Here is a 115,036-nt window from a genome sequence, read left to right as displayed (position 1 = left end):
CGGATTCTGGCCGGACGCGGGCTTGCGGTTCAGCACCACGTCCTCGACCTTCTCGCGCAGCACCGGGTCGAGCTGGTCGTACACGCCGAGCTGGCCGGCGTTGACGATGCCCATCGACAGCCCGGCCTTGATCGCGTGGTAGAGGAAGACGGTGTGGATCGCCTCGCGCACCGGGTCGTTGCCGCGGAAGCTGAAGGACACGTTCGAGACCCCGCCCGAAGTCTTGGCCCAGGGCAGCTTGTGCTTGATCCAGGCCACCGCCTCGATGAAATCGACCGCGTAGTTGTCGTGCTCCTCGATGCCGGTGGCGATGGCGAAGATGTTGGCGTCGAAGATGATGTCCTCGGGCGGGAAGCCCGCGCCGCCTTCGGCCACCGGCTTGGTCAGCAGGTGGTAGGCGCGCGCGCAGATCTCGGTCTTGCGCGCGAAGGTGTCGGCCTGGCCGGCCTCGTCGAAGGCCATCACGATCACTGCCGCGCCGTAGCGGCGCGCCAGCCGCGCCTGGCGCAGGAACTCGGCCTCGCCTTCCTTCATCGAGATCGAGTTGACCACGCCCTTGCCCTGGATGCACTTCAGGCCGGTCTCGATCACCGACCACTTCGACGAGTCGAGCATGATCGGCACGCGCGAGATGTCCGGCTCGGAAGCGATGAGCTTGCAGAAGCGCTCCATCGCCGCGACCGAATCCAGCATCGCCTCGTCCATGTTGATGTCGATGACCTGGGCGCCGTTCTCGACCTGCTGGCGCGCCACCGCCAGCGCGTCGTCGAAGCGGCCTTCGAGGATCATGCGGGCGAAGGCCTTGGAGCCGGTGACGTTGGTGCGCTCGCCGACGTTGACGAACAGGCTGTCGTCGCCGACGTTGAAGGGCTCCAGGCCGGACAGGCGCAGCTTCTTCTCGACCTCGGGCATCTTGCGCGGCGGGAATTCCGCCACCACCCGGGCGATCTCGGCGATGTGCGCCGGCGTGGTGCCGCAACAGCCGCCGACGATGTTCAGCAGCCCGGCCTCGGCCCACTGGCGGATTTCGCCGGCGAGGTGCTCGGGCGTCTCGTCGTAGCCGGTCGGCGACAGCGGATTGGGCAGGCCGGCATTGGGGTGGGCCGACACATGGGTGTCGCAGACGTTGGACAGGTCCTCGACGTACTGGCGCAACTGGTCGGCGCCGAGCGCGCAGTTCAGGCCGAAGCTGATCGGCTGCGCGTGGTTCAGCGAGTTCCAGAAGGCTTCGGCGGTCTGGCCCGACAGCGTGCGGCCGGATGCATCGGTGATGGTGCCCGAGATCATCACCGGCCAGCGCTGGCCACCGCTTTTTTCAATCTCGTCGAACAGCTTTTCGACGGCGAACACCGCCGCCTTGGCGTTGAGCGTGTCGAACACCGTCTCGATCAGCAGGATGTCGGCACCGCCTTCGAGCAGGGCCTTGGCCGACTCGTAGTAGTCGTCGGCGAGCGCGTCGAAGCTGATGTTGCGGAAGCCCGGATCATTGACGTCGGGCGAGATCGACAGCGTGCGCGAAGTCGGCCCGATCACGCCGGCACAGAAGCGCGGCTTGGCCGGGTTACGCGCAGTGTATTCGTCGCACAGCCGGCGCACCAGGCGCGCGCCTTCGACGTTGAGCTCGTAGGCAAGCGATTCGAGGCCGTATTCGGCCTGCGACACGCGGGTGGCGTTGAAGGTGTTGGTCTCGATGATGTCGGCGCCGGCATCGAGATAGGCGCGGTGGATGCCGCCGACCACGTCCGGCCGCGTCAGCACCAGCAGGTCGTTGTTGCCCTTGAGGTCGCGCGGGTGGTCGAGGAAGCGCTGGCCGCGGTAGTCCGCCTCGCCCAGCGTGTGCTGCTGGATCATCGTGCCCATGGCGCCATCCAGGATCAGGATGCGCTCGGCGAGCAGTTGGCGGAGTTCGGTCCTGCGGTCGGCTTGCATCGGGTATCACCTCGGTCGTTCGACGATCGCCGGGTGACGCCTGGTACGAAAGCAGACGGCGCCACAAACCGGCAGAAGGTTTGTGAGCGCCGTTGATCGGTTGCCGAGCCTGGCCCTCGCAGAATCAGGCGGGGTCGCAGCGCTCCTCGGCAGGGGAGCGATTGTATCGGCTCACGCCAGGGCTTGCCAATAGCGGCCTGACGCGGCCTGGGTTAACACCGCCCAGCCTGGCACGGCCCGGCTACCACCAGTACGGGTGAAAGGGATGAGGCGCGAAAAACGGATGGCGGTAATAGGGGTAGCCGTAATACGGCCGGCCGTAGCCCCAATAGCCGTTGACCGCCCATCCGTCACGCGGATACACATAGGTCTGGCTGGTGCGCACCACCTTGCCGTCGATGAAATGCACGTTGAAGCGCGTGGCGACGCCCGGACCACTGTTGCGGATGTTCCAGTCCCACACTTCCTCGCCCGACAGCTTGAAGGTCTGCACCGAGCGATACTGGCCGAGCATGCGCTCGACTTCCTCCTGCGTCATGCCCTTCTGCACCCGCACCAGGTTCTCGCTTTCGAGCGCGTCCCACTGCCGCAACACCATGCCGCCCTGGTCGACCTGCACCATCAGGCAGGTATGGCCGTAGGGCTGGGTGGCGTATTCCAGCGTGGTCGTGCCATCGTCGTTCTGCCAGCGCCGGCTCGGCTCGCCCTTGGCGGCCAGCGCCTCGGCCTCGGTGGTGAAGGGACGGGGCGGCTCGAAAGTCGCGCAGCCCGCAAGCTGCAGCGCCCCTGCAAACATCAGCAGCAGCCCCATCCCGCGCAGCCAGCGCATCGGGAACGAGGTCGCAGTCCGAATAGCGGTCTGGCTCATGACAGCCTCCATTCAACGTCGATATTGCGTGTAGCGGCCCGTGCCGGTAACCCTGCTGTCGGTATTGAAGGACACGGTGAAGAACACCGGGTCGCTCGTGCCATCGGGGCCGTTGGAAATCTTCCACTCCCACACGGTTTCCCGTTTCAGGCGGAAGAACTGGCTGCGCGCCGGCTTGCCCAGCAGGCGACGCACTTCGTCGCCGCTCATGCCGTTGACCACGCGGGCGAAGTTCTGTTCGTTGAGCACCTGTTCAACGCTGCGCAGTATCTCGTCCGGACCGATCGTGATCATGAAGCACTCGGTGCCTTCGGGCTGGCGGGTGAATTCCCAGGTCACCGAGCCATCGTCGTTGCGCCACTCCATCTGCGGCGGGCCGAAACGTTCGCGCACCTCCGCCGCCGTCGATTCCCCAGGCTTGAGCTCGCGCAGATTGAAGTAATCGCAGGCAGTGATGCCGATTGCCGACAGCACGGCGCACAGCCAGGCAAGCAAGCGTTTCATGTCATCGATTCCTCAAGGGTTTGCCCGGCCTGCCGACGACAGGCCACTGGGCTAGAATCTGCCATCCACCATGGATTTGCAACGCCCTTGCAATGACTCTTTGCAAACTATGCACCTTCCGGAGACGCACATGAAGAAGACTCTGCTCGCACTTGCCCTGGTCGGCGCCGGCTTTGCCGCCCAGGCGCAGACCGTCGTCAAGATCGGCCACGCCGGCCCGCTGACCGGCCCGATCGCCCACTTCGGCAAGGACGGCGAGAACGGCGCCCGCCTTGCGCTCGAAGACGCCAACGCCAAAGGCCTGGTCATCGGCGGCCAGACCGTCAAGTTCGAACTCCTCAGCGAAGACGACCAGGGCGACCCGCGCACCGCCACCACCGCGGCACAGCGCCTGACCGACGCCGGCGTCAAGGGCGTGGTCGGCCACACCACCTCGGGCGCCTCGATTCCCGCTTCGCGCGTGTATGAGCAGGCCGGCGTGCCGGTGATCACGCCGTCGTCGACCAGCCCCAAGCTCACCCAGCAGAACTACAAGGTCACCTACCGCGTCATCGCCAACGACCTGCAGCAGGGCGAAGCCATGGCCAAGTACGCGATCGAGACGCTGAAGGTAAAGAAATTCGCCGTCATCGACGATCGCACCGCCTACGGCCAGGGCCTCGCCGACTCCTTCGCCGAAAGCATCAAGAAGCTCGGCGGCGAAATCGTCGGCCGCGAGTTCACCAACGACAAGGCCACCGACTTCACCGCCATCCTCACCAAGATCAAGGCCCGTTCGCCCGAGGCCATCTTCTACGGCGGCATGGATTCGCAAGGCGCGCCGATGCTGCGCCAGTTGCGCCAGCTCGGCATCCCCGCCACCTTCCTCGGCGGCGACGGCAACTGCACCAGCGAAATGCTCAAGCTCGCCGGCGACGCCATGAACGAGAAGGTCTTCTGCACCCAGGCCGGCATCCCACTGACGCAGATGCCCAGCGGCGAAGAGTTCCTGTCCCGCTTCAGGCAGCGCTTCAACGCCGACGTGCTGGTCTACGCCCCCTACGCCTACGACGCCGCCACCGCGCTGATCGAAGGCATGAAGGCCGCCGACTCGACCGATCCGGCGAAATACCTGCCCGCCCTGCAAAAGATCGACTTCCAGGGCGTCACCGGCCACATCGCCTTCGACGCCAAGGGCGACATCAAGGAAGGCGGCGTCAGCCTCTACAACTACGCCAACGGCAAGTGGGAGCCGGTGCAGTAAGCGGCACCATCATGGAAACCGGCGGGGGCGTGAATCCACGCCCCCGCCGCCGTTTACAGCCTGCACAAGCGCCCCGGGCAGGCATCTGCGCAATGCTTGCCAAATGTCAAGATTGTCAAACGGCTTCCGGCCTAGAGTGTGACCAGGTTCTCATCACAACATCAATACGGGAGCGAGACATGACAAACCGCGACATCTCCTTCATCGTCAAGGACCAGAATCCCTTGATGCTGCGCCCGACCGACACCGTGCAGACCGCCTGTCAGCGCATGTGCGAGCGTAACGTGGGCGCAGTGCTGGTCACCGACGCAAACACCCGGCTGGAAGGCATCTTCACCGGCCGCGACGCGGTGCAGGCAATCGCCCGCGGCGGTAATCCAGCCGATGTGCCATTAGCCGAAGTTATGACCGCCAAGCCGGATACCATCACCCCGGATCTCAAGGCGATCGATGCGCTGCACATGATGTGCGACGGCGGCTACCGCCACCTGCCGGTCACCGCGGACGGCAAGGTCGTCGGCATCGTGTCGCGCAGCGACTTCAAGGGGCTGGAGCTTGATCAGTTCGAGGACCAGCAGAGCTTGTGGGAGTGCATTTGCTGAGCGGAGCGGGCCGCATCATCCGGCCCTGACCCGACATCGAACGGGTCACCGCATCGACGCCCGGGCAGGCATGCGCCGGGCGTTTTCGTGTCCCGCGGGCAGCCGCCCGGGTTCAGGCACCGTGGGCGATGGCGCGTTCGAGCGCGGCGGGCAGACCACTGGACGGTTTCGATGGCGGCAGCGAGAAGGAGCCGCTGCTGGCCTTGCGCGGCTGCAGCGTGACCAGGGCTTCGGCCACCTTGATGCTGGCGGCGACGCTTTCCACCAGCGGCACGCTGACGCGATCGTGTACGCGCGACGCCAGCCCGGCCAGCGGCGCGCCGGCGAGGATCACCACCTCGGCGCCGTCTTCATCTGCCGCCCGTTGCGCCAGTGCCACCAGCAGGTCTTCGTTCTCCTGCTGCACGCGGCCGACGTCGGCAACCTTGGCGTCGAGCATGCGGATGCTGGCGAGCCGCCCCTGCAGGCCCTGCCATTCCACGCATTCGCGGTACCACGGCTCCAGCCGGCTGGAGAAGGAAACGATGGAGAAGCGCCGTCCCAGCGGCAGCGCCATCAGCATCGCCGCTTCGGCCAGTCCGACCACCGGCACGTCGAACAGCTCGCGCGCGCCGCCGAGGCCGGGGTCGCCAAAGGCGGCAACCACGACTGCGTCATAGCTGCCGGCGCGTTCGGCCATCACTTCCAGCACCACGCGGCCGCCGATGATGGCTTCGGCGCGGGTGGCGATGTAGGGCACGCCATAGGACGCGGTGACGAAACTCAGCTCGGTGCCGGGCGCGGCCGCTGGGCGGGCGACGGCTTCGATCTTGTCGGTGACGCTTTGCGAGGTATTGGGATTGATGACGAGCAAGCGCATGGAAGGGTCTCCGAAAAAAGGGTCGGCTGGAACGGGACGGGTGGCGCACCACCCGTGATCAGATCACGTCGATCGCGACACGGCCGACGTCCGCATAGCGGGCGCACAGGCGGTCGCCGGCGCGCGCGGGGTACAGGCCAGTCCAGGTGCCGGTGGTGACGAGGTCGCCGGCCTGCAGCGTGCTGCCGTACTGCCGCTGTGCGTGCCGGTTGAGCCAGGGCAGCAAATGGAGCGGGTCGCCGAGCGGATGGCCGCCGCGCTGGCGTTTGTATTCGGCGCCGTTGAGGGTGACGACGACTTCCCCCGCGCCATCGCTGTCGCGCCAGCCGCCGTCGCGCCGTTCGCCGATGATCAGGCAGTGGTTGTTCTGCAGGTCGGCCAAATAGAAGGTGGCTGGCAGGTTTTCGCCGATGGCGCGGATGTCGCATATCTCGATCGCGGCGAACACCGTGCCGATGGCCGCGCTCACCGCCGCGGCATCGGCGTCCGGCGGCAGGGGCCGGGCAAGCTGCACCACCAGCTCCACTTCCACGCCGATCAATGTATGGGCGCGCGTGGCTGCAAAGCGGAAAGGCAGGCCGCCGGTGTGCAGGATGGCGCCGTCGGCAATCGGAGACGAGGTCGGTTGCGCGCTGCGGCTGCCGGCGCCGATCTTCCACGCCCGCGGACGGCCATCGGCGAACCAGCCCAGCGCGCTGCCCGTCTGCTGCTGCACCAGATAGGCGGTGGTGTCGTCCGCCGGCGCCAGCGCACGCGCCCGGGCCTCGGTGAGCGGCGCGCCGCTGAGCCAGGCGGTGATCAGCGCTTCGCTGAGCGGATGTGTGCTCATGTGTTCTTGCCCCGCGTCTTCGGACGCGCAGGGGCCGGCAGGCCGCAGGGCTGGAACTGCCCCTGGCCGGGGCGGCCGAGGAATTCGCCGTCGCGCCACACCGTCCGGCCGCGCACCAGGGTCAATGCCGGCCAGGCGGTGACCGCGATGCCTTCGTATGGCGTGTAATCGACGGCATGGTGCAGTTCGGCGTTGCGGATCGGGCGCGGCGCGTGAGTGTCCCAGATCACGAGGTCGGCATCACTGCCGACGGCGATGGAGCCCTTGCGCGGGTACAGGCCGTAGGTCTTGGCGACGTTGGTGGCGGTGAGCGCGACGAACTGGCAGATGTCCAGCCGGCCGCTCTGCACGCCGTGCGAGAACAACAGCGGCAGCCGGGTTTCGACGCCGGGGATGCCGTTGGGGATCTTGTCGAAACTGGCCTTGGCGCCGGCGGCCTGCTTGCCCTGCGGATCGTCGATGGAAAAAGGTGCGTGGTCCGACGAGAACACCTGAAACACGCCATTTTCCAGACCGTCCCAGATCGCTTCCTGGTTGCCCTTGTCGCGCGGCGGCGGGCTGCAGATGCACATGCTGCCGCGGCGGTGTGCGGCTTCGCTGTCATCGATGCCGAGATCCTCGGCGGACAGGAACAGGTATTGCGGGCAGGTTTCGCCGTAGATGCGCATGCCGCGCCCCTGCGCCCAGCGGATCTGTTCCATCGCCTCGCGGCCGGAAACGTGCACGATCAGGATCGGCACGTCGACGAGCTGGGCGTAACTGATGGCGCGATGGGTGGCCTCGCGCTCCACCAGCATCGGCCGCGCTTCGGCATGGTAGCGCGGTGCGCTGCGGCCGGCCGCGAGCAGGCGCTCGGTCAGCCAGGCGATGCAGTCTGCATTCTCGGCGTGCATCATCACCATCGCGCCGTGCTCGCGCGCGACCGCCAGCACGTCGATGATCTGGCGGTCGTCGAGCTTCAGGTCGTCGTAGGTCATGTAGATCTTGAACGAGCTGTAGCCTTCGCGGATCAGCGCCGGCAGCTCCTCGGCCAGCACCTGCGGCGTGGGGTCGGAAACGATCAGGTGGAAGGCATAGTCCACACTGGCCTTGCCGTCGGCGCGGCGGTGATAGTCGTCGACCGCCTCGCGCAGGCTGTGGCCGCGCTGCTGGCAGGCGAACGGAATGATGGTGGTGGTGCCGCCGCAGGCGGCCGAGCGCGTACCGGTGAGAAAGTCGTCCGCCATGCGGGTACCGTCGCCGGTGGGCTGGTCGAAGTGGCAATGGCCGTCGATGCCGCCCGGCAGCACCCAGCGGCCGGCGGCGTCGATTTCCTCGCGGCCGGCGGCCAGCGCCCGGCCCAGCGCCGCGATGCGGCCGTCGCGGATGCCGATGTCGGCTTCGAAGACATCGGCGGCGGTAGCGCAGCGCGCGTTGCGGATGACCAGATCGAAAACACTCATGAAGTTCTCCTGCAGATCCTGCATGCGGAATCCGGCCGCATGCTCAGTAGCCCAGCGCGCGCGGCAGCGCGGTGACCAGCGGCGGGAAGGCGATGCACAGCGCCAGCAGCAGGAACTGCAGGCCGATCAGCGGCAGCACCGATACGGTGAGCTGGTTGATGGGCACGCGCGCCGCGCTGCTGACGACGAACAGCAGCACGCCGACCGGCGGCGTCAGCATGCCGATGATCAGGTTGAGCACGAACAGGAAACCGAAGTACAGCGGGTCGATGCCGTAGGCGGTGGCGATCGGCGCAAGCAGCGGCACCAGCATGATGTAGGCGGCGTTCGACTCCAGGAACATGCCGGCGACCACCAGCAGCACCATCACCAGCAGGATGAACACCATCGGCTCCGAGGTCAGGCCCTGGACGAATTCCGCCAGCATCATCGGCAGCATGTCGATGGTGAGCAGATAAGTCACCGCCGAGGCGAAGGCGATCAGCGCGCCGACGATGCCGGTGGTGATCGCGGCGCGGAACATGATGTGCGGCAGGTCGCGCAGGCTGATGCGGCGGGTGATGAACAAGCCGATCAGCAAGGCATACACGACGGCGACCGCCGAGCCCTCGGTGGCGGTGAACACCCCGGCGACGATGCCGCCGATGACGACGAAGGGCATCGCCACGACGAACAGCGACGAGCGCAGGGTGGTGAGGAAGCGGCGCAGGTCGAAGGCCTCGCCGGTGGCCGGATAGCCCTTGCGCCGCGCGTAGTACGAGGCGTAGAGCATCAGCATCACGATCAGCAGCAGCCCCGGCACCACGCCGGCCATGAACAGCGCGCCGACCGAGATGATCGGCCCCGCCATGTAGCAATACACGATCATCGCGGCGCTGGGCGGCAGGATCGCGCCCAGGTTGGCCGAGGCCGCGATCAGCGCCGCGCCGAAGCGCTTGTCGTAATGCTTGGCCATGGTCGGCATCATGGTGCTGGTGAGCGCGGTGGCGTCGGCCACCGCGGTGCCCGACACCGCCGCCAGCGACGCCGACGACAGGATGGTGACGTGCGCCAGCCCGCCGCGCACGCGGCCGACCACGGCATTGGCCAGCGCGATCAGACGCTCCATGATGCCGCCGGCCACCATCAGTTCACCGGCCACCATGAAGCAGGGAATGGCGAGCAGCGGAAAGGAGTTCAGCGCGTACATCATGCGCTGCGGGAACACCGCCCACTCCACGTCGCCGGCGCTCATGCCGGCAAAGGCGGCGATGCCCAGCGCGAACGCCAGCGGCATGCCCAGCAGCGCCAGCAGGAAGAAGCCGGTAATGGCAACGGTGGTCATGCGGCTTCCTCCACGGGAGCGGCGGGCCTGGCGCTGCGTAGCAGCTGGTCGAACAGGTGCAGCGCGGAATGCGCGCAGCCGACGGTGACGGCCAGATAGAACCAGCCGGTGGACAGGTCGAGCGTGGGCATCATCTGGTCCCAGGTATCGCGTGCGGCCAGCGCCGCCTGCACCGCGACAACCGACATCAGCAGGCCGCTGACGAGGCGCACCACCGGTTGCAGCGCGCGCTGCAGCCATGCCGGAAAGCGCCGCGCGACCACGTCGATGCCGACGTGCGCGGAGAGCTTCACGCCATGGGCAATGGCCATGAACACCGACCAGACGAAGGTCAGGCGCGAGACCTCTTCCGCCCAGTCGAGCGAATATGAAAACGCATAGCGCAGCAGCACCTGGGTGGAGACCACCCCGATCATCACGATCATGCAGCTGACGATGGCCCAGCGCGATACCGCATCCAGGCCGTCGAGCGCCTGTTTCAGGGCTTGGCTCATGGCGGACTCTCCTGTCGGGGCGGGGCGCTCAGCGCGTCGCGTTCAGCACGGCATCGACCAGTTCGGCGCCGGCCTTGGCCTTGACGGTATCGACGATGCCGGCGGTGGCCTGCTTCATCGCCTCGCGGAACTCCGGCGTCACCGCGTCGAACTGCACGCCGCGCGCCTGCAGATCGGCCAGCGCCTTGGCGTCTTCGCTGGCGGCGTTGGCGCGTTGCGAGGCGACGGCATTGCCGATCGCGTCGATCACCACCTGGCGCAGTTCCGGCGACAGGCCGTCCAGCTTCTTCTTGTTGGCGGCGACGACGACGAAATCGAAGAAATGGCCGGTGTCCGACACATACTTCTGCACCTGGTTGAAGTTGCGGTCGCGGGTGACGGCATAGGGGTTCTCCTGGCCGTCGAGCACCCCTTGCTGCAGCGCCGAGTACACCTCCTTGATGTCCATCGTGACCGGGTTGGCGCCCATCGCGCGGAAGGTGCTCAGGTGCGTTTCGTCCGGCTGCAGGCGGATCTTCAGGCCCTTGAGGTCGGCCAGGCTCTTCACCGGACGCACGTTGTTGGTCAGATGGCGCGAACCCAGCTCCATGTAGCCGAGCGCGGCAAAACCCTTGTCGGCCAGTTTGGCGGATATCTGCTCGCCCACCGGACCATCGATGACGCCGAAAGCCTGTTCGCGGCTCTCGAACCGGAACGGCAGCGACAGCACCGACAGTTCCGGCACCGTGCGCGACAGGTAGGCGGTGGAAATCCAGGTCAGGAACACCGCGCCGGAGCGCACCTGGTCGACGTTCTCCTGCGCACCGCCCAGTTGCATCGCCGGAAACACGGCGACCTTCAATTCGCCCTTGCTGTTCTTTTCCACTTCGGCCTTGAACTGCTCCATCGCCACCGAACTGGTATGGTCGTTGGGGAAGTTGCCGACGATGCGCAAGGTTTGGGCAGCCGACGCGATGCCGGCACCGATCAGCCCGGTGGTGGCGATGGCGGTGCACAGCAAGGTGCGGGAGAACATCTTCTTCAGCATGGCAAGACTCCTTGAGGAGGGAGAAGGCATGTCCAATATAGGGCATGTTCAACGGATTGCATACAAAAATAAAAACAACTTTTCGTGCACTTCTTTAAGCAAAACTCTTGCCAGATTCACGCCCGCATCTGGCGCAGACATAAAAAAACCCGGCGAGGCCGGGTTGATCTCCCATGTCCGCCACGGCGTGACGCGCAGCCGCCGGCACTCGCGGAAATCACGACAGCATTTCCGTCCATGGGATGGACTGCTTGGCCTTTTGCGCCAGTTGCAGTTCACGCTCGATGTGATCGAGGTGCGCCAGCATGATGCGGATCGCATCGTCGGTGCGCTTCTCCTCGATCGCCCTGACGATTTCCGCATGCTCGTGGTCAGGGCAAGTGGCGGTCTTGGGACTGTCGTACAGCGCGATGATCAGGCAGGTAAACGGACACAGCTCATTCATCAGCTTGCTGATGAAGGCGTTGCCGGCCAGCTCCGCCAGCAGCATGTGGAATTCACCGGTCAGCTTGATCAGCGCGCGGCGCTCGCCGTGGCTGCGCATGGCGTCCTCGGCCGCCAGGTGCTCATGCAGCCGGCGTAGATCGTCCGCACTGGCGCGCGCAATCACGCTACGGATGATCTCCGGCTCCAGCAGGCGCCGGGTGGCAAACAGGTCGCGCGCTTCCTGCACGCTGGGGCGGGTGACGAAGGCGCCGCGGTTGGGATGCAGACGCACCAGGCCATCCTTCGACAAGGTGGTCAGCGCCTGACGGATCTTGGTGCGGCTGACGCCGAAAGCGGTGGCCAGTTTTTCTTCCGCGAGCTTGCCGCCGGGGGGCAGGCGGTGCTCCATGATGGCCGCCGTGATGTGCTCGGCGATATCGGCGACATCCGGTTTGGGCGTGTCTGGCACGGCAAGATCCTGAAGTGAACAGTCGATATTGTACCCAGCCACCATCATGCGATAACACAATTTTTGCACCAAAAATTGTATTCAATAGCCTCATCTTTGTGCATTTCGAGGTTCGATGCACCATGGCAAGGCGCGAAGATGGTGCGCAGGAGCCTCGCCAGCCAGCAACGAATCGGCTTGCCAGCGCCAATTCCTGCACCCTGGACGTCCGCCAGGCCACTCTATACTCCATGGCGATGCGAACCGCATCTTCCAGCCGCTGAATCCGGAATGAATGAAATATCGTCCTCGGACCTCAAGACCATCCTGCACTCCAAGCGCGCCAATCTCTACTACCTGGAGCACTGCCGGGTACTGGTGAACGGCGGCCGCGTCGAATACGTCACCGACGAAGGCAAGCGTTCGCTGTACTGGAACATTCCGATCGCCAACACCACGACCTTGCTGCTCGGTACCGGCACCTCCATCACCCAGGCCGCCATGCGCGAGCTTGCCAAGGCCGGCGTACTGGTCGGCTTCTGCGGCGGTGGTGGCACGCCGCTCTTTGCCGCCAGCGAAGTCGAATGGCTCTCGCCGCAAAGCGAGTATCGCCCCACCGAATACCTGCAACGCTGGGTGAAGTTCTGGTTCGACGACGGCAAGCGCCTGGACGCGGCCAAGGCCTTCCAGTCGGCCCGCCTGCAACGCATCCGCGAGTCCTGGCTGGACAGCCGCAGCCTGCGTGACGCCGGATTCGAGGTAGATGCCAGCGCCCTAACGCGAGCACTCGATGCTTCCTACGAGGCGATTCAAACCTCCCCCGACAACACCTTCCTGCTCACCGAGGAAGCGCGCCTGAGCAAACACCTGTTTGCCCTCGCCGCGCGCGCGGTGAACTACGGTGATTTCACCCGCGCCAAGAACGGCTCCGGCAGCGATCCGGCCAACCGCTTCCTCGATCACGGCAACTACCTGGCCTATGGCCTCGGCGCCAGCGCCGCCTGGGTACTCGGCATTCCCCACGGCCTGGCCGTGCTGCACGGCAAGACCCGGCGCGGCGGGCTGGTGTTCGACATCGCCGACCTGGTCAAGGATGCGACCATCCTGCCCCAGGCTTTCATCAGCGCAGTCCGCGGCGACGAGGAGCAGGAGTTCCGCCAGGCCTGCATCGAAAACCTGACTCGCAGCGAATCCCTCGATTTCATGATCGACACCCTCAAGTCGGTGGCCGAGCGGGTCGGCGCATGAATGTCCTGCTCATCAGCCAGTGCGACAAACGCGCCCTGACCGAAAGCCGGCGCATCCTCGACCAGTTCGCCGAACGCCGCGGCGACCGTACCTGGCAGACGCCGATCACCCAGGCCGGCCTGGACACCCTGCGCAAGCTGTTGCGCAAGACCGCGCGCAAGAACACCGCCGTCGCTTGCCACTGGATTCGCGGCAAGGATCACAGCGAACTGCTGTGGATCGTCGGCGATGCCAGCCGCTTCAACACGCAGGGTGCGGTACCCACCAACGGCACCCGCCGCAATGTACTGCGCGCGGATGATGAAAACGACTGGCACAGTGGTGAGGACATCAAGCTGCTGGCGCAGATGGCCGGTCTTCTGCACGATCTGGGCAAGGCCAGCGTGGCATTCCAGCAGCGCTTGCGGCGGCAGACTCTGGAAAAGAATCTCTACCGTCACGAATGGGTCTCCCTGCGCCTGTTCCTCGCTTTCGTCGGCAAGGACGACGATGCCATCTGGCTGAAGCGCCTGACCGAACCCGATGCCGACGATGACGCAAGTTGGTTGGCCGCCGACCGCTACCACCGGGACGGGCTGGATGACTCAGCTTCACCGCCTTTCAAGAATCTCCCGCCACTGGCTGCCGCCATTGCCTGGCTGGTACTGACCCACCACCGCCTGCCGGTGATCCCGGTGCAGGACATCAAGACCGGCCTTCAGGACTGGCTGGGCAGGAAATCCCCGTCTTTCAATCCCGCACAACTGCCGACCCTGCTCGACAGCGTTGGCCACGACTGGAACGAAATACGGCAAAACGCCAGTGCAGCCGATATCGTCCCCTACTGGCAATTCGACCACGACCTGCCCGTCCTGCTGCCCAAATGGCGGGCACAGGCGGCAAAACTGGCCATTCGTCTGCTCGCACTACACAGCAAGGCTGACAAGCGCGACTGGCTGGACAACCCTTACGTCATGCATCTGGCGCGCCTGAGCCTGATGCTGGCCGACCACCATTACTCCAGCCTGGCAAGGGATTCCAACGAACGTGTGCGCGGCGACGTGCCTGGGCCACTGTATGCAAATACCGACAAGACCGGACAACTGAAGCAGCCGCTGGACGAGCATCTGCTGGGCGTAGCCCGACTGGCCGGCAGCATCAGTCACGGGCTACCCGGCTTCGAACGACATCTGCCGCGACTTGCCCGCCACCGAGGGCTGAAGAAGCGCAGCGCCAGCGAACGCTTCCGCTGGCAGGACAAGGCTGCCGATGCTGCTGGCGGCCTGCGCGAGCAAGCTGCCGGGCATGGCGCCTTCATCGTCAACATGGCCTCCACCGGCTGCGGCAAGACTCTGGCCAATGCCCGAATCCTCCATGCCCTGGCCGATCCGCAGCACGGGATACGCACCACCTTCGCCCTTGGCCTGCGCACCCTGACCTTGCAGACCGGGCGCAGTTACCGCGAAGACCTGCATCTGGATGAGGATGAACTGGCCATTCGCGTCGGCGGCAGTGCCAGCCGGGCACTCTTCGAGTATTACCAGGCCCAGGCCGAGAACAGCGGCTCAGCGTCGATCCAGCAATTGCTCGAAGAAGACAGCCATGTCCTCTACGAAGGCCAGCCGGCAGAACATCCCCTGCTGACCAGGGCAATGCATGACGAAACCGTGCGCTCCCTGCTCGCGGCCCCGATGCTGGTCTGTACTATCGACCACCTGATGCCCGCCACCGAAGCTCAACGCGCCGGACGCCAGATCGCGCCGATGCTGCGTTTGATGAGCAGCGATCTGGTGATCGACGAGTTGGACGATTTCGGCCTCGCTGACCTGCCGGCATTGACCCGTCTTGTCTACTGGGCAGGCCTGCTTGGCAGCCGGGTGCTGCTATCGTCTGCGACCTTGCCCCCGTCGCTGGTCGACGGCCTGTTCCAGGCTTACCGCGCCGGACGCATCCACTATCGGCGCAACCGCGGCCCGGACGGAGAACCATCTCGCGCTCCAGACATTGCCTGCCTATGGACGGATGAGTTCGGCGTGCATACGGCCTCTTGTGATGACGCACAGGCCCATGCACTCGCGCACCAAGATCTCGTACAGCGCCGTGTAGCGGCGCTCGAGCGCGCCATCAAGCGGGATGGCCCGAGGCGCTGCGGCGAGCTGTTGCCACTGCGTATCGAGGCAACGCAGGAACATGCCATACGCCGCGCCTTTGCCGAGGAACTGCAGGCCGCCATCCTCGTGGCGCACGACCGCCATGCTGAAATCTGCCCGCACAGTGGCAAACGCGTCAGCTTCGGACTGGTTCGCATGGCCAACATCGAGCCTTTGTTCGACGTTGCACAGGAACTGTTGCGCCTGGGCGCAACAGAGGATTACCGCATCCATCTGTGCGTCTATCACGCACGCTTTCCGATGCTGCAACGTTCGGCAATCGAACATCGGCTTGACGCCTGCTTCGACCGCCGCGACCCTGCCGCGGTCTATCAGCGGGAAGACGTCCGCAAAGCCATCGACACTTTCCCGGAGCGCAACCATCTCTTCGTCGTCCTATCTTCGCCCGTCTGTGAAGTCGGCCGCGACTGGGATGCGGACTGGGCGGTGGCCGAGCCCTCGTCGATGCGAGCACTCATCCAGCTTGCCGGCCGCGTCCAGCGCCACCGAAACCAGCCCTGCCAGACGCCCAACATCCTGGTCTTCGACACCAATCTGCGTCACTTTTCCGCAGATCGAGGCACTGATGGCTACCCGCGCGCAGCCTTCATACGCCCCGGCTTCGAAGACGAGCACGGCCTGGCCGGCGCGCCGTTCCGCCTCTCCAGCCATCGCCTCGGCACCCTGCTGCGCGAAGACGAGTACCGGACGATCACCGCCCGCCCGCGCATCCAGCTGCGCTCCCGGCAGGACTGGCAGCCCAAGCGCAGTCTGGTCGACCTGGAACATGCCCGGCTTTTCGCGCAAATGCAGCCCAAGCCGCGAGAGTCACAAGTCCGGCCAGCCCAGCGAGGCGTCAAGCCACAGGAATTCGACTTGGATGCGGCTTGCGCTTGGCAATTTCCTCGCGCCGCGCTGACCTGGGCGCTACCGCAGCAGCAACCATTCCGCGACGACACGAACCGCGACTACGAATTGCTGTTCCTGCCTGACGAGGATGAAGAGCACCTGGAACTCCACCTCATTCACGAGGAAGCACGCCACGGCAAACCGGCGATCTATACCAGCGCCGAAAGCCGCATCGAGCACCTGCAACTCGACTTCGGCCCGCGCATCGGCGCCTGGGGTGAGGACGACCTGATGGCGCTGCTGCGCGAACAGGCTGAAGCACAAGGCATGTCGTTGCGGCGTTGCGCAGAGCGCTTCACCACGGTGAGCGTGCCAAGCAGCACACAAGGGTGGAGATATCACCCCGTTCTGGGATTTGGAAAGCGAAAATAAGCAGACAGAAGGCGATGTCCCCCAACTAGCGCTGCCTATACGGCAGTGAAGGCGAAAGGGACGGACGCGGAATTCGTTGTTCCTTTTTAAGCTGCTTATACGGCAGTAAAGGCCCGCTCCGAAGGCGCAGACGAAGGCAACAATTTCTAAGCTGCCTATACGGCAGTGAAGAAGGCGCGTAAGGCCATCGAGGCCCAGATCAATTTCTAAGCTGTCTATTCGGCAGTGAAGTTGTACTCGTTGTCTGCATCGGCGTAGGTGAGTTTCTAAGCTGCCTATACGGTAGCGCAGAAATCAAATAATACGGTGTGCATGGACGTTACAAACCGATTGATGAGGAATTCTCCACATGACCGAACCTAGCCCACGCGCGCAAGCTTTCCAGCAAGCTATCACCACCTTCATCACCGATCGCCGAGATGCCAAGCTCAAAGGCCTGAGCAACGAAGCCACAGCCCAGATCGCCGCCAAATACGACTATCAAGAATGGCTGGCCGATGCTGCACGACGGGTCACGCAAATCCAGGCAGTCACCCATGTGCTTAAGGCCACTCACCCAGATGCCCGCGGCACCAGCCTGCACATCACCCCTGACAACCTGCCCCGGCATGAAGAAATCGGCACCCATCTATTGGGCAACGACTATATCGACGACATCGTCGGCAACGCTGCCGCGCTGGACGTATACAAGTTCCTCAAACTGGAAGTCGATGGTCACCGTCTGCTCGACTGGTTTCAGGCTGACGATGCCGATCTGCTGCGCGCCCTTCACGAAGACGAAGCAACCGCTCGGCAATGGGCGGACGCTTTCAAAGGACTGATCCGCCCACCTGGTGCTCCCGCATCTCATAGCCTGGCCAAACAGATATATTGGTGCGTCTCCGGCGAGCCGGCCGACAACAACGGCTTCCATCTGCTGCAACCATTGTTTTCCAGCAGCCTCGCCCATGCCGTGCATCAGGAAATCAACGACGCACGCTTCGGTGAAACCAACAAAGCCGCCCGCCAGGCCCAACGCGAGAAGAAGGCGCATGACATTTCCTATCGCGACTACCGCAATCTGGCCACCCGCAAGCTCGGCGGCACGAAGCCTCAGAATGTAAGCCAACTGAATAGTGAACGCGGCGGACTCAACTATTTGCTGGCCTCGCTGCCGCCTCGTTGGGATCAGGATCGGCCCCAGCAATTTCTGTTTATCGAATCGGCTCTGGCACGCTTCCGCCGCTTTGAAGGCGTCACTGAATTGTTGGATGCCTTGCTGGCACTGCTGAAAGACAATCCCGCGCCAACCATGCACACCCGCATCAAGCGCGAACGCATCGAACGTGCCCTGGGCCAATCCCTGGCCGCCTTCGGGCTCGCCAGCCGGCAACTGTTCCAGCCGGGTTGGACACGCGATGCGGACTGCCACCTGCCGCTGTGCGAGCAACTCTGGCTCGATCCCGAACGCGCCGAACTGCCGCTCCGTGAAGAAGCCGAGTGCAGGACAGAAGATGAGGAATTCAACGCAGCGCTGGAATGGAAGGACTGGCCGGACGAAATCGCACACCGCTTCGGCAACTGGCTCAACGCCATCCTGCTGCAACATGACCTGCCCGTAGGAGATGCCGAGCACGCCCATTGGGCGCGTCAGGCGCTCATCGACGCGGAATGGCCCGCCCCGATGCAACGTCGCGCGGTCACCGGCACAACGAATCAGGAGGCGGCTCATGGCTGAATGCCCTCACTTCGAGCATCTGCTGGTGTTGCCACGCCTGCGGGTACAGAACGCCAATGCCATATCCAGCCCGCTTACCCACGGCTTTCCGTCCATCACTGCATTTCTCGGGTTGATGTGGGCACTGGAACGCAAGAGCCAGACAGCCGGGCTGGATTTGCAGTTCAATGCAGTTGGTGTAGTTGCCCACTCGCACCAGGAGCAAGTAACGGATAGCGGTTTTGTCCACGGCTTCCGCCTGACTCGCAATCCACTCGACAAGGACGGCGGCAGCGCTGCCATCGTCGAAGAAGGCCGTATCCATCTCGACATCAGCCTGGTCTTCGCCGTACAGAGCCAGGCATTGCTCGACACTCAGGCAGCACCCGCAATCGCCGCTCAGGTGCACGATCTGCTGGCGGCGATGCGCATCGCCGGCGGCAGCGTGATCCAATCGCATGCAACTCGCAGCCGGCAGCGCCCCTATGTCGTGTCCCTGACCGGGGATGCCGAGGGCAGAGAAAAGCTGTTCAACCAGCTCAAGCTGCGTCTACTGCCCGGCTTCTCCCTTGTGGAACGCAACGACTTGCTGGAACAGCGCCACCAGGATTTGCGGGCGCAGCATCCAGACGCCACACGCCTGGACGCCTGGTTGTCTCTGTCACGCATCAACTGGCACTGGCAGGAAGGCAGCGGCCAATGGCAGCACGACCGCAAGGGGCTCGGCTGGATCATTCCGATCCCGCTCGGCTACGGTGCCCTTGGCGAATTGCAACCCGCTGGCAGTGTGACCAACGCCCGAGACCGCGATACCCCTTTCCGCTTCGTCGAAAGCCTTTATGGCATCGGCCAGTGGATCAGTCCGCACCGCCTGCACAACGCTCAACAACTGCTCTGGTATGCCGACAGCCAGCCCGATGGCGGGCTGTACCGCTGCCGCAACGACTACCAGCCGACACCGGTTCACGAATTCGACTTCGATTGATTGTTCATAAGGAATTGCATCATGGCCAATACACCCCTCAAGACCGCCTCCGTCCTCGCCTTCGAACGCAAGCTCGACCCGTCCGATGCCCTGTTCTTTGCCGGTAATTGGGCCACCCGCGATGCCTCGGATAAATGGCAGCCCGTGAAGATCCGCGAAAAATCGGTGCGCGGCACCATCTCCAACCGCCTCAAGACCAAGGATCAAGACCCCGCCAAGCTCGACGCCGCGATCGAAAGCCCCAATCTGCAAACGGTGGACGTTGCTGCACTGCCACTGGATGCCGATACTCTGAAGGTTCAATTCACCCTGCGCGTGCTCGGAGGCGCTGGCGAACCTTCCGCCTGCAACGACGCCGACTATCGCAACAAGCTCATCGCTACGGTGCATGGCTACGTCCAGCAGCACGGCTTCGTTGAACTGGCTCACCGTTACGCCGCCAACCTCGCCAATGGCCGCTTCCTGTGGCGCAATCGCATCGGTGCGGAGCAAGTTGAAGTGCGAATGGCACACCTCCAGGATGGCCTAGCAGCAACCGAATGGCAATTTCAAGCGCTCGACCACGCAATGCGTACCCTCACTGCGCCATCGGCTGAGGCCGATGATGTCGCTACGCTTGCCAAGTTGATCGAGTCCGGCCTCGCCGGAGCTGCGCATGTGCTGCTGCAAATTACTGCCTTCGTGCGTCTCGGAGCCGGTCAGGAGGTTTTCCCCTCGCAGGAATTGATCCTTGATCGTGGCCGCGGCGATAAAAGCAAGACGCTGTACGCCGTCGGTGAGAAGGGCAAGGAGATCGCTGCCATCCATTCGCAGAAAATCGGCAATGCACTGCGCACCATTGACACCTGGTATCCCAACGCCGACGAGAACGGTCCCATCGCCGTCGAGCCCTACGGCTCGGTCACCACACAAGGCAAGGCCTATCGACAACCGAAGGAAAAGCAGGACTTTTACAGTCTATTCGATGGCTGGGTTGTCAAAGATAAAGTCCCGGCATCGGAGCAACAGCACTTCGTCATCGCAACACTGATTCGCGGCGGCGTGTTCGGTGACGCAGACAAGGGGTGAAACATGGATCACTACCTCGACCTCACCCTGCTGCCTGATCCGGAGTTCCCCGCCTCTCAACTGATGAGCGCCTTGTTCGCCAAGCTGCATCGCGGCCTGCACGACCTGCACCGCAACGATGTGGGCATCAGCTTTCCGGACGTCGAAAAAGCCGGAAGTGGCCTCGGCTCCCGCCTGCGTCTGCACGGCAATGCCGAGGTGCTGAATCAGTTGATGGCGCTGAACTGGCTAACCGGAATGCGCGATCATCTGAACATCGGTGCAACAGTTCCCACGCCGCAGCAGACCAAGCACCGTTGTGTGAGCCGCGTACAGGTCGACAGCAATCCCGAACGGCTGCGCCGCCGACTGATGAAGCGCCACAATCTCGACGCGGCAGCAGCCCAGGCACGAATTCCGGACAGTGCCGCCCAACGTAGCGACCTTCCCTTCGTCAACCTCCGGAGCAACAGTAGCGGCGAGCACTTCCGCCTGTTCATCCGCCACAGTCCTCTGCAAGACTCCGCTCAACCAGGCGCCTTCAGCGCCTACGGTCTGAGTGCCACCACCACCGTGCCGTGGTTCTGACCCTTTTTTTGGCCAAACTGTGTAGGCCTTTAAAAATCAATAACTTACACAGCCTGACAAAGAAAGGGTTAAAAACACTCGGATCAATTTTTCTCTTTAAAAAATAGCAACTTATCAGGAAAATCAGCTACTTCACTGCCGTATAGGCAGCTTAGAAAAAATGGGCGCTTATTCCTGCTGCAGACCTCTGCTTCACTGCCGTATAGGCAGCTTAGAAAGATGCGGAAAAGATCGATTACATGGCCGATTTCTTCACTGCCGTATAGGCAGCTTAGAAATCGATCGCCTTCTTGACCAGCTCGAACAGCCACTTCACTGCCGTATAGGCAGCTTAGAAAAGCAGGAACGACTCACCGTGCAGCAACTTATGCTTCACTGCCGTATAGGCAGCTTAGAAACAGCGGACAAGGTGACGGGCGAACTGATCGAGCTTCACTGCCGTATAGGCAGCTTAGAAAAGCGTCCTGCCGCCCATCGTAAGCGAACCGGCCTTCACTGCCGTATAGGCAGCTTAGAAATGCGTAGCAGGTCGGGGTGGTTCATCTGACTGCTTCACTGCCGTATAGGCAGCTTAGAAAAGGACGGCGCGGACGTGGTACCGGCGCGTCGCCTTCACTGCCGTATAGGCAGCTTAGAAATGTCGCCCATCGGCCTGGCCGCGATCGGCGCCCTTCACTGCCGTATAGGCAGCTTAGAAATGCATGGTCGAACCACCCCCGCGCGACTTCGACTTCACTGCCGTATAGGCAGCTTAGAAAAGCTCACGACCGTCTTGCCGGAATCGGCAAGGCTTCACTGCCGTATAGGCAGCTTAGAAAATCCCACCCGGAGATCTTCGTCATGGCGAGTTCTTCACTGCCGTATAGGCAGCTTAGAAATTGACGGAATGACGGGCCAGGCCGACAACAAACTTCACTGCCGTATAGGCAGCTTAGAAAAATGTGATCGGGGTCGGAACTTCTATCACCAGCTTCACTGCCGTATAGGCAGCTTAGAAAATTCACGATCACGGATGATGCGAACTTCCCGTCTTCACTGCCGTATAGGCAGCTTAGAAAACATCGGATGCACGTCCCGTAGGTCTTGCCCCCTTCACTGCCGTATAGGCAGCTTAGAAATGGCCCGCCAGCAGCGGGCCGCACCGCTTGGACTTCACTGCCGTATAGGCAGCTTAGAAAGCTTCACCGTCCTACCGCACTCCCTTCGTTCGTCTTCACTGCCGTATAGGCAGCTTAGAAATGCTACGCAGGCGACCCGTAAAGGGTCGGTCCCTTCACTGCCGTATAGGCAGCTTAGAAATTGTACAGCCGATAGCTGTAGTTGCCTTCCTTCTTCACTGCCGTATAGGCAGCTTAGAAAAGTCACACGGGCGACGACATCAACACGGAGAACTTCACTGCCGTATAGGCAGCTTAGAAAGCCGAGCACGCGCGCGCCGCTGCCCGCTGCATCTTCACTGCCGTATAGGCAGCTTAGAAATTCCTGATACGCATGGCTTTGATCATGATGCCCTTCACTGCCGTATAGGCAGCTTAGAAAAGCCCTCAGGCCGAGGGCGTCACGATCGCCGACTTCACTGCCGTATAGGCAGCTTAGAAATGAACGAGCTCGCCATCATCATCGGCGCCATCCTTCACTGCCGTATAGGCAGCTTAGAAATCATCGTCGCCGATGACAAGGTTGCCATGATCCTTCACTGCCGTATAGGCAGCTTAGAAAAAAAACCAAAGCCCGGACGCGATCGGAGCCCACTTCACTGCCGTATAGGCAGCTTAGAAAGCCGCGGGCGAAGCCGGCGTTTTGCTGGCTGTCTTCACTGCCGTATAGGCAGCTTAGAAATGTTGCCGCCTGCTTTCTACTCGCAAACCTAACTTCACTGCCGTATAGGCAGCTTAGAAAGCTTGACGATATCGAGTGTGAAGAGCGTTTTGCTTCACTGCCGTATAGGCAGCTTAGAAAGGCGTGAAAAGCTCGGGTAACGACACCTACGACTTCACTGCCGTATAGGCAGCTTAGAAATGAGCCGCTCGATTGCGGACCTCACGGCAGTGCTTCACTGCCGTATAGGCAGCTTAGAAAGTAACTCGTCGGGGCAGGTAATCGGGACCGAACTTCACTGCCGTATAGGCAGCTTAGAAATGAAGAACGCACTATGCCCGACCAACCTCGACCTTCACTGCCGTATAGGCAGCTTAGAAATTTTGCCTTGTCGTTGAGGGCGAGAGCATGCGCTTCACTGCCGTATAGGCAGCTTAGAAAGCATTGGTCGCGGTGTCGTTCAGCGTGGGGCTCTTCACTGCCGTATAGGCAGCTTAGAAAATGATGCCGCATATACGTCCGATGCGGGCAACCTTCACTGCCGTATAGGCAGCTTAGAAAGCTGTTAGCCGACGCGGCCCGGCCAGCGGCAACTTCACTGCCGTATAGGCAGCTTAGAAATTGCCCAGCCCGTCGAGCTTCGAGAAGACCACCTTCACTGCCGTATAGGCAGCTTAGAAATTCTGGGCCGATCCGATCAACGCGATGGATGTCTTCACTGCCGTATAGGCAGCTTAGAAATTCACCCTCGATCTCGTCGCGGAAGAAAGCCTCTTCACTGCCGTATAGGCAGCTTAGAAACATAAGCGAAACATTCCGCCTCGGCTGTATTTCTTCACTGCCGTATAGGCAGCTTAGAAATGTCGGTTGCGGCGGCGGCATCGTCATGCCGGCTTCACTGCCGTATAGGCAGCTTAGAAAAAGCCCGCTACACCGCGGACCGCCACGGCAAGCTTCACTGCCGTATAGGCAGCTTAGAAAACGCCCGAGGACATCCGGCGTGCGGCAGGCGGCTTCACTGCCGTATAGGCAGCTTAGAAACTTGACCTCCGCCAGGTCGTTACTCGTGGTGTCTTCACTGCCGTATAGGCAGCTTAGAAATCATAGGCGCGGCTATAGCGAGATCCTGAAGACTTCACTGCCGTATAGGCAGCTTAGAAAAATGGATTCCGGCCAACTCCAAGGCACCAGATCTTCACTGCCGTATAGGCAGCTTAGAAAGCATCAACATCGTCGGCGTGAAGGAACAGGCCCTTCACTGCCGTATGGGCAGCTTAGAAAACATAGGTGCCAATACGGCATGAGTAGACAGACATCACTACCGTATAGGCAGCCCAGAAAAACACCACGCCACAGCCGGCTTGGCGCCCCTGCACTGTCGCACAGACTAGCCACAGCTTATTGATTAACAAAAGCCACACCATCTTCGGCAACTCGAGCAATCTGCAGCCGACGCTTTACCAGACTCCAACACGCCAGCACCACCAGACACTCATCCTCCCCTTCCAGCATGCACTCGATCCGGGCAATCCACCATCTGGCACGATTTGTGCATCGCACCATCCATATCCGATGCACCAAAAGGCTTGCACGACTCGAGTTTTGCCTTTCTCCGCACAAGGCACTGGCATTTGCCGCTGCATTGCAGCACCGGGAGATGGCGCAAGGCCTCACGACGGAGCATATCTGCGCCCCGTTTTTGTGCAGAATACGCAAACTTTTGCCACATGGCGGACGTGCGCAGCAGTGGCAGGGGGACAGGGGCCGGGCAGGGTTCGGCCTCGACGAGGGGAGACAAGGCCTCGCGGATGCATCGGACAACATCATCAGTCATCACTTGGGCTCGCAGGAGATCAAACATGAAGCAAACCATCGTCGCACTCGCAGTCATGAGCATTGGCCTGAGCGCTGCCCATGCGCAGCAGGTCGTCAAGCTCGGCAATGCCGCGCCGCTGACCGGCACCATCTCGCACCTGGGCAAGGATCTGGAGAACGGCACCCGGATGGCGATCGAGACGGTCAATGCGCAGGGCGGCGCCGACATCGGCGGGCAGAAGGTCAAGTTCGAACTGGTCGGCGAGGATGACCAGGCCGACCCGCGCACCGGTACCACGGTGGCCCAGCGCCTGGTGGATGCGGGCGTGAAGGGGGTGGTCGGCCATCTGAACTCCGGCACGTCGATTCCAGCTTCGCGCATCTATGACCAGGGCGGTGTGCCGCAGGTGTCGCCGGCTTCGACCAATCCCAAGCTGACGCTGCAGAACTACAAGGGCGTGTTCCGCACCATCGCCAACGACGTGCAACAGGGCGGCGCGCTGGGCGATTTCGCGGTGAAGACGCTGGGCGCGGCCAAGGTGGCGATCATCGACGACCGCACTGCCTACGGCCAGGGCCTGGCGGACGAGACCGACAAGGCGGTGAAGGCGGCCGGCGCCCAGGTGGTGGCACGTGAGTTCACCACCGACAAGGCGACCGAGTTCAACGCCATCCTGACCAAGATCCGCGCCGCCAACCCGGACGTGATCTTCTTCGGCGGCATGGATGCCCAAGCCGGGCCGATGCTACGCCAGATCAAGCAGCTCGGCATCAACGCCAAGTTCATGACCGGCGACGGCGGCTGCAGCCCCGAGATGATCAAGCTGGCGGGCGATGCGATCAGCTCGACCACGTATTGCTCGATGGCCGGCCTGCCGATCGAGAAGATGCCGGGCGGCGCCAAGTTCCGCGAGGACTACCAGAAGCGCTTCGGCGGCAACGTGCAGGTCTATGCGCCCTATGCCTACGATGCGGCGATGGCGATCATCAAGGCGATGGAGCGCGCGGGTTCGGTCGAGCCGGCCAAGTACCTGCCCGAGCTGAAGGCCACCAACTTCGACGGCGTGACCGGCAATGTTTCCTTCGACGACAACGGCGACCTGAAGGAAGGCGCGGTCACCGTCTACCAGTTCAAGGACGGCGACTGGGTCGCACTCTGAGCGACGGCCTGCCCCCGCGCACCGCCGTGCGGGGGCAGGATCATTCAATCCTTCCTGAAAGCGCTACCCGTCGACAATGGAAACCCTCATCCAGCAACTGATCAACGGCCTGGTGATCGGCAGCGTCTATGCGCTGATCGCCCTGGGCTACACGATGGTCTATGGCATCCTCGGCCTCATCAACTTCGCCCACGGCGACGTGCTGATGGTCGGTGCGCTGACCGCCCTGCAGACCATGATGTTCCTGATGGGCGTCGCGCCCGGCATGTCGCCGATCTACATGCTGACCATCGCACTGATGGTGGCGATACCGGTCTGTATGACCCTGGGTTTCCTGATGGAGCGGCTCGCCTACCGGCGCTTGCGCAACGCCCCGCGGCTGGCGCCGCTGATCACCGCGATCGGCATGTCCTTCCTGCTGCAGACGATCGCGATGATCATCTGGGGCCGCAACTACCACACCTTCCCGCAGCTCATCTCGACCACGCCGCTGCAGCCGATCGAGGGCGTGTTCATCACCCCGGTGCAGGTCATCATCATCGTCGCTTCGGCCGCGATCATGATCGGGCTGTCGCTGCTGGTGACCCGCACCCGCATCGGCCGCGCGATGCGCGCCACCGCCGAGAACCATCGCGTCGCCAGCCTGATGGGGGTCGACACCAACGCCATCATCGCCTTCACCTTCGTCGTCGGCGCGGCGCTGGCCGCCGTGGCGGGGGTGATGTACGCCAGCAACTACGGCATCGCCCACTACGGCATGGGCTTCATGCCGGGCCTCAAGGCCTTCACCGCCGCGGTGCTGGGCGGCATCGGCAACCTGGGCGGCGCGATGCTCGGCGGCATCATGCTGGGCCTGGTCGAATCCTTCGGCGCGGGCTACATCGAACACCTCACCTTCGGTTTCCTGAACTCGTCCTACCAGGACATCTTCGCCTTCATCATCCTGGGCCTGGTGCTGATCTTCAAGCCCACCGGCCTGCTCGGCGAACGCGTGTCGGACCGCGCATAAGGGAAGCCCACGACCATGAACGAACTCGTTTCCGCCGTGCCCTGGCTGGGCAAGCGCAACCCGATGGCGGCGCGCTGGCTCATCATCATCATCGCCCTGGTCGCGCCGATCATCGCCTGGCAGTTCGGCCGCAGCTGGGTGCGCATCCTCGACTTCGCCCTGCTGTACATGATGCTGGCGCTGGGCCTGAACCTGGTGGTGGGCTTCGCCGGCCTGCTCGACCTGGGCTACATCGCCTTCTACGCGGTGGGCGCCTACACCTTCGCCTTCCTCGCCTCGCCGCACTTCGACATACACATGCCGTTCTGGCTGGTATTGCCGCTGGGGGCGGCCTTCGCCGCGCTGGCGGGAATCATGCTGGGCTTCCCGGTACTCCGATTACGAGGAGACTATTTAGCGATCGTGACCCTGGGCTTCGGCGAGATCATCCGCATCTTCATGCTCAACCTGAACTACCCGGTCAACATCACCAACGGGCCGCAGGGCATCAACATGCTCGACCCGATCAACCTGTTCGGCTGGGATCTGTCGCGCAATCTGCAGGTCACCGAGACCTTCTCGATCAATTCGCTGTTCCTGTACTACTACTTCTTTCTGCTGTGCGTGGCCGGCTCGATCGTGTTCATCCAGCGCCTGCAGATCTCGCGCGTCGGCCGCGCCTGGGCGGCGATGCGCGATGACGAGCTGGCGGCCAAGGCAATCGGCATCAACACCCGCAACATGAAGCTGCTGGCCTTCTCGCTCGGCGCCACCTTCGGCGGCGTCGCGGGCGCGCTGTTCGGCGCCTTCCAGGGCTTCGTCAGCCCCGAGAGCTTCAGCCTGATGGAGTCCATCGCGGTGCTGACGATGGTGGTGTTCGGCGGCATGGGCAACATCGCCGGCGCCATCGTCGGCGCCTTCGTGCTGGCGATGCTGCCCGAGATCCTGCGCGACATCGCCATTCCGCTGCAGCAGACGCTGTTCGGCACTGTGATCCTCGACCCCGAGGTGCTGCGCATGCTGCTGCTGTCGCTGGCGATGATCCTGATGATGCTGCTGCGCCCCACCGGCATGATCCCGGCCCGCGCGCGCTACGCCCACCCCGAGAACATGAAGCGGGAGGGTGCGCTGTGATCACGCTGCTCGAAGCCCGCAACATCGGCAAGCGTTTCGGCGGCCTGCAGGCGCTGACCGACGTCTCGCTGACGATCAACAAGGGCGAGGTCTACGGCCTGATCGGCCCCAACGGCGCCGGCAAGACCACCTTCTTCAACGTGCTGACCGGCGCCTACACGCCGGACGGCGGCGAGTTCGTCTTCAACGGCAGCGAGTTGCCGGTCGGCAAGCCGCACAAGATCGTCGGCCGCGGCATCGCCCGCACCTTCCAGAACATCCGCCTGTTCCGCGACCTGACCGCGCTCGAGAACGTCATGGCCGGCCACCACATCCGCACCAAGGCGGGCGTGTGGGGCATCCTGACGCAGAACCGCCACACCCGCGAGGAAGAGCGCCTGACCACCGAGCGCGCTTACGAGCTGCTCGACTATGTCGGCATCGGCCGCTTCGCAGAAGTGGTATCGAAGAACCTGTCCTACGGCGACCAGCGCCGGCTGGAGATCGCCCGTGCGCTGGCCACCGAGCCGCAACTGCTGGCGCTGGACGAACCCGCCGCGGGCATGAACGCCACCGAAACCGCCCAGCTCAAGCTGCTGATCGAGCAGATCCGCCACGACGGCGTCACCGTGATGCTGATCGAACACGATGTGAAACTGGTGATGGGCCTGTGCGACCGCGTCGCGGTGCTGGATTTCGGCAAGAAGATCGCCGAGGACGTCCCCTTCGAGGTGCAGAAGAACGAAGCGGTCATCGCCGCCTACCTGGGCGGAGGCAAGCATGCACACTAATCCCACGTCTCCGCTGCTGCAGTTGCAGAACCTGCAGATCGCCTACGGCGGCATCCAGGCAGTGAAGGGCATCGACCTCGACCTGTGGGCCGGCGAACTCGTCTGCCTGATCGGCGCCAACGGCGCCGGCAAGACCACCACGCTCAACGCCATCGCCGGCGTGCTGCCGATCGCAGGCGGCAGCATCATGTACCAGGGCGACAAGCTCAACGCCGTGCCGGCCCACCGGCGCCTGCGCCGCGGCGTCGCGCTGGTGCCGGAAGGGCGCGGCATCTTCACCCGCCTGACGGTGGAAGAGAACCTGCGCATGGGCGCCTACACGCGCAAGGACAAGGCCGGCATCGAGGCCGACCTGGAGCGCGTCTACACCATGCTGCCGCGCGTCAAGGAGCGCCTGCACCAGGTCGCCGGCACGCTGTCGGGCGGCGAGCAGCAGATGGTCGCGATCGGCCGCGCGCTGCTGTCCCGCCCCAGGCTGCTGCTGCTGGACGAGCCTTCGATGGGGCTGGCGCCGCTGGTGGTGGAGAAGATCTTCGAGGTCGTGCAGTCGGTCGCCCGCGACGGCGTCACCATCCTGCTGGTCGAGCAGAACGCCAACCTGGCGCTGGAATTCGCCCAGCGCGGCTACGTGATGGAGTCGGGCAAGGTCACCCTCACCGGCTCCGGCAGCGAGCTGCTGGCCGACCCGAAGGTGCGCGAAGCCTATCTGGGCGAGATCGCCTGAGGCCGGGGGCGTCCATGGCTGGGCGGGCGCCGCTGCGCTGAGAGCCCCTGACCGGGCGTCCCTGGTCGGGAGTTCCTTCGCGAGCCTCCCTCTTCCTTCCAGGGAAAGGGGAAAGTCATACCGTTCCCATGCGGCCTGCCCTGCCCGGAGCGCTTCCGCCGTTCGTACATTCGTTGTTCAGAATATAATCCTGCACTCCAGGAGAACGACGCATGAAGCAGATCACCCCCAAAGAAGCGCATGCCTTCCTGCAGGCGAACCCGGAAGCGCTGCTGATCGACGTGCGCAGCGAAATCGAATACCTGTTCGTCGGGCATCCGGTCGGCGCGATCCACGTATCGTGGAACGACGGCCCCGAATGGGAGGTGAATCCGCATTTCGTCGGCGAAGTGCGCAAGCTGGCCGGCAACGGCGGCGGCCGTCCGATCCTGCTGATCTGCCGTTCGGGCAATCGCTCGGAAACGGCCGGCGAGGCCTTGCTCGAGGCCGGCTTCGAAGACGTCTACAACGTGCAGCACGGCTTCGAAGGCGAACTCGATGAACATCATCACCGCAACTCGGTGAGCGGCTGGCGCTTCGACGGCCTGCCGTGGGAGCAGTGCTGAGGGGCGGGCCGGCCCGCGCTCAGCGCCCATCCAGGCTGCGGCGGTACTGGATCGCCTCGGCCATCTGCGCCGCACCGGGCCGTGCGGCACCTGCCATGTCCGCCAGCGTGCGCGCCACGCGCAGGACGCGGTGATAGGCCCGCGCGGAAAAATCCAGCCGGCTCATCGCCTGCTTCAGCAAGGCCGCACCGTCCTGGTCCGGCATGCAGAAACGCTCCACGCCGCGGCTGTCGAGCCGGGCATTGACCACGCCCTGACGCTCGATCTGCACCGCCCTCGCCTGCTCGACCCGCGCCCGCACTTCCATCGACGATGGCCCGGGCGCAGCCGAAGCGAGCTCTTCGTGCTCCAGCACCGGCACTTCCACCACCAGGTCGATGCGGTCGAGCAGCGGCCCCGACAGGCGCCCGCGGTAGCGTGCGATCTGCTCCGGCGTGCATCGGCAGGCCTTGCGCGGATGGCCCAGAAAGCCGCAGGGACAGGGGTTCATCGCCGCCACCAGCTGGAAGCGCGCGGGAAACTCCGCCCGCCGCCGCGCCCGCGATACGCTGATGCAGCCGCTTTCCAGTGGCTCGCGCAGGGATTCGAGTACACGGCGGTCGAACTCGGGCAGTTCGTCCAGGTACAAGACGCCATTGTGGGCGAGGGAAATCTCGCCTGGACGCGGCGTTGTGCCACCGCCGACCAGCGCCGCCGCCGAAGCGGAATGATGCGGTGCGCGCATCGGCCGCTGCGCCCAGCGCGCGGCGTCGAAGCGGCCTTCCAGCGAACTCACCGCCGCCGTTTCCAGCGCCTCGGCTTCGGACATCGGCGGCAGCAGGCCGGGCAGGCGCTGCGCCAGCATCGATTTGCCGGTACCCGGCGGCCCGAACAGCAGCAGCGCATGGGCACCGGCTGCGGCCACTTCCAGCGCGCGGCGCGCCTGTAGCTGGCCGCGCACGTCGGCCAGGTCCGATCCCCGGACAGGCTGCAGCAACGGGCTGCTGCACGGCTGCGGCGCCAGCGCGGTGTGGCCGTTCAGATGAGCCGCCACCGCGCACAGGCTGCCCGCCGGCAGCACCGTCGTCTCCCGTGCCAGCACCGCTTCCGCGGCGTTGGCCGGCGCCACCACCAGCGCATGTCCCCCGCGTCCGGCCGCCAGCGCCACCGCCAGTACGCCGCGCACCGCGCGCAACTCGCCGTTCAGCGACAGCTCACCGCAGAACTCCAGGCCGTCGAGCAGCTTGCCGGACACCTGGCCGGAGGCAACGAGGATGCCCACCGCGATAGCCAGGTCGAAGCGGCCGCCTTCCTTGGGCAGGTCGGCCGGCGCCAGGTTGACGGTGATCCGCCGCTGGGGGAACTCAAACTGCGAAGTCTGCAGCGCGGCGCGCACGCGGTCGCGCGCCTCGCGCACTTCGGTATCGGGCAGGCCGACGAGGCTGAAGGCAGGCAGGCCATTGGCCAGATGCACCTCGACCGTGACCTCGGGGGCATCGAGGCCGTCGAGCGCGCGGCTGCGCACGAGCGCGAGAGACATGCGGTTCTCCGGACTGGACGGATCGCCAGTCTAGCGGGAACGCATCGATGACAAAAGATTAAGCCGGCATCATCCAGGAGATGGCGGCCGGGGGCGACGCTCAGGCCGGCTTGTCGCCCTCGCCGGCGCGCGCACGTTCCAGCTCGGCGACGCGGGCTTCGAGTTCGGCGAGCTTCTGGCGCGCGTGCGCCAGCACTTCGCGCTGGACTTCGAATTCCTCGCGCGTGACCAGATCGAGCTTGCCGAAGGCGCTGCCGAGCATGGCCTTGACGTTCTTTTCGATGTCGCGGGCAGGGCTGTTGGCTGCCAGTTCGGAGAGCTTGGCGCCGATTTCGTCGAGGAAGCGCGGAGTAGACATGAGCGTGTATCGATGGCCGGTGATGGATGGTGAAAGTCTAGCACGCCCGCCCGATCGGCCACCGGCGCACCGTGCTGGCTCAAATGCACCACTTTGGTGCGTCACGCACCAAGTTGCGCCCGATTCCTTTGCGCGGCGCAACAAAAACACCCGGCAACACAGCGCCCTCCAGGCCGAAACCCGCATGAATCCTGGTGTTCCGGGGACTGGCACGGGGCCTGCTAAAGACTGTTCGTCGGAAATCCAACTTCCTCTGCCAGGAGAGCACCATGCACAAGACGCTTGCTGTATCCGCCCTCATCGCCGCGCTTCCATGTGCCGGCATCGCCCATGCCGAGGACAGCCCCTTCTCGGCCAACGTGAGCATCGTCTCGGACTACGCCTACCGCGGCATCAGCCAGACCGACGAGCGCCCGGCGCTGCAGGGCGGCTTCGACTACACGCATTCGAGCGGCTTCTATGCCGGCGTGTGGGCCACCAACGTGTCCTGGATCAACGACGCCGAGGTCAGCAAGTCGTCCGGCAACAGCCTGGAAATCGACTTCTACGCCGGCTACGCGGGCGAAGCCGGCCCGATCGGCTACGACGTCGGCCTGCTGCAGTACTACTACCCCGGCAGCTACGGCTCGGTGTGGAAGGCGGAAACCGGCATGACCAAACCGAACACGCTGGAAGGCTACCTCGGCCTGTCGTGGGAGTTCCTGTCCTTCAAGTATTCCTACGCCTTCACCGACCTGTTCGGCCTGCGCGACTCCGAAGGCAGCCAGTACTACGACCTCGGCGCCGAATTCGAGCTCGGCGCCGGCTTCAAGCTCGACCTGCACTACGGCTACAACGACATCAAGGGCGGCGACGACTATGACGATTGGAAGCTCGGCGTCACCAAAGAATTCGGCGGCTTCGACTTCGGCCTGCACTACGTCGATTCCGACATCAAGCACTCCGACCTCGCCGACGAGCGCTTCATCCTGTCGGTCAGCAAGTCCTTCTGACCGGCCAGCCCGCAGAACTGGAGAAAAACCATGAAATTCATCGCAGCCATCATCAAGCCCTTCAAGCTCGACGAAGTGCGCGAAGCCCTGTCCGCCATCGGCGTGCAAGGCATCACCGTCACCGAGGTCAAGGGCTTCGGCCGCCAGAAGGGCCACACCGAGCTCTATCGCGGCGCCGAATACGTCGTCGATTTCCTGCCCAAGGTGAAGATCGAGGCCGCCGTGGCCGACGACATCCTCGAACAGGTCATCGAGGCCATCGAAAAGTCCGCCGCCACCGGCAAGATCGGCGACGGCAAGATCTTCGTCTTCGATCTGGAACAGGCCATCCGCATCCGTACCGGCGAAACCGGCCCGGACGCGCTGTAAGGGAGCACATCAAAATGAAAAAGCTGTTCGCACTCCTGCCGGCCCTGTTCGCCGCCGGCAGCGCCTTCGCCCAGGACGCCGCCGAAGCGGCCCCGGCACTCAGCGCCGGCGACACCGCCTGGATGCTGACCTCGACGATGCTCGTCATCCTGATGGTCATCCCCGGCCTCGCACTGTTCTACGGCGGCCTCGGCCGCGCCAAGAACATGCTGTCGGTGCTGATGCAGGTCTTCATGATCTTCTCGACGATCACCATCCTGTGGGCCATCTACGGCTACAGCCTCGCTTTCGGCGGTGAAGGCACTTTCTACGGCGACTTCAGCAAGCTGTTCCTGAGCGGCATCACGCCGGACACCATGTCCTCGGCGCTGAGCACCATTCCGGAATACGTCTTCATCTCCTTCCAATCGACCTTCGCCGCCATCACCTGCGCGCTGATCGTCGGTGCCTTCGCCGAGCGCATCAAGTTCTCGGCGGTGATGATCTTCAGCGTGCTGTGGTTCACCTTCAGCTACATCCCGGTTGCGCACATGGTGTGGGGCGGCGGCCTGCTGGCCCAGGACGGCGCGCTCGACTTCGCCGGCGGCACCGTGGTGCACATCAACGCCGCCGTGGCCGGCCTGGTGGGCGCCTACATGGTGGGAAAGCGCATCGGCTTCGGCCGTGAATCGATGGCACCGCACAGCCTGACCCTGACCATGGTCGGTGCCTCGCTGCTGTGGGTGGGCTGGTTCGGCTTCAACGCCGGCTCGGCCGGTGCCGCCGACGGCATCGCCGGCCTCGCCTTCATCAACACCATCCTCGCCACCGGCGCCGCGACCGTGTCGTGGATCACCGGCGAAGCGGTGCTGAAGGGCAAACCCTCGATGCTGGGCGCCGCCTCGGGCGCAGTCGCCGGCCTGGTCGCCGTGACCCCCGCCGCCGGCTTCATCGGCCCGATGGGCTCGATCGTCCTCGGCCTGATCGCCGGCCTGGCCTGCCTGTGGGGCGTGGGTGGCCTGAAGCGCATGCTGCGGGTGGATGACGCCTTCGACGTCTTCGGCGTCCATGGCATCGGCGGCATCGTCGGCGCCATCCTCACCGGCGTGCTGGCAGCCCCCGGCCTGGGCGGCACCGGCGACGCGGACTTCTCGATCGCCTCGCAACTGTGGATCCAGACCTACGGCGTGATCATCACCATCGTCTGGAGCGGTGTCGTCTCGCTGATCGCCTACAAGCTCATCGACGTGATGGTCGGCCTGCGCGTGTCGGAAGAGGAAGAGCGCGAAGGCCTGGACATCAGCGCACACGGCGAATCCGCCTACCGCATGTAACACCACCGCTGTCACCTGCGAAGCCGGCCCCTCCCCTGGCTTCGATCTCCACCGGCGCCCTGCGAGGGGCGCCGTTTTTCATCGTCCATGCTGCCGGAGTCGCCTCGGCTCCGGCAGCGCCTGCCGACGCAAGCTATTTCGATGGCTTGCGCGACCATGTGCGAAAGGCCGCCAAACCCGCTACCCGGGCATGAAGCGCAAACCCGTCGTCCCGCGCGAACAGGCCAACCGGGATGTGGACGACGCAGTTGCCTGCTACCTGAGCGAAGCCACCGAGACCGTGGCGCTCGGCTTTGTCGACGCGCTGGGGCATGCCTACCGGCTCATTCCACCGTCACGTTCAGCGCCACGTCGATGTTGCCGCGCACCGCATTGGAATAAGGGCAGGTCTTGTGCGCCTGTTGGGCCAGTTCTTCGGCCGTGGCCTGATCTACGCCGCCCAGGCGCACAGTCAAGGCGGCGCTCAGGAAGAACGATTTGTCTTCTGCCTGGTGCAGGCTGATCTGGTTCTCCACTTCCGAGTGCGCCAGGGTGATCTTGCGGCTTCGGGCGATATGCTTGAGTGCCGAGTGGAAGCAGGCGGCATAGCCGGCAGCGAAAAGCTGTTCCGGGTTGGTCCTGTTGCCGGCGCCGCCCAACGATTCGGGATGAACGAGATCGAGGTCGAGCAAACCATCTTCACTGCGGACGTGGCCGTTTCGGGCGTCGCCCGTGGAAAGCGCAGAGGTGGTGTAGAGCGCGTTGGACATCATGTTTCCTCTGTTGGTTGAAAGCGGGACCGTCTCGCTGGATCGAGGAGCCACCGTTCATAGACCGATCAAAGTGCGTAGTCCAGTCCGATCTTGCCGAAGTGCCTCCCCGCCTGCTGCAGACGGAAAGCATCGGCGATGTCGCGCAGGGCGAAGTTGCGGTCGATCATCGGGCGGATACCAGTCGCATCGAGGGCGCGCACCAGTTCCATCTGGTGTTGGCGGCTACCTACACCGATGCCGGTGACGCGCTGCTGGCGCGCCATCAGTTCGATGGTGGGCACCACGCCGGCAAAGCCGGTGAGCATGCCGATCAGCGCGATGTGCCCGCCGATGCGGGTTGCCTTTATCGATTGCGCCAGCGTCCCGGGGCCACCGACCTCAACGGCCAGATCGACACCGCGCCCGGCGGTGATCTCCAGCACCCGTTCGGCCCATTCCGGCTGCTCGTGGTAGTTGATGAGATGATCTGCGCCCAGTTGGCGGGCCCGTTCGAGTTTTTCGTCCGAGGAAGAGGCCAGCAGCACCGTCGCACTCGCCGCTTTGGCGAGTTGCAGGGCGAATATGGAAACCCCACCGGTGCCCAGCAGCAGCACAGTGTCGCCAGGCTTGATGCTGCCTTCAACCACCAGCGCCCGCCAGGCGGTCAGGCCGGCGGTGGTCAACGTGGCCGCCTCGACATGGCTGTAACCCTTGGGTGCATGCGTAAAGGCGGTAGCAGGGCGCACTGTCACTTCGACGGCATAGCCGTCGATGCCGTCCCCCGGCGTGTGTGCGAACCCGGCAAACTGCGGTTCGCCGGCCAGCCAGGGCGGGAAGAAAGTGGAAACTACCCGGTCGCCCACGGCGAACTCGCTGACCCCGGTACCAATAGCCTCAACCACACCGGCGCCGTCGGACAGCGGAATGCGGCCATCGGCGACCGGAAGTTGCCCCAGCACCACCGCCAGGTCATGGGCGTTGAGCGAACTGGCGTGCAAGCGCACGCGGATTTCTCCGGGTCCGGGCGCGCCGGGATCGGCCAGTTCAACCTGCTCGAAGTGCTCCAGGCCAAAGGGGCTGCGCAAACGAATGGATTTCATACTTGGGGAGCCTCTCTTTCATAAGAACCGGAAATTTGACTTGCGGTTTGCGCTGCACTCTAATCCTGTTCATTCCAATCAGTAAGTACGCACCTTGGGGTTAGTATGAAAAGCCACCCTAGCGCTAGCCCGCTTTCCGACCTTTCTGCCCAAACCTCGGATGACGGGACATTGACCTCGCGCGTTCGGCGCGGAGATCTCTTCATTGGCCCCGGAAACTGCGAATCGCGCGAAATTTTTTCCCACATCACCAGCCTGTGGGGCGTTTTGTGTCTGATCGCATTGCGCGATGGCACTTTGCGCTTCAGCGCACTGCGTCGAAAGGCCGGCGGGGTCAGCGAGAAAATGTTAGCGCAGACGCTGCAGCGCCTGGAAGCGGACGGATTGATCCGCCGGACCTCCTATCCGGTTGTCCCACCGCACGTCGAGTACGACCTAACCCCCCTAGGGGAGGAAGCGGCCGCGCATGTCGCCGCACTTGCGGATTGGCTTGAAATCAATCTTCCCCGTATCAGGCAGGCTTCCAGCCGCCGTACGCACCCGCCCAGGGTCTAGATCAAGCGGCCTTGAGTCCATCCAGCAATCGATCCAGCCAAATAAGCGCCTCGGTCAAATCCCCGGAATGGTCGCGCACCGGCACGCGCGATTTCTTACTGGCCTGGAGTTTTTCGATGACCAGCGCGTTCGTGAAGCTCTGCGTCTTGCCTGGACCATAGAATTCAGGAGCCCGGCCAATGAGTACAGGAATCTCCCCCCGCGCTATCTCTTCAAACACCTCGGACACAATGACCGCACGCACCCTGCCCTTGCGACCAACCGGAGCGAAGGGCGTTTCCTAACTGCGCTTCCCACAACTCCGTGTCCGGCGACAGGCCGGCCGTGAAGTAGACGGATGCTGCTTGCCGGGCGGAATTACCCGCCCGTTCCGGGGCACGGCGCAAGCAGCCAGAGGTCAGAGACGGCTGCCAGGACGCAAGCGCGCGGGGCGCACGCAGCCCTTGACGGCGAGCATGCAGGCCAGTAAGGGCCGGAGTTGCACCGCCGGGCGCAGCAAAAAAGGGCCGAAGCCCCCTCGGTCAGATCAGGCCACATTCGGCGAAGGACATGGCGCTACTGCCAGCAACGATGACCGCTGCCGAATTGAACCACAGCGTCTCCCAGATCGGCTCGCGCGGATACGCCGATGCACCGTCAATGGTGCCGCGGAATATCTCTGAGTATTCGATCAGCTCCCCGAGCAGGCCCGAGGCGAGCTTGCGGCGCTCGCCGGCAATCATGCGGTACAGGACGGCCTGCAGGAGTATCTTGCATGGGAAGCTGGACATCACCGTATCCCGCAGTTCGATGGTCTTGGTCTGGGATTGCGCCAACTCCACAGCGGTCTTGGTGAGTTTGATTTTTGCCTTGACGACTCCTCGGAAACCCCGGTTTCCAAGAGCCGCATGAGGCCACGAGGACAGAAACCGGATCAAGCTTCGGAAAGCACCGGCATATGTTGAATTCGCCTGAATTTTTGATAAGCCTGCTTTAGCGGACTTCGGCGTTGTCCAGCGAGCTACCGGGCTGGAGTCATGCCGGAATAAAAATACCCGCTTTTTCGCGGGTATAGTTTTCGATTTCCTGCTTCGATCGTCGATCGCGTTCTTCGCGGCGCTTGTTCTTGTGAACCGCATGCCCGCAGTCATTGAACAGGATCGGAATCAGGGCATTCCGAGGCTTCAGGCGCTTCTGCTTCTTCATTTCTCCATGCTCCAGGCAAGATGACCGGTTCATGCCTTGGTCACCATCGTCCCGAGCAAGTTCGCGGCGCAATGCTCAGCGGAACACGATCGTCTTGTTCCCATGCACCAGCACCCGGTCTTCCAGGTGGTAGCGCAGACCGCGTGCCAGCACGGTCTTTTCGATGTCCTTGCCGTAGCGGACCATATCCTCGACGGCGTCGGAGTGGTCGATGCGGATCACGTCCTGCTCGATGATCGGCCCCTGGTCCAGGTCGGCGGTGACGTAGTGGCAGGTGGCGCCGATCAGTTTGACACCCTTGTCGTAGGCCTGGTGGTAAGGCTTGGCGCCGACGAAGCTGGGCAGGAAGCTGTGATGGATGTTGATGATGCGGCCCGGGTAGGCGGCACACAGGTCCGGCGACAGGATCTGCATGTAGCGGGCCAGCACCATGGTGTCGCCGCGCACTTCCTCGAACAGGCGCTGCACTTCGGCGTAGGCGGCGGCCTTGTTGTCGGACGTGACCGGCACATGATGGAAGGGAATGCCGTGCCATTCGACGACGCCGCGGAAGGTGTCGTGGTTGGAGATCACGCAGGGAATCTCGATGTCCAGTTCCTTCGACTGCCAGCGCGCTAGCAGGTCGTACAGGCAGTGCTCCTGCTTCGAGACCAGGATCACGACCCGCTTCTTGACCGCGCTGTCGGTGATCTTCCACTCCATCTGCAGCTCTTCGGCGATCGGGCGGAAGCGCTCGCGGAACTCGCTCAGCATGAAGGGCAGCGAATCGGCGCGGATCTCGATGCGCATGAAGTAGCGGCCGCGGTTGGCGGCGTCCAGCGCCGGTTCGGCATGCAGCGCAGTTTCGAGAATCCAGCCCTTGTGTTCGGCGATGAAACTCGACACCTTGGCGACGATCCCGGTGCGGTCGGGGCAGGAGGCGGACAGGGTATAGAAACGTTCGCGGTGCATGGTCGGGTACTGCAGAAAAGAAGTTGAAAGGCGCCGGCTCGGAGAACGGCGGCGCAGCGGGCACGCCGGGCGCCCGCCGAACGATGCGTGCGAACCTCAGCCCGCGCGGGCGAAAGCCTTGTCGATCTCGGCGCGCAGGCCAGCGTAGTCGCGCACCACCGGATACTGCGGGAATTCGCGCACGACGTTTTCCGGCGGGTGGAACAGAATGCCGCCGTGGGCTTCGCCCAGCATCGCGGTGTCGTTGTATGAATCACCGGCGGCGACGACCTTGAAGTTGAGTTCCTTGAAGCGCCTGACCGCCTCGCGCTTCTGGTCGGGCATGCGCAGGTGGTAGTCGACCAGAACGCCTTCGTCGTCGGCTTCGAGGCTGTGGCAGAACAGCGTCGGCAGGCCGAGCTGCTTCATCAGCGGCTTGGCGAACTCGTAGAAGGTGTCGGACAGGATCACGACCTGGTAGGTGTCGCGCAGTTCGTCCAGGAACTGCCGCGCGCCTTCCATCGGCCCCATGCTGGCGATGACTTCCTGGATGTCGGGCAGACCGAGCTTCTTCTCCGCCAGAATGCCGAGGCGGTACTTCATCAGCGTGTCGTAGTTCGGCTCGTCGCGCGTGGTGCGGCGCAGTTCGGGGATGCCGGTGCGCTCGGCGAATTCGATCCAGATTTCGGGAACCAGCACACCTTCGAGGTCTAGACAGACGATACGCACCGTACGCTCCTGCGGGCAAGATTTTGGCAAAACGGCGATTCTAGCATCCGTGCCCCACGCCAAAGAGCCGCCCCTTCGCACACATGCGGCGGAGCGTGCGCAACTTCTCGCCTTCGAACCGGTGCCTCTGGCCTATGTCGACGACAAGTCCGATACTCCCGGCAAACTGCACCCCCTTTCCATATGCTCAAACTCATCCCCATCGACAAACTGCGTCCAGGCATGTACGTCCATGACCTGAACTGCGAGTGGATGGATCACAACTTCGTACGCAGCCGCTTCACCGTCGACACCGAGAAAACCGTCGCCGAGATACGTGCACTGGGCGTGCCCGAGATCTGGATCGACACGGAGCGCGGGCTCGACGTCGCCGATGCGCCGGTACGGAAAAAGCACCAGGCCGACGAGGTGGTGCAGTCCCTCGCCACCGCTACCGCCAGCACGCCCCCTCCGCGTCCGCCCCGCCACACGCTGGAACAGGCCCGCCGCCTGCACGGCGAGGCCAACCTCATCGTGCGCAACATGATGGGCGACATCCGGCTGGGCAAGCAAATCGAGATGGAGCAGATCGAGCCGCTGGTCGCACGCATGGTCGATTCGATCTTCAGCCGGCAGGACGCCCTGCTGCCGCTGGCGCGGCTCAAGGACCACGACGAATACACTTTCCAGCACTCGGTATCGGTATGCGCGCTGATGGTCGCGTTCGCCCGCGCGCTCGACCAGCCGCGCGAGATCATCCGCGAGATCGCCATCGGCGCCCTGCTGCACGACGTCGGCAAGGCCAAGGTGCCGGACGAAATCCTCAACAAGCCTGCCAAGCTCACCGACGCCGAGTTCGTCAAGATGAAGAACCACGTCGTGCAGAGCAAGATCATCCTGCAGGACACGCCCGGCATCAGCGACATCGCGCTGGACGTCGCCGCACAACACCACGAGCGCTTCGACGGCACCGGCTATCCGAACAAGCTCAAGGGCGGGGAGATCAGCCTGTACGGCCAGATGGGGGCGATCGTCGACGTCTATGACGCGCTCACCTCGAACCGCGTCTACCGCAAGGGCATGCCGCCCACCGAGGCGCTGCGCAAGCTGCTCGAATGGAGCAAGTTCCACTTCAAGCCGGAGCTGGTGCATGCCTTCATCCGCAGCGTCGGCATCTACCCCACCGGCTCGCTGGTACTGCTCGAAAGCCAGCGCCTGGCGGTCGTGCAGTCGCAGAACGAGGACCAGATGATGCAGCCGGTGGTGAAAGTCATCTTCCATACCCGCGGCCACTACCTGCCGCCCGAAACCATCGATCTGCGCCGTTCGCAGGACTGCATCGTCGCCCACGAGGACTTCGCCGCCTGGGGCATCGACCCGGCGCGCTGGCTGCCGGAATAGAGGGCGCCCCACACCGGGAACCCCGTATCCGTCGGAATGGCTTTAGCCGGGGGGCGCCGAGCTGCGAAAACGGTCGTGTTGCCGCTCCAAACGCGGCTGTCGCGCTAAAGTCGTTTGTACGTAAAACAGGGGCTCTCAGCACGACTCAGTCGGCCGGAATTCCTTCCAGCGCCTCGTGCAGTTCCAGCCAGCGCAGCTCGGCTTCCTCGATACGCTCCGCCAGCTCTGCCTGGCGTTTGTTGAGTGCAGGCACCTCGCCGGCCTGCGGTCCGGTGTATAGCGTCGGATCGGCCAGGCGCTCGTCGAGCTCGGTTTTTTCCTTGTTCCATGCCGCCAGGCGCTTGTCGATCTGCTCGATCTCCTTCGCCAGCGGCCGGCGCGCCGCCAGCCGCGCCTGGCGTTCAGCCGCGGCCTGGGCGCGGTCGGCCTTGCGCGCGGCCTTGTCGGCGGCCTGGCCGGGATCCGAGGCCGCGGCGGCAAGCTCGGCGCGGCGGCTGGCGAGCCAGTCGCGGTAGTCGTCGAGGTCGCCGTCGAAAAGCTGGATGCGACCGCCATCGACCAGCAGGAAGCGATCGCAGGTGGCGCGCAGCAGCGCGCGATCGTGCGACACCAGCACCATCGCGCCTTCGTAGTCCTGCAGCGCCATCGTCAGCGCGTGGCGCATTTCCAGGTCGAGGTGATTAGTCGGCTCGTCCAGCAGCAGCAGGTTGGGCCGCCGCCAGATGAGCAAGGCCAGCGCCAGGCGCGACTTCTCGCCGCCCGAAAACGGACCGCAGGGCGTGGTCGCCGGCGTGGAAGTGCCGCCCACACCATCTCCGCGGAAATCGAAGCCGCCGAGGTAGTCGCGCAGCTCCTGCTCTCGCGTCTGTGGGTCGAGCCGCATCATGTGCTGCAGCGCGGATTCGTCCGGGCGCAGGGTTTCGAGCTGGTGCTGGGCGAAGTAGCCGGTCGCCAAGCCCTTGCCTTCCAGCCTGCGTCCGGCGGCCAGCGGCAGTTCGCCGGCCAGCAGCTTGATCAGCGTCGATTTGCCGGCGCCGTTGCGCCCGAGCAGGCCGACGCGCTCGCCGGGGCGCAGGGTCAGCAATATCCGCTCCAGCACCATGCGCTCGCCGTAGCCGACCGCGCCGTCCTCGATCTGCAGCAAGGGATCGGGCGCCGGCGGGGCATCACGGAAGGCGAAGCTGAAGGGCGTATCGACGTGGGCGGCGGCGATGCGCTCCATCCGCTCCAGCGCCTTGATCCGGCTCTGCGCCTGGCGCGCCTTGGTGGCCTTGGCGCGGAAGCGGCGGATGTAGTCCTCCATGTGCGCGATCTCGCGCTGCTGCTTGTCGAACATCGCCTGCTGCTGCAGCAGGCGCTCGCCGCGCTGGCGCTCGAAGTCGGAATAGCCGCCGGAGTACAGCGCCAGGCGCTGCTGCTCGATGTGGGCGATGTGGGTGGTGCAGGCATCGAGGAACTCGCGGTCGTGCGAGATCAGCAGCAAGGTGCCGCGATAGTCGCGCAGCCAGGCTTCGAGCCAGATCACCGCGTCGAGGTCGAGGTGGTTGGTCGGCTCGTCCAGCAGCAGCAGGTCGGAGCGGCACATCAGCGCCTGCGCCAGGTTCAGCCGCATCCGCCAGCCGCCGGAAAAATCCGCCACCGGGCGCTCGATGTCCGACTGCAGGAAGCCCAGGCCATCAAGCAGCGCCGCTGCGCGCGAACGCGCCGCATAGCCGCCGATCTCGTGCAGCCGGGCGTGCAGTTCACCGATGCGGCCGCCGTCGTGGCTGGCTTCGGCTGCGGCCAGCTCGGCTTCGATGGCGCGCAATTCGGCGTCGCCGTCGAGCACGTAGTCTATCGCGGGCCGCGCCAGGCCGGGGGTTTCCTGCGCGACGTGGGCGATCACCCAGCCCGGCGGCATCTCGAGGTCGCCCTGGTCGGGGTGGAGCTGGTCGCGCAGCATGGCGAACAGGCTGGATTTGCCGCTGCCGTTGGCGCCGGTCAGGCCGACTTTCCAGCCGGGATGGATCTGCAGCGTGGCCCCTTCGACGAGGACCTTGGCGCCGCGTGCGAGGCGCAGATTGCGGAGACTGATCACGAAGCTGAAATGCAGCCGGACGGCCGCGAACGGAAATAAAGGCGCTATTCTACGCGCCAAGCGAATCGTCTCCGGAATCCTGCGCGCATGTCCCGCCCCAGCCTCACCCCCGCCCCTCTGAACTCGACCTCCAGACCCGCACGCACATTGCTGTCGCTGTCGGCCGCCGTCCTGCTGTCCCTGTCCAATGCCTCGCTTGCGCAAGCACCGGCCGATACCGGCGCGCCGTCGCAGACCGCCGCCGAAAATGCACGCAAGGCCGAACTCAACGCCCAGGCCAAGGCACTGCGCGACGAAGCCGAAGCCACCTTCGTCACCACCGAAGCCGGCTGCTACCAGAAATTCCTCGTCAATCGCTGCATCGACCAGGCCAGGCAGCTACGCCTCGACACCATCAAGCGTGCCCGTGCGCTCGAAGCCGAAGCCCGCCAGATCGAGCTCGCCCAGCGCCAGCGCGCCGCCGCCGAAGTCCAGGCTGCCCAGCGCGCCAACGCCCCCGCCGGCTCGGCCGCACAACCCGCTCCCGGCGTGCCGGCACCCGACGTACCGACACCTGGCGCCATGGCCACGCCGGCCCCGGCGCCGGATGGGGACGTCGGCCCGTCGCCCGAAGCCGAACGCATCCGCGCCGAGCGTGCCCGCAGCGCCGGCGAGGCCGCAAGCGGCGCACAGGCCGAACGTGCTGCGCGCGACGCGGAACTGGCAGCCAAGCGCGCCGAGGCAGAAGCCGAAGCCGCCGCCCGCGCCGCCGCGGCCGAGCGCGACCGCGCGCGCTACGAAGAGCGCATCCGCCGCTACGAAGAAGACCAGGCTACCAAGAAGAAATAACGGGCGACAGGCGGCGATCCGCCGGCCGGCACGCCGGCGACGAGTATCCGGCAGCCGGCCACCACGACACCGGCGCCCAGCCCTATCCGCCGCCTACAGCGGCCGCAGGCCGTGCGCCCAGTCGAGCGCATCTTCCAGGCGGTCGTTGCCCCAGAACAGTTCCTCGCCCACCCTGAAGCTCGGTGCACCGAACAGACCGAGTCCGGTCGCATGCTCGGTCTGCCTGCGCAAAGCCTGCTTGTTGTCGTCCGACAAGGCGCGCCCGATCACCGCATCGGCGTCCAGCCCCTGCCGCGACAGGATCTCCGCGATCACCTCGGCCTGACCGATGTCGCGGTCCTCGGCGAAGTTGGCGCTCATCACCGCGCGCGAAAACGGCGCCACCCAGCCCTCCGCCACCCCCACCAGCGCGACCCGCGCCGCCAGCAGGCTGTCGCGCGGAAAGCCGCTCGGCTTGCGGAAGGGCTGGCCGTACCTGGCCGCCAGGCGTTCCAGGTCGCGCCACATGTAGCGGCCCTTGGGCGGATAGATGTTGAACGGCGAATCGTTCCAGCCCAGCGCCATGAACACCGGCCCGAGCAGGAAGGGCTTCCATTCGACCTGCACGCCCGCCACTTCCGCCAGCGGCTCGATGCGCATCACCGACAACCAGGAATAGGTACTGGCGAACTCGTACCAGAACTCGACGACGGGACGGGACATGGCGGTTCTCCTCGACGCAAGGCCAGCCAGCACTATACCCCCGGACGGCCCGCGCCCCGCCCTGTCAGCCGGCCGACGGCCGGTTCGCCACCCAGATGCCGGCCCCCACCAGCGCCAGCGCGGCGAACACCGCCGGCGTCAGCGCCTCGCCCAGCAGCACACCGCCGGCCAGCACCCCAAGCACCGGCGTCAGGAAGGAAAACGAGGACAGCCGCGTCGCCGGATAATGCCGCACCAGCCAGAACCAGCCGACGTAGCTCGCCGATGCCACCAGCACGATCTGGAAGGCAAGGCTCGCCCACACCTCGGGCGTGGGCGCGAACACACCCGCCTCGCCCAGGCCCAGCGACAGCACCGGCAGTACCAACGCCGACACCGCCAGTTGATACAGCAGCATCTTCTCGGCCGAGCTGCGCGCAAGCGCCGTCGCCTTCACTGTCAGCGTGGTCGCGGCCCAGAGCATCGCCGCACCGACCAGCATCAGGTCACCGATCCAGGCCTGCCCGGACGGCCGCAGCAGGTTCTCGCCGAACAGCGCCAGCACTCCGGCGAAGGCCAGCGCCATCCCCGTCCATTGCGCGCGCCGCATCCGCTCGTTCGGCAGCAACCACTTCGCTCCCAGGGCGACGAAGAAGGGCGCGGTGTACAGGAAGATCACCCCGCGCGACGCAGTGGTGAATTCGAGCCCGAGGAAGATCAAGGCGAACTCGCCGGCGAACAGCACTCCCGCGAGCAGCCCCGGCCACAGCGTGCCGTCGCGCCCGAACAGCGGAATACCACGCAGCCGCGCCCAGCCGAACACCAGCACCGTCGCTCCGATCGAGCGCAGCCCGGCCTGCCATGCCGGCGAAATGCCCGCGCTGGCGATCTTGATCGCCACCTGCTGCAAGCCCCACAAGGTGCAGAACAGCAGCATCAGGCTGATGGCGAAACGGTCGAGCTGAGTCTTGGGCGGCATCGGATTCTCGGAAACAGAGGACGGCGGCAGGGGGGCGCGCAATCATACGCGCAGCACCGGGCCCCGGTTCGAGCGCAGCCCTCATGATTCGCACCTTCGATGCCCCGCTTCGCCAACATATTCTTACGGTATCCCTCAGGCCTGCTTCCCGCTTTCGGGCGAGTTTGCCCCGATAATGCCAGCCCGCCGCCTGCGAGGCGCCCCCAAGAACAACAGGAGAACTCCGATGAAGAAAACCCAAAGCAGTCTCGCCGCCCTTGCCCTGGGGCTGTCGCTGAGCGCCTGCGCGACGACGTCTGCCGACGATGCGCTGAAGCCCTGGCCGCGCGCCGCCGAAGGCTACAGCCGCCACGTCATCGAACTGCCGAAGCTGGCCGACGAAAGCGCACGCAAGGTGGAGCTGATCGCCGGCAAGACGATGGAGGTCGACTGCAATTACCACCGCATGGGCGGCCAATGGCAGGAGAAGACCGTCGAAGGCTGGGGCTACAGCTACTACGAACTGGACCGGGTCGGCCCGCCCGTCAGCACGATGATGGCCTGCCCGGACGACAGCCGCAAACAGGCATTCGTGCAGGTGGGCGGCGAACCCATGCTGGTGCGCTACAACAGCCAGTTGCCGCTGGTCATCTACGCGCCGAGCGACATCGAGGTGCGCTACCGCATCTGGTCGACCGGACCGGACAGCCTGCCCGCGCCGCAGCGCTGACGCGCAGGAGGCGGGTGCCGTACGCTCATGCCGTCGCGGCACCCCCATCTCCGCAGTGCGCGGCCTCCTCGAACAGCCATGCCCTGAACGACTGCACGATCGGGCGCTCCAGCGCCAGCGGCGGACAGACGGCAAAATAGGCGAAGGGACAGGGCATCGCCACGTCGCAGGCGACAGCCAGCTTGCCACTCTGCAGCTCGGCCTGGATCAGAAGCGGGGACGCCAGCAGCACCCCCTGCTCCGTGAGCGCAGCTTCCAGCGCCAACAGCCCGTTGCCGAAGCGCTGCTCGCGCAGCGGAGCCGACACTGCGACACCCGCATGTTCGAACCACTGCGGCCAGCCGAAGCGATCGGCCGAACGCCAGGCCGTGCCGTCGCTCAACAAGGCCTGTCCCAGCAGGACTTCAGGCTCCACGCGCGGCTTCGCCCCCGACTCGGGCGCCCACACCGGCAGCAGCGACACTTCCAGCAAACGCTGCGCTTCGAGCTCCGGATAGCTTCCATAGCCGAAACGCACGGCCAGATCGATACCCGCCCGGCGAAACTCCGCCAGCCCGGCGGGGCCGCCGCGCATCGAGTCGACCGAGCTGAGACTGGCCTGGAGGCGCACTTCCGCCTCGGGGCAACGGGCGTAGAAGCGATGCAGGCGCGGCACCAGCCATTTGGTCGCAAACATCGGCTCCGCGCATACCGTGATGAGGTTGTGCGCCTCACTGTGGGCACGGAGCTGCTCGACCGCATCCGCCAGCGCGGCGAAGCCCTCCTGCAGCGCCGGCAGAGCAAGCCTGGCCACCGACGTCAGGCTGACCCGGCGGTGATGGCGCACGAACAGCTCGACACCAAGCAGCGCCTCCAGCGCCTTGATCTGGTGGCTGATCGCCGCCGGCGTGACGTGCAGTTCTCTGGCTGCGGCAGCAAAGCTCCTCGTCCTTGCCGCAGCCTCGAAATACGACAGTGCCACCAGCGGCGGCAAGCGCCGCGTGGAGGCTGGCGCAGGCCACGACGGAACGCCGTCCTGCATCCGGCAACCCGGTGCTGCCTCCACACTCGCATCGGGTGTGGCAGGCAGCGGAGGAAATCGGCAAGCTCGTTTGGACATGGGCCGGCAGCTTACGGTGTCAGGACAGCCGCGTGAAGCGGCACTCACCGGCAGCGCGTCAGCGCTTCCATCGGGCCGGGCGCTTCTCGAAGAAGGCGTCGATGCCTTCGCAGGCATCCTCTTCCATCATGTTGCGCGCCATGACGTCGCCTGCGTAGGCATAGGCATCGTTCAGTGCCATCTGGCGCTGGCGGTAGAACATGGCCTTGCCGTAGCGGACCGCCACGGGACTTTTGGAGAGAATCTCGGCGGTTTTGCGCGCGACCGCTTCGTCCAGTTCGGCTTCGGGCACGGCTTCGTTGATCAGCCCCCAATCGGCAGCGGTCGCAGCATCGATGAAACGCGCCGTCACCAGCATGTCGAACGCACGCTTGGGCGACACGTTACGCGACAGCGCCACGGCCGGCGTGGAGCAGAACAGGCCGACGTTGATGCCCGACACCGCGAAACGCGTCGTCTCCGCGGCGATCGCCAAGTCGCAGCTGGCGACGAGCTGGCAGCCAGCAGCGGTCGCGATGCCGTGCACGCGGGCGATGACGGGTACCGGCAGCGCCTGGATGCCCTGCATCACCCGGCTGCAGCGGGCGAACAGGTCCTGGTAATACCCGAGCCGGGGCTGGCTGCGCATTTCACGCAGATCGTGCCCAGCGCAAAAGACCTTGCCGGCCCCTGCCAGCACGACGCAGCGCACCTCGTCGTCGCAGGACAGCGCATCCAGCTCACGCTGCAGGGCATCCAGCATGGCTTCGGACAGGGGGTTGAATTGCTGCGGACGGTTCAGCGTGAGCGTCACGACGCCGTCGGCGTCGCTGCGCAGCAACGGGGTATCGGTGGCATTCTGCAGTGCAGGCATGATGGCAGCTCCGGATGGGTGCGCGGCTCAGGCCGCCGGCACGACCGTCACCTTGGCCGTGATCGAATGGGCAATGAAGCAGTTCTTGTGGGCACCGGCATGCAGGCGCGCGAGCGCGGCAGCGTCCGGCTGCTTGTCGCCGCCGAAGCCGACCCGGGGCGACAGCTCGATCCGGGTCAGGCTCATGCCGACACCTTCGACTTTCTCCAGGTATCCGGTCGCCTGGTCTTCGTAGCGCTCCACGCAGTAGCCCTGGAATTCCGCGATGGCCAGGAAAGTCAGCATGTGGCAGCTCGCCAGCGCACCGAGCAGCAGTTGCTCGGGGTCGGCACAGGCCGGATCGCCCTTGTAATCGACGCCCGCCGACACATTCACGGTCTGCTGGCCGTTCAGCACGGCCACATGGTTGCGCGAATAGGTATTGCCGTCGGTGGGGTGCAGGGAGCGTTGCCAGTGGATGACAGCATGGTGCTGGGACATGGTCGACCTCCGAAGATGTGGTCCCGCGCCTGAAACGGGCGTACCGGGCATGCAAATCGTAGGCCGCCGGAAACCGCAGCGTAAAGCGACGATTTCTGTGCGTGAGACTTAGGAAAACTAAGCCTCACCGATGCGATTCACTCCAGCCCCGCCTCGTTTCCGCCATTTGCGGCGCAGCGCAGGCCAGCTTGTCGAACTGCCCTGTGAGCCCATCGATCTCGGCGAGCAGACGTTCCCGCTGGCGGTCGTTGGCGGTATTGAACACATCGGCCAGCAACGCCAGGGTCCGTTGTCGATTGTGTGCCGCCTGTTCGGGGTATTCGTCCTGCACCTCGCCGGCCGACGCATGCAGGGCCACGATGCGTTCGGCGAACAGCCGCGGCTCGCGGCGGACTTTCAAGGCCTCGAGCACACTCTGCTGCCACTGGCGGCGCTCGTCCAGCCAGCGTTCGGTGGTCGGCTGCAGCTTCCGGCTCCAGCCGGCGACCAACGCGCGCTGTTCGTCGGTGAGGCGGCCGAACCAGTTGCGCAGGCGCTTTTCCATGCGCGCGATCTGCGCCTTGCGGCGCGCCTCGGTGCTACCACCGAGGAATTCCTCGCGCGCCTCCTTGTCCCGCCGCTCGAAGGCAGCCGCCAGTTCGGCAACCTGATCGTCCGACAGGCCCGCGAGCAGCACCTTGGCGTCGTTGATCAGTTCGACGCGGAGCTCGTCCAGCCAGGCTTCGCCCTGGTCCAGGAAAGGCGCCAGATCCTGCGCCTCGATCCGTTCGCGCGCCAGCAGGCGGCGCGCATCGCGCAGTAAACCGACGTAACCCGGCAGATGCGCGCGGCAGTGCCAATCCAATCGCAGCGTCAGGCGCTGGCCCAGCACCTCGCGCTGGCCGGCGTTGAAGGTGACGTAGTCGCGCAGGTACCAGGGCACCAGCCAGTCGAGCTGGGAATAGGCGAAGCGTACGCCGCAGCCGCCGAGCACCAGTACCGCCAGCAGCGCGGCGACGAAGCCTCGTAGCGGCAAGGACTCGCATGCAGACGCCGCCGGCCGGGCTGTGCGCGCCCGCCCCAGGCGGAAACACGGCTGGCCGGGCGGCATCGCAGTGACTCAGCCGGCGCCGTCCCGGCGGGACCCGGCGTGCTGGCCGACACCTTCGCCGGAGAGCGCTTCGCTCAGCGGATCGTCGGCCTGCGCACCCTCGTTCCGGTAGGCCTCGGCGGCCAGATCGCGCACGCCGGCGGCTTCCGCCGCTGCGTGGTCGGACGCGACGGCCTCGGCGTTCTCCGCAAGCGCGTCGGCCTGCGTGGCGATGGCTTCCTCCGTAGCAGCCATGGCGTCCTGCGTCCCGGCTGCATCCGGCGCCGCGTCGCTCGGCGTTTCGGTCTCGGACGCATCGGCGCCCGACTCATCGGCGTCCGACGCAGCGGCGCCCGACGCGGTGGCGCCCACAGCTTCCACTGCAGCGGCATCTGCCACGGTAGCCATCGCCGCCGCGGCCCCCACCCCCGCCAACAGCTTGTCCGCCTCGCCGGCATCGCGGGCGGAGCCGACCAGCAGCGCATCGACACGCTGCTGGAACAGCGTGCGCGCCGAGCCGGACGACAGTTTCTCGTAGCCCGAGGACAGATGCTCGAACAGCTCCTTGTACGAACCCGCCATCGACACGAACAGCGTCGCCGTCTTGTCGAAGTGCGTCTCCACTTCCTTGCGATAGCCCTCGATCTCTTGCGCCTGGCGCTGGACCTCGGAGTTCTGCCGCTCGACTTCGGCTTCCAGCTCCCGGATGCGCTCCTTGCCGCCGCCACAGCTGCGACCGATGAAGAAGCCGATCAGCGCAGCGATGAGCACCGCGGCGATGGCAGCGAACCATGCGGTCTGTTCAGTCATTTCAATCATGTCCCCTCTCCCCTGTTGCTGTTGTAGTTCAATCGACGACGCTGGGCTCGACCGGCCCGATGAATTGCAGCCGCGCGCGCAAGGCTCGCGTCACTTCCACGCGGCCGTCCCCGGCGATGCGCAACGCGTGTTCGATGCCGAAACGGCGTGTTTGTTCGCGCCAGCCCTCGCCGGCCAGGTAGGCGGGCTTGCTCGCGGCATCGGACAAGGTGCCGGTGCCCTCATTGTCCAGATTTCTGGCGCCGACGCCGGGCGTGACCAGCACCGTCAGCGACTGCGTGCCGTGTGCCGGCTGGCCGGTGCGCGGATCGAGCAGGTGGGCATAGCGTTGACCGTCGAGCATGAAGTAGCGCTGGTAGTCCCCCGACGTGCCGACCGCCTCGCCGTCGTACAGCGGCATCGCCGCCAGCGGCGCGGATTCTCGCGGATGCTGGATGCCGATGCGCCACGGCTGGTCGCCCTTCTTGCCCAGCGCCAGCACGTTGCCGCCGATGTTGATCAGCGCGTTATCCACGCCCTGCTGCTTCAGGATGACGGCGGCGCGGTCCAGCGCATAGCCCTTGGCATAGCCGCCGAAGTCGAGCTGTACCGCCGGGTTGCGGCTCTCGACGCGCTTGCCGTCGATGACGAGGTCGGCCATGCGCGGCCGGGCGTCGATCAGCGCCTGCAATTTCGCCGGATCAGGACGTACGGGCACGAAGGTGTCGGTATGGAAGCCCCACAGCGCCACCAGCGCGCCCAGTGCGGGATCGAACAGCTCGTCGCTGGTGGCAGCGATGCGCTGGGCATCCTTCAGCATCGCCGCCAGTTCGTCGGACACCGTCGCCGCTTCGCCACGCGCGATGGCTGCGTTCAGTTCGGTGAGTTCGGACGGTTCCCAGGCATGGTAGGCACGGTGCAGGCGGTCGAACTCGCGCAGCACGGCCTGGGCCGCGGCATCGGCCGCCGCCGGGTCGTCGCCATACACGGCGACATCGACCCGGGTGCCGAAGACGAAAGCTTCGTGGTGGAAGACTTCGGCGCGCGAGCAGGCGCCCAGCAGCAGGATGCAGGCAATCAGCCCCAGGCAGCGCAGCCAGCAGGAGGAGATGCCCGGCCTCGCCCCCATCAGGCGCAGGCCCGCTCCAGCTTGTCGATGACCAGGCCGGCGACGTCGAAACCCTGCTGGGTGGCGATCTCGACCATGCAGGTGGGGCTGGTGACGTTGATCTCGGTGAGATGGCCGCCGATGACGTCGAGACCGACGATCAGCAGCCCGCGCTGCCACAGGATGGGCGCGAGGTATTCGGCGATCTCGCGTTCACGTTCGGTCAGCGGCATCGCCACGCCGCGGCCGCCGGCGGCGAGGTTGCCGCGCGTCTCGCCGGCTTGCGGAATGCGCGCCAGCGAATACGGCACGACTTCGCCGCCGATGATCAGCACCCGCTTGTCGCCGTCGGCGATCTGCGGCAGGTAGCGCTGCGCCATGATGGTGCGCGCGCCTTCCTGGGTCAGCGTCTCGATGATGACGTTGCGGTTGGGGTCGTCCTTCCTGACGCGGAAGATCTGGCTGCCGCCCATGCCGTCGAGCGGCTTCAGGATGACGTCGCCGATCTCGTCGATGAAGGCCTGGATGTCGACCGCGTCGCGCGCCACCAGCGAGGTGGCCATGAACTGCGGGAATTCGGTGATGGCGAGCTTCTCGGAATGGTCGCGGATCGCGCGCGGGTCGTTGAACACCCTTGCGCCGGCCTGCATCGCGTCTTCCAGCAGCCAAGTGGCGGTGACGTACTCGAAGTCGAACGGCGGGTCCTGGCGCATCAGCACGGCATCGAATTCCGCCAGCGACAGCGCCTGCTCCGGCTCGGCGGGCTCGTACCAGGGCTTGTCGCCGGCCAGCAGCCTGATCGGCAGCGCGCGTGCAGACACCGCGCCGTCGCGCCAGGTCAGCGCGCCGCGCTGCAAGGTCCACACCTCGTGGCCGCGCGCTGCGGCGGCGCGCATGATCGCGATGCTGGAATCCTTGTAGGCCTTCAGCCCGTCGAGCGGATCAAGGATGAAGGCGAACTTCATGCCGCCTCTCCGAGTTCCTCGAGCGGCGCGGTTTCCTCGATCTCGACCGAGGCCGCCAGCAGCGCCAGGCGCGCGACCACGCCGTAGGCGTAGAAGCGGTTGGGCGGCGCGTCCGGCCCCTGCGCGACGTCGGGCAGCGTGCAGCAGGTGTCGAAGGCCAGCGGCTTGAAGTGCATGCCCGGCGCGTTGAGGTTCTCGTCGCGGCCGCGCTCGGTATGCACGCGGTAGAAGCCGCCGACGACGTAGTGGTCCATCATGTAGACGACCGGCTCGGCGACGCCGTCCTCGACCGTCTCGAAGGTATGCACGCCTTCCTGGATGATGACCTCGTGCACCTGCAGGCCTTCCTTGACCACCGCCATCTTGTTGCGCTGGCGGCGATTCAGGCCGACCACTTCGGAAGCGTCCTTGACCGTCATCACGCCCATGCCGTAGGTGCCGGCATCGGCCTTGACGACGACGAAGGGCTCGTCGCTGACGCCGTATTCCTTGTACTTGGCGCGGATGCGGGTCAGCAGCGAATCGACCTGCGCCGCCAGGCATTCCTCGCCGGTGCGCTCCTGGAAGTTGATCTGGCCGCAGACGCCGAACTCGGGGTTGATGCGCCACGGGTCGATGCCGATCGCGGCGGCGAACTCGCGCGCCACGCGGTCGTAGCACTCGGCGTGCTTGGACTTGCGGCGCGCATGCCAGCCGGCGTGCAGCGGCGGGATCAGCCACTGCTCGTCCAGGCCCTGCAGCACCGGCGGAATCCCCGCCGACAGGTCGTTGTTCAACAGCACCGCGCAGGGGCTGAAACCGTCCAGGCCGACGCGGCTGCTGCTGCGCCGCAGCGGCTCCAGCGTCAGCGCAGTGCCGTTGGCGAGCTCGATCACGGTCGGCTCGGTGATCTCGGGCAGCAGGCTGCCGATGCGCACTTCCAGTCCGGTCAGGCGCAGAATGGACACCAGCTTGGCCACGTTCTGCAGGTAGAACTGGTTGCGGGTGTGGTTCTCGGGGATCAGCAGCAGCTTGCCGGCGTCGGGGCAGATGCGCTCGATCGCGACCTGGGCGGCCTGCACACACAGCGGCATGAAGGCGTCGTTGAGGTTGTTGAAGCCACCCGGGAACAGGTTCAGGTCGACCGGCGCGAGCTTGAAGCCCGAGTTGCGCAGGTCGGTCGAGCCGTAGAAGGGCGGCATGTGGTCCTGCCACTGGGTGCGGAACCACTTTTCGATATCGCAGGCGTTGTCGAGGAACTGGCGCTCCAGTTCGAGCAGTGGCCCGGTGAGTGCGGTGGTGAGGTGCGGAACCATGGATTATCTACCCGGAAGAAGCCGCTGCCAGACGGCCGGCGGCAAAACGATTGGCGGGGATGTTACACCATGGCCCGCAGCGCTCACGCAGCCGGCGCATGCGGCAGTGCGTCGCGGGCCCGCCGATGACGGAGCTTTGATCCCGATCAGAGCGGAGAAGGCCGCGAACTTGAGACATTGAGCGCCCGGGGCGCAGAGCCCCGCGCCCGACGCCGCCGACCGACATTCCTCGGCCTGAGGGTCGCCACGGATGGCAAGGCGGGGAAATTCGCTTACCTTTACGGGACGGGATCAACGCAGGCTCTGCAGCCGAAGTTCACACCCGCTCGAATCAAACAACAAAGGAGACGTTCCATGAAGAAGCAAACCCTGCTCGCCGCCGCCCTGCTCGCGCTCGGCGGCTTTTCCGGCGCCGCGCTGGCCGACCTGACGGTCGCCATCGCCGGGCCGATGACCGGCCAGTACGCTTCGGCCGGCGACCAGATCCGCAAGGGCGCCGAAATGGCGATCGCCGACATCAACGCCCGCGGCGGCGTACTCGGCCAGAAGCTGAAGCTGGAAGTGGGCGACGATGCCTGCGATCCGAAGCAGGCGGTATCGGTCGCCAACACCATGGTGAACAAGGGCATCGTCTACATGCACGGCCACTGGTGCTCCAGCTCGACGATTCCCGCCTCCGACGTCTATGCCGACGCCGACATCCTGGTCGCCACGGTGTCGACCAATCCGCAGGTCACCGAGCGCGGCCTGCCCAACGTCTTCCGCATCATGGGCCGCGACGACCAGCAGGGCCTGGTGGCCGGCGGCTACATCGCCGACAACTTCAAGGACCGGAAGGTCGCGGTGGTCGACGACAAGAGCGCCTACGGCAAGGGCCTGGCCGACGAGATGGCCAAGGCGATGAGCGACAAGGGCCTCAAGCCCTCGTTGCGCGAATCGATCACCGCCGGCGAGCGCGACTACTCCAGCCTGATCGCCAAGTTCAAGCAGGCCGGCGTCGACGTGATGGCCTTCGGCGGCTACCACACCGAAGTCGCACTGATCCTGCGCCAGGCCCAGGCCGCCGGCCTGCAGCTGACGGTGATGGGCGGCGACACCATGACCAATGCCGAGTTGGTCACCGCCGCCGGCCCGGCCGCCGACAACGTGCTGTTCACCTTCTCGCCCGATGCGCGCAAGAACCCCGACGCCGCGCCGGTGGTGGAGAAGTTCCGCGCCGCCAAGGTCGAGCCGGAGGGCTACGTGCTGTACGCCTATGCCGCAATGCAGTTGTTCGAGCAGGTGGCGACCGCGGCCAACAGCACCAAGTACGCCGACCTGGAAAAGGCGATGCGCGGCGGCAACTTCAAGACCGTGATCGGCGACCTCGCCTTCGGTCCGAAGGGCGACCTGAACGTGCCCGGCTTCGTCGTCTACCGCTGGCAGGGCGGCCAGTACGACTACGTCAAATGATGGTCCGGCGCCGCCCGCGCGGCGCCTGAGTTCACCGGCCACCTTCCGTACCGCCCGGTTTCGCGGCGGCACGGACGGGACCACTTCAAGGAACGGCGCCCCGCCGCTCGCCCGTCACGGGCCGGCGGCGGGCGACAGCGCCGTGCCCCCACGGGAGACATCGTGGCCTACGCACTTCAGCAACTGATCAACGGGCTCACGCTCGGCGCCATGTACGGCCTGATCGCCATCGGCTACACGATGGTGTACGGCATCATCGGCATGATCAACTTCGCCCACGGCGACATCTTCATGGTGAGCGCGTTCATCGCGGTCACCGCCTTCACGCTGCTGGCGGCAGCCGACGTGACTTCGATCCCGCTGGCGCTGAGCTTCGTGCTGATCGTGGCGATCTTCTTCACCTCGGCCTACGGCTGGGCGGTCGAGCGCACCGCCTACCGCCCGCTGCGCGGCTCGACCCGGCTGGCGCCGCTGATCTCGGCGATCGGCATGTCGATCTTCCTGCAGAACACCGTGCAGTTGACCCAGGGCGCACGCGTCAAGCCGATCCCGCCGGTCCTCGAGGGCGGTCTCGTGCTGTGGGACACGCCGGCATTCGCCGTGCAGATCAGCTGGAGCCAGATGCTGATCATCGTCACCACGGTGACGCTGATGGTCGCCTTCACCTGGATGATCACGCAGACCCCGTTCGGCCGCCAGCAGCGCTCCTGCGAGCAGGACCGCACGATGGCCGCGCTGCTCGGCGTCAACGTCGACCGCACGATCTCGCTGACCTTCATGCTCGGCGCCGCGCTGGCCGCGGTCGCCGGCGTGATGGTGACGGTGTATTACGGCGTGGTCGATTTCTTCATCGGCTTCCTGGTCGGCATCAAGGCCTTCACTGCGGCGGTGCTGGGCGGCATCGGCTCGCTGCCGGGAGCGATGCTCGGCGGCCTGCTGATCGGCCTCATCGAATCCTTCTGGGCCGCCTACCTGTGGGCGGAATACAAGGACGTCGCCACCTTCGGCATCCTGTGCCTGGTGCTGATGCTGCGCCCCTCGGGCCTGCTCGGCCGGCCCGAAGTGGAGAAAGTCTGATGAGCACCGTCGTCTTCGCCCGCCACGCGATGACCGCCGCCGAGCGCCTGCGCGACGCCGGCTGGGTCGCTTTCGTCGGCTTCATCCTCGGCGTGCCGCTGATCGGCCTGACCACGGTGGACGTGGGCGGCCGGCTGGCGGTCAACACCCGCTTCGGCCTGCTGGCCGCCACCGTCGCGGCAGTGTTCGCCGGCCGCCTGCTGCTGCGCTGGGGACTCGACCAGGCTCGCGAGCGCAAGCAGGCCCGCAGCGCGGCCGGCGCTCCGGCCAGCGCCGACGAGCGCGCCCAAGGCGCGCAGAAAGTGGTCACCGTGCTCGGCTGGATCGCGCTCGGCGCCGCGGTGGCGCTGCCGATCTTCTATTCCGACAACCGCTACGTGGTCGACACCGCCACCACGGTGCTGATCTACGTGATGCTGGGCTGGGGCCTGAACGTGGTGGTGGGCCTGGCCGGGCTGCTGGACCTCGGCTACGTCGCCTTCTACGCGGTCGGCGCCTATTCCTACGCCCTGCTGTCGACCCAGTATGGCTGGAGCTTCTGGGAAGCGCTGCCGGTGTCCGGCGCCCTCGCCGCCGGCTTCGGCATCCTGCTCGGCTACCCGATCCTGCGCCTGCGCGGCGACTACCTGGCCATCGTCACGCTCGGCTTCGGCGAGATCATCCGCGTCATCCTGGTGAACTGGACCGAGTTCTCGGGCGGCCCCAACGGCATCAGCTCGATCCCGCGGCCGAGCTTCTTCGGCCTCGACTTCGCCCGCAGCGCGCCCGAAGGCGAGCAGACCTTCGCCGGCTTCTTCGGCCTGGACTTCTCGCCGATGCACCGGCTGATCTTCCTCTACTATCTGATCCTGGTGCTGGCGCTGCTGACCCACGCCTTCGTCTCGCGGCTGCGCAAGCTGCCGGTCGGGCGCGCCTGGGAGGCGCTGCGCGAGGACGAGATCGCCTGCCGCGCGATGGGCATGAACACCACCAACATCAAGCTGTCGGCCTTCGCCATCGGCGCCATGCTGGGCGGCTTCGCCGGCGTGTTCTTCGCCGCGCGCCAGGGCTTCATCTCGCCGGAAAGCTTCACTTTCGCCGAATCGGCGATCATCCTCGCCATCGTCGTGCTGGGCGGCATGGGTTCGCAGATGGGCGTGGTGCTGGCGGCGACGCTGCTGGTGCTGATCCCCGAGTTCGGCCGCAACTTCGCCGAATACCGCATGCTGCTGTTCGGCGCCGCGATGGTGCTGATCATGATCTGGAAACCGGGCGGCCTGCTGTCGCACCGCGAACCGACCGTGCGCCTGAACCCGCTGGGCAGGGCCGGCGCCGCCAGGGAGGCCGCACGATGAATGCCGCCGCCCTGAACACGCCCGCCACGCTGTTGTCGGTGCAGAAGCTGACGATGCGCTTCGGCGGCCTGGTCGCCATCGACGACCTGTCGCTGGACGTGCCGGCCGCCAGCATCACCGGCATCATCGGCCCCAACGGCGCGGGCAAGACCACGCTGTTCAACTGCCTGACCGGCTTCTACAAGCCGACCACCGGCAGCCTGCGCCTGGCCCACCCGCAGCACGGCGAAATGCGCCTGGAAGCGCTGCCCAGCCACCGCGTCGCGCGCGACGCCCAGGTCGTGCGCACCTTCCAGAACATCCGCCTGTTCCCGAAGATGACGGTGCTGGAGAACCTGATCGTCGCCCAGCACAACGTGCTGCAGCGCGCCTCGAAGTTCTCCATCGCCGGCCTGCTCGGCCTGCCCGGCTACCGCCAGGCCGAGCAGGAGGCGATCGAGCGCGCGGCAACGTGGCTGAAACGGCTGCGGCTCGAACACCTCGCCGACCACGCCGCCGGCGCGCTGCCCTACGGCATCCAGCGCCGCATCGAGATCGCCCGCGCGCTGTGCGTCGATCCGGTGCTGCTGTGCCTGGACGAGCCCGCCGCCGGCCTCAACCCGCGCGAATCGGCCGAGCTGAACGCACTGCTGCTCTACCTGTGCCGGGAGCTGGGCATCGCCATCCTGCTGATCGAGCACGACATGAGCGTGGTGATGAACGTCTCCGACCACATCGGCGTGATCAGCTACGGCCGCAAGATCGCCGAGGGCACGCCGGAGCAGGTCAGGAACGACCCCGAGGTGGTCAAGGCCTACCTCGGCGAGGACGACGACGAAGATGCGCAGGACACTGCGGTGACGACGGGAGGGGCCACGGCATGATGCTGACGATGGAGGGCGTGCACGCCCACTACGGCCACATCCACGCACTGCGCGGCATCGACGTCGAAGTGCAGGTCGGCGAGATCGTGACGCTGATCGGCGCCAACGGCGCCGGCAAATCGACGCTGATGATGAGCCTGTTCGGCAACCCCCGCGCGAGCGCCGGGCGCATCGTCTTCGACGGCGAGGACATCACCCGCGTGCACACGCACGAGATCGCCCGCCGCGGCATCGCGCTGGTGCCCGAAGGCCGGCGCATCTTCCCGCGCATGACGGTGATGGAGAACCTGCAGATGGGCGCGGCGCACGCCGACCCGGCGAACTACGACGCCGACCTCGCGCGCATGTTCGCGATGTTCCCGATCCTGGAGCAGCGCCAGTCGCAGCGCGGCGGCACGCTGTCCGGCGGCGAGCAGCAGATGCTGGCGATCGCCCGCGCGCTGATGAGCCGGCCCAAGCTGCTGCTGCTCGACGAGCCTTCGCTGGGCCTGGCGCCGATCTACATCCGCAAGGTCTTCCAGATCGTCAGGGAGCTGAACCGCGACCACGGCATGACCATCCTGCTGGTCGAGCAGAACGCCAACCAGGCGCTGCGGGTTGCACACCGCGGCTACGTGCTGCAGCATGGCGAGATCACGCTCGCGGGGACGGGCGCGGAACTGCTGGCAAGCCCGGAAGTGCGGGCGGCCTATCTCGAGGGCGGCCACGGCTGAGCCGGCAGGAAGAACGAGAACGCTTCGGCAAGGAGACTCCGATGAGCCCACCGAACATGCACGCCGACCTGGCGAACATCTCCGTCCATCTGCTGGCCGCGCTCGGCGCCGGCGGCGTCATCGGCCTCGAACGCAGCTACCACGGCCGCCCGGCGGGCTTCCGCACGCATTCGCTGGTCTGCGTCGCCTCCAGCCTGCTGATGCTGGTGACGCTGTACCAGTGGTCCTGGCTGCCCGGCGTGCCGATGGAAACCGTGCGCACCGACCCGACGCGCATGGCGCAGGGCATCATGACCGGCATCGGCTTTCTCGGCGCCGGCGTGATCTTCAAGGAAGGGCTCAGCGTGCGCGGGCTGACCACCGCGGCCTCGATCTGGATGACCGCCGCGATCGGCATCCTGATGGGCATCGGCTTCTACTTCCCGGCGGTGTTCGCCACGCTGATCACGCTCGGCACGCTGGCGGCCTTCCGCTGGATCGAGATCCGCCTGCCCTCGCACCTGTATGCCCAGCACACCATCCGCTTCGATCGCGGCCATGCGATGAACGAGGAGGAAGTGCGCGCGCTGCTCGCCCGGCACGATTTCACCGTGGCCAACATGAACTACCGCGTCTCGGACGACGGGCTGTACTTCGAATACCGCATGACCATCCGCACCAGCCAGCAAGGCAACCTGCGCACGCTGGCGGAAGAACTGCGCAAGCTCGACGAAGTGCGGGCCTTCCGCCTGTCGCCGACGGGCGACTGATACCGCCCGGTCTTCGCCGCGGTGGCGCCGCCGCTCAGCGCGCCAGCCCGATCTCGCGCAGCCGCGCGTGGATGCCGTCCGCCATGCGGCGATAGCCCTGCGCATTGGGGTGGATGCGGTCGGCGCGCAGTTCGGCCTGCGACAGCACGTCGGCGAACACGTCCGGCACCAGCGGCACGCCTTCCTCGTCAGCCAGCGCGGCGTAGATCGGCGAATCGGCCAGGCGGCCGATGACGGCGCCCGACAGCGACAGCGCCGGCACGCCGACCAGCACCACCTGCGCGCCGCCTGCCCGCGCCGTGCGCACGATCTGGCGCAGATCCTCCTTGACCTCCGGTTCGCTGCGGCGGCGCAGGAAATCGTTGCCGCCGATCTCGACCAGCACCAGCGCCGGCGCGAACTCGTCGAGCAGCTCCGGCAGCCTGTGCCGGCCCGCCTGCGCGGTGTCGCCCGGGATGCCGGCGTTCACGACCTCCCAGCCGGTCGCCGCCGCCAGCAGCGCGGGCCAGTCCTCGTCTGCGCCCGCACCGGTGCCGTAGGTGACGCTGTCGCCGAAGGCGAGCACCCGCGCGCCGTCGGCCAGTGCGGGCAGCTCGATCTCGCGCCCGCAGGCGGCGGACAGCGCGGCGAGCGCCAGGGCAAGGATGAAATGTCGTCGATTCATGGCAGGTCATTGCTTGGCATTGCCGGCAAGGCAGCCACTATCGCCCGAAAGCCACCGATGCAGAAGCGCACGCCGTCACGGGCTTCAGCTAATTCCTCGGAGTTCTTAATAATTAATCTCAAATATCTTTTTTGCCATTCGCCCTCCCATTAGAATTCGCCCTCATCCACGCTTGTCTCACCAGAGCCTGCATACAGGCCACGGCCCGAACGGGCCCGCCCCGACCCCAAGGACGCACCATGCTGAACAAGACCATCGCCCTGCTGGCGCTGGCCGGCACCATCCTCGCACTACCGGTCCATGCCGACACGAGCGCCGGCACCCAGCCGGCCACCGTTTCCCGGCCAGCCGCCGCACACACCCACGCGCCGCTGCTGACACCGGCGGAGCTGCGCCCCCTGCTCGGCCGGGCCGACGTGCGCATCCTCGACATCCGCCCGCCCAAGGACTACGCCGAAGGCCATATCCCCGGCGCCATCAACACCCCTTACGGTACGTTCCGCGGCCCGCAGAGCAACGCCGGCCAGCTCGTGCCCGCAGCGAAGCTGACCGAACTGCTGCGCAAGGCGGGCATCGACGACAGCACCCACGTCGTCGTCGTCCATGGCGGCGCCACGCATACGGATTTCGGCGCCGCGGCGCGGGTGTACTGGACGCTGAAAGTCGGCGGCCTGAGCCGCCTGTCGATCCTCGACGGCGGCACCAAGCTGTGGGCCGGCAGCGGCGGCGCGCTCGACAAGGCCGTGCCCGACGTGGCGCCCAGCCGGTTCGAGTACCGCTACGACCAGGACCAGATCGTCAGCCGCGAGGAACTCGCCGGCGCGATCCAGTCCTCGTCGGCGCCGCTGCTGCTCGATGCCCGCCCACCGCGCTTCTTCAGCGGTGAAGTCCGCGTCGATGCCGCCGCGCGCTACGGCACCCTGCCCGGCGCACAGTCCTTCGACAACGCCCAGTTCTTCGTCAAGGGCGGCACCACGCTGAAGCCGGCCGAGGAGCTGAAGGCGCTGGCCGCGCAGACCGGCGCCGCCAGCGGGCCGGCGGTGTCCTTCTGCAACACCGGCCACTGGGCGGCGACGAACTGGTTCGTGCTGTCGGAAATCGCCGGCAACACGGCGGTCAAGCTCTACCCCGAGTCGATGGTCGATTGGAGCCTGAGCGGCCTGCCGATGGAAAACCAGCCGTCGCGCTTCACCGTGCTGGTGCAGGACCTCAAGCGGGCCTTCGAGTAAGCGGAAGGGGTGATTGCGATGCCTTGGTTCTTTCGTTTGCTGCTGATCGCCGGCGGCCTGGCCGGCGTGCTGGCGGTGGCTTACGCCGCCGGCGTGCGCCAGGGCCTGCTGACCCTGCTCGGGATCGGTTTCGGCGCGGTGCTGCAAGGCGCCCGCTTCGGCTTCACCACCGGCTGGCGCGATTTCATCGAACACCGCGACCCGCAGGGACTGTGGGCGCAGATGCTGCTGATGGTGCTCGCCGCCGCCGTCAGCCTGCCGCTGATCGCCGGCAGCGGCGGCGAACTGGTCGGCGCGGTGGCGCCGCTGACGATCAGCCTGGTGCTCGGCGCCTTCCTGTTCGGCGCCGCGATGCAACTGGCCGACGGCTGCGGCTCCGGCACGCTGTACAAGGCCGGCGCCGGGGCGCCGCTGTCCTTCGCGGTGCTGCCGACCTTCGCCCTCGGCAGCTTCGTCGGCGCCTCGCACCAGCCCGGCTGGATCGCCCTCGGCGGCCTGCCGGCGGTGGATCTGCTGGCCTGGGGCTGGCCCACCGCACTCGCGCTGACCGTTGCCGGCTGCGGCCTGGTGGCCTGGCTGGCCGGTCGCGCCCAAGCGCAATCCGCCGCCTCGCAGCCTGCGGCGTCACCGACCCCGACGCCGCAGGATGCTGCCCAGCAGGTGATGCGCGCCGGCACGGCGAGCTTCGTCCCCGCCGCCGAAACAGCCCGCGCCGGCAGCCGCTGGGCTCGCCGCTGGTGGCTGGGCGCACTGCTGCTGGCGGCGCTGTACGGCCTGCACCTGATCGTCGCCGGCCAGCCCTGGGGCATCGTCTACGGCATCGGCGTATGGGGCGCCAAGATCGCTTCGGCGCTGGGCTGGAGCCCGGTCGGCGATCCCTTCTGGGGCGTCGAGCCGCACGCCACCCGGCTGGCCGAGCCCTTGCTGGCCGACATCACCTCGGTGACCAACCTCGGCCTGCTCTACGGCGCGCTGGCCGCGTCGCGCTGGAACGGCCCGGCGGACTTCAGGCTGCCGTCGAACCGCCGCTTGATCGCCGCCTGCGTCGCCGGCCTGGTGATGGGCTACAGCTCGCGCATGGCCTTCGGCTGCAACGTCGGCGCCTACCTGGGCGGCATCGCCTCGGCCAGCCTGCACGGCTGGGTGTGGTTCGCGCTCGCCTTCGCCGGTTCGATCATCGGCGTGCGCATCCGACGCCGCATCGGTAGCTGAGGGGGAAGAACCATGAACGGCAAGAAGCTCTTCCGCCTCGTCAATGCGGTGTTCTGGCTGGCGGTGCTGGCACTGGTGGCGCTGGACACCTTCGATACCCGCGGCGTGCGCCTGGAGCCGCCGCCCTTCGCCCTCGGCAGCGGGCAGGCGGCCTCGGGCGGGCACTGCTCGGGACGCTGAAGCCCGGAGGCGCTGCCGCAGCGGCCTGCATCGAGGCAGCCGCTGCGACAGCGCTTCATCCGGCCGGCACGCGGCAGCGCGTCCGGCCGCAGGCGCTCAGTTGCCGCCGCGAACGCGGTCCTGCGCCTCCGCGGCGCTGCCGTAGATGTGCGGCGCGATCTGGTGCTTCTCCATCGCCTCGCCGAGCTTCATGCGCAGGAAGCTGTTCGCGGTGTAGCGCGTCACCGAGCGGTAGTGGCGCGCCATCAGGCCCTTGACCATGCCGACGTAGGCGTCGACGAGCTCGGGCACGATGGAGAAGCGGTCGTAGTTGACGATCGCATCGACGTGCCGCCCCACCGCGGCAAGCGCGGCCTCGACCGCGCGCTCGATGCGGGCGATGTCGGCTTCGGTACGCACCGCGAGGCCTTCGAAGTTCACGAAGAACAGTTCCTGCTCGGCGTCGTAGGACAGGCGCTGCTCGAGCGGAATCTCGAGCAGGTCCCGCCGCAGGCCCATCGCCTCGTCGGCGAAGATGCGCGCATCCATCAGCGCCGGCGGGCGCTTGATGACCGGGGCGAAGTCCATGTGGGCGAGGATGTCGCGCTGCAGGTCCACGCCGGGCGCGATCTCGATCAGCTCCAGCCCTTCCGCGCACAGCCGGAACACGCAGCGCTCGGTGACGTAGAGCACGTCCTGCTGCCACTTGACCGCCTGCGGGCCGCTGAAGGTGCGGTGCTCGACTTCGGCGACGAACTTCCGCGCGCTGCCCTCCTGCGCGATGCGCAGGCGGCCGTCCTCCACCGCCACCTGCAGCGCACCGGCGGTGAAGGTGCCGACGAAGACCACCTTCTTGGCGTTCTGCGAGATGTTGATGAAACCGCCCGCGCCGGCCAGCCGCGAACCGAAGCGCGAGACGTTGAGATTGCCTTCGCGGTCGGCCTGCGCCAGGCCGAGAAAGGCGATGTCCAGCCCGCCGCCGTCGTAGAAGTCGAACTGGCTGGGCTGGTCGATGATCGCCTGGGTATTGACCGCCGCGCCGAAGCTCAGCCCGCCGGCCGGAATGCCGCCGATCACGCCGGGCTCGGCGGTGAGCGTGAGCAGGTCGATGACCTGCTCCTCGGCGGCGACGCTGGCCACGCCTTCGGGCATGCCGATGCCCAGGTTCACCACCGCGTCGGCCTGCAGCTCCATCGCCGCGCGGCGGGCGATGATCTTGCGCTCGCTCATGCCCATGCCGGCGATCGCCGACATCGGCACGCGGAGTTCGCCGGAAAACGCGGGGTTGTATTGCTCGCTGTAGGTCTGCATGTGGTGCTCCGGCCGCTCCGCGACCACCACGCAATCGACCAGCACGCCGGGCACCTGCACCTGGCGCGGGTTCAGCGAGCCGCGCTCGGCGACGCGCTCGACCTGGGAGATGACGATGCCGCCGGAATTGCGCGCGGCCATCGCGATGGCACGCGCCTCCAGCGTCAGCGCCTCCTTTTCCATCGTGATGTTGCCGTCGGCATCGGCGGTGGTGCCGCGGATGATGCCGACGTGGATCGGGAAGGCCTTGTAGAACAGGTATTCCTCGCCATCGATCTCGAGCAGGCGCACGCGCTCGGCGGTGGTGCGCTGGTTGAGCCGGCCGCCGCCGAAGCGCGGATCGACGAACGTCCCCAGCCCGACCCGCGTCAGCGTGCCGGGCTTGCCGGCGGCGATGTCGCGGAACAGGTGCGAGATGACGCCCTGGGGCAGGTTCCAGGCCTCGATGCGGTTGTCGACCGCGAGCCGCTGCAGCTTGGGCACCAGCCCCCAGTGGCCGCCGACGACGCTGCCGACCAGCCCTTCGTGGCCGAGGTGGTTGAGGCCGCGCTCCCTGCCGTCGCCCTGGCCGGCGGCATAGACCAGCGTGAGATTGCGCGGCCCGCCGTGGCCGGCGCCGTCGGCGGCCTCGCTTTCGAGAAAGCGCTGCTCCAGCGCGATGGCGATGCTTTCCGGAAAGCCGATGCCGACGAAGCCGCCGGTGGCGATCGTGTCGCCCGAGCGGATCAGGCGTACCGCCTCGCGGGCTGAAACCAGCTTGCCGGTATCGGAAGCCCGCAGTGAAGCCGCCATGGGGTGGCGAACGATGGACATGTCTCGTCTCCTCCGCGGATGGGATCAGAAGCTGCCGAACAGGGTGCCGAGCGTGATCACGACGGCCAGCGCCATGAGCGGGAACACCACCACGCTCATGAAGATGTGGCCGTAGGATTCGCGGTGGGTGAGCCTGCAGATGGCGAGCAGCGAGATCACCGCGCCGTTGTGCGGCAGCGTGTCCATGCAGCCGGAAGCCATCGCCGCGACGCGGTGCAGCAGTTCCGGGCTGATGCCGGCGGCATTGGCCATGGCGAGATACTCCGCGCCCAGCGTCTGCAGCGCGATCGACATGCCGCCGGAGGCCGAACCGGTGATGCCGGCCAGCACGTTGACCGCCACCGCCTCGGAGATCAGCGGATTGCCCGGCGCGATGCCGAGCACCAGGTCGCGGATGATGACGAAACCGGCCAGCGAGGCGATCACGGTGCCGTAGCCGACTTCGGTCGCGGTATTGAGGATCGGCAGCATCGAGCCGAAGGAGCCTTCGTTGACGGTCTTCATCAGGTTGGCCCATCGCTTCCAGTGCATCAGCACCAGCAGCATCACGGCGGCGGCGAGCGCGACGATGATCGACCAGATGCCGATCAGCGAGCGCGCATCCTGCAGGCCGCCGAACTCGGGCCTGGCCAGATAGCTGGTGTCCATGCCGGGCAGCACCTGCTTGGCCATCAGGAAGTTCAGGCAGATCACGACGAGGATCGGCAGCAACGCCAGCCAGAAGCCGGGCAGCGGGCGGTCGTCGCCGCCTTCGGGCTCGCCCGAATGCTGGCCGTAGCCTTCACCGGCGGCCATCAGCTTGCGCGCCTGGCCGCTCAGCCACCACGAGCCGAGCACGAACATGATCACGCCGCCGATCAGGCCGAGGCCGGGCGCGGCGAAGGAATCGGTGCCGAAGAAGGGAGCGGGGATGGCGTTCTGGATCGCCGGCGTGCCCGGCAGCGCGGTCATCGTGAAGGTGAAGGAGCCGAGCGCGATCGCCGCCGGGATCAGCCGCTTCGGAATGCCCGCCTCGCGGAACAGCGCGGCGCCGATCGGATAGACGGCGAAGGCGACGACGAACAAGGACACGCCGCCATAGGTCAGGATGCCGCAGGCGAGCACGATGGCGAGGATCGCCCGTTCGCTGCCGACCTTGGCGACGATGGCATGGGCGATCGCACGCGCCGAGCCGGAGTCGTCCATCAGCTTGCCGAACAGCGCACCGAGCAGGAACAGCGGAAAGAACTGGATCACGTAGCCGCCCATCGCCTTCATGAAGACCTGGGTGTAGGTCGGCAGCAGCAGCGCGGCCTCGCCCGACATCAGCACGGCCAGCAGCGCCAGCAGCGGCGCCAGCAGCAGCACGCTGAGGCCGCGGTAGGCGAGATACATCAGCAGTACGAGAGACAACAGAATGCCTAGGGTGCCCATGGGGCTTCTCCTCCTGGTGGTTTTGGATGTAGGCCACGGCCGCGGCCGCAGTGCCGCAGCCTTCGCAAGGCACGTGCCAGCCTGACGGGCAGGCACGTGCCGATGCACCAGGAGGGGGCATGATGTGCGTGCAAAGCCGCACATTTATTGGATTATCGAATCTGTTTATTCTCTTTCGTCATGAATGGATCCGCATCATCCATGCATGGCGGAATGGTCCTGAATTCAAGACATGTCCATTTTTCTGTACACTATAATCCGGTGCGTCCACGATTCTGGACATGCGCGCCGGCAGCCCGGCTTCAGCGGGCGATGCCGTATTGCTGCAGCTTGGCGTACAGCCCGGCACGCGAGATGCCGAGCCGGCTGGCGGTCAGCCGCCGGTTGCCCGCACAAGCGTGCAGGGCGGCGAGCAGGGCACTGCGCTCGGCGCGCGCCAGGCTGTCGGCGAGCGGCTCCACCGCGCCGCCGGCCCCGGCTGCAGCGTCGGCCTCCTCGCCCCCTGCACCACCTCCTTCCGCCCCGGCGCCGGCGCGCGGCTGGTGCGCCGGCCGCTGCATCGATGCCGCCGTCTCGCCGAGCAGGCCGACGAGCGCGGCCGCCCCCAGCGGGCCGTCGTCGGCGCTGAGCTGGGCACGCTCGAGCAGATTGCGCAACTGGCGCACATTGCCCGGCCAGGGCTGGGTCGCGAGCAGGGCGAAGGCGTCGTCGCCCAATTCCAGCCGGCGCAGGCCGGAGCGTGCGGCGATGTCGTCGAGCAGGTAGTCGACCAGCGCCGGAATGTCCTCGTGGCGCTCGCGCAGGCTGGGCACGCGCAGGCCGAGCACGTTGAGGCGGTAGAACAGGTCGGCGCGGAAGGCGCCGGCGGCGACGCGGGCCTCGAGATCGACGTGGGTCGCGGCGATCACACGCACGTCGAGCGCGCGCACCTGGTTCGAGCCCAGCGGCTCGACCTGCTGCTCCTGCAATACGCGCAGCAGCTTGACCTGCAGCGGCAGCGACAGGTCGCCGATTTCGTCGAGGAACAGCGTGCCGCCGTTGGCAAGCTCGAACTTGCCGACTCGCGCCTTGCGGTCGGCGCCGGTATAGGCGCCGGGCGCGGTGCCGAACAGCTCGGCTTCGACCAGGTTGTCCGGTATCGCCGCCATGTTCACCGCGACGAAAGGTCCGGCGGCGCGTGCCGACAGATTGTGGATGCCCTGCGCCAGCAGTTCCTTGCCGGTGCCGGTCTCGCCGCGCAGCAGCACCGTGGCGTCGAATTTGGCCGCGCGGCGCGCCTGGCGCTTGATCTCGCCGGCCACCGCGCTGGTGCCAATGAAGTTGGCGATGGTGTAGCGCGCCCGCCGCACCTGCAGCAGCGCACGCTCGGCTTCGGCCAGCCGCGCCTGCAGCCGGCCGTACTTCTCCATCAATGGCTTGAGGTGGCGGGCGCGGTCGAACAGCACGTAGCCCAATGCCCCCACCACCAGGCCGCCATCGTCGCGCAACGGAATGCGGGTGACGACGAAATGCTCGTCGCCGAAAGGCATCAGGTCGAGCAGGCTGGGCTGGCCGCTTTCCACCACCTCGCGCAGCCGGCTGGCCGGCAGCACTTCCTCGATGTCGCGACCGAGGACAGCGTCGGGGTCGTCGATGCCGAGCTTGTGGGCATACTTGGCGCTCATCCACACGATGCGCGCCTGGCGGTTGACCGCCACCGTGCCTTCGCACTGGGCTTCGAGGTGGTCGAACAGCAAGGGCATCGCCACCGTGCGGAAGTGCTCGGGGGAAATGCCGATCTTGAGGCCGTTTTCGTCGAGATCGGCGGCAGACAGACCCATGATCAGGCGTGTACGGAAAGAAAGGCGATGATTATGGAACCGCCCCCTCCGCCCTGCAACGGCGGCACCAGCGTTCGGCGCGTGCCTGTCTGTGCGCGTCGCTACCGCGTGCCTGCTACCGCGTGCCACGCTCCTCGCGGGCGATCGCCGACAGTTCGCGCAGATACCAGGCGGCATAGCCATAGCCCGCCACCGCGACCAGCGCGGAGAACAACAGGCTGCCTTCCAGCGGCACGCCTTCCAGCACGTTGGCGACGACGACGAAGCTCAGGTACAGGGCGGCGACCATGCCGCCCATCACGCGGATCATGGCGAAAGTCTTGCGTTGCTTGAGATTGGGCTGGGCCATGGCTGCTTGGCGCAATGCGCGTGAAATCGGAACAGGCCGCAGGGTAGCGGATTCCACCGTGGCTGGCATCACCGGCGCACACCACCTCCGGGACGGATGGCGGCAGAATCACGGGTTCGGCGCCGCCAGCAGCGCCTCCTGAAAGAATCCCCGATGAGCCAATCCCCATCGCCGGCCCGGCCGGCCGAACCCGCGGACAGTACCGCGGCCCACGCCGACGGCTGGGCCGACCTGCTGTCCGGGCGCCATCTCGCCAGCGTGCTGGTGATGGCGAGCGGCGTGCTGCTGTACGCGATGAACCTCTACTTCACCGCCGCGCTGATGCCGTCGATCGTCGAGGACATCGGCGGCCAGGCCTACTACGCCTGGGTGACGACGGCCTTCGTGGTCTCGGCCATCGTCGGCTCGCTGTCGGTCAGCCGCATCCTCGACTGGAAAGGCTCGGCTGCCGCCTACCTGATCGCCTTCAGCATCTTCTTCGTCGGCGCCATGGGCAATGCGGCAAGCCCGACGATGGCGCTGCTGATCGCCAGCCGCGCGATCCAGGGCCTGGGCGGCGGCCTGCTGGTCGGGCTCGGTTATGCGGTGATCCGCACCGCGCTGCCGGCCAGGCACTGGGCGCGGGCGGCCGGCGTCGTCTCCGCGATGTGGGGCGTGGGCACGCTGTTCGGCCCCGCGCTCGGCGGCCTGTTCGCGGAGCTGGGCCTGTGGCGCGCGTCCTACGCCGCGCTGGCCGCCGTGGCGCTACTGCTGGCGGCCGTGGTGCGGCACTCCTTCGCCGGCTCGGCCGGCTCCGGACATCGTGCGCCGGTGCCTGCGGTTTCGCTGTTCGTCCTCATCCTCGCCACGCTCGCGATCAGCCTCAGCGCCGTGCTGCCGATGGGCTGGCCGGCGCTGGCCGCGATCGGCATCGGCCTCGCCCTACTCGGGCTTTTCATCGCCGTGGAGCGCCGTTCCCGGCACACCATCCTGCCCGCCCTCGCCTACCAGCGCGGCAACACGCTGAAATGGGTCAACCTGACCGTCGCCGCGCTGAGCGCCGGCGTGGTGATGGAAAACTTCATTCCGCTGTTCGCGCAACGGCTGGCCGGCCTGAGCCCCCTGCTCGCCGGCCTGCTCGGCGCGGTACTGTCGCTGGCCTGGACCTGTGCCCAGTTGTTCATCGTCTCGGTGCGTTCCGATACCACCCGCCGCCGCGCCATCCGCCTCGGCCCGCTGCTGCTTGCAGCGGCGCTGACCGGCTATGGCCTGCTGCAGACCGACGGCGCCGGGCCGTCGATCGTCGCCGTCTGGGCGCTACTGCTCGCCGTCGCCGGTACCGGCATCGGCCTCGCCTGGCCGCTGCTCGGCGTCGCCGCGATGAGCAGCACGCAGGACGCTGCCGAAGGCGGCAAGGCCGCGGCGGCGATCTCGACCACGCAGCTCATCGCGCTGTCGATCACCTCCGCCCTCGGCGGCACGCTGATGGCGGCAGGCGGCGAATCCATCGCCGATGCGGCGCGCTACGCCACGCTCGGCATCGCGCTGCTGGTGCTGCCGGGAATCTTCACCGCGCGCATCGTGACGCGGCAGTAGCCGCACGCGATACCATCCCCCCAACCACCCGCCACGACGAGCCCGATGCCCGCTGCAGCCGAACGATCCGACCTCGCCCCCGATCCCGCCGGCGGACCGCCGCTCGCCAATACACTGCTGTTCGCCCTGGTCTTCGTCGAAGGCTTCGTCTCGCTCGGCGCCGAGATCGTCGCCCTGCGCCGGCTGGTGCCGCACGTGGGCAGCGCGATCACCGTCACCGCGCCGACGATCGGCTTCTTCCTGCTCGCACTGGCGCTCGGCTACCAGGCCGGCGGCCGCGTCGCCGGCAACTACCTGGCGCGGGTGCGGCACAACTTCCTCGCCGCCGCGGTGCTGATCGCGGTCGGGCTGTCCGGGCCGGTGGCCGAGCTGCTGTTCACCCACCTGCAGCCGGCGCCGCTGGCCTGGTTCGCGCTGATCGGCGGCATCCTGTGCCCGGTGGCCTGGCTGCTCGGCCAGACGGTGCCGATCCTGACCAACCTGCTGCGCCATGCGCGCGCCGGCGAACGCAGCGGCGCGGCGCTGTACTGGTCCACGCTCGGCTCCTTCCTCGGCGCGGTTTCGCTGTCGATGCTGGTGATGCAGTGGCTGGGCGTGGGTGCCGCGGTGCTGATCTGCACCGCCCTGCTGCTGGTGCTGGTGCCGCTGCTGAGCGAGGCCGGCCACGCCCGCCACTACGCGATGCTGCTGTCCGCCCTCGTCGCCGGCGCCGCGCTCGCCGCCAACCTGGTGCTGCCGCAGCAGACCGAGACCGCCTACGCCACCTACCGCGTGGCACCGACCACGCTCGACGGCTTCGACAATCCGCGCGTGTTCTGGGTCAACAACTCGGCCGCGTCGATCATCGACAATACCGAGCCGCCGCAATACGCGCGCTACATCCAGCGCCTGCGCACGCTGCTGCTGGACGAACTGGCCTTCCGCGAGCGCCGCGTGCTGGTGCTGGGCGCCGGCGGCTTCACGCTGTCGCACCGCGAGCCGCTCAACCACTACACCTATGTCGACATCGATCCGGCGATCAAGGACATCGCCGAACGCGACTTCCTGCGCGAGCCGGTGCGCGGCGAATTCATCGTCGCCGACGCCCGCGCCTTCGTGCGCGACAGCACCGAGCGCTACGATGCGGTGGTGGTGGACGTCTACAGCGCGCTCACCAGCATCCCCGCCCACCTGGTGACGCGCGAGTTCTGGCGCACCACGCGCCAGGCGCTGAAGGAAGACGGCCACCTGATCGCCAACCTGATCCTCGACACCAAGCTGGCCACGCCTTATGCGCGCAACCTGCTGGCGAGCATCCAGGCCGAGTACGGCCCCTGCGCGGTCGAAGTGCTGTTCCGCGACCGGCCACTGTCGAACGTGCTGGTGCAGTGCCACGCCGCCAACCCGCCGCTGGCCGGCGAGCCCTACACCGACGAGCGCAACCGCGCCGACCTGGATGTACTACGTTCGCATTGACGCCAAGCGCACTTGCGAAGTGTTTTCAGCAGATGCCGCCGCTTCAGGATGAGGCGGCTTCCTTGCAGCTCTGCGCGAGCCGCCGCGCAAAATCCGACAACTGCTCCCGAATCCGCTTGCCCCGTTCTTCCTCTTCGGCAAAGGGACGGCCGAACATCAATCCGACCATTTCCTTGATTCTCTGCTCTTGCTGCGGATCGCCTGCTTCGACGCCGGCATGGACGTGATAGACGTGCCGCCGGCTCAGGATGTCGGCCAGATCCCGATCCAGAGTCTGGCCTGCCAGCACATGGCCGGGTTTCTGCTGGTACTGCCGGTTGATGTCGCAGATCTGCAGCAAGTCGATGTCGCCCAGGCCCTTGAGCAGGCCATTGCGTCCGAAGGGGTTGAGCCCGGCCAGGGTCTCGGATAGCCGCCCGCTACCGATGGGGGCGGGGTCGCGGCTACGGCATTGCTCGATGATGTGACGTTCGATACGGGCGGAGAGTACGAAGCGCACGTACCAAGGATCGAAGTAACGCAAGGGCAGATGCTCCGGCAAGGTCTCCCAGGCTTTGCTCATGGGAATCTTCACACCCAGTGGCGCACGCAGATCGATGCACCAGTCCGTTTTGTCGACCTCATCGACGAAACGCGTCAGAAAGGATTCGTCGCGGGCAATATCGTGCAGGCGCTCGAACAGGCGGCCCGGGGTCTCGAATCCCAACGGCACGATGCGTAGTCCGGTAGCAGCCAGCAATTGCCGCAGGTCGGCGAGAATTCGCTCGACCTCGGCGGCCGAATCGGGCAGACGCCGCCCAATGTGCTCGAAGACCGCCATCGGCGACAGCGCCAGATGGCTTTCGCGGTCGCTCCAGTCGCGCACGAAGACGCAGAAATTCTCGAAAGCCAGGGCATCGATGGCGCGTTTGGCATTCGTCTGGCGGTGCTTGAAGGCCTGGATCAGGCTGTTGTCGAGCACGAGATGGATGGGGCCGGGCAGCTCGCAGGCCGCGGCGTAACGCGTGCCAAACCACAGCGTCAGATCGAAGCAGCGCAGGATCGAGCTGTCATCCAGACCTTGCAAGGTGGTGCGCAGCCGGGCGGCAAGCCCTTGGTCTCTGGTGTCCGTCATCCGTTCCTCCCTGTTTCACGCCAAGAACCGCTGCAACATGGCCCCATCTGCATACCCGGACAACAGACAGAAGGTTCGCGGCGGTCCGATGCCCACGAGGATGCGCTTGAGTCGATCGCAGCAGCGCAACCAGACCGATGAATGGCAGGCCCGGTGCCAGACAAGACGCTGCAACGGGCCAAGCTGCACGAGTTCCATCTGCAAAGCACGAGTGGCGCTCGGAATGACGAAGATTAGGCAGCCCCGCACGAAGGCTGCCAGCTAGCCCTGCGGCAGGAAGGCGGCGAAGGACGCCGGCAGCGGCGCGTTCTCCAGGCTGCGCTGGGTGAACAGGAAGCGGCCGTCGCAGACGAAGCCGAGGTCGGCCCAATCCACCGCATTGAGCGCATCGCGGAAGGCCTCGAGGTCGACGTCCTCGCGATGCGGAAACACCGCCATCACCGCGCCGTCGTAGTCCTTGCAGTCATGGACGAAGAACGGCCGCGCGACCCGCGTCCGGCCATTCACATACACCCGCGGGCGCTCGCTGCGGTGGTGCATGCGCCCCCACATCCACCAGTTCGACTCGTCGAAGTTCGTCACCTTGCGCTGCAGCAGGCGGACCTTGTGCGGCAGCAGCACAGCAGGCGGCGGCTCGCCCGGCTCGGGCCAGATCATGCGCCGGGTGCGGCCGGTGCTGACGGTGGATGAACAGACGAACTCGCGGTTGCCCTGCTCCGCGTCGGCATACAGTTCGTCCGCGCCGGATACCGCGCCGACCTTGACGAAAGCCACTTGTGACAGCCGCAGCGGGTAGTCCTCGCGGGCGAACATCAGGTGCCCTGCGCGCTCGACGAAATGGCGCGGCTGCCAGGCCGGTGCCGCGAGCGCGACATCGAGCTCGTCGTCGACGCCGATCTCGCAATAACGCATCGCGTGCTCATGGCGGCCTTTCTCGAAGCGCCAGATCAGGCAGTTCGGCAAGGCATCGTCGAACACCCGCGCATCGCCGAGCGAGATCGCATCGGTGATGCTGCCCGCCTCCGCCAGCAGGCGGTTCAGCTTCACCGCCGAGGTCGTCTTCAGGAAGTCACGCGGCGTGATGAAGATCAGCTCGCCGCCCGGCTTCAGGTGGCGCAGGCATTTCTCGATGAAGAACAGGTACAGGTTGGAGCGCCCGTCCAGGCAGCGCCCATGGTGGCCACGCGTGATCAGTTCGCGCGTGCCCGCCGGAATGTCCTGAAAGCGGACGTAGGGCGGATTGCCGATGATGGTGTCGAACTGCTCATGCACCGGATAAGCGAAGAAATCCAGCACCCGCGCACCGGGCGGACAGTGATCCGGGTCCAGCTCCAGCCCCACTGCGCCGGGCAGATGGCGCAGGAAGGCGCCGTCGCCGCAGGACGGCTCCAGCACCCGCCCGCCGTTGCGGCGCAGCGCCAGCATGACGCGCACCACCGGTGCCGGCGTGAACACCTGGCCGAGCGCGGCGACGTCACGCAGACCGAGGCCGTACTGGCCGGATGCGGGCAGGAATGTGGGTTCGGCTGACATGGGCGGCGATGTTACCAAGCCGGCTGCGGGACGGGGAGAAATGAAGCGCCATTGCCAATACTCGAGGAACCACGCCCGGGCGGCAGACAGTCGAATCCTTGCTCAAACAGGTATCATCGCCACACTCCATTGAAGCCGGCGCCGACTACTTTCTCGACAGCCTGTTTTCGGACATCGATGCGCTGCTGCTGCATGCCGGCGTGCATGAACGGCATTTCGGCTACTACCGCAGCCTGGCAAAACGCTTCCCTTTCGCCATCTACTATCGCCTGGACGGAAACCTGATCCAGGTCTGACGGGTACTCGACTGCCGCAGCAATCCCTCTCGCCTGGCCCGCGCGCTCTCCAAGTCCTGATATCGGCCCAGCCCTGCCTATACTGAACGGAGAGCACACGTCGTTCCCGTTTCATGTACGAGGCCAAGGACATGGACATCCGCATTCAGCGAATCTACGAACCGCCCTCGCCCGACGACGGCTGCCGCGTGCTGGTCGATCGGCTGTGGCCGCGCGGCCTGCGCAAGGAAGCCGCGGCGCTGGACCACTGGCTGCGCGAGCTGGCGCCATCGACCGAGCTGCGCCACTGGTTCAACCACGATCCGGCACACTGGGACGAGTTCCGCCGCCGCTACGCCGAGGAGCTTGGCCACGGCGAAGCCGCCGAGGCGCTGGCGACGCTGCGCGAACTGGCTGCCGCCCAGCCGGTGCTGACGCTGCTCTACGCCGCACACGACACCGAGCACAACAACGCCGTTGCGCTGCGCGACTACCTGCTGGAAGACGGCGGACGCGCACCGAAGGGCAAGACCTGAAACCCACCCCGCGCAGGCCGGCGCGCCGGACGTTCAGCGATGCCGCAGCCGGCACGTGGCCGGCAGAACACCCGATGCCTCTCAGTTCCCTCTCACCTGCCGTGCCACCAGCGCGGGGTTGTCGCCCTGGTAAGCGGCCTTGATCACGTCCCAGGCCTCTTCGGCCGTCTCGGCGTAGTGGAACAGCTCCTTGTCCTTGGGGCTGATCACGCCGTGCTCGACCAGCACGTCGAAATCGATCAGCTTCTGCCAGAATTCGCGCCCGATCAGCACGATCGGCCGGCGCCGGATCTTGCCGGTCTGCGTCAGCGTCAGCACTTCGAACAGCTCGTCCAGCGTGCCCAGCCCGCCCGGGAAGCTGACCAACGCCACCGCGCGCATCAGGAAATGCATCTTGCGGATGGCGAAATAGTGGAACTGGAAGCACAGCTCGGGCGTGATGTAGGGGTTCGGCGCCTCCTCGAAAGGCAGGAAGATGCTCATGCCCATGCTGCGCCCGCCGGCCTCGTGGGCGCCGCGGTTGCCGGCTTCCATGATGCCCGGGCCGCCGCCGGTGGCGACGATGACCGGCTCGCCGAGTGCTCCGGATTCGCGCGTCACCAGTTCGGCGAAGCGGCGCGCTTCCTCGTACCAGCGCGCATTCCTGACCATCTGCTCGGCCCTGCGGATCGCCTCTTCGTCGCCGCCGGCACGTGCCTCGACCAGCATCGCCGCAGCCACCTCGGGCGCCTTGAAGCGGGCACTGCCGAACACCACCACGGTCGATTCCACTCCCTGCTCCTGCTGGATCAGCTCGGGCTTCAGCAGTTCGAGCTGCAGGCGCACCGGCCGCAGTTCCTCGCGCAGCAGGAAATCGGTGTCGGTGAAAGCCATGCGGAACGAGCTGCCGGGGCCGTCGTAGCGGCCGTGCGGCTGCGCTGCGCGGGCTTCGTCCTCGGCGGAAGGAAAGTTGCGGGCGCGGAGCAGGGACTTGTCGGTCATGAAGGCATCCAGATGAGATTCGGGGCCGACATGATCGCATCCCCAGGTTACGCCAAGCGAGCGCCCGCACGCCGCGGCGTGCGTCGCGTCACGTTTGCGTGGCCGCCCGGCGCTTCAAGGACGCGGCGACGAAACGCCACACCATGCCCGACGCATCCGGCCCCTGCGGGTCGCTGAACAGCTGGCGCGCGTCGCCGCCGCTCCAGGCATGGCCGAGCCCTTCGACCTCGACGAGTTGCGCGACGAGCCGGCGCCCTGCGCGGTAATCGGTGACCGTCATCGGCCGCCGCGCGCCGCGCTGCATGCGGCGCGGCTCGCCGGCCCGTGCGCCCGAAGCGGCCGCCCACAGCTCGGCCGCGGCACGTCCGTTGGCCGGTGCGACCACGCGATCGGCCTGGCCGTGGATCACCAGCAGCGGCGGCAGCCCGCCATCCGGCGCCAGATCCGCTTTCGCCGTGCGCCGCCCGCCCATCGCCGCCAACGCGGTGGCGGCCGAATGGGCGCTGCCCGGCGGCACGCCGCAGTGCATGGCCACCGCGGCGAAACGATCGGGGTGGCGCTCCGCCAGCAGCGCGGCCATGCTCGCACCGGCCGAAATACCGGCCAGCGCGACGGCTCCGCGATCCGCCGGGTAGAGCAGGCAGACCTGGTCGATCGCCGCCATCAGCGTCGCCGCCTCGGCATCGGCGTGGCGGCTGCGGGTGTCGTACCAGTTCCAGCAGCCCTGCGGATTCGCCGTGCGATCCTGCTCGGGATACAGCACCAGCAAGCGCTCGCGCCGGGCGATGCGGTTCATCCGCGTGCTGTGGGCGAACTGCGCCGCCGTCTGCCCGCAGCCATGCAGCATCACCAGCAGCGGCCGGCGCTCGTCATTGCGAATGCCGGGCGGCCGGAACAGATGGAAGCGGCGCACGCCTGCCGGACCGAGCGCCTGGCCGGCGATCCAGTCCCCCGCACCGGGCGGCGGCCGATGCGGCGCGGCGATCGCGTCGACCGTCTGCGCGACGGCCTTGCCCACCGCCCGCGTCCCCGCGGCGAGCGCCTTGCGCGTCATCGAAGTCGTCGCGCGCTGCAGCGCACGGGCCAGCGGCGATTTGCGGATGCGACGGCTCATGGCTCGACGACCTCCCTCATGCGCGCGCGCAATCCCGAGGCGCGCAGCGTGCGTGCCGCGCAGCCGGCGACGAAGACCTCGCCGGCGCCGGCCACAGTCACCCGCCTCGCGGCACGGGTGACACCGGTATAGATCAGTTCGCGCGTCAGCACCCGCAGCGGCTGGGCCGGCAGCATCAGCAGCACCTCATCGAATTCCGAACCCTGGCTCTTGTGCACCGTCAGCGCGAAAGCGGTGTCGTGGGCCGGCAGGCGCAGCGGCGGAACAGGGCGGAAGCCGCCTTCGGCCGCCGGGAAGAACACCCGCAGCACGCCCTGCTCGTCGGGCAGGCACAGGCCGACGTCACCGTTGAAGAGGCCGAGGCGGTAGTCGTTGGCAAGCACGATGACCGGCCGCCCCGGATACCAGCGCCCGGCGGCGCTGCGGTCCGGCGCCAGGCCGAGGGCGGCGCGCAGCCGGGCTTCGAGATGGGCGTTCAGCGCGACCAGCCCGCGGCTGCCGTCGCGCACCGCGACGAGCACGCGGAAACGCTCGAAAGCGTGCATCGCGGCGGCGACATCGGGCGCGCGAGCGGCCGCAGCCATGCTCGCCGGTTTCGCCGAAGCCCCACCTGGGCCTGCCCCCAGGCCGGCCCGCAACAGCGCGAAATAAGGTCCATAACCCGCTTCGATGCGCGCCAGCGCTTCGGCCCCCGGACGTTCACCGCCATCCTCGATCCAGCACGCCGATTCGTCGCCGCCGGCCGCCAGCCAGGCGAGCGCGGCTTGACCACGGCCGGCGCGGATGTCGGCCGCCAGCCGGCCGATGCCGGAGTCGGCGCGGAAGCGATGGCTTTCCGTCAGCCAGACGACGCAATCGGCCAGTGCGGCTGCGCCCTCTCCTGCTTCGTCATCCTCACCTTCGTCCTGCTGCAGGTCGGCTTCGGCCGCTGCAGTGTGGACCGCTGCGGTATCAACCGCCCCGGTATCGACCGCCGCGGTGTGGACCGCCCCGGTATCGACCGCCGGGTCGATCTGCGCCAGGCGGGCGCGCATGGCGGCAGAAAAGCTGCGCTGCGCCGACAGTTCGGCGAACACCGCGCCGGCTTCGACGGCGGCGAGCTGGTCCTTGTCGCCGAGCAGCACCAACCGTGCCGCCGGCGGCAGCGCATCCACCAGGCGGGCGGCCAGCGCCAGGTCCAGCATCGAGGCCTCGTCCACCACCAGCACATCCACCGCCAGCGGCTTGCCGGCATGGTGGCGGAAACGGCCGGCCTCCGGCGTGACGCCGAGCAGGCGATGCACGGTGAAGGCCTCGGTCGGCAGCCTGGTCGCGAGTCCGGCCGGCAGCGCCTGCGCACGCCGGCGCAGGGCTTCGAGCATGCGCGCGGCGGCCTTGCCGGTCGGCGCGGCCAGCGCGATGCGCAGGCCCGGTTCGTATTCGAGCAGGCAGGCGAGCAAGGCCGCGACGGTGGTGGTCTTGCCGGTGCCCGGCCCGCCGCTGATCACCGTCAGCCGGCCTTGCAGCGCCAGCGCGACGGCAAGCTTCTGCCAGTCGGGCGCGGCTGCGGCGCGCGGCGGAAACAGGCTGTCCAGCAGCGCCCGTTGTTCGGCACCCGGTGCTTCCACCGTCTCCGCGGACCGGGCACGCGCCACCAGGGCCGCGGCCAGCCCGCGCTCCTGGTCGAAATGGCGGCGCAGATAGAGGCGGTCCTCGTCGTCGAGCACCAGCGGATGCGCCGATGCGCCGCCGACCGCCTGCGCCACGCCGACGACCACGCCGCTGGCACGCAGCGCGCCGCGCAGCCGTTCGAGCCGGGCGGCAGCATCGGCTTCCGCCCCGGGCGGGGCATCGCTGCCCGGCGGCAGACCGTCCAGGGCTTCAGCCGCATCCGTCATCGGCGCGGACGGCTCCTCCAGGCTGCTTTCGGCGTCGGCGAATGCGCCGTCCGCCGGGCCGGCAAGCACCGCGAGCGGCATGCAGACGTGGCCGGCGCTGGTGGCGAACGCCAGCCGACGTGCGGCCGAAGCCAGCACGGCGCGGCTCCCGGCCGGCGCCTGCAGCGTGTCGGCCCAGGCCAGGAGGTGGCGGGCGAAGCCTTCGGCGAGATCGTTCATGCCGGCTCCACGATGGCCGCTTCGGCCCTGCCGGCCAGCAGCGCATCGAGCTCTTCGAGCACCTTGCGCGGGCAGCGGTGGTGGAACACGCCGGCCGGCCGGCCATCGAGCTGCCAGCCCGGACGCACGCCGCGCACGAACAGGTAGAGCGCGCCGCCGAAATGGCGCTCGTAGTCGTAGTCCGGCAGGCTGCGGCCGAGGTGGCGGTGCAGCGCCACGCCGTAGATCAGGTGCTGCAGGTGGTAGCCGTGCGCCTGCATCGCCGCTTCGAGGCCGGCGGGCGCATAGTCCTGCGGACGGTCGCCGAGGTGGTTGGACTTCCAGTCGAGCAGCCAGTAGCGGCCGTCGTGCTCGAACACCAGGTCGATGAAGCCTTTCAGGTAGCCGTCGAGTTCCCGGAAGGACAGCCTGGGCACGCGGTAGCCCCGCGCCGCGAGCCAGCCGTCGAGCTGCGCTGCCGTCAGCCGCGGCGCGGGCAGGTGGAAACCCAACTCGACCAGCCGGTGCGTGCGCGGCACGCTGTCCAGGCGCAGTCCGGCGCCCGGAGGCTCCACCAGCAGCGGCGTGGCCACCACGTCCGCGAGCATGCGGCGCAGCATCCGCGACAGGGCCGCCGAGCCGGCCGGCGCCCGCTGCGGATGGGCGGCGAGCGCGGCGGTGATGGCCTGCTCCCAGCCGCTATGGTCGGTGAAGTCGATCTGCTCGAACAGCGCATGCATGCAGTCGCCGGCCACCGGGCCGCGCGGAAAGCGCAGGATGTCGTCGTCCGCCGGCGCAGGCGCCGGCAACGCGTCCGCGCCGGCAGCCAGGCCGGTCAGCGCCGCCAGCTCGCCGCCATCCAGCGCGTTGGCGTCGTGGTCCAGCGCGGCCTGCTCCAGCGCCACCTGGCCTCGGGCCGCGCCGGCGATCAGCGCGCTGAAGCTGCCGATGCGCCAGCCGGCCGGCACCACCGACGGCCGCAGCGCGCGCGGCCGCTGGCCGGCACCGCCGGCCGGAGCGAGTGCTTCGCCGTACCCGTCCGGCAGGTCCGACCACTGCATGACCGGCTTGCCCTCGTACAGGCAGGCGCCGGCAAGCGCGCGCCAGCGGGCCTCGATGTCCATCGGCGTCGACCTGTAGCCGGCCCAGGCATCGGCAGCCGTGCCGGCGCCGGCCACCATCCAGTTGAGCAGGCTGCGCACGCTCTCGGTATGGCTGATGGTCTTCCCGCGTTTGGCATAGCAGCCCACCACCAGGTAGCAGCGGTGCACCGCGCGCGTCAGCGCGACGTAGATCAGGCGCAGATCCTCGGCCTGGCGTTCGCGGCGCAGGCGGGCCTTGATCGCTTCGTCCTGCGCTGCCGCCTGGCGGTAGTCGAGCACCAGTTGACCGCTGTCGTCGTGCCAGGCGCGCATCGGGCCTTCGCTGCGGCCGCCGGCGTGGCCGTCGAACAGGAAGGGGCAGAACACGATGCCGTATTCCAGCCCTTTCGCCCGGTGGATGGTGACGATCTGCACCAGATTGCGGTCGGACTCCAGCCGCAACTGGGCTGCGTCGCCACTGCTGCCGTCGCGGCGCTGCGTGGCCAGCGTGCGCAGCAGGACTTCGGGTGCGGCGTCGCCGGCGATCTGCTGCAGCAGTTCGGCCAGATGCATCAGGTTGGTCAGTCGGCGTTCGCCATCCGGGCGGCCGAGCAGGCGGGCGGCGACACCCTCGTCGCTCAGCCACTGCCGCAGCATCACGCCGAAGCCACGCGACAGCCAGATCTCGCGCCAGCGCACGAAGGCGTCGAGCTTGTCGAGCAGCGCGCCTTCGTCGTCGGCCAGGCGGGCCAGCGCCGAGGCGTCGAAGCCCATTGCCGTCGTCGCCAATGCCGCCTTGACGCGGCGCTCGCGCAGCGGCTCGGCGATCGCCAGCAGTACCCGCTCCAGTTCTTCGGCATCGTCGGTATGGAACACGCTGGCCTGCGACAGCTCCACGCTGCCGACGCCGACCGCCGCCAGCGCGCGGCGCATGCGCGCGCCCTGGCCATGGCTGCGCACCAGCACGGCGATGTCGGCAGGCGCCAGCGGCCGCTCGCCGATGCAGACCTGCCCGGCAGCGCCAGCCGCCAGCAGGCGCGCGATCTCGGCCGCGCAGGCGCGTGCGGCGCGCTGCAGCGCCTGTTCGCGCGGCAGCCGGGTGCCGCCGCCCTCGTCGCTGTCGGCCTGGGTGTCGTCGCGCGGGATGCGCCACAGCTGCAGCGGCGGGACCCCGTCGGCCGGCGCCGTGGCATCCACCAGCGGCTTGCGCGGCCGGCTGCCGGCGCCGACGCGCACGTAGTCCAGCCCGTCCATCATGAACACCGCCGGGTTGGCGCCGAACAGCTGGTTGCAGGCTTCGATCAGCGCCGGCGCCGAACGCTGGTTGTGGCGCAGCGTATAGCGCGCATCGGTACGCTCGCGCGCGGCGAGATAGGTGTGCAGGTCGGCGCTGCGGAAGCTGTAGATCGCCTGCTTGGGGTCGCCGACCAGGAACAGGCTGCCGTGGCGGCCTTCGCCGCGATAGATGCGGTCGAAGATGCCGAACTGCAGCGGATCGGTGTCCTGGAACTCGTCGATCAGCGCCACCGGGTAGCGCGTGTGCAGCGCCGCCGCCAGCCAGGGCTGCCCACCCGCATGCAAGGCCTGGTGAGCGTTCCACAGGATGTCGTCGAAGCCGATCTGGCGGCGTTCGGCCTTGCGCCGGCGCAACTCGTCCGCAGCCGTGTCGACGAAGCGCCGCAGCAGGCTCAGCCGGGCGGTCGCCAGCAGGGCATCGACTTCCGCCCGCGCCGCCAGCAGTTCGCCGGCGGCATCGAAGAAAGGATGGCACGGCGCGGCGATGCCCTTCCTGCTGCCGGCGGCGGTGATGCCTTGCTTCAGCGCCTCGGCGGCGAACAGTCTCAACTTGTCGCCGTGCTCGCCAGCAATCGGCTGCAAGGGATCGTCCGCCGCCAGCCAGCCGGCCCATTGGTCGGCCGCGGTCTCGATCGCCTGTGGCTTGTAGCGCGTGCCGTTGAGGCCGTCGAGCGCGCCATTCACGCAGGCGACGGCTTCGTCCAGCCTCGCCGCCAGCGCACGTGCTGCGGCATAGGCCTGCCGCAACCGCGCCTCGGCCGCCGGCAGCACGGCCGCGCCTTCGCCGCCGTCCGTGCCCTCGTCCCACAGTGCGCGGGCGCAGGGCCGGCCCATGTGGCGCTGCAGGATGCCGGCCCAGCTTACGGGGCAGTCGCCCCGGTTCAGCAGTTCGTCCGCCAGCAGCGGCGGCAGCGCGCTGCCCGCGACTTCGCGCCGCCAGAAGTCCTGCGCCACTTCCAGCCGCAGCGCGTTGTCGTCCTCGACCAGTTCCAGCGCATAAGGCAGGCCGGCGGCGAAAGGCGTGTCGGCCAGCGCGCGCTGGCAGAAGCCGTGGATAGTGAAGATCGCTGCTTCGTCGAAAGTCTGCAGCGCGTGGCGCAGGCGCACGCTCATCCGCGCATCGTCGAGGCCGCGCGCCCGCAGCGTGTCGAGCAGTTGCGGCACGAAGGGGTCGTCGCCCGCCGCCGCGCCGTCGAGCACGCGCAGGGTTTCGACGATGCGCTCGCGGATGCGGCCGGACAGCTCGGCGGTCGCCGCCTTGGTGAAGGTGACGACCAGCAGGGCTTCGACCGGCAGCTCCCGCTCCAGCAGCAGTCGCAGATACAGGCCGCAGATGTTCCAGGTCTTGCCGGTGCCGGCCGAGGCCTCGATCAGGCGGATGCCATCCAGCGGGCAATCAAAGACGTCGAGTTCCGGAGCTGCGGACATGGTGAAAATGGCGCGGTCGAAGATTGAGCCGTCACGAAGGAGAGCGAGGGCGGGGACAGGCGACGATAGCACGGTGCCCGGGCCATCCGGCCTGCCGGCGTGCACCGATTGTCCGCGTCAATCGCCCGAATCAAACGCAGCGATGCGTTTAAGCGGTATTCTGACCGCTCAGCCGATTCGCGTACGGCGACATCCGACTTGCATCGCAGGCCGGACGACACGCCGCCGAACGGCCCCGAATCCTCTTTCATGCAGGAGATCATGCACATGGCAAGCAAGAAGACGAAAACCCCGGCGATCGACATCGGCATTCCCGAGGATCAGCGCAAGAAGATCGTCGCCGGCCTGTCCGCCTTTCTGGCCGACAGCTACACGCTGTACCTGATGACGCACAACTTCCACTGGAACGTCACCGGCCCGCAGTTCAACAGCCTGCACGCGATGTTCATGGACCAGTACACCGAGCAGTGGAACGCGCTCGACGTCATCGCCGAGCGCATCCGCGCGCTGGGCTTCCCGGCACCGGGCACCTACAAGGAGTTCGCCAAGCTGACCTCGATCAAGGAGGTCGACGGCGTGCCCAAGGCCGAGGACATGGTCCGCCACCTCGTCATCGCCCAGGAAGCCACCGCCCGCACCGCGCGCTCGCTGTTCGATCTGGTCGACGAAGCCAACGACCAGCCGACCGCCGACATGCTGACCCAGCGTCTCGAAGTGCACGAGAAGACCGCCTGGATGCTGCGCAGCACGCTGGAAGAATAAGCGGGCTCGCGAGCAACAGCAGGACAAGACTGCCCCCTGGCCGGCGCGCCGGCCAGGGGGCAGTGCTTTTTTTACGCCCGGCTCACTCTCCGCCCGACAGTTCCTGCTCGTCCAGCCACAGCAGCCGCCCCTGTCCCAGCTCGTTCAGGCGGCTGACGAGCCCGGCGGCGGCATCCTCGGCCAAGCCGAAGCGCAGCGTCACCGCCTGGCCGTGGGCGACATCCAGCAGGGCCGCGCCGGCCGCATCCAGCTCGCGGCGCAGCATGCCTTCCTGCGCGTAGGGCACGGTGCAGCCGAGCGTCCGCAGGCGCACGATCGGCACCTTGGTCGCAGTCAGCAAGGCCTGGGCGACGCTATCTGTATAGGCGCGCACCAGCCCGCCCGCGCCCAGCTTGATACCGCCGAAATAGCGCACCACGGTGGCGAGCACGCCTTCCAGATCCTGGTGGCGCAGCACGTCCAGCATCGGCCGGCCGGCGGTGCCGCTGGGTTCGCCGTCATCCACCGCCGCCGACTGCCCGCTCGCGAGCAAGGCCCAGCAGACGTGGCGGGCACCCGGATGCTCGGCCCACAGGCCGGCCACCACCTTCTGCGCGCTGGCGCGGTCGGCCATCGGCTGCACGCAGCCGATGAAGCGGCTCTTCTTGATGATCAGTTCGCTATGGACGGGTTCGGCAAGTGTCAGCGGCATGGCATCGGTCCGGTCAGGCGTCCTCGAGGTGCTCGAACAGCGGCCCCAGCACCTGGCGCGCAAGTTCGAAGAAGCGCTCGCCGGGCAGCCCCTGCTCGCCCCTGAGCACCAGACGCCAGGCCGGATCGTTGGCTTCGCCGAACTCCGGCCGCATGCCGCCGCCCCATTTCTTCATTGCCTCGCTGTCCTTGCCGCCGCTGCTCATGCAGGCCCAGGCAGACTTGGGGAAGAAATGCAGCGGCCGGACCAGGCCTTCGCGGTAGAGCGCGAGCAGCGCGTGCAATTCCTCCCGCGCCTGCGCCCGGACCAAGGGCCGGAAGGCGAAGCCGCCGTCGCGCGACAGGCCGCGCGTGCGCGCCGCCACGCCGGGGGCGGGATCCGCACACAGCAGCAGATGGGCAAGCCACGCGCCCAGACAATCGGCGGCGCGGGTGTCGTCGTAGCGCGCGAACAGCAGGCCATCGGGACGCAGGTCGGCAAAGGCCGCGGACAGGGTCCAGGTCTCGCCGTCGAAGCGGACCTCGACGCGTGCGACGTGCGGCGGCAGCGCCGGCTCCGCCTGGATCTGCAGGCGGCGGGCGAAGGCACACAGGCTGCCGAGTTCGCGTTCGAGCGCGCCCTCGCCCAGGCGGCCGGCCGGATATTCACCGCCGGCACGGGCGAGCGCCCACAGCGCGGACGCTTCGCACGCATCCTCCTCCGGCCCGAGCAGCACCGGCAGCAGGCGCCGCGCCAGCGCCTGGGATGCCGGCCAGTCGGGCAGCATCGGCTCGACGTCGTCGAGTTCGGCTTCGGCTTCGGGCAGCGCCAGCCCCAGCCGCTCGCGCAGCAGATAGCGCCCGGGGTGGGAAAAGAAACGCGTCAGTTGCTGCAGGTCCACTTCGCGCCAGACGGCTTCGGGCGGCGGCAATGGCAACACGAAGAAGGGCGTGGCCGGCGTGGGCGCGGCCACGTTTCCGTCGTCCTCGACATCGTCACCCTCCTCCAGCGCCTCTTCCACGTCGATCGCCACCGGCTGCATGCCGGCCTCAAGCCGGCTGGCGAGCACCCTGGCGTAGTCCTCGTTGAAGCTCGCCAGCCGCGCATCATTGCGCCCGGCGGCGACGAAATAGTCGGCAGCAAAGGCCTGCAGCGGATGATGAAGGAGCAGGCGCTCACGCGCTTGCGCCACGGCCTGGGGGTCGCCGGCTTCGGCGGCGCAGGCGCCGGCCAGGGTGTCAAGCAGCTCATCGACCAGCACCGACGGCGGCAGCGCCGAGCCGTCGCGCACGCTGCGGCCGACATAGGACAGATGCAGCACCTCGCGCGCCGACAGGACCAGATCGAGGAAGAGGTTGCGGTCGTCGAGGCGGCGCTGGCGGTCGCCGGCCTGCGGGCGGGCGCTCATCAGGTCGAACTCGGCCGGGCGGTCGCTGCCGGGGAAGGCGCCCTGGTCCAGGCCGATCAGGCAGACGACGCGGTACGGCAGGCCGCGCAAGGCCGACAGCGCGGAGAAGGTGACCGTGCCGCCGGGCACGGCGCCGCGCGCAGGGTCGTCGAGCCGCGCGGCCAGCGCGGGATGCACCACGTCGAGCGCAAGCTCGGCGTCGCAGCCGGCCGTGGCGATGTCGTCGGCCAGCGCGGCGATGGCGGCGCGAACCTCGCGCAGGGCGTCGGCGTGCTCGGCGCTGTCATCGACCAGGCGCTCCAGCACGGCATAAAGCACCCGGCGCCAGCCTTCGCCGTCATGCGCCTGCTGCAGCTCGTCGCGCATCGCGCGCAGGCTGTCGACGTAGCGCCAGAAGCCGCCGAGCGCGAGCGCAGCATGGCCTTCCGGCGCCGCCGCGCCGACATGGCCGGCGAAAGTGGCGCGCTGCGCGGCATCGCCCGCCGCCCAGGCGAGGAACAGGCGGTGCAGGCCGTCCTCCAGCGTGTGGCCGACGGGCCGCAGCACGCCATCGTCGCTGCCACCGGCTTCCAGCCCCCAGCGCACACCGGCTTCGCGCATCCAGTCGTGGATCGTTTCCAGCGCCGCGTCGTCGAGGCCGAAGCGCGCTGCCACCGGCACCTGCTGCAGCAGATCGAACACCTGGCTGGCGGGAAAGCGGCCGACCGCGAGCTGCAGCGCCCGGTCGAGCACCCTGGCGACGGGATTGTCCTGCCTGCCGCCGAGACCGGTGATGCGCCAGGGAATGTGCCGTTCGCGCGGCACGGTGCCGAACACCGCTTCGATCAGCGGCGCGGTGCTTTCGAGATCGGGCGTCAGCACCACGACGTCCGCCGGCTGCAGCGCCTCCGGCGTGCCGGCGCCGGCCTTGAACAGGCCGAGCAGGCGGTCGTGCAGCACTTCGAGTTCGCGCGTGCGTGAATGGCAGACCTGCACTTCGATGCTGCGGTCGCTCGCCGCCAGCCGGATGCTGGCCGGTTCGAGCTGCTGCAGGCCGAGGATGGCGTTCTGCAGCCGCGCCAGCAGGTGGCGGCCGGGGTGGGGAGCGAAGACGGCTTCCTCCTCCACCGCATGCTCGCCTTCGAACAGCAGGCCGATGTGGGCGCGCGTCTGCTTGCCCCAGGCCGCGAGCAGGCTGTTGCCGGTTTCGAAGAACATGTCCTGCTGCCGCGCGGCGAGCCAGGACAGACGGCGCGCATCGACGATGTCGAACCAGAATTCACTGCAGGGATTGAGCACGTACAGCCGCACCTCGACCACGCGCGCCAACTCGCGCAGCATGTCGAGATAAAGCGGCGGCAGCGCCGGCAGGCCGAACACATGCACCGACGCGGGCAGGCCGGCGGCGGCCAGTTCCTCTCCCGACATCGCCGTGACGCGGCGCAGGAAGGTCCGCGCCGGATGTTCCTGGCCCAGCGCCAGGCCTTCGTGGATGCGGCTCCAGAGCTCGGCCTGCCAGGCCTCGTCCTCGCGCTCGGCCGCCGAAGCGCCGGCGTCGAGCACCGAGCCGCGCCTGCCCGCCCAGGTTTCGAGCCATTGGGGACGATAGGTCAGGTAATGGTCGAAGACCTGCGCGATGCGCTCGGCCAGCTCGAAGCGCATGCGCGCGTCTGCGCGCTCGAGATAGCGCGCCAGCCGTGGATGGCCGGCCAGCCAGGCATTGGCTTCATGCGCCGGATCGAGCAGGCCGTGGATGCGCCAGGCCAGCGTCCCGACCGCGAAGGGCGAACGTTCCGGCACCGGCACGACGAGGCGGATCTGCCGCCACAGCCACTGGGCGAGATAGTCGAAACCGAGGTTGGCGCAAATGCCCTCACGGTCGGCCATCGCCAGTTCGACCTTGCGCCGTAGCGCGCTGCTCGGCACCACCACCTGGCGCTGGCCGAACGGCCCCAGTTGCTCGGCGCCGAGGCGTTCGAGCAGGCTGTCGAGCAGGATTTCGAAGCGGTTCGAGAAACTCAAATGGAACATGGCGGAAGCGCCGGACGGAGCAGCGCCAGCAAGGGCGCTCGCGCGGATCGAGCGCGGATTATACGGGCGAGCCGCCGTTTTCCACCCGCTCGGGCTGATACTCCATGGCGTAGCCCCGCCCTTCGCGCTTCACCGTATAGCAGGCATGGTCGGCCGCCCTGAGCACGTCTGCGACGTTGTCGACGGACGGGTCGATGATCGCGAAGCCGATGCTGGCACCGACACGGAAGGTCCGGCCATCCCATTCGAAGCGCATCTCGCGGACCGCATCGCACACGCCGTTGGCGATGCGATGGGCGTCGTCACTGGAGCAGCCGCGCAGGATCATGGCGAACTCGTCGCCGCCGATGCGGCACACCGTGTCGCCCGCGCGCAGCCGGTGCCGGATCAGGTCGGCGATCCGGCACAGCAGCGCGTCGCCCGCGGCATGGCCGACGGTGTCGTTCACGGTCTTGAAGTTGTCCAGGTCGATGAAGCACAGCGCCCCATGGTCCCCCACCCGGCGCGAGGTGGCGACCATTTCGGCAAGCGCCAGCTCGAAGGCCCGGCGGTTCGGCAACGCCGTCAAGGGATCGTGCATGGCCTGGTAGGCAAGGCGCTCGGTGGCTTCGTCGATCCGGGCCTGCATGTGCTGGTGGGCGCTGTCGATGGCGCGCGCCATCGAGTTGAAGCCCTGCTGCAGTTCGTGCAGCTCCTCGCTGCCGGCGGCATCGGACACCTGCACGTCGCTTTCGCCGCCGGCAATGCGCTTGACCGCCTCAGCCAGGCGGGCCAGCGGCCGGCTGACCTGGCTCGTCAGCTGTACCGCAAGCAGCGCGGTGAGCAGCACGATCACGAACGCCAGGCCGAGCGTGGTCATCATCGTCGCCCGCCACTCGGCATCGAGCGCGCTGGTCTCGAGTTCGACATACACCCAGCCGACCGGCTCCGGCTTGGGCCTCTCGCCTTCGCCGCCCATTTCGTCGACCACCATCGGCACCGACATCACCGGCGCCGCAAACCCCCTGAAGCTGCCCCATTGCTCGAGCCGCATCGGCTCATGCACCGCCTTGATGCGCGCGGCATCGAGCAGATGCGCCGTCCCGCGCGCGGCAATGACTTCGCCACCGCGCTCGTACAGCACGACGGCCGCGACGCCCGACAACTTGCGCAGCGCCTCCATCAGTTCGTTGAGGTTGTCGGCATTGCCCGAAATCACGCCATACTCGGCGGCCGGGGCAAAGAAGCTGACGATGGCGAGGCCGCGTTCGACGATCGCATCCTGGGTCATGCGCTCGCCGCGGTGCAGGAACAGGCCCGCCATCGCAGCGATGAGCAGTGACATCGGCAACAGGACGGTCAGCAGCAGGCGCCTGCGCAACGGAATCCGGGCGGCGTTCATCGGCGCTCTCCCGTGGCGATGAAACGCAACAGCTCCTCGTCGCTCGCCACGTTGATGCCCAGCGCACGGGCAACCTGGCGGTTGACGGCGATTTCGAAGGACGCCGGACCGCTCACCGGCGGCAGCTCGACACGGCCACCGTCCTGGGTGCGCAGCCAGGCGATGAGATCGGTGGCGGCCTGTTCCGGTGTGGTGAAAATGGCGGCCAGCGCGCCCGCTTCGACGTATGCGCGTGAAAACGCGATGATCGGCCGCTGGTAACGATAACTGGTGAGCAGGATCGAGCGCACCGAGACAGGCGTGGAGAGAAGCGCATCGGGCAGCGCGATGAGGCCGTCGCACTCGCGCAGCACGCCTTCGAGCTGCTTCATCAGGCCGCTCTCGTCGCTCACCACGCGGTCCACCAGGTCGATCTGCAGCGCCTCTGCCGCCCGCTCGAAGGAGGCGGCGCCCATTCGTTCCGGCCCGAACAGGATCCCCGCCCGCTGCGCATCGGGCATCACGGCCTGGAGCAGGCGCAATTGCCGCTCCGCCGGCTGATCGAGCGTGACGGCGGACAAAGGCCGGTCGGCATGGTCGCGGCGGATGTTCTCGAAGCGCGCCCGGCCGATCATGACCGCCAGCGTCGGGCGCGAATGCAGGCGCAGCACGGCCGACAGCGCTGCTTCACCGCTGGCGATGACCAGGTCGGCACGCGCGAGGGCAGTGTCGTCCAGGCCTTCGTCCAGCGAGCCGGCATCGACCACGTGATGGCCCAGGCTGGCCGCGGCGCGGCTGAAATTCTGCGCGAACACGCCATGCGGGCCGGTGCGCTGCGACACCACCAAGCCACTTCCAGCGCGGCGCGTGCGGACGGCACCAGCCCCGCCAACAGCACCAGCAGCAGGCAGAAGTGCAGGCGGAACCGCCACTGCCGGATCATCGGCGCGGCTACCACGTCAGGCGCAGACTGCCGAACAGCTGGGGCTCGCGGCGATAGCGTCCGGCATGGAAATCCGCGTATCGCCCACCCACGCTCTGCGCCACCAAAGCCACTTCGTTGCCCGAATTGGCGCCGCCGAAGCGGCGCGACAGCTTCAGGTCGACGCGATCCTGCTCGGGCACGCGGTCGCCGTCGTTGAGCCAGTTCATCGACGAATGCCGGTAATAGCCCAGGCTGGCGCGCCAGCGCCCCGGCAGCTCCTTGATCAGCAGCAGCGAAGTGATCGAGCTCGGCGCGCTGGTCGCGAAATCCTCGTCGACGCTGCTGCCATGAACATCGACATCGATGACGGCCTGCGACAACACGACCCGGCCCCAGCCGGGCCGGCGCCAGTCGATGCTGAACTCGCCGCCGGTGACGCGGAAGCTGCCGACGTTCCGGAACACGAAGGAACTCGGGCCCCGGCTGGCCTGCCAGTCCCATTCGATCGGCGCGAAATCCGCCGGCGGCGTCGGACACGCCCAGGCTGAATCCCTCGGCGGCCTTTCCCAGGGCTTCAATGGATACCAGCAGCGCTCGTCATCGATATAGTCGTCATATTCCTGGTAGAAGGCCCGCACATCCACGCCCAGCCCCAGATCCTGGAACATCGCCGCATAGCCCAACTCGGCATGCCTCACCCGCTCCGGCTGGGTGTCCGCGCCTGCCCAGGCACCGATCCGCTTGATCTCCGGGCCGACGCGGATCACCTGCATCGCATGGGACTCGACCAGCGAAGGCGTCCGGTACGACACTCCGGCCGAGAAGCGCAGCGCCGAATCGGGCGTCAGCGCATAGCCGAGCGCCAGCCGCGGCGAGAACAACGAACCGCTGTAGTGATGCTCTTCCAGCGTACCGCCCAGATCGACCCGCAGGCGCTCGACCGGCGACCACACCACGCTGCCGAACAACTGGCTGCTGACGCCGCTGATCGTGCCGCCGGTATCGAACATCGACCGCGAGCGCGCCGCCTCACGGCGCACCCCCGCACCGAGCATGAAGCGCCAGGCCGGTGACAGCCTTGCACCGTACTGCACTTCGAGTTCCTCCCGCTGCACGTCGCTGTCCATGTCCACGGACAACACGCCCAGCCCGGGCGCCGCGACCTGCCAGGGCACACGCGTGCGCTCGCGCTGATGGTGGAACTGCACGGACAGCTCGGAATCGACCGCGAAGCTGCGCTTCCAGCCCAGATGCGCATAGTGCGCATGGGTATCGTCCTCGCGCAGCGGATGTTCCAGGTTGCCCGGCGCCCCGCGGTCGGTGCTGCCGCGGCTGAGGCCCAGCATCCATTGCAGTTCGTCCTGCGTGGACAACTGCGCCGTGGCGCCGAAATTGAGCACCGAGCGCTCGACGATCTTGCGCGCCTCCAGCTCACCATCCTCGTTCCGATGGGGGCGGAAGTTCACCGCGCGCCGGTGCGAACCCGACAACCGCCAGTCGATGGCCGCATCGGCATCGCCGTTGATGCGGAAGCCGTGGTCGTGGAAACCATCGTCGCCGATCCGCGAGATCACCGCCACGCCGCTCTCGGTCGCCGGCGAGCGGGTGATGATGTTGATGACCCCGTTGAGGGCATTGACGCCATAGGCCGCGCCATTGGGACCGCGCACGACCTCGATGCGCTCGATGTCGTCGACCCGCAGCGGCAGGTCATGCCAGTTGGTATTGCCCCACGCCGGGCTATTGACTGTCCGCCCATCGATCATCACCTTGATGCGGCGATCATAGGCGTCGCTCATGCCATGGTTGGCCACCACCGGCGAGCCGTCCGGCCAGTCGGCAACAAGAAAGCCCGGCACCAGGCGCATCAGCTCGTGGATTTCGGTGAAGCCCGAGGCTTCGATCATCTCACGGTCGATCAGCGTCACCGCGACCGGTGCATCCACCGGCGACTGCGCCATGCGCGACGCGGTCAGGACGATCGGCACGTCGTCGAAGAAGGCATCCGCCGCCCATGCACAGCTGGCAGCGACGGACACGACGAAGGTGCCGAAGCCCGAGGCTGCAGTCTGAACAGGATGGCGAAAGAACAAAACGGTGACTCCATTCGATACTCGAAACGCCTCGATGGCGCAACGCGGCGAGCATAACGCATGCTTGATACACTGACGGTGTGACGGAGTCGACACTTGGCGCATTCCGTTACATCCTCTTTTTGTTTTTTTCCATTCCCTTCCCTCCCCGGGCACGAAACCCCATGGCACGCACCCATCCCGAAGGCTGGCGACAGCTTCCCGCCGCCGGTGCGCGCGGCCGCGAACGCAGCACCCTCGCACTGCTGGCCGACGCACTGCCACCGGACTGGACGATCTATCATGGCCTGCACTGGACCCGCGTCGACGGCCCGCAGACGATCTTCGGTGACGTCAGCTTCGCCGTGCTCGGCCCCGGCGGCCGCATCCTGCTGATCGAGCAGCACGCCGGCTTTCTCGACGAGACCGCGGATGGGCTGGTGCGCCCGGGCAAGCGCGCACGGATCGTCAGCCACGAACTCGCGCGCAGCGCCGACGCCCTGCGCACCCGCCTGCGTCCCGCGCTCGGCGGTGCCGAAGCGCTGCTCGACACCCTGCTCTACTGCCCCGACCATACCGTGCGCCAGCCCGGCAGCGCCGGCCTCGACCCGGCGCGCATCGTCGATGCGCCGAGGCGCGACAGCCTGGCCGCCACTGTGCGCGCGCTGACCGCGCCGCAGGACGGCGATCCGCCGGCCGACGAGGCCCGGCTGCAGGCGCTGCACCGCTTCTTTGCCGACCTGCTGGAACTGGTGCCCGACGTGCAGGCCCACATCGGCCAGGCCGACGAACTGACCACCCGGCTGTCGGGCGGCCTCACCGAATGGGCGCGGCGCATCAGCGCGACACCGCACCGGCTGCGCATCACCGCCACTGCCGGCAGCGGCAAGACCCAGCTCGCGCTCGCCGCCTACACCGATGCGCTCGCCGCCGGACGCCGCCCGCTGTACGTCTGCTACAACCGCCCGCTCGCCGACCACTTCGCCCGCATCGCCCCGGCCGGCGGCGAAATCGCCACCTACCACCAGCTCTGCGACCGCCGCCTGCGCGACACCGGCCGGCCGCCCCGCTTCGGCGTGCCCGGCGCCTTCCGCCGCATGGAAGAAGATTTCGCCACGCTGGTGTCCGCACACACCCATCCGGATTGGCAATTCGACGAACTGATCATCGACGAAGGCCAGGACTTCATGGAGCCCTGGCGCGACGCCCTGCTCGCACTGCTCAAGCCCGATGGCCGGGCCTGGTGGCTGGAAGACCCGCTGCAGAACCTCTACGCCCGGCCCCCGGTGGCCCTGCCCGGCTGGATCGGCCTCACCGCCGACACCAACTACCGCACGCCGGCCGACGTGCTGGCGCTGCTCAATGCCCGCCTGCCGCTGCCGGCACCGATCCGCGCCGGCAGCCCGGTGGCCGACAGCGGCCCGGAAGTGCTGGCCTGGCGCGACGATGCCGGCCTGATGGACGCCACCAAGCGCGCCATCACCCGCGCCCTCGGCCTCGGCTTCCGCCGCGAGGCGATCGTGCTGCTGACTTTCCGCGGCCGCGAGCATTCGCGCTTCACCCCGCTCGAACAGCTCGGCCCGCACCGCCTGCGCGCCTTCACCGGCCGCTACGACCTGCTCGGCGAACCCGAGCACTCGCAGGGCGAACTGCTGATCGACTCGGTCTACCGCTTCAAGGGCCAGTCCGCGCCCTGCATCATCTTCACCGAGATCGACTTCGAGACGATGGACGACACGGCGATGCGCAAGCTCTTCGTCGGCGCCACCCGCGCGACGATGAAGCTGATCATGGTCGCCTCGGAGCGCAGCGCCCCGCTGCTGTCGCCGGTGGCCTGACGGCGGCCGCGTCGGCGCGGGTACAATCGCGCCTGTCCTTCATCTTGGGCCGGCACCGCCGGCATACATCGTCCATGAACAAGCCCATCTCCCTGACCCAGCTCCCGCAGACCAACATCTTCCGCAAGGGCGACGTGTTCGTGCTGTTCGGCGAACTCTTCGGCCGCGGCTATGCCAGCGGCCTCGTCAATGAAGCGCGCAAGGCCGGCATGGACATCGTCGGCATCACCGTCGGCCGGCGCGACGAGAACAACGCGCTGCGGCCGCTGAACGACGAAGAACTGGCGGCGGCCGAAGCCAACCTGGGCGGCAGGATCATCAACGTGCCGCTGATGGCCGGCTTCGATCTCGACGCGCCGGCCGGCGAGCCCACGCCCACCGAGATGCTCAACAAGATGACGCTGAAGAGCTGGGAGCAGGACAAGCTCGACTGGGCCCACATCGAGAAATGCCGCGAGCTCGGCACCCGCCGCTTCCAGGCCGCGGTGGCCGAAGCGATGGCACGGATCGACGGCCTCATCGGCGACGGCCGCAACGTGCTGTTCGCCCACACCATGGCCGGCGGCATTCCGCGCGCCAAGGTCTTCATGGTGATCGCCAACCGCATCTACAAGGGCCGCGGCGACCGCTTCATGCCCTCGCAGACCCTGCTCGACAGCGACCTCGGCAAGCTGATCCTGCAGAACTTCGACGAAGTCTCGGCGATCACCTTCCAGCACCTGATCGAAGGCAGCGCGGCGATCCGCGCGCGCGTCGAGGCCTCCGGCGGCCAGGTGCGCTACAGCGCCTACGGCTACCACGGCACCGAAATCCTCATCGACGGCCGCTACCAGTGGCAGACCTACACCAACTACACCCAGGGCTACGCCAAGATGCGGCTCGAACGCATCGCCCAGGCCGCCTGGGATCAGGGCATCAAGGCCACGGTGTACAACTGTCCGGAGATCCGCACCAACTCCACCGACGTCTTCGCCGGTGTCGAGCTGCCGCTGATCTCGCTGCTGCAGGCGCTGAAGCACGAAGGTGGCGGCGCCTGGGCGGAATCGCAGTGGGAAGCCTGCCGCGCTCTGCTGGCCGACGGCCATACGCTCGAAGAGGTGCTGCAGAAGGTCGCCGACTTCCAGGGCAGCGAAACGATGCAGGGTTTCCGCGACTTCGCCGCCTGGCCGCAGCCCAACAGCCAGGCCCAGGCCGACCTGCAGATCGGCACCTCGGAAGACATCGTGCAGATGCACAAGGACCGCTCGGCGCTGATCACCGACCTGCTCAGCAGCCTGGTGCTGGAAGCCAGCGGCGCGCTGATCCTGCACGAAGCCTCGGCGCCGACCGGGCCGGTGCTGTGGCTCAACCACGACATCATTGCGCGGCAGTTGAACGAGCTTCACGCCTGACGGCGGCCTATCCCCCGCCGTACCAGTAGGAGCGGGTTCAGCCAGGGGCGCCAAGCCGCGAACACGGCCTTGTTGCTGCTCCAGACGCTGCTTTCGCGGCTGAAGCCACTCCTACGATTCCGACAAAAAACCGGGCTGCTGGCGCTTACACCGCCAGATCGACCTGGCTGACCGTGCCGACGCTGCCGTCCTCGCGCAGGTAGATGCTGCTGGCGCGCATCATGCCCAGGGTTTCGTTGGCGGCATTGTTGAAGCTGAAGCGGGTGTCGGCGCGGCCGAGATAGAAGGCGCCGACGCCTGCTTCCTTCAGCGTCTGCAGCGTGCCCATGCCCTGGGCATCGGGGCGCCAGATGCGCAGCTGCGACCAGGCCGCATCGTTCTCGTCGATCCAGCCGTTGCCGTCGCCGTCGAGCGCGGCCAGTTCGTCGAAGCCGTTGCCGGTGTTCGGGCCGAACAGCTCGCGGCCGTCGTCGACACGGCCGTTGCCATTGCGATCCAGGGCGAGATAGCCGCTGCCGCCGAGCAGCGGCATCCTGTCCAGCGTACCGTCGGCGTCGAGATCGAAATCGAAATGCACGTTCGACAGCGCCGCCGCCGGGCCGCCGAAATCGAGCACCAGCGGATCCTGCAGCCTGCGCTGGTCGCCGCCCCGCATGCTGACCGACACCGACTCGCTGTAGCTGCGCGACATCGAGAAGCCGAGCTCGAAACTGATTTCCGCACCATCGGCGGTGCGGATCATGCCGGAAGCGCTGAAGGTGGTGGTTTCGGACTCGGCGTAAGTGGAACTGAGGTCGTAGGCGAAGCCGGGGCCGGACGGTTGCTGCTGCACCGGCGCCTCGGCCGCGGCCTGGCCCAGGTCGCGCAGATTCAGGCGCGGCACCGGCCGGCCAGTGATGGCTTCGATGAGCTGGATCAGCAGCGACATGGACGAGTCGACTTCCAGCCCTTCGGCCAGCCCCCGGGCTGCGGACGCGGCAGAGGCTTGCACTCCGGTGGATGCCGCATCGGCCAGCTGTGCCCGGCGCGCGGCGTCGGAGATCTGCACCGCGCCGGGAGAGGAAGGGCCGTTGGCGCCGGCTTCGGTCTCGTTGTTCGTGGTGGACGACAACATGGCGCCGCCCCTGCCCCATACCTGGAGCCGCTCGGAGGTCTCGGTCGATTGCGAGAACTGCCGGGAGGATTGCAGTTCGATACTGGATGCGGCGATTTTCATGGCAAGGCCTCGAGCGCGTCAGCGGCATGCCCCCTTAACGGCCGCGACCCCGAAAACTTGAGTACTACGTCACACCCGCGGCAAAAAATGCCCCCACGCTCATCCGCTTCGCGGACTCGCTGCCCCCCAGGGGGGCGCTTTTTGCCTTGGGGCGGCCCGGCGGACAAAAAAGCCATGCGCCGCATCTCGCTGGGCCTTCAGTGCAGCGCCGTCGCCAGTTCGGCGATCGCGGCTGCGCGCTCGTCGTCATCGCCTTGCCTGCCCGCCCATTCCGGATGGGCGCGGGCCTTTTCCAGCGCGTAAGGCAGATCGGCCTTGCGCCAGCGCTCGGCCACTTCGTCCGCTGCGCCGGCCTCGCCGACCTCGATCGGCGCCAGTGCGGCATGGCCGCGGCCGTCCAGCGCGGCCAGCAGCCGGTGCTGGCGCAAGGCGACGACGCGCAGGATGACGTCGTCCACCGTCAGTTCGCGGTGGCCGCGCAGCTTGGCGGCGATGCGTTCGCCGTAATGGCCGAAGGTCTGCCACAGGCCGCCGGCGATCGCACCCAGGGCGGCGGCGGCACCGAGCGTGAGGCCGCCGGTCATCAGGTCGATGCCGACGCCGGCCGCGGCACCGGCGGCGACGCCGGTCGACAGGCGCAGCCCCATCTGGCGCAGGGTCTCGGGGTTGAACAAGTCGTCGTCCCAGCGCCCGTCGGTCAGCGGCAGCTCGGCGGCGCGGGCATCGCCAGGGCGGAAGCGGTACAGCCGCAGCAAGGTTTCGACGCAATCCTGCTCACGCCGGCGCACCGCATCGCGCAGGCCTTCGACAGCGGCCTGCAGCGTCTGCTCCGAGTCCTCACCGGCCTCCAACCGCTCACGCCGCGCCGCCAGGTCGATCAGCAGTTCGGCCACCAGCCGCCGTGCCGTCGCCCGCCGCTCGTCGGCTTCGCGCACGCGGGCATCGATCAGGCGCTGCAGCGCGGGGCGGTGGGCGTGCATCAGCGTCGCCAGGGTGTCGAACAGCTCGCGCTCGCCATCGAGCGCCGGCGCCACGGTATCGAAGCTGACCACCGCGTGCAGGCTGAGCCGGGCCAGCGCGGCACGCCATTCATCCACCTTCGCATCCTTGGAGGCGACGAAGTTCAGCACCGGCAGCAGCGGGCGGGCGCAGGCGGCGAGCAGTTCCAGCTCGTCGCGGTGCTTGGGCAGCACCGGGTCGCGCGCATCGACGACGTACAGCGCCGCATCGCTCGCCAGCATCTGGCGCAGCACTTTCGCCTCCTGCTCGAAGCGCGCGTGCGCCTCGGGCCGCTCGAGAAAGCGTGCGAGCCGGTCGGGGCCGTCGAGGCGTTCGCCGGGCGCCGCCAGCGCATCGACGAATTCGAGCAGGGCGATGGCATCCTCCATCCCCGGCGTGTCGAACAGCTCCAGCGCCGGCCGGCCATCGGCCATCAGCCGCAAGCCTTCGACGTGGCGCGTGGTACCGGCCGAATCGGACACTTCGCCGAAACCCACGTCGCGCGCCAGCGTGCGCAGCAGCGAAGTCTTGCCGGTATTGGTGTGGCCGACGACGGCCACGCGCAGCACTTCGTTCATGGCATCCGCTCCAGCCCGCGGCCGTCCAGCCAGTCGCGCGCGGCCGTCTCGTCGAGGATCAGCACCTCCGGCGCGAAGCCCAGCCGGGTCAGGCCTTCGCGCCACTGCGGCAGGCGGCTTTCCGCCGTCTCACCGCTGCCGCCGCCGGCACCGAGCGCCCACACGCGCGTCTCGACGGCATGATCCGCCAGCTCGGCGATGACGCCGAGGTTGCCGCGGTCCGGCGTGCGGCGCGGATCGACCGCCACCAGCAGCCGGCACGGCGGCTGCGCGCCGAAACGGGCGAGCGCCTCGCGCCGCTGCTCGCGGCTGTCGAGGCGGCCGGCGTCGAATGCCGCCAGTTCGTCCGCTGCGCTGCCGTCCTCGCCCGCCACCGGCGGCCACGCGAGGTCGCCGCCCAGTTCGACGGCGACGAGCGCCGGTGCGCCGCTGCCCGCCAGCCGTGCCGCATGGCGCGCGGGACGCGGCATCACCGCCGGCTCGGGGTCGCGCACACCGATGCGTTCGCTGTCCGGCAACAGCAGCGGACGCAGCCTCGCATAGCCGGGACGGCTCAGGTCGAGCCGCAGGCGCTGCAGCGAGCGCCGCCACAGCACCATGCACACCAGCGCCAGCACGGCGCGCGGCAGCACGCCATAGACCAGCAGGGCGCCGAGCAGCCAGCCCGACCAGGCGCGCCGTCCGCTCTCCTCCAGCATCGGCGCGTCGCCGCTGGCGACGACCGTGGCCGCATCCGGCACCGGAAAACCCAGCAGCGCCGGCAACCTGCCCAAGGCATCGACCAGCCAGGCGAACACGCCAGAGGGCAGGATGGTGGTTTCCCAGACGAAGCCGTAGCGGCGCATCGCGAGCACGGCCAGCACGCCCGCGGCAGCGCCAAGCAGCGCCAGCGCCCACAGCGCATGGCCGGCCGCGCCGACGCCCCAGCCCGCAGCACGGCTCCAGCCGGGCAGCCCGCCCAGCGCCAGCGGCAGCTCTGCCGCCGCCGACGAACGCTCGAAGAAGGACGGCAGCCGCAACCACAGACCGCCCGCCACGCCCGTCCGGGCGCCACGGCTGCCGCGTGACAACAGCGTCGCCAGCAGCCACAGCAGCAGGCTGAACAGATTGACGCCCAGCAGCCCGCCCAGCGCCCACACCACGTTCACCGCACGGCTGCCGTCGCCCAGCACGCCGGCCGCGGCGCCGAAACCGAGCACCAGTGCCAACACCACCGCGCTTGCCAGCAGCAGCCGTACCCGGCCATGCCAGCGCAGGATGGCGTCGTGCCAGCCTTCGCGCAGGCCCAGTTCCTGGGCCCGGCGCAGCACGCGCGCCTCGAACTCGGGCGCGGCCGTGCGCGCCGCCCGGACTGCCGTGCGATCCTCGAGCACGCCATGGCGCTCCTCATGACGGCGCACGACCTCCGCCAGCCAGCGGGATTCGAATGGAGTCAGGGTGGCGGAGCTGCGGGCAGAGGCTGTCAAGGTTATGCGGACCGATGCGGCCCGTTCGAGGGCAGGGTTGAAGGGCAAAAGGGTGGACAGCATAGCAACGACCGCGCCTCGGCCATACCCGGAGCCCGCGCAACCGCCTGCACGAGCGGGAGCGGAAGCACGTCACGCTTGCGGCCCGATCGCGCCGCGCCGCGGCGACAGCCGGTGCTAACCTGTCGTCATTGCACGGCAATCCCGTTTCGATGGCGTCGCGCGACATCCCTTGATGGCGATCAAGTCCCTGTTTTCAAAAAGGCTTAGTCTCCAGACCTGCGGCAGACGAGGACATCCATGAGCACCGAGCTATTCCACTGGAACAGCGAATTCGACGTCGGCATCCAGGAAATCGACGAGCAGCACAAGGAGCTCGTCGACCTGCTGAACCAGTTGCACGTCGCCATCCAGGAACATCACGGCTCCGCGACGTCACGCCGGATCCTCGACAAGCTGGCGGATTACACCCGCACCCATTTCGCCGTCGAAGAAAGCCTGATGCGGGTGTCGAACTACCCGGAATTCGCCGCGCACAAGCAGAACCACGAAGACCTCATCGCCCAGGTCCGTACCCTGCAGGACAAGCTGAACTCCGGCAAGGCCGCGATCACCTTCGAACTGCTCCACTTCCTCAAGGTCTGGCTGACGCGCCACATCAACGAGGCGGACAAGCGCTTCGGCACGCATTTCCTCGCCCACGGCGGCGCCAGCCAATGGTCCGACCATGTCGAGGAGGCGATGAAGAAGCGCAAGTGGTGGTGGAAGTTCTGGTAACGAGGCCGCCGAACCGATTTCTTCCGAAACGAACCTACCCACGGACCGCAACATGAAACTCAGCCTTCTGCTGCCGACCCTGCTGCTGGGCGGCACCCTCGCGAACAGCCCGGCATGGGCAGAACCGATGTCCTGTCCAGATCTCGCCGACGCGGTGCAGGTCGCAGCCTGCCCCACCGACGCGGAACTGCGCTACACCTTCATGGGCTACTGCGGCGACAACGCCCGACTCTACGGCGCCGACGTCGTCACCTGCGCCAGCTTCGACAACTACCGGCAGGTCAAGAACATCGCGATGTGGGAATCGGCCGACGGCCGCTTCAGCGGCTACCTGTCGTGCAATGAGACACCGGCCTCCATCCATGCCGCCAAGGCGAAGCGCATGCACGTCGAACGCAAGAACGGCCTGACCCGCCTGATCTGCGATTACGACGACGACCACCGCCTGGTCCATCGGACCAAGACCACGTGCACGGTCGAGGCGGAGGATTGCAGCGGCGGAGACTGCCGGGCAAGCTGCGACTGAGCCTGCGGCGGCGGCCCTACGCGCTTGCGCACGGCGGCCGCCGTTGCGACACTCCGCAGGCAGCGATCGCCCGAAGCCCCCGCAGCCATTTCCCCGGGGCCGCTGAACGGCAGTCGCAGCCCACGTCGAAGGAGGCGCAGCATGCGGATACTCGTACTCGGAGCCGGCGGAATCGGGGGTTATTTCGGCGGCAAGCTGGCGGCGGCCGGCGTCGACGTCCGCTTTCTGGTCAGGCCGCAGCGCGCCGAGCTGCTGGCCCGGCAGGGGCTGGTCATCACCAGCCCGCTGGGCGAGCTCCGCATCCCGGCCGCGACACAAACCTCGGCGGACTCGCCGTTCGATGCGGTGCTGCTGGCCTGCAAGGCCTACGACCTCGATGACGCGATGCAGGCGATCGCGCCGGCGGTCGGGCCTTCGACGCTGATCCTGCCGCTGCTGAACGGCATCCGCCATCTCGATGTCCTCGATGCGCGCTTCGGCCGGGATCGCGTACTGGGCGGCTTGTGCCACATCGGCGTGACCCTGAATGCGGCCGGCGAAATCCAGCACCTCAACACGCTGCAGCGCTTCGTCCTCGGCGCACGGATGCAGGCCCAGGCCGAGGCTGCCGGCGCACTGCACGCGGTGCTGGCGTGCGGCGGCTTCGGCCCCGAGCTGAGCGGCGCCATCATGCAGGAGATGTGGGAGAAGTTCACCTTCCTCGCCACCTATGCCGGCATGACCACGCTGCTGCGCGCGCACATCGGCGCCATCCTGGCGGCCGCGGAAGGCGAAGCCCTCATCCACGAAATGCTGCAGGAATGCAGCGCGACCGCTGCGGCCGGCGGCCATGCGCCCCGCCCGGATGCGAGGGCGCAGATGCTCGCTTCCCTGGGCGAGCGGAACTCCGCCGGAACGGCGTCGATGTATCGCGACATGACGCGCAACGGCCGGACCGAGCATGAACACATCATCGGCGACATGCTCGCCCGGGCGCGCGCAGCAGGCGTGGCGGCGCCCTTGCTGCGGGTCAGCCTGGCGAACATGCAGGCCTACGAGGCGATGCGCTCGCAGGCAGCGGCGGCGTGATCCGAGGAGGCCGGCAGCGCAGGCCTTGCGGGCCTGCTCAGGCCGGAGTCCTGGGCTGCTGGCCGATGAAGCTGCCGAACAGCGCCGCGATGTCGGCAGCAGCCAGGTGGCGCACGATGAACACCAGCCGGCTGCGGCGGTCGTCGTAAGGAGGCGCATCGGGCCAGGCCGGCAGGCTCGCCACCGGGTACAGGCTGTGCTGCACGCATTGCAGCACGCGCGGCAGGGGATCGCCGGCGACGTTCAGCAGACCCTTGATGCGCAGGATGTGCTCGCCGTAGAGCTGCAGCATCAGGCCGAGCGCATCGGAAAATTCATACCAGGGCAGCGGTTCGTCGAAGCACAGCACGAAGCTATGCACGCTGGCGTCGTGGCGTGCATGGGTCGGCCCTGCCGGCGTGCCGCTCCGCGCCCCCGGCTTGCGCCAAGCCGGTGCCTGCGCCGCGGTACGCCGCGCGGCAGCGGCCGCGGCCGCGGCCTCCTCGCCCAGCCATGCGGCGACGTCGGGATGTTTGCCGGCGGCGTCGTAGAGCCCGCAACCGAACAGCGCATCCGGCATCACCGCGCCTGCCGACACTTCGACCTGGCGTGCGGACGGATTCAGCCGGGCGACGTGCTCGGCCACTTCCCGGCGCTCGGTTTCGCCGGCCAGATCGCACTTGGTCAGCAGCAGGCGGTCGGCCATCGCCACCTGGCGCACGGCTTCGGCGTGCGCCTCCAGTTGGCCGCGGACATGGGTGACGTCGACGGCCGTCACCACGCCGTCGACACGGTAGCGCTCGGCGATGAAAGGTTCGGACATCAGGGTATGGACGACCGGCGCCGGATCGGCGAGGCCGGTGGTTTCGATCAGCACCCGGCGCAGGCCCTTCAGCTCGCGCCGCAGCGCGCGCATGAAGAGGCCTTTCAATGCCCCCACCAGATCGCCCTGCACGCTGCAGCAGATGCAGCCCGAATCGAGCACCACCAGGGTTTCGTCGACTTTCTCGACCAGGTGGTGGTCGACGCCGACTTCGCCGAACTCGTTGATCAGCACCGCGCAGCCTTCCATGCCCGGCTGGCGCAGCAGCTGGTTCAGCAGCGTGGTCTTGCCGGCGCCGAGAAAGCCGGTGAGCACCGTCACCGGAATGCGGCGGTCCTGCGCCCCGCTGCCAGGGGGCGCAGGGTTCATTGCCAGCCGCCGCCGAGCGCCTTGTACAGTTCGACGCGGTTGGCCGCATCCGACAGACGAGTGGTGATCAGCTCCAGTTCGGCGCCGTACAGGCTGCGCTGGGCGTCGAGCAGGTTGAAGTAGCTGTCGACGCCGCCCTTGTAGCGCGCATCGGAGAGCTCGAAGCTCTTCGCCGTGGCCTCGACCAGGGCCCGCCGCGCATCGAGCTGCTCGGCCAGCGTGGCGCGCTCGGCCAGCGCGTCGGCAACTTCGCGGAAGGCGGACTGGATCGCCTTCTCGTATTGCGCGACGTTGATGTCGCGCTGGATTTCCGCCACGTCCAGGCTGGCCTGCAGACGCCCGGCCTCGAAGATCGGCAGGCGGATCTGCGGCATGAAGCTCCAGGTGCGCGAGCCGCCTTCGAACAGGCCGTCGAGCGAAGCGCTCGCGCTGCCGACGCTGGCCGTCAGCGTGATGCTGGGAAAGAAGGCCGCGCGCGCCGCGCCGATGTTGGCGTTGGCGGCACGCAGGGCGTATTCCGCCTGCAGGATGTCCGGCCTGCGCACCAGCACTTCGGAAGGCACGCCGGCCGGCAGCACCGGCACGCTGGCGATCGCCTCGTTCAGGCTCGCGGGCAGCAGCTCTGCCGGCACGCCGGTGCCGACGATCAGCGCCAGCGCATTCTCGTCCTGCGCCACCAGCGCGGTGTAGCTCGCCATGTCGGCGCGCGCGGTCTGCAGCAGGGTTTCGGCCTGGCGCAGGTCGAGCGCCGATACCGCGCCGGCATCGAAGCTGCGCTGCGTCAGCTCATGCGACTTCTGCCGGGTCTCGAAGGTGCTGCGCGCCAGCGCCAGGCGCTCGCGGTCGGCGGCAAGGCGCAGCCAGGCGTTGGCGACTTCGGCGACCAGGCTGATCTGCGCGCTGCGGCGCGCTTCCTCGGTGCCGAAATAGGTCTGCAGCGCCTGTTCTTCCAGGCTGCGCACGCGGCCGAAGAAGTCGAGTTCGTACGACGCGAAGCCGAGGCTGGCGCTGTACTGGCGGCTGACCGCCGATTCGCCGGAGGCGTTGAGATCGCCCGGCACGCGCTGCGCGCTCTGGCCGCCGCTGGCGGCGATGGTCGGGAACAGGTCGGCGCGCTGGATGCCGTACAGCGCCCGCGCGCGCTCGATGTTGAGCGCGGCGATGCGCAGGTCGCGGTTGTTTTCGAGCGCGAGCCCGATCACCTGGCGCAGGCGCTCGTCGGCGAAATAGTCGCGCCAGGCCATGTCGGCGGCCAGCGGCGCAACGGTGGATGCCTCGGTCGGCATCGCCTGCGGAAACTCCGCCGGCACCGGCGCGGCCGGCCGCTCGTAGGTCGGGATCAGCGAGCATGCGCCGAGCAGGGTGGTGGCCACCGCAGCCACGAGAGTACGGATTGGAGTACGAATTGGGGTCACTGAATTCTCCATGTCAGCGTGCCTCCTGCACGACCGCGGCGTCCTCGCGCGGCTTGTCGGGGAAGATGCGCTTGATCACGACGTAGAACAGCGGCACGAAGAAGATGCCGAGCAGCGTACCGGCAATGGTGCCGCCGAGCACGCCGGTACCGATCGCGTTCTGGCTGCCGGCGCCGGCGCCGGTCGAGATCGCCAGCGGCAGCACGCCGAAGCCGAAGGCGAGCGAGGTCATGATGATCGGGCGCAGACGCATGCGCACCGCTTCGAGCGTGGCCTCGACCAGGCTCTTGCCTTCTTTCTCCATCAACGCCTTGGCGAATTCCACGATCAGGATCGCATTCTTCGACGACAGGCCGATGGTGGCGAGCAGGCCCACCTGGAAGTAGATGTCGTTCGACATCCCGCGCCCGGTCGCCGCCAGCAGCGCGCCGAGCACGCCCAGCGGCACCACCAGCATCACCGCGAACGGCACCGACCAGCTTTCGTACAGTGCCGCAAGGCACAGGAACACGATCAGCAGCGACAAGGCGTACAGCGCCGGCGCCTGCGAGCCGCTGCGGCGCTCCTCGTAGGAAGTGCCCGACCAGTCATAGCCGATGCCCGGCGGCAGCTTGGCCATGATCTCCTCGACGGCCTGCATCGCCTCGCCGGACGACAGCCCCGGCGCGGCCTGGCCGAGGATCTCGCGCGACGGCTGGCCGTTGAAGCGTTCCAGGCGCGGCGAGCCATAGGCCCAGTACGAGCGGGCGAAGGCCGAGAACGGCACCATCTCGCCGGCATTGTTGCGCACGTACCACTTGTCGAGGTCTTCCGGCGTCATGCGCGCATGCGCATCGCCCTGCAGGTAGACCTTCTTGATGCGGCCGCGGTCGAGGAAGTCGTTGATGTAGCTGCCGCCCCACGCGGTGGCGAGGGTTTCGTTGATGTCGGCGACGCTGACGCCCAGCGCTCCCGCCTTGGCGTGGTCGATGTCCAGCCGCAGTTCGGCCATGTCCTCCTGGCCGTTGGGGCGCACGCCGACGAGGCGCTTGTCCTGCGCCGCCATGCCGAGGAACTGGTTGCGCGCGGCGAGCAGCGCCTCGTGGCCGAGGCCGGAGCGGTCCTGCATCTGCACCGTGAAGCCGCCCGAAGTGCCGAGCTCGATCACCGCCGGCGGCACGAAGGCGAACACCATCGCTTCGCGGATCTGCGAGAACGCGCCCATCGCCCGGTTGGCGACCGACTGCACGTCGAGCCCGTCACCGCGGCGCTCGTCCCACGGCCGCATGTTGACGAAGCCGATACCCATGTTCTGGCCGCTGCCGCCGAACGAGAAACCGGCCACGGTGAAGATCGCCCGCACCGAGTCCTTTTCGTTCTGCAGGTAATGCTGCTCGACCTTTTCCAGCACTTCCAGCGTGCGCTCCTGGGTCGCGCCGGCCGGCAGCATGATCTGGTTGAACATGATGCCCTGGTCCTCTTCCGGCAGGAAGGAGGTCGGCATGCGCACGAACAGCAGGCCCAGCACGACGACGATGGCGACGTAGATCGCCATGAAGCGCACGCTGCGCTTGAGCATGCCGCCCACCGCGCCTTCGTAGCGCTGAGTGCCGCGCTGGAACTTGTCGTTGAACCAGTGGAAGAAGCGCCCGAACAGGCCGCCTTCGCCGTGCTCGTGGCCCTTTTCGACCGGCTTCAGCATGGTCGCGCACAGCGCCGGCGTGAACACGATGGCCACCAGCACCGACAGCGCCATCGCCGAGACGATGGTGATCGAGAACTGGCGGTAGATCACCCCGGTCGAGCCGCCGAAGAAGGCCATCGGCACGAACACCGCCGACAGCACCAGGCCGATGCCGACCAGCGCGCCGGTGATCTGATCCATCGAACGCTTGGTGGCCTCCTTGGGCGGCAGGCCCTCCTCGGACATCACCCGCTCGACGTTCTCGACCACGACGATGGCGTCATCCACCAGCAGGCCGATCGCCAGCACGATGCCGAACATCGTCAGCGTGTTGATCGAGAAGCCGAACGCCGCCATCACGCCGAAGGTGCCGAGCAGCACCACCGGCACGGCAATGGTCGGAATCAGCGTCGCGCGCAGGTTCTGCAGGAACAGGTACATCACCAGGAACACCAGCACGACCGCCTCGACCAGCGTCTTGACCACTTCCTGGATGGAAATCTTCACGAAGGGCGTGGTGTCGTAAGGCACGACGTATTCCACCCCCGCCGGGAAATAGCGCTTCATCTCGTCGAGCCGCTCGCGCACCGCGGTGGCGGTCTCGAGCGCGTTGGCGCCCGAGGCCAGGCGGATGCCGACACCGGCGGCGGGCTGGCCGTTGAAGCGGGCCACGGTGCCGTAGTTCTCGGCGCCGATCTCGACCCGCGCGACGTCCTTCAGGCGCACTTCACCGCCCTGCGTGCTGCTGCGCAGCAGGATGTTCTCGAACTGCTCGACGGTCTGCAGCCGGCTCTGCGCGGTGATGGTCGCGGTGAAGCCCTGACCCGGCACCGCCGGCGTACCGCCGAGCTGGCCGGCCGACACTTCGGCGTTCTGCGCGACGATGGCTGCGCGCACGTCGGCCGAGGTGAGCTTGTAGTTGGTCAGGCGGGCAGGATCGAGCCAGACCCGCATCGAGTACTGCGAACCGAACACCGTCACTTCGCCGACGCCATCGACCCGCGACAGCGGATCCTGCACCGAGGCGACGAGGAAGTCCGACAAGTCGGTGCCGGACTGGCTGCCGTCCTCGGACACGAAGCCGATCACCATCAGGAAGTTGCGCGCCGACTTGGCGACCGTGACGCCCTGCTGCTGCACCGGTTGCGGCAGCAGGGGCAGTGCGGTCTGCATCTTGTTCTGCACCTGCACCTGGGCGATGTCGGGGTCGGTATCGGCGGAGAAGGTCAGCGTGACCGAGGCCTGGCCGTACGAATCCGAGTTCGAGTTCATGTACAGCAGGCCGTCCAGCCCGGTCATCTTCTGTTCGATGACCTGGGTGACCGAATCCTCGACCGCCTTGGCCGATGCGCCCGGGTAGCGGGCGTTGACGACGATCGCCGGCGGTGCGATGGACGGATACTGGGACACCGGCAGTTCGAGGATCGACAGCGCGCCGGCCAGCATGATGACGATTGCGATGACCCACGCAAAGATGGGCCGGTCGATGAAGAAGCGTGCCATGGAACGCTACCTCACTTCGCTTCGGCTGCGGCAGGCGCCTGTGCGGGCGCACTGCCCGCCTCCTGCGCCTGCACCTGGGCGCCGGGGCGCACCAGTTGCAGCCCTTCGACGATGACGCGCTCGCCGCTGGCCAGCCCGCCGGTCACCACCCAGTTCGAACCGAGCGACTGCGATGCCTGCACGGTGCGCGACTCGACCTTGTCCTCGGCGCCGACCACCATCACCACCGCGTTGCCGAGCGGGTCGTGCGACACCGCCGCATGCGGCACCAGGATGGCTTCGTTGCGCGTGCCTTGCGGCAGGCGCGCACGCACGTACATGCCGGGCAGCAGCACGCCGTCCGCGTTCGGGAAGCGGGCGCGCAGCGTGACGCTGCCGGTGCCCGCGTCGACCGTTACTTCCGACAACGCCAGCCGGCCTTCGGCGCCGTATTCGGTGCCGTCCTCCAGGATCAGCTTCACCGGTACGTCGCCCTTGGCATTGGTCTGCAGGCGGCCGGCCTCGATTTCGCGGCGCATGCGCAGCATGTCGGCGCTGGATTGGCTCAGATCGACGTAGATCGGGTCGAGCTGCTGCACGGTGGCCAGGGTCTGCGCCTGGTTGGCGGTGACCAGCGCGCCGGGCGTGACCGCCGAGCGGCCGATGCGGCCGGCGATCGGCGACTTGAGCTGGGTGTAGTCGAGGTCGATGCGCGCCTTGTCCTGCGCCGCCTTCGCCGCCGCGACTTCGGCCCTGGCCTGCTGCAGCGCGGCCTGCGCGTCGTCGTTGGCCTGCTTGCTGACCGCCTCGATCTTGACCAGGCCGGCATGGCGCTCGGCCGTCAGGCGCGCCGCTTCGGCATTGGCCTGGGCGCGTGCGAGCGTCGCCTTCGCACTGTCGAAGGCGGCCTGGTAAGGCGCGGGATCGATGCGGTACAGCACCTGGCCGGCCTTGACTTCGCTGCCTTCGTTGAAGGCACGCTGGGTGACGATGCCGGAAACCTGCGGACGAAGCTCCGCAATCAGATAGGGGCTGGTGCGGCCGGGCAGTTCAGTGACCATCGGCACCGCTTCGGTCTTGACCGTCAGCACGGTGACGGCAGGCGCCTGCGGCGCGCCCTGTGCCGAAGCGCCCCCTTGTTCTGCACCGCCGCCGCAGGCGGTGAGGAACAGGGTACTCAGCGCAAGCACGACAGCGGGCTTGATGACGGCGCTATTGATTCTCTTCATTGGAGCCTCGTGGGTTCGAGGAACAGGATCATCATGGGAGGTCTTCCGTCGCGCGATGTTCCCGCCCTTTTAGAAGGGTTGTTCTAGATTGAACGCTCATTCTATGTTAGCCTTTGCTGCATCGCAAGAACTTCCACCCTGCGCAGACAACCAGGACCCGACTCCATACCACACGCATGCAAGACACGGATACGACGACGCCCCACGCCGACGCCCCGCGCGCCACCGCCCGCCGCCAGCAGATTCTGTGCGCCGCCGCGCAGTGCTTCCGTGAACATGGCTTCCACGGCGCCAGCATCGCCAAGATATCCGCCATTGCGGGCATGAGCCCCGGCCATATCTACCATTACTTCGAGAACAAGGAAGCCATCATCGCGGCGATCGTCGCCCAGGACCTCGAAAGCCTGCTGGAGATGACGGCGCAGTTCCGTGCGGCATGCAACGTCCGCGCCGCGCTGATCGAACGTGCCGCCGAAGGCGTCGCCAAGCAACTGGACCCCGACGCCGCCGGCCTGAAGCTCGAGATCGTCGCCGAAGCTGCGCGCAATCCACGCGTGGCGCAGATCGTCAGCGAAGCCGACGCCACCTGCAGGCGAGAACTCGCCGCCCTCATCCGCGACATCCGCAGCCGCGCCGGCCATCAGGACAGCGCGGCCGCCATCGACGGCATGGTGGAAGTGCTGGCCTGTCTCTTCGAGGGCCTGCTCCAGCGCACCATCCGCAACCCCGGGCTCGATCGCGACAAGGTCACGCAGCGCATCCAGATCGCCATCGGCGACCTGCTCAACCAGCCCGGCGAAGACGCACTCAAGCCACGCTCATGAACGAACGCCCACCCCTGCATCGGCCGGGGTGGGCGGATGAAGCGCCGGCACGAACCGGCGCCGTCACGGCGCGACGCGCTCAGACGCGGAAGTGCTCCACGCTTCGCCGGAGGCGGCTGGCGATTTCCTCCAGCGCCTTGCTGGCCTCGGCCGACTGGCGGGCATCGGCATTGTTGCGCTCCGCCATCTGGGCGATCTGCTCGACGCCCTGGGCGACACTCGCGGCCGCGGCGCTCTGTTCCTTGGCGGCATTGCTGATGCTCACGACGGCCTCCGACGTCTTCATCGCACCATCGTAGAGGCGCCGGATCGCCTGGTCGGCCTCGGTCGCCAGCCTGACGCCGCTGTCGACCTGCTCGACACCCTTGTTCATGCTCGCCACCGCATCGTCGGTGTCGTGCTGGATGTGATCGACCATGCGCGAAATCTCCTTGGTCGAACTCGAGGTGCGTTCGGCCAGCTTGCGCACTTCGTCGGCCACGACGGCGAAACCCCGGCCCTGCTCGCCCGCCCGCGCGGCCTCGATGGCGGCGTTGAGCGCCAGCAGATTGGTCTGTTCGGCGATTTCATGGATCGTGTTGACGATGCTGGAAATCTCCTTCGACGACTGTCCCAGCTGGCTGAGCTTTTCCGACGCCTGGCCGACGGTGCCGGCGATGTCCTGCATCGCCTCGGTGGCGAGCCGGATGATGCGCGAACTGTCGGCCGAAATCTGCGCGGCTTCGGCGCTGGTCTCGCGCGCCTCGTCGGTATTGGCCGCGATCAGGTCGATGCTGGTGCTCATCTGCTCGACCGCCGCCGCCATGCCGGCCGTCGCGTCGCTCTGCTTGTCGGAGTTGACGGCCACTTCGTCGGCCTGGCGCCTGAGCACGTTGGCGTCGTCGCTCACCGTGGTGGCGGCATCGCGCACTTCGGCGATGGTCTTGCCCAGCCCGCCGACCATGCGCCCGAGCGCCGCCATCAGCTTCCCGACCTCGTCCTGCGAGCTGGCGCGGACCTGCACGCTCAGATCGGCATCGGCAACGCGCGTGGCAAGTGCCACCGCCTCGTTCAGCGGCTTGCTCACCCAGCGCCGGGTCGCGACGACGATGATCAGCGTCACGATCGGCACCAGCACCAGGAACAGCAGGATCATGCCCTGCCCCACCTGCCGGCTTTCGCTGTTGAACTCGTCCAGATAGCTGCCGGAAATGACCAGCCAGTCCCACGGCTCGTAGTAGTTGAACTCCGCCACCTTTTCGCGGGCCTTGTCCTCGCCGGGATTCTTCCACGTATAGGTCAGGAATCCATTCTTGCGCTCGAGCATTTCGGCAATGAAGGGCCGCCCTTCGGCGTCGGTGGTGGAAAGCACGGACTGCCCCTGGATCTCCGGGTGAATCATCACCGTACCGCGATTGTCGCCGCCGGCGCTGATCGCAAAGGGGTAACCGCTGCTGCCGACCCGGACGCTGAGGATGGAACGCCCCAGGGCCGCGAGCCCGGGGGTGTAGTCGATCCCGGCGGACAAGGCGCCGATGACTGCACCGGACGCATCCTTGAGCGGAACGTAGTGCATCATCAGTTCGCGGCCGGACATCGTGATCTTGTGGGTAAGGGCTTCGCCGCGCAGCAGCGCGAGGGTGGCCGGATGCGCCGTCCCCAGCAGGGTGCCGGCGACGCGCTGTCCCTGGCCGTCCTTGAGCGAGGTCACGGTACGCACGAAGTCGTTGCCCACTCGCGTCAGCACCGTTCCGAACGCTTCCGAGACCGTGGTGAACCGGTCGGGAGTCCGCGTATCGTGCTCGACGACCGGGATTTCGCCGTGATAGAGCCTGCCATCCCGATACTCGAAGCCTTCCGGGTATTCGCTGGCGAACAGCTTGGCCATCCGCACCGTGCTCAGCATCAGGCTGCGGTTGAAAACGTCGATCATCGTGATGACGGTGGCGTTCGTATCCTCCAGCGTCCGGACCGATCGCTCTTCCAGCTTGCTACCCAGGTAATTCGACAGCCCCACGGTGCCGGCCAGCAGCAGGACGCTGATGGATGCGACCAGCATCAGGCTGAGCTTGAGGCCGATGGAAAGGTTCTTGAACATGATTTCGCCCTGCTTGTCGTTGTCTGGCTGGCTGATGCGGCCTTCATGCCATTAGCGGCAGGGAACGAAAAAACTTGAACCGGGGCTATGCGTCCTGTCCGAACGTCAACGTGAAGCAGGTGCCCTTGCCCTCGCTCGCCGGCGACACCACGTCCAGCGTCCATGACTGCATGATGCAGACGCGCTTGGCGATGGCCAGCCCGATGCCCGCCTGGTCCATGCCCGCGGCGGCACCCGGCTCGCGCTGTTCGTGCTGGCGCTGGTCGGCGCGGCGGTTGCTGAAATAGCGATCGAAGACGTGCGGCAGTTCGGCCGGCGCGATGCCGGGGCCGGAATCGGTGAACTGCAGGCCGTGCTCGATGCTCGACACCGTCAGCCTGGCCGGCGCCGCATGCAGCACCGCGTTGCGCACGATGTTGCGCATCACCGTCATCAGGGCATGGCGGCTGATCGTTTGCTCGTGCCCGGGCTGCACCGCATTCACGAACTCCAGCCCGGCCTTGTGCGCCTCCATGTTCTGGCTCTCGAAGATGTCCTCGACGCAGGCACGGACGTCGACACGCCCCTTGTCCTCGAAACGGGCATGGGCGAGGCTGAAAGTGCTTTCCAGCGACTGGCTGATTTCATGCACCGACTTGACGATGCGTTCCAGCCGGGGCTGCCGCTGCTCCAGCTCCATCCTGCCGTACCGGAGCATCAGTTCGGCATCGCTGCGGATCACCGTCAGCGCGGTGCGGATCTCGTGGTGCAGGTTGGCGGAGAACTCGCGCTGGTCGGCGATGGCGGCATCCACCTGGTCCTGCACGCGATTGAACACTTCCATCAGGCGGTCGGCTTCGTTGGCATGCGGGCTATCCACCGCGACCGAACTCGGCACCCAGCGTGTCAGCCGCTCGGTGAGCGCGTTCAGCGGCATCACGAGCCGCCGCGCCACGCCGCTGCTGAGCAGCACGGCGACGAGCGAACAGCCGACGACGATGGCCAGCAAGGCGCGGGTGAAATCGTGCAACTGCTTTTCCAGCACCACGGTGTCGTAGACCACGTACAGCAATCCGTCCCTCGCTTCGACGACCGCCACATGCCAGGTGCTGTCTTCCCTGGGCAGCTCGTGCAAACCGACGGGCAGGCGGCGCAGCTCGTCCGGCAGGCTCGCTGCCCGTACCGTAGGGGATTCACCCCAGACGTACATCGACGGCGCCATGTCGCGCTCCAGCGCCGAAGTCCATTCGTCGCCGAAGCGCGACACCCGCGGCACCAGCCGCTTCGCTTCAGTGTCGATCAGATCGCGGACCATCTTCTTCTCGACGTGAAGATAGACGCCATAGGTCAGCACTGCCGTCACGCACACCGCCAGGCTGACGAGGCCGGTGAGCACCAGCGTGATGCGGCGCTTGAGCGATTTCCTCATGTCAGCGTGGTGTCCGGGGCCAGCCGCCAGCCGATGCTGTGTACCGTTTCGATGCCATCGAAGCCATGCGCGGACAACGCCTTGCGCAGCAAGTGCATCTGGCTGCGCAAGGCCTCGGCCGAGGGCGGTTCACCCTGCCACAGGTATTCCTCCAGCCGGCGGCGCGGCACCACCCGCCCACCATAGCGCATCAGCAGTTCGAGGATCATCAGGTTCTTGCGCGACAGCTTGATCTCCCGCCCGGCGACGGTGACGAGCTGGTCCGCCACCACGTAGCGCAAGGGCCCGTAGTCGAGCACGAAGGCGGTGTCGGAAAGCTGCCTGGAGCGGCGGATCAGCGCCCTGCAGCGCATCAGCACCTCTTCCAGCGCGAAGGGCTTGACCAGGTAGTCGTCGGCGCCACTGGAAAAGCCCAGCGATTTGTCCTCCAGCGTGGCGCGGGCGGTCAGCATCAACACCGGCGTCGATAGCTGCAGGCCTTCCCGCATCTGCCTGAGCAGGCCATAGCCATCCATGCCGGGCAGGCCGATGTCGAGCAGCACCAAATCGTATGGCTCGTGCCCCAGTCGTTCGAGGGCAGCGGTGGCGTCCCGCGCCACGTCGGCGATGAAGCCCTCGCCTTCCAGTGCAAGCAGCAGGTTCTCCGCAATGGCAAGCTCGTCCTCGACGATCAGGACGGTGTAAGGAATCTGCTGCTTCTTGCGGGGTGGCATCCAGACCTCGCCGCGGCCACATGGGTCGCACGGCACGTATATCGGCAAACAAGCGCTTCCTGGCAGGCTATCAGCTCGCATGTGAAAAAAACGTCGAATAACGATCGCATTAAAATCTAATGAGTTCCGTTCTCATTATTCTTCCCTTCCGCGTTTGCTTTCAACGGAAATTCGACGCGCCGCTTCCTATTCTTGCGCTGGGCTCCATCCCAACAGGTCAAGCCGCCCCGCACCACCCTGAGCGCCCGGCCGCCGCCGGACGGGCTGGTGCCGCCCCTTTT

The 115,036-nt window shown here is 67.0% G+C and carries 97 protein-coding genes, 1 CRISPR repeat array and 1 riboswitch (1 of these 99 running past the window's edge); of the genes, 41 read left to right on the top strand and 56 right to left on the bottom strand.

Annotated elements, in window-relative coordinates:
• The 3 genes from metH to NX068_RS06275 form a co-directional block, all read right to left on the bottom strand.
• A protein-coding gene (gene metH / locus NX068_RS06285; protein WP_263460433.1) for a methionine synthase crosses the window boundary here: on the bottom strand, positions 1–1,929 show its 5' portion. The gene continues 1,794 nt to the left of window position 1, outside the view; only the first 1,929 of its 3,723 coding nucleotides appear in the window; it begins with the start codon at positions 1,927–1,929; its stop codon lies off the left edge, out of view.
• Positions 1,930–2,006: 77 nt separating this feature from the next.
• A riboswitch (S-adenosyl-L-homocysteine riboswitch) is annotated at positions 2,007–2,083 on the bottom strand.
• Positions 2,084–2,170: 87 nt separating this feature from the next.
• Positions 2,171–2,758, bottom strand: coding sequence for an outer membrane protein assembly factor BamE (locus NX068_RS06280; RefSeq protein ID WP_263460637.1), 588 nt, complete (start codon positions 2,756–2,758; stop codon positions 2,171–2,173).
• Between the two features lie 51 nt (positions 2,759–2,809).
• Positions 2,810–3,301: a hypothetical protein gene (locus NX068_RS06275; protein WP_263460432.1), complete on the bottom strand. Its 492-nt coding sequence runs from the start codon at positions 3,299–3,301 to the stop codon at positions 2,810–2,812.
• A 130-nt stretch (positions 3,302–3,431) separates the two neighbouring features.
• Here NX068_RS06275 and NX068_RS06270 point away from each other — a divergent pair, with 130 nt between their 5' ends.
• Complete coding sequence (locus NX068_RS06270) at positions 3,432–4,544, top strand: branched-chain amino acid ABC transporter substrate-binding protein (RefSeq protein ID WP_263460431.1); 1,113 nt, start codon at positions 3,432–3,434, stop codon at positions 4,542–4,544.
• 179 nt (positions 4,545–4,723) lie between these two features.
• The gene (locus NX068_RS06265; protein ID WP_263460430.1) at positions 4,724–5,146 is read left to right on the top strand and encodes a CBS domain-containing protein; all 423 of its coding nucleotides are present in this window, start codon (positions 4,724–4,726) and stop codon (positions 5,144–5,146) included.
• A gap of 112 nt (positions 5,147–5,258) precedes the next feature.
• On the opposite strand, the gene NX068_RS06260 is transcribed toward NX068_RS06265, so the two are convergent.
• The 7 genes from NX068_RS06260 to NX068_RS06230 form a co-directional block, all read right to left on the bottom strand.
• Positions 5,259–6,005: an aspartate/glutamate racemase family protein gene (locus NX068_RS06260; protein ID WP_263460429.1), complete on the bottom strand. Its 747-nt coding sequence runs from the start codon at positions 6,003–6,005 to the stop codon at positions 5,259–5,261.
• Positions 6,006–6,063: 58 nt separating this feature from the next.
• Positions 6,064–6,834 carry a fumarylacetoacetate hydrolase family protein gene (locus NX068_RS06255; protein WP_263460428.1) on the bottom strand — a complete coding sequence of 257 codons (771 nt, stop codon included), beginning with the start codon at positions 6,832–6,834 and terminating at the stop codon, positions 6,064–6,066.
• Positions 6,831–8,276 carry a dihydropyrimidinase gene (hydA, locus tag NX068_RS06250; protein WP_263460427.1) on the bottom strand — a complete coding sequence of 482 codons (1,446 nt, stop codon included), beginning with the start codon at positions 8,274–8,276 and terminating at the stop codon, positions 6,831–6,833. The genes NX068_RS06255 and hydA overlap by 4 nt, the downstream gene beginning before the upstream one ends.
• Before the next feature lie 43 nt (positions 8,277–8,319).
• A complete protein-coding gene (locus tag NX068_RS06245) occupies positions 8,320–9,600 on the bottom strand; it encodes a TRAP transporter large permease (protein WP_263460426.1) in 1,281 nt (426 codons plus the stop codon).
• A complete protein-coding gene (locus NX068_RS06240) occupies positions 9,597–10,094 on the bottom strand; it encodes a TRAP transporter small permease (RefSeq protein ID WP_263460425.1) in 498 nt (165 codons plus the stop codon). Before NX068_RS06240 ends, NX068_RS06245 begins: the two co-directional genes overlap by 4 nt.
• 28 nt (positions 10,095–10,122) lie before the next feature.
• Positions 10,123–11,121: a TRAP transporter substrate-binding protein gene (locus tag NX068_RS06235; protein WP_263460424.1), complete on the bottom strand. Its 999-nt coding sequence runs from the start codon at positions 11,119–11,121 to the stop codon at positions 10,123–10,125.
• A gap of 217 nt (positions 11,122–11,338) precedes the next feature.
• Positions 11,339–12,016 (bottom strand): GntR family transcriptional regulator, encoded by a 678-nt coding sequence (locus NX068_RS06230; protein ID WP_263460423.1) that lies wholly within the window; start codon positions 12,014–12,016, stop codon positions 11,339–11,341.
• 270 nt (positions 12,017–12,286) lie between these two features.
• Between NX068_RS06230 and cas1f the strand changes: the two genes are divergently transcribed.
• From cas1f to NX068_RS06170, 12 genes are all read left to right on the top strand, one after another.
• Positions 12,287–13,243 carry a type I-F CRISPR-associated endonuclease Cas1f gene (cas1f, locus tag NX068_RS06225; protein WP_263460422.1) on the top strand — a complete coding sequence of 319 codons (957 nt, stop codon included), beginning with the start codon at positions 12,287–12,289 and terminating at the stop codon, positions 13,241–13,243.
• Complete coding sequence (cas3f, locus tag NX068_RS06220) at positions 13,240–16,653, top strand: type I-F CRISPR-associated helicase Cas3f (protein ID WP_263460421.1); 3,414 nt, start codon at positions 13,240–13,242, stop codon at positions 16,651–16,653. The genes cas1f and cas3f overlap by 4 nt, the downstream gene beginning before the upstream one ends.
• A gap of 349 nt (positions 16,654–17,002) precedes the next feature.
• Positions 17,003–18,370 (top strand): type I-F CRISPR-associated protein Csy1, encoded by a 1,368-nt coding sequence (csy1, locus tag NX068_RS06215; RefSeq protein ID WP_263460420.1) that lies wholly within the window; start codon positions 17,003–17,005, stop codon positions 18,368–18,370.
• A complete protein-coding gene (gene csy2, locus NX068_RS06210; protein WP_263460419.1) occupies positions 18,363–19,334 on the top strand; it encodes a type I-F CRISPR-associated protein Csy2 in 972 nt (323 codons plus the stop codon). The genes csy1 and csy2 overlap by 8 nt, the downstream gene beginning before the upstream one ends.
• 21 nt (positions 19,335–19,355) lie before the next feature.
• Positions 19,356–20,402, top strand: coding sequence for a type I-F CRISPR-associated protein Csy3 (gene csy3, locus NX068_RS06205; RefSeq protein ID WP_263460418.1), 1,047 nt, complete (start codon positions 19,356–19,358; stop codon positions 20,400–20,402).
• 3 nt (positions 20,403–20,405) lie between these two features.
• Positions 20,406–20,969 carry a type I-F CRISPR-associated endoribonuclease Cas6/Csy4 gene (gene cas6f, locus NX068_RS06200; protein WP_263460417.1) on the top strand — a complete coding sequence of 188 codons (564 nt, stop codon included), beginning with the start codon at positions 20,406–20,408 and terminating at the stop codon, positions 20,967–20,969.
• 130 nt (positions 20,970–21,099) lie between these two features.
• Positions 21,100–24,128: a CRISPR direct-repeat array (repeat unit 28 nt; unit sequence CTTCACTGCCGTATAGGCAGCTTAGAAA).
• 518 nt (positions 24,129–24,646) lie between these two features.
• Positions 24,647–25,762, top strand: coding sequence for a branched-chain amino acid ABC transporter substrate-binding protein (locus tag NX068_RS06195; RefSeq protein ID WP_263460416.1), 1,116 nt, complete (start codon positions 24,647–24,649; stop codon positions 25,760–25,762).
• A 76-nt stretch (positions 25,763–25,838) separates the two neighbouring features.
• A complete protein-coding gene (locus NX068_RS06190) occupies positions 25,839–26,771 on the top strand; it encodes a branched-chain amino acid ABC transporter permease (protein ID WP_263460415.1) in 933 nt (310 codons plus the stop codon).
• A gap of 15 nt (positions 26,772–26,786) precedes the next feature.
• Positions 26,787–27,884: an ABC transporter permease subunit gene (locus tag NX068_RS06185; protein ID WP_263460414.1), complete on the top strand. Its 1,098-nt coding sequence runs from the start codon at positions 26,787–26,789 to the stop codon at positions 27,882–27,884.
• On the top strand, positions 27,881–28,654 hold the full coding sequence (locus NX068_RS06180; RefSeq protein WP_263460413.1) for an ABC transporter ATP-binding protein: 774 nt from the start codon (positions 27,881–27,883) through the stop codon (positions 28,652–28,654). The genes NX068_RS06185 and NX068_RS06180 overlap by 4 nt, the downstream gene beginning before the upstream one ends.
• The gene (locus NX068_RS06175) at positions 28,644–29,378 is read left to right on the top strand and encodes an ABC transporter ATP-binding protein (protein ID WP_263460412.1); all 735 of its coding nucleotides are present in this window, start codon (positions 28,644–28,646) and stop codon (positions 29,376–29,378) included. The genes NX068_RS06180 and NX068_RS06175 overlap by 11 nt, the downstream gene beginning before the upstream one ends.
• Positions 29,379–29,590: 212 nt before the next feature.
• Positions 29,591–29,983 (top strand): rhodanese-like domain-containing protein, encoded by a 393-nt coding sequence (locus NX068_RS06170; protein WP_263460411.1) that lies wholly within the window; start codon positions 29,591–29,593, stop codon positions 29,981–29,983.
• Positions 29,984–30,002: 19 nt separating this feature from the next.
• Here NX068_RS06170 and NX068_RS06165 read toward each other — a convergent pair whose 3' ends face one another.
• Together NX068_RS06165 and NX068_RS06160 are read right to left on the bottom strand one after the other, a co-directional pair.
• Complete coding sequence (locus NX068_RS06165) at positions 30,003–31,502, bottom strand: YifB family Mg chelatase-like AAA ATPase (RefSeq protein ID WP_263460410.1); 1,500 nt, start codon at positions 31,500–31,502, stop codon at positions 30,003–30,005.
• 100 nt (positions 31,503–31,602) lie between these two features.
• The gene (locus NX068_RS06160) at positions 31,603–31,860 is read right to left on the bottom strand and encodes an accessory factor UbiK family protein (protein ID WP_004337675.1); all 258 of its coding nucleotides are present in this window, start codon (positions 31,858–31,860) and stop codon (positions 31,603–31,605) included.
• Positions 31,861–32,129: 269 nt separating this feature from the next.
• On the opposite strand from NX068_RS06160, the gene NX068_RS06155 reads away from it, so the two are divergent.
• Genes NX068_RS06155 through NX068_RS06145 form a run of 3 tightly spaced genes read left to right on the top strand, consistent with a single transcriptional unit; the run spans position 32,130 to position 34,534 of the window.
• Positions 32,130–32,852: a TorF family putative porin gene (locus NX068_RS06155; protein ID WP_263460409.1), complete on the top strand. Its 723-nt coding sequence runs from the start codon at positions 32,130–32,132 to the stop codon at positions 32,850–32,852.
• 30 nt (positions 32,853–32,882) lie between these two features.
• The gene (gene glnK, locus NX068_RS06150; RefSeq protein WP_263460408.1) at positions 32,883–33,221 is read left to right on the top strand and encodes a P-II family nitrogen regulator; all 339 of its coding nucleotides are present in this window, start codon (positions 32,883–32,885) and stop codon (positions 33,219–33,221) included.
• A gap of 14 nt (positions 33,222–33,235) precedes the next feature.
• Complete coding sequence (locus NX068_RS06145) at positions 33,236–34,534, top strand: ammonium transporter (RefSeq protein WP_263460407.1); 1,299 nt, start codon at positions 33,236–33,238, stop codon at positions 34,532–34,534.
• A gap of 323 nt (positions 34,535–34,857) precedes the next feature.
• Here the strand turns inward: NX068_RS06145 and NX068_RS06140 are convergent, their stop codons facing one another.
• Both NX068_RS06140 and NX068_RS06135 read right to left on the bottom strand, forming a co-directional pair.
• Positions 34,858–35,283, bottom strand: coding sequence for an organic hydroperoxide resistance protein (locus NX068_RS06140; protein WP_263460406.1), 426 nt, complete (start codon positions 35,281–35,283; stop codon positions 34,858–34,860).
• Between the two features lie 68 nt (positions 35,284–35,351).
• Positions 35,352–36,365, bottom strand: a complete 1,014-nt coding sequence (locus tag NX068_RS06135) for a zinc-dependent alcohol dehydrogenase family protein (RefSeq protein WP_263460405.1) — start codon at positions 36,363–36,365, stop codon at positions 35,352–35,354.
• Between the two features lie 105 nt (positions 36,366–36,470).
• Here NX068_RS06135 and NX068_RS06130 point away from each other — a divergent pair, with 105 nt between their 5' ends.
• Positions 36,471–36,920, top strand: a complete 450-nt coding sequence (locus tag NX068_RS06130; RefSeq protein WP_263460404.1) for a winged helix-turn-helix transcriptional regulator — start codon at positions 36,471–36,473, stop codon at positions 36,918–36,920.
• 1 nt (position 36,921) lies between these two features.
• Here NX068_RS06130 and NX068_RS06125 read toward each other — a convergent pair whose 3' ends face one another.
• From NX068_RS06125 to thrH, 5 genes are all read right to left on the bottom strand, one after another.
• Positions 36,922–37,164, bottom strand: coding sequence for a Rossmann-fold NAD(P)-binding domain-containing protein (locus NX068_RS06125; protein ID WP_263460403.1), 243 nt, complete (start codon positions 37,162–37,164; stop codon positions 36,922–36,924).
• A 277-nt stretch (positions 37,165–37,441) separates the two neighbouring features.
• Complete coding sequence (locus NX068_RS06120; RefSeq protein ID WP_263460402.1) at positions 37,442–37,837, bottom strand: JAB domain-containing protein; 396 nt, start codon at positions 37,835–37,837, stop codon at positions 37,442–37,444.
• Positions 37,838–37,934: 97 nt separating this feature from the next.
• Positions 37,935–38,105 (bottom strand): hypothetical protein, encoded by a 171-nt coding sequence (locus tag NX068_RS06115; RefSeq protein WP_263460401.1) that lies wholly within the window; start codon positions 38,103–38,105, stop codon positions 37,935–37,937.
• A gap of 75 nt (positions 38,106–38,180) precedes the next feature.
• Complete coding sequence (gene purU / locus NX068_RS06110; protein WP_263460400.1) at positions 38,181–39,056, bottom strand: formyltetrahydrofolate deformylase; 876 nt, start codon at positions 39,054–39,056, stop codon at positions 38,181–38,183.
• Positions 39,057–39,152: 96 nt separating this feature from the next.
• Positions 39,153–39,764 (bottom strand): bifunctional phosphoserine phosphatase/homoserine phosphotransferase ThrH, encoded by a 612-nt coding sequence (thrH, locus tag NX068_RS06105; RefSeq protein ID WP_263460399.1) that lies wholly within the window; start codon positions 39,762–39,764, stop codon positions 39,153–39,155.
• A gap of 183 nt (positions 39,765–39,947) precedes the next feature.
• Here thrH and NX068_RS06100 point away from each other — a divergent pair, with 183 nt between their 5' ends.
• Positions 39,948–41,144 (top strand): HD-GYP domain-containing protein, encoded by a 1,197-nt coding sequence (locus NX068_RS06100; protein ID WP_263460398.1) that lies wholly within the window; start codon positions 39,948–39,950, stop codon positions 41,142–41,144.
• A 145-nt stretch (positions 41,145–41,289) separates the two neighbouring features.
• Here NX068_RS06100 and NX068_RS06095 read toward each other — a convergent pair whose 3' ends face one another.
• The gene (locus NX068_RS06095; RefSeq protein ID WP_263460397.1) at positions 41,290–43,221 is read right to left on the bottom strand and encodes an ATP-binding cassette domain-containing protein; all 1,932 of its coding nucleotides are present in this window, start codon (positions 43,219–43,221) and stop codon (positions 41,290–41,292) included.
• Positions 43,222–43,308: 87 nt separating this feature from the next.
• On the opposite strand from NX068_RS06095, the gene NX068_RS06090 reads away from it, so the two are divergent.
• Positions 43,309–44,049, top strand: coding sequence for a hypothetical protein (locus NX068_RS06090; protein ID WP_263460396.1), 741 nt, complete (start codon positions 43,309–43,311; stop codon positions 44,047–44,049).
• A gap of 93 nt (positions 44,050–44,142) precedes the next feature.
• On the opposite strand, the gene NX068_RS06085 is transcribed toward NX068_RS06090, so the two are convergent.
• On the bottom strand, positions 44,143–44,751 hold the full coding sequence (locus NX068_RS06085) for a 2-hydroxychromene-2-carboxylate isomerase (protein ID WP_263460395.1): 609 nt from the start codon (positions 44,749–44,751) through the stop codon (positions 44,143–44,145).
• Between the two features lie 64 nt (positions 44,752–44,815).
• Positions 44,816–45,709, bottom strand: a complete 894-nt coding sequence (locus tag NX068_RS06080) for a DMT family transporter (protein ID WP_263460394.1) — start codon at positions 45,707–45,709, stop codon at positions 44,816–44,818.
• Positions 45,710–45,935: 226 nt separating this feature from the next.
• Here NX068_RS06080 and eco point away from each other — a divergent pair, with 226 nt between their 5' ends.
• A complete protein-coding gene (gene eco / locus NX068_RS06075) occupies positions 45,936–46,418 on the top strand; it encodes a serine protease inhibitor ecotin (protein ID WP_263460393.1) in 483 nt (160 codons plus the stop codon).
• Positions 46,419–46,443: 25 nt separating this feature from the next.
• On the opposite strand, the gene NX068_RS06070 is transcribed toward eco, so the two are convergent.
• From NX068_RS06070 to gshA, 8 genes are all read right to left on the bottom strand, one after another.
• Complete coding sequence (locus tag NX068_RS06070; protein WP_263460392.1) at positions 46,444–47,439, bottom strand: LysR family transcriptional regulator; 996 nt, start codon at positions 47,437–47,439, stop codon at positions 46,444–46,446.
• 136 nt (positions 47,440–47,575) lie between these two features.
• The gene (locus NX068_RS06065) at positions 47,576–48,370 is read right to left on the bottom strand and encodes an enoyl-CoA hydratase (RefSeq protein ID WP_263460391.1); all 795 of its coding nucleotides are present in this window, start codon (positions 48,368–48,370) and stop codon (positions 47,576–47,578) included.
• A gap of 27 nt (positions 48,371–48,397) precedes the next feature.
• Entirely contained in the window at positions 48,398–48,850 is a 453-nt protein-coding gene (locus tag NX068_RS06060) for an OsmC family protein (RefSeq protein ID WP_263460390.1), read from the bottom strand.
• A 124-nt stretch (positions 48,851–48,974) separates the two neighbouring features.
• Entirely contained in the window at positions 48,975–49,865 is an 891-nt protein-coding gene (locus tag NX068_RS06055; RefSeq protein WP_263460389.1) for a DUF6279 family lipoprotein, read from the bottom strand.
• 84 nt (positions 49,866–49,949) lie between these two features.
• Positions 49,950–50,738 carry a ZapG family protein gene (locus tag NX068_RS06050; RefSeq protein WP_263460388.1) on the bottom strand — a complete coding sequence of 263 codons (789 nt, stop codon included), beginning with the start codon at positions 50,736–50,738 and terminating at the stop codon, positions 49,950–49,952.
• Positions 50,739–50,766: 28 nt separating this feature from the next.
• Complete coding sequence (locus tag NX068_RS06045) at positions 50,767–51,846, bottom strand: FAD:protein FMN transferase (protein ID WP_263460387.1); 1,080 nt, start codon at positions 51,844–51,846, stop codon at positions 50,767–50,769.
• Complete coding sequence (gene gshB / locus NX068_RS06040) at positions 51,846–52,790, bottom strand: glutathione synthase (protein ID WP_263460386.1); 945 nt, start codon at positions 52,788–52,790, stop codon at positions 51,846–51,848. Before gshB ends, NX068_RS06045 begins: the two co-directional genes overlap by 1 nt.
• Positions 52,787–54,085, bottom strand: a complete 1,299-nt coding sequence (gene gshA / locus NX068_RS06035; RefSeq protein WP_263460385.1) for a glutamate--cysteine ligase — start codon at positions 54,083–54,085, stop codon at positions 52,787–52,789. The genes gshB and gshA overlap by 4 nt, the downstream gene beginning before the upstream one ends.
• Positions 54,086–54,439: 354 nt before the next feature.
• Between gshA and NX068_RS06030 the strand changes: the two genes are divergently transcribed.
• The 6 genes from NX068_RS06030 (at position 54,440) to NX068_RS06005 (ending at position 60,273) form a co-directional block, all read left to right on the top strand.
• Positions 54,440–55,537: a branched-chain amino acid ABC transporter substrate-binding protein gene (locus NX068_RS06030; RefSeq protein WP_263460384.1), complete on the top strand. Its 1,098-nt coding sequence runs from the start codon at positions 54,440–54,442 to the stop codon at positions 55,535–55,537.
• 162 nt (positions 55,538–55,699) lie between these two features.
• Positions 55,700–56,614, top strand: coding sequence for an ABC transporter permease subunit (locus NX068_RS06025; RefSeq protein WP_263460383.1), 915 nt, complete (start codon positions 55,700–55,702; stop codon positions 56,612–56,614).
• A complete protein-coding gene (gene livM / locus NX068_RS06020; RefSeq protein WP_263460382.1) occupies positions 56,614–57,948 on the top strand; it encodes a high-affinity branched-chain amino acid ABC transporter permease LivM in 1,335 nt (444 codons plus the stop codon). The genes NX068_RS06025 and livM overlap by 1 nt, the downstream gene beginning before the upstream one ends.
• An 11-nt stretch (positions 57,949–57,959) precedes the next feature.
• Positions 57,960–58,811 carry an ABC transporter ATP-binding protein gene (locus tag NX068_RS06015; protein ID WP_263460636.1) on the top strand — a complete coding sequence of 284 codons (852 nt, stop codon included), beginning with the start codon at positions 57,960–57,962 and terminating at the stop codon, positions 58,809–58,811.
• Entirely contained in the window at positions 58,811–59,524 is a 714-nt protein-coding gene (locus NX068_RS06010; RefSeq protein WP_263460635.1) for an ABC transporter ATP-binding protein, read from the top strand. The genes NX068_RS06015 and NX068_RS06010 overlap by 1 nt, the downstream gene beginning before the upstream one ends.
• Positions 59,525–59,565: 41 nt before the next feature.
• Positions 59,566–60,273 carry an MgtC/SapB family protein gene (locus tag NX068_RS06005; RefSeq protein WP_263460381.1) on the top strand — a complete coding sequence of 236 codons (708 nt, stop codon included), beginning with the start codon at positions 59,566–59,568 and terminating at the stop codon, positions 60,271–60,273.
• A gap of 34 nt (positions 60,274–60,307) precedes the next feature.
• On the opposite strand, the gene NX068_RS06000 is transcribed toward NX068_RS06005, so the two are convergent.
• Complete coding sequence (locus tag NX068_RS06000) at positions 60,308–60,937, bottom strand: arylesterase (protein ID WP_263460380.1); 630 nt, start codon at positions 60,935–60,937, stop codon at positions 60,308–60,310.
• A gap of 239 nt (positions 60,938–61,176) precedes the next feature.
• Between NX068_RS06000 and NX068_RS05995 the strand changes: the two genes are divergently transcribed.
• Genes NX068_RS05995 through NX068_RS05985 form a run of 3 tightly spaced genes read left to right on the top strand, consistent with a single transcriptional unit; the run spans position 61,177 to position 63,558 of the window.
• Complete coding sequence (locus tag NX068_RS05995; protein WP_263460379.1) at positions 61,177–62,166, top strand: sulfurtransferase; 990 nt, start codon at positions 61,177–61,179, stop codon at positions 62,164–62,166.
• 18 nt (positions 62,167–62,184) lie between these two features.
• Positions 62,185–63,378 carry a YeeE/YedE family protein gene (locus tag NX068_RS05990; protein WP_263460378.1) on the top strand — a complete coding sequence of 398 codons (1,194 nt, stop codon included), beginning with the start codon at positions 62,185–62,187 and terminating at the stop codon, positions 63,376–63,378.
• A gap of 12 nt (positions 63,379–63,390) precedes the next feature.
• The gene (locus NX068_RS05985) at positions 63,391–63,558 is read left to right on the top strand and encodes a hypothetical protein (RefSeq protein WP_263460377.1); all 168 of its coding nucleotides are present in this window, start codon (positions 63,391–63,393) and stop codon (positions 63,556–63,558) included.
• 96 nt (positions 63,559–63,654) lie between these two features.
• On the opposite strand, the gene NX068_RS05980 is transcribed toward NX068_RS05985, so the two are convergent.
• From NX068_RS05980 to NX068_RS05965, 4 genes are all read right to left on the bottom strand, one after another.
• On the bottom strand, positions 63,655–65,661 hold the full coding sequence (locus NX068_RS05980; protein WP_263460376.1) for an acyl CoA:acetate/3-ketoacid CoA transferase: 2,007 nt from the start codon (positions 65,659–65,661) through the stop codon (positions 63,655–63,657).
• A gap of 24 nt (positions 65,662–65,685) precedes the next feature.
• On the bottom strand, positions 65,686–67,074 hold the full coding sequence (locus NX068_RS05975) for a GntP family permease (RefSeq protein ID WP_263460375.1): 1,389 nt from the start codon (positions 67,072–67,074) through the stop codon (positions 65,686–65,688).
• Between the two features lie 302 nt (positions 67,075–67,376).
• Positions 67,377–68,894 (bottom strand): sigma-54 interaction domain-containing protein, encoded by a 1,518-nt coding sequence (locus NX068_RS05970; protein ID WP_263460374.1) that lies wholly within the window; start codon positions 68,892–68,894, stop codon positions 67,377–67,379.
• A 115-nt stretch (positions 68,895–69,009) separates the two neighbouring features.
• A complete protein-coding gene (locus NX068_RS05965; protein ID WP_263460373.1) occupies positions 69,010–69,243 on the bottom strand; it encodes a hypothetical protein in 234 nt (77 codons plus the stop codon).
• A gap of 153 nt (positions 69,244–69,396) precedes the next feature.
• Between NX068_RS05965 and NX068_RS05960 the strand changes: the two genes are divergently transcribed.
• Both NX068_RS05960 and NX068_RS05955 read left to right on the top strand, forming a co-directional pair.
• Positions 69,397–70,818, top strand: a complete 1,422-nt coding sequence (locus NX068_RS05960; RefSeq protein WP_263460372.1) for an MFS transporter — start codon at positions 69,397–69,399, stop codon at positions 70,816–70,818.
• Between the two features lie 45 nt (positions 70,819–70,863).
• Positions 70,864–72,273 (top strand): fused MFS/spermidine synthase, encoded by a 1,410-nt coding sequence (locus NX068_RS05955; protein WP_263460371.1) that lies wholly within the window; start codon positions 70,864–70,866, stop codon positions 72,271–72,273.
• Between the two features lie 43 nt (positions 72,274–72,316).
• Here NX068_RS05955 and NX068_RS05950 read toward each other — a convergent pair whose 3' ends face one another.
• Together NX068_RS05950 and NX068_RS05945 are read right to left on the bottom strand one after the other, a co-directional pair.
• A complete protein-coding gene (locus tag NX068_RS05950; protein ID WP_263460370.1) occupies positions 72,317–73,387 on the bottom strand; it encodes a hypothetical protein in 1,071 nt (356 codons plus the stop codon).
• Positions 73,388–73,648: 261 nt separating this feature from the next.
• Positions 73,649–74,920, bottom strand: coding sequence for an Eco57I restriction-modification methylase domain-containing protein (locus NX068_RS05945; RefSeq protein WP_263460369.1), 1,272 nt, complete (start codon positions 74,918–74,920; stop codon positions 73,649–73,651).
• A gap of 98 nt (positions 74,921–75,018) precedes the next feature.
• Between NX068_RS05945 and NX068_RS05940 the strand changes: the two genes are divergently transcribed.
• Complete coding sequence (locus NX068_RS05940; protein WP_263460368.1) at positions 75,019–75,216, top strand: hypothetical protein; 198 nt, start codon at positions 75,019–75,021, stop codon at positions 75,214–75,216.
• Between the two features lie 131 nt (positions 75,217–75,347).
• Positions 75,348–75,731 (top strand): DUF488 domain-containing protein, encoded by a 384-nt coding sequence (locus NX068_RS05935; protein WP_263460367.1) that lies wholly within the window; start codon positions 75,348–75,350, stop codon positions 75,729–75,731.
• Positions 75,732–75,812: 81 nt separating this feature from the next.
• On the opposite strand, the gene NX068_RS05930 is transcribed toward NX068_RS05935, so the two are convergent.
• The 4 genes from NX068_RS05930 to recB form a co-directional block, all read right to left on the bottom strand.
• Positions 75,813–76,712 carry an LOG family protein gene (locus NX068_RS05930; RefSeq protein WP_263460366.1) on the bottom strand — a complete coding sequence of 300 codons (900 nt, stop codon included), beginning with the start codon at positions 76,710–76,712 and terminating at the stop codon, positions 75,813–75,815.
• 88 nt (positions 76,713–76,800) lie between these two features.
• Positions 76,801–77,826: an extracellular catalytic domain type 1 short-chain-length polyhydroxyalkanoate depolymerase gene (locus NX068_RS05925; protein WP_263460365.1), complete on the bottom strand. Its 1,026-nt coding sequence runs from the start codon at positions 77,824–77,826 to the stop codon at positions 76,801–76,803.
• Complete coding sequence (gene recD, locus NX068_RS05920) at positions 77,823–79,922, bottom strand: exodeoxyribonuclease V subunit alpha (RefSeq protein ID WP_263460364.1); 2,100 nt, start codon at positions 79,920–79,922, stop codon at positions 77,823–77,825. The genes NX068_RS05925 and recD overlap by 4 nt, the downstream gene beginning before the upstream one ends.
• Complete coding sequence (gene recB, locus NX068_RS05915) at positions 79,919–83,707, bottom strand: exodeoxyribonuclease V subunit beta (protein WP_263460363.1); 3,789 nt, start codon at positions 83,705–83,707, stop codon at positions 79,919–79,921. Before recB ends, recD begins: the two co-directional genes overlap by 4 nt.
• Before the next feature lie 267 nt (positions 83,708–83,974).
• Here recB and NX068_RS05910 point away from each other — a divergent pair, with 267 nt between their 5' ends.
• On the top strand, positions 83,975–84,469 hold the full coding sequence (locus NX068_RS05910; RefSeq protein WP_263460362.1) for a Dps family protein: 495 nt from the start codon (positions 83,975–83,977) through the stop codon (positions 84,467–84,469).
• Positions 84,470–84,551: 82 nt separating this feature from the next.
• Here the strand turns inward: NX068_RS05910 and NX068_RS05905 are convergent, their stop codons facing one another.
• The 5 genes from NX068_RS05905 to NX068_RS05885 form a co-directional block, all read right to left on the bottom strand.
• The gene (locus tag NX068_RS05905) at positions 84,552–85,160 is read right to left on the bottom strand and encodes an IMPACT family protein (protein WP_263460361.1); all 609 of its coding nucleotides are present in this window, start codon (positions 85,158–85,160) and stop codon (positions 84,552–84,554) included.
• A gap of 13 nt (positions 85,161–85,173) precedes the next feature.
• Complete coding sequence (gene recC, locus NX068_RS05900; RefSeq protein ID WP_263460360.1) at positions 85,174–88,557, bottom strand: exodeoxyribonuclease V subunit gamma; 3,384 nt, start codon at positions 88,555–88,557, stop codon at positions 85,174–85,176.
• A gap of 58 nt (positions 88,558–88,615) precedes the next feature.
• Entirely contained in the window at positions 88,616–89,938 is a 1,323-nt protein-coding gene (locus NX068_RS05895; protein WP_263460359.1) for a diguanylate cyclase domain-containing protein, read from the bottom strand.
• The gene (locus NX068_RS21170; RefSeq protein ID WP_263460358.1) at positions 89,935–90,759 is read right to left on the bottom strand and encodes an ABC transporter substrate-binding protein; all 825 of its coding nucleotides are present in this window, start codon (positions 90,757–90,759) and stop codon (positions 89,935–89,937) included. The genes NX068_RS05895 and NX068_RS21170 overlap by 4 nt, the downstream gene beginning before the upstream one ends.
• A 109-nt stretch (positions 90,760–90,868) precedes the next feature.
• Positions 90,869–92,881 (bottom strand): TonB-dependent receptor plug domain-containing protein, encoded by a 2,013-nt coding sequence (locus NX068_RS05885; protein ID WP_263460357.1) that lies wholly within the window; start codon positions 92,879–92,881, stop codon positions 90,869–90,871.
• 218 nt (positions 92,882–93,099) lie between these two features.
• Between NX068_RS05885 and NX068_RS05880 the strand changes: the two genes are divergently transcribed.
• On the top strand, positions 93,100–94,752 hold the full coding sequence (locus NX068_RS05880) for an ATP-binding domain-containing protein (protein WP_263460356.1): 1,653 nt from the start codon (positions 93,100–93,102) through the stop codon (positions 94,750–94,752).
• Positions 94,753–94,826: 74 nt separating this feature from the next.
• The gene (locus tag NX068_RS05875; RefSeq protein ID WP_263460355.1) at positions 94,827–96,143 is read left to right on the top strand and encodes an enoyl ACP reductase FabMG family protein; all 1,317 of its coding nucleotides are present in this window, start codon (positions 94,827–94,829) and stop codon (positions 96,141–96,143) included.
• A 145-nt stretch (positions 96,144–96,288) separates the two neighbouring features.
• Here the strand turns inward: NX068_RS05875 and NX068_RS05870 are convergent, their stop codons facing one another.
• From NX068_RS05870 to NX068_RS05860, 3 genes are all read right to left on the bottom strand, one after another.
• Complete coding sequence (locus tag NX068_RS05870; RefSeq protein ID WP_263460354.1) at positions 96,289–97,359, bottom strand: SPM autocatalytic domain-containing protein; 1,071 nt, start codon at positions 97,357–97,359, stop codon at positions 96,289–96,291.
• A 197-nt stretch (positions 97,360–97,556) separates the two neighbouring features.
• Positions 97,557–98,936: a GTPase/DUF3482 domain-containing protein gene (locus tag NX068_RS05865; protein WP_263460353.1), complete on the bottom strand. Its 1,380-nt coding sequence runs from the start codon at positions 98,934–98,936 to the stop codon at positions 97,557–97,559.
• A complete protein-coding gene (locus NX068_RS05860; RefSeq protein ID WP_263460352.1) occupies positions 98,933–100,336 on the bottom strand; it encodes a DUF2868 domain-containing protein in 1,404 nt (467 codons plus the stop codon). The genes NX068_RS05865 and NX068_RS05860 overlap by 4 nt, the downstream gene beginning before the upstream one ends.
• A gap of 366 nt (positions 100,337–100,702) precedes the next feature.
• Between NX068_RS05860 and NX068_RS05855 the strand changes: the two genes are divergently transcribed.
• From NX068_RS05855 to NX068_RS05845, 3 genes are all read left to right on the top strand, one after another.
• Positions 100,703–101,179 (top strand): bacteriohemerythrin, encoded by a 477-nt coding sequence (locus NX068_RS05855; protein WP_263460351.1) that lies wholly within the window; start codon positions 100,703–100,705, stop codon positions 101,177–101,179.
• A 52-nt stretch (positions 101,180–101,231) separates the two neighbouring features.
• A complete protein-coding gene (locus NX068_RS05850) occupies positions 101,232–101,705 on the top strand; it encodes a hypothetical protein (protein WP_263460350.1) in 474 nt (157 codons plus the stop codon).
• 141 nt (positions 101,706–101,846) lie between these two features.
• Positions 101,847–102,773, top strand: coding sequence for a 2-dehydropantoate 2-reductase (locus NX068_RS05845; RefSeq protein WP_263460349.1), 927 nt, complete (start codon positions 101,847–101,849; stop codon positions 102,771–102,773).
• A gap of 37 nt (positions 102,774–102,810) precedes the next feature.
• Here the strand turns inward: NX068_RS05845 and NX068_RS05840 are convergent, their stop codons facing one another.
• The 4 genes from NX068_RS05840 to NX068_RS05825 are packed head-to-tail and all read right to left on the bottom strand — an operon-like array spanning position 102,811 to position 109,733.
• On the bottom strand, positions 102,811–103,944 hold the full coding sequence (locus tag NX068_RS05840; protein WP_263460348.1) for a CobW family GTP-binding protein: 1,134 nt from the start codon (positions 103,942–103,944) through the stop codon (positions 102,811–102,813).
• Complete coding sequence (adeC, locus tag NX068_RS05835) at positions 103,941–105,359, bottom strand: AdeC/AdeK/OprM family multidrug efflux complex outer membrane factor (RefSeq protein ID WP_442806695.1); 1,419 nt, start codon at positions 105,357–105,359, stop codon at positions 103,941–103,943. Before adeC ends, NX068_RS05840 begins: the two co-directional genes overlap by 4 nt.
• Before the next feature lie 13 nt (positions 105,360–105,372).
• On the bottom strand, positions 105,373–108,525 hold the full coding sequence (locus tag NX068_RS05830; protein ID WP_263460346.1) for an efflux RND transporter permease subunit: 3,153 nt from the start codon (positions 108,523–108,525) through the stop codon (positions 105,373–105,375).
• Between the two features lie 11 nt (positions 108,526–108,536).
• On the bottom strand, positions 108,537–109,733 hold the full coding sequence (locus NX068_RS05825; protein ID WP_263460345.1) for an efflux RND transporter periplasmic adaptor subunit: 1,197 nt from the start codon (positions 109,731–109,733) through the stop codon (positions 108,537–108,539).
• 176 nt (positions 109,734–109,909) lie between these two features.
• On the opposite strand from NX068_RS05825, the gene NX068_RS05820 reads away from it, so the two are divergent.
• Positions 109,910–110,557, top strand: a complete 648-nt coding sequence (locus NX068_RS05820; RefSeq protein WP_263460344.1) for a TetR/AcrR family transcriptional regulator — start codon at positions 109,910–109,912, stop codon at positions 110,555–110,557.
• A 79-nt stretch (positions 110,558–110,636) separates the two neighbouring features.
• Here NX068_RS05820 and NX068_RS05815 read toward each other — a convergent pair whose 3' ends face one another.
• The 3 genes from NX068_RS05815 to NX068_RS05805 all read right to left on the bottom strand — a co-directional run bounded on the left by NX068_RS05815 (position 110,637) and on the right by NX068_RS05805 (position 114,755).
• Positions 110,637–112,634: a methyl-accepting chemotaxis protein gene (locus NX068_RS05815; RefSeq protein WP_263460343.1), complete on the bottom strand. Its 1,998-nt coding sequence runs from the start codon at positions 112,632–112,634 to the stop codon at positions 110,637–110,639.
• A gap of 85 nt (positions 112,635–112,719) precedes the next feature.
• Positions 112,720–114,042: a sensor histidine kinase gene (locus NX068_RS05810; protein ID WP_263460342.1), complete on the bottom strand. Its 1,323-nt coding sequence runs from the start codon at positions 114,040–114,042 to the stop codon at positions 112,720–112,722.
• Positions 114,039–114,755: a response regulator transcription factor gene (locus NX068_RS05805; RefSeq protein ID WP_263460341.1), complete on the bottom strand. Its 717-nt coding sequence runs from the start codon at positions 114,753–114,755 to the stop codon at positions 114,039–114,041. The genes NX068_RS05810 and NX068_RS05805 overlap by 4 nt, the downstream gene beginning before the upstream one ends.
• Positions 114,756–115,036: the final 281 nt, after the last annotated feature.

The sequence above is a fragment of the Thauera carbonicopians genome, from assembly GCF_025699485.1.
Lineage (GTDB): Bacteria > Pseudomonadota > Gammaproteobacteria > Burkholderiales > Rhodocyclaceae > Thauera.
Note: the sequence above shows the minus strand (reverse complement) of the source record. Positions and strands in the feature narration are given on the sequence as shown.

What these genes read in the sequence shown, in the direction of transcription:
- NX068_RS06280 (WP_263460637.1), bottom strand. Translation starts at nt 2,758, where the DNA reads ATGCGCTGGCTGCGCGGGATGGGGCTGCTGCTGATGTTTGCAGGGGCG.
- NX068_RS06275 (WP_263460432.1), bottom strand. Translation starts at nt 3,301, where the DNA reads ATGAAACGCTTGCTTGCCTGGCTGTGCGCCGTGCTGTCGGCAATCGGC.
- NX068_RS06270 (WP_263460431.1), top strand. Translation starts at nt 3,432, where the DNA reads ATGAAGAAGACTCTGCTCGCACTTGCCCTGGTCGGCGCCGGCTTTGCC.
- NX068_RS06265 (WP_263460430.1), top strand. Translation starts at nt 4,724, where the DNA reads ATGACAAACCGCGACATCTCCTTCATCGTCAAGGACCAGAATCCCTTG.
- NX068_RS06260 (WP_263460429.1), bottom strand. Translation starts at nt 6,005, where the DNA reads ATGCGCTTGCTCGTCATCAATCCCAATACCTCGCAAAGCGTCACCGAC.
- NX068_RS06255 (WP_263460428.1), bottom strand. Translation starts at nt 6,834, where the DNA reads ATGAGCACACATCCGCTCAGCGAAGCGCTGATCACCGCCTGGCTCAGC.
- hydA (WP_263460427.1), bottom strand. Translation starts at nt 8,276, where the DNA reads ATGAGTGTTTTCGATCTGGTCATCCGCAACGCGCGCTGCGCTACCGCC.
- NX068_RS06245 (WP_263460426.1), bottom strand. Translation starts at nt 9,600, where the DNA reads ATGACCACCGTTGCCATTACCGGCTTCTTCCTGCTGGCGCTGCTGGGC.
- NX068_RS06240 (WP_263460425.1), bottom strand. Translation starts at nt 10,094, where the DNA reads ATGAGCCAAGCCCTGAAACAGGCGCTCGACGGCCTGGATGCGGTATCG.
- NX068_RS06235 (WP_263460424.1), bottom strand. Translation starts at nt 11,121, where the DNA reads ATGCTGAAGAAGATGTTCTCCCGCACCTTGCTGTGCACCGCCATCGCC.
- cas1f (WP_263460422.1), top strand. Translation starts at nt 12,287, where the DNA reads ATGAATGAAATATCGTCCTCGGACCTCAAGACCATCCTGCACTCCAAG.
- cas3f (WP_263460421.1), top strand. Translation starts at nt 13,240, where the DNA reads ATGAATGTCCTGCTCATCAGCCAGTGCGACAAACGCGCCCTGACCGAA.
- csy1 (WP_263460420.1), top strand. Translation starts at nt 17,003, where the DNA reads ATGACCGAACCTAGCCCACGCGCGCAAGCTTTCCAGCAAGCTATCACC.
- csy2 (WP_263460419.1), top strand. Translation starts at nt 18,363, where the DNA reads ATGGCTGAATGCCCTCACTTCGAGCATCTGCTGGTGTTGCCACGCCTG.
- csy3 (WP_263460418.1), top strand. Translation starts at nt 19,356, where the DNA reads ATGGCCAATACACCCCTCAAGACCGCCTCCGTCCTCGCCTTCGAACGC.
- cas6f (WP_263460417.1), top strand. Translation starts at nt 20,406, where the DNA reads ATGGATCACTACCTCGACCTCACCCTGCTGCCTGATCCGGAGTTCCCC.
- NX068_RS06195 (WP_263460416.1), top strand. Translation starts at nt 24,647, where the DNA reads ATGAAGCAAACCATCGTCGCACTCGCAGTCATGAGCATTGGCCTGAGC.
- NX068_RS06190 (WP_263460415.1), top strand. Translation starts at nt 25,839, where the DNA reads ATGGAAACCCTCATCCAGCAACTGATCAACGGCCTGGTGATCGGCAGC.
- NX068_RS06185 (WP_263460414.1), top strand. Translation starts at nt 26,787, where the DNA reads ATGAACGAACTCGTTTCCGCCGTGCCCTGGCTGGGCAAGCGCAACCCG.
- NX068_RS06175 (WP_263460412.1), top strand. Translation starts at nt 28,644, where the DNA reads ATGCACACTAATCCCACGTCTCCGCTGCTGCAGTTGCAGAACCTGCAG.
- NX068_RS06170 (WP_263460411.1), top strand. Translation starts at nt 29,591, where the DNA reads ATGAAGCAGATCACCCCCAAAGAAGCGCATGCCTTCCTGCAGGCGAAC.
- NX068_RS06165 (WP_263460410.1), bottom strand. Translation starts at nt 31,502, where the DNA reads ATGTCTCTCGCGCTCGTGCGCAGCCGCGCGCTCGACGGCCTCGATGCC.
- NX068_RS06160 (WP_004337675.1), bottom strand. Translation starts at nt 31,860, where the DNA reads ATGTCTACTCCGCGCTTCCTCGACGAAATCGGCGCCAAGCTCTCCGAA.
- NX068_RS06155 (WP_263460409.1), top strand. Translation starts at nt 32,130, where the DNA reads ATGCACAAGACGCTTGCTGTATCCGCCCTCATCGCCGCGCTTCCATGT.
- glnK (WP_263460408.1), top strand. Translation starts at nt 32,883, where the DNA reads ATGAAATTCATCGCAGCCATCATCAAGCCCTTCAAGCTCGACGAAGTG.
- NX068_RS06145 (WP_263460407.1), top strand. Translation starts at nt 33,236, where the DNA reads ATGAAAAAGCTGTTCGCACTCCTGCCGGCCCTGTTCGCCGCCGGCAGC.
- NX068_RS06140 (WP_263460406.1), bottom strand. Translation starts at nt 35,283, where the DNA reads ATGTCCAACGCGCTCTACACCACCTCTGCGCTTTCCACGGGCGACGCC.
- NX068_RS06135 (WP_263460405.1), bottom strand. Translation starts at nt 36,365, where the DNA reads ATGAAATCCATTCGTTTGCGCAGCCCCTTTGGCCTGGAGCACTTCGAG.
- NX068_RS06130 (WP_263460404.1), top strand. Translation starts at nt 36,471, where the DNA reads ATGAAAAGCCACCCTAGCGCTAGCCCGCTTTCCGACCTTTCTGCCCAA.
- NX068_RS06115 (WP_263460401.1), bottom strand. Translation starts at nt 38,105, where the DNA reads ATGAAGAAGCAGAAGCGCCTGAAGCCTCGGAATGCCCTGATTCCGATC.
- purU (WP_263460400.1), bottom strand. Translation starts at nt 39,056, where the DNA reads ATGCACCGCGAACGTTTCTATACCCTGTCCGCCTCCTGCCCCGACCGC.
- NX068_RS06100 (WP_263460398.1), top strand. Translation starts at nt 39,948, where the DNA reads ATGCTCAAACTCATCCCCATCGACAAACTGCGTCCAGGCATGTACGTC.
- NX068_RS06090 (WP_263460396.1), top strand. Translation starts at nt 43,309, where the DNA reads ATGTCCCGCCCCAGCCTCACCCCCGCCCCTCTGAACTCGACCTCCAGA.
- NX068_RS06085 (WP_263460395.1), bottom strand. Translation starts at nt 44,751, where the DNA reads ATGTCCCGTCCCGTCGTCGAGTTCTGGTACGAGTTCGCCAGTACCTAT.
- NX068_RS06080 (WP_263460394.1), bottom strand. Translation starts at nt 45,709, where the DNA reads ATGCCGCCCAAGACTCAGCTCGACCGTTTCGCCATCAGCCTGATGCTG.
- eco (WP_263460393.1), top strand. Translation starts at nt 45,936, where the DNA reads ATGAAGAAAACCCAAAGCAGTCTCGCCGCCCTTGCCCTGGGGCTGTCG.
- NX068_RS06070 (WP_263460392.1), bottom strand. Translation starts at nt 47,439, where the DNA reads ATGCAGGACGGCGTTCCGTCGTGGCCTGCGCCAGCCTCCACGCGGCGC.
- NX068_RS06065 (WP_263460391.1), bottom strand. Translation starts at nt 48,370, where the DNA reads ATGCCTGCACTGCAGAATGCCACCGATACCCCGTTGCTGCGCAGCGAC.
- NX068_RS06060 (WP_263460390.1), bottom strand. Translation starts at nt 48,850, where the DNA reads ATGTCCCAGCACCATGCTGTCATCCACTGGCAACGCTCCCTGCACCCC.
- NX068_RS06050 (WP_263460388.1), bottom strand. Translation starts at nt 50,738, where the DNA reads ATGATTGAAATGACTGAACAGACCGCATGGTTCGCTGCCATCGCCGCG.
- NX068_RS06045 (WP_263460387.1), bottom strand. Translation starts at nt 51,846, where the DNA reads ATGGGGGCGAGGCCGGGCATCTCCTCCTGCTGGCTGCGCTGCCTGGGG.
- gshB (WP_263460386.1), bottom strand. Translation starts at nt 52,790, where the DNA reads ATGAAGTTCGCCTTCATCCTTGATCCGCTCGACGGGCTGAAGGCCTAC.
- gshA (WP_263460385.1), bottom strand. Translation starts at nt 54,085, where the DNA reads ATGGTTCCGCACCTCACCACCGCACTCACCGGGCCACTGCTCGAACTG.
- NX068_RS06030 (WP_263460384.1), top strand. Translation starts at nt 54,440, where the DNA reads ATGAAGAAGCAAACCCTGCTCGCCGCCGCCCTGCTCGCGCTCGGCGGC.
- livM (WP_263460382.1), top strand. Translation starts at nt 56,614, where the DNA reads ATGAGCACCGTCGTCTTCGCCCGCCACGCGATGACCGCCGCCGAGCGC.
- NX068_RS06010 (WP_263460635.1), top strand. Translation starts at nt 58,811, where the DNA reads ATGCTGACGATGGAGGGCGTGCACGCCCACTACGGCCACATCCACGCA.
- NX068_RS06005 (WP_263460381.1), top strand. Translation starts at nt 59,566, where the DNA reads ATGAGCCCACCGAACATGCACGCCGACCTGGCGAACATCTCCGTCCAT.
- NX068_RS06000 (WP_263460380.1), bottom strand. Translation starts at nt 60,937, where the DNA reads ATGAATCGACGACATTTCATCCTTGCCCTGGCGCTCGCCGCGCTGTCC.
- NX068_RS05995 (WP_263460379.1), top strand. Translation starts at nt 61,177, where the DNA reads ATGCTGAACAAGACCATCGCCCTGCTGGCGCTGGCCGGCACCATCCTC.
- NX068_RS05990 (WP_263460378.1), top strand. Translation starts at nt 62,185, where the DNA reads ATGCCTTGGTTCTTTCGTTTGCTGCTGATCGCCGGCGGCCTGGCCGGC.
- NX068_RS05985 (WP_263460377.1), top strand. Translation starts at nt 63,391, where the DNA reads ATGAACGGCAAGAAGCTCTTCCGCCTCGTCAATGCGGTGTTCTGGCTG.
- NX068_RS05980 (WP_263460376.1), bottom strand. Translation starts at nt 65,661, where the DNA reads ATGTCCATCGTTCGCCACCCCATGGCGGCTTCACTGCGGGCTTCCGAT.
- NX068_RS05975 (WP_263460375.1), bottom strand. Translation starts at nt 67,074, where the DNA reads ATGGGCACCCTAGGCATTCTGTTGTCTCTCGTACTGCTGATGTATCTC.
- NX068_RS05970 (WP_263460374.1), bottom strand. Translation starts at nt 68,894, where the DNA reads ATGGGTCTGTCTGCCGCCGATCTCGACGAAAACGGCCTCAAGATCGGC.
- NX068_RS05965 (WP_263460373.1), bottom strand. Translation starts at nt 69,243, where the DNA reads ATGGCCCAGCCCAATCTCAAGCAACGCAAGACTTTCGCCATGATCCGC.
- NX068_RS05960 (WP_263460372.1), top strand. Translation starts at nt 69,397, where the DNA reads ATGAGCCAATCCCCATCGCCGGCCCGGCCGGCCGAACCCGCGGACAGT.
- NX068_RS05955 (WP_263460371.1), top strand. Translation starts at nt 70,864, where the DNA reads ATGCCCGCTGCAGCCGAACGATCCGACCTCGCCCCCGATCCCGCCGGC.
- NX068_RS05950 (WP_263460370.1), bottom strand. Translation starts at nt 73,387, where the DNA reads ATGACGGACACCAGAGACCAAGGGCTTGCCGCCCGGCTGCGCACCACC.
- NX068_RS05945 (WP_263460369.1), bottom strand. Translation starts at nt 74,920, where the DNA reads ATGTCAGCCGAACCCACATTCCTGCCCGCATCCGGCCAGTACGGCCTC.
- NX068_RS05935 (WP_263460367.1), top strand. Translation starts at nt 75,348, where the DNA reads ATGGACATCCGCATTCAGCGAATCTACGAACCGCCCTCGCCCGACGAC.
- NX068_RS05930 (WP_263460366.1), bottom strand. Translation starts at nt 76,712, where the DNA reads ATGACCGACAAGTCCCTGCTCCGCGCCCGCAACTTTCCTTCCGCCGAG.
- NX068_RS05925 (WP_263460365.1), bottom strand. Translation starts at nt 77,826, where the DNA reads ATGAGCCGTCGCATCCGCAAATCGCCGCTGGCCCGTGCGCTGCAGCGC.
- recD (WP_263460364.1), bottom strand. Translation starts at nt 79,922, where the DNA reads ATGAACGATCTCGCCGAAGGCTTCGCCCGCCACCTCCTGGCCTGGGCC.
- recB (WP_263460363.1), bottom strand. Translation starts at nt 83,707, where the DNA reads ATGTCCGCAGCTCCGGAACTCGACGTCTTTGATTGCCCGCTGGATGGC.
- NX068_RS05910 (WP_263460362.1), top strand. Translation starts at nt 83,975, where the DNA reads ATGGCAAGCAAGAAGACGAAAACCCCGGCGATCGACATCGGCATTCCC.
- NX068_RS05905 (WP_263460361.1), bottom strand. Translation starts at nt 85,160, where the DNA reads ATGCCGCTGACACTTGCCGAACCCGTCCATAGCGAACTGATCATCAAG.
- recC (WP_263460360.1), bottom strand. Translation starts at nt 88,557, where the DNA reads ATGTTCCATTTGAGTTTCTCGAACCGCTTCGAAATCCTGCTCGACAGC.
- NX068_RS05895 (WP_263460359.1), bottom strand. Translation starts at nt 89,938, where the DNA reads ATGAACGCCGCCCGGATTCCGTTGCGCAGGCGCCTGCTGCTGACCGTC.
- NX068_RS05880 (WP_263460356.1), top strand. Translation starts at nt 93,100, where the DNA reads ATGGCACGCACCCATCCCGAAGGCTGGCGACAGCTTCCCGCCGCCGGT.
- NX068_RS05875 (WP_263460355.1), top strand. Translation starts at nt 94,827, where the DNA reads ATGAACAAGCCCATCTCCCTGACCCAGCTCCCGCAGACCAACATCTTC.
- NX068_RS05870 (WP_263460354.1), bottom strand. Translation starts at nt 97,359, where the DNA reads ATGAAAATCGCCGCATCCAGTATCGAACTGCAATCCTCCCGGCAGTTC.
- NX068_RS05865 (WP_263460353.1), bottom strand. Translation starts at nt 98,936, where the DNA reads ATGAACGAAGTGCTGCGCGTGGCCGTCGTCGGCCACACCAATACCGGC.
- NX068_RS05855 (WP_263460351.1), top strand. Translation starts at nt 100,703, where the DNA reads ATGAGCACCGAGCTATTCCACTGGAACAGCGAATTCGACGTCGGCATC.
- NX068_RS05850 (WP_263460350.1), top strand. Translation starts at nt 101,232, where the DNA reads ATGAAACTCAGCCTTCTGCTGCCGACCCTGCTGCTGGGCGGCACCCTC.
- NX068_RS05845 (WP_263460349.1), top strand. Translation starts at nt 101,847, where the DNA reads ATGCGGATACTCGTACTCGGAGCCGGCGGAATCGGGGGTTATTTCGGC.
- NX068_RS05840 (WP_263460348.1), bottom strand. Translation starts at nt 103,944, where the DNA reads ATGAACCCTGCGCCCCCTGGCAGCGGGGCGCAGGACCGCCGCATTCCG.
- NX068_RS05830 (WP_263460346.1), bottom strand. Translation starts at nt 108,525, where the DNA reads ATGGCACGCTTCTTCATCGACCGGCCCATCTTTGCGTGGGTCATCGCA.
- NX068_RS05825 (WP_263460345.1), bottom strand. Translation starts at nt 109,733, where the DNA reads ATGAAGAGAATCAATAGCGCCGTCATCAAGCCCGCTGTCGTGCTTGCG.
- NX068_RS05820 (WP_263460344.1), top strand. Translation starts at nt 109,910, where the DNA reads ATGCAAGACACGGATACGACGACGCCCCACGCCGACGCCCCGCGCGCC.
- NX068_RS05815 (WP_263460343.1), bottom strand. Translation starts at nt 112,634, where the DNA reads ATGTTCAAGAACCTTTCCATCGGCCTCAAGCTCAGCCTGATGCTGGTC.
- NX068_RS05810 (WP_263460342.1), bottom strand. Translation starts at nt 114,042, where the DNA reads ATGAGGAAATCGCTCAAGCGCCGCATCACGCTGGTGCTCACCGGCCTC.
- NX068_RS05805 (WP_263460341.1), bottom strand. Translation starts at nt 114,755, where the DNA reads ATGCCACCCCGCAAGAAGCAGCAGATTCCTTACACCGTCCTGATCGTC.